This is a genomic window from Nostoc cf. commune SO-36 (genome assembly GCF_023734775.1).
Taxonomy (GTDB): Bacteria; Cyanobacteriota; Cyanobacteriia; order Cyanobacteriales; family Nostocaceae; genus Nostoc; species Nostoc commune_A.
In genome coordinates this window covers 2203871-2319213 of record NZ_AP025732.1, presented here as the reverse complement: position 1 = coordinate 2319213, position 115343 = coordinate 2203871, and the positions used below count along the sequence as shown (strand labels likewise).

84 protein-coding genes, 1 tRNA gene and 10 pseudogenes (1 of these 95 cut by a window edge) are annotated in these 115343 nt (G+C 40.9%); 49 read left to right on the top strand and 46 right to left on the bottom strand.

The features are described 5' to 3' along the window. Positions 1-392 precede the first annotated feature (392 nt). The 4 genes and pseudogenes from ANSO36C_RS10165 to ANSO36C_RS10150 form a co-directional block, all read left to right on the top strand. Positions 393-3652: pseudogene (locus ANSO36C_RS10165) on the top strand (phycobilisome rod-core linker polypeptide); the annotation flags it as partial. A gap of 389 nt (positions 3653-4041) precedes the next feature. After that, positions 4042-4531, top strand: a pseudogene (apcA, locus tag ANSO36C_RS10160) (allophycocyanin subunit alpha). A gap of 65 nt (positions 4532-4596) precedes the next feature. Beyond that, positions 4597-5085, top strand: coding sequence for an allophycocyanin subunit beta (gene apcB / locus ANSO36C_RS10155; protein ID WP_069068902.1), 489 nt, complete (start codon positions 4597-4599; stop codon positions 5083-5085). Positions 5086-5310: 225 nt separating this feature from the next. Then, a pseudogene (locus ANSO36C_RS10150) lies at positions 5311-5530 on the top strand (phycobilisome linker polypeptide). A gap of 68 nt (positions 5531-5598) precedes the next feature. On the opposite strand, the gene ANSO36C_RS10145 reads toward ANSO36C_RS10150, so the two are convergent. Beyond that, a complete protein-coding gene (locus ANSO36C_RS10145; RefSeq protein WP_251959425.1) occupies positions 5599-6603 on the bottom strand; it encodes a hypothetical protein in 1005 nt (334 codons plus the stop codon). A 501-nt stretch (positions 6604-7104) separates the two neighbouring features. Between ANSO36C_RS10145 and ANSO36C_RS10140 the strand changes: the two genes are divergently transcribed. The 4 genes from ANSO36C_RS10140 (at position 7105) to ANSO36C_RS10125 (ending at position 11048) form a co-directional block, all read left to right on the top strand. Then, the gene (locus ANSO36C_RS10140) at positions 7105-7875 is read left to right on the top strand and encodes a class I SAM-dependent methyltransferase (RefSeq protein WP_251959424.1); all 771 of its coding nucleotides are present in this window, start codon (positions 7105-7107) and stop codon (positions 7873-7875) included. A 242-nt stretch (positions 7876-8117) separates the two neighbouring features. Next, positions 8118-8609, top strand: coding sequence for a TenA family transcriptional regulator (locus ANSO36C_RS10135; protein WP_251959423.1), 492 nt, complete (start codon positions 8118-8120; stop codon positions 8607-8609). A 428-nt stretch (positions 8610-9037) separates the two neighbouring features. Next, positions 9038-9589 (top strand): heme NO-binding domain-containing protein, encoded by a 552-nt coding sequence (locus ANSO36C_RS10130; protein WP_251959422.1) that lies wholly within the window; start codon positions 9038-9040, stop codon positions 9587-9589. 10 nt (positions 9590-9599) lie between these two features. Continuing rightward, a complete protein-coding gene (locus tag ANSO36C_RS10125; RefSeq protein WP_251959421.1) occupies positions 9600-11048 on the top strand; it encodes a sensor histidine kinase in 1449 nt (482 codons plus the stop codon). A 206-nt stretch (positions 11049-11254) separates the two neighbouring features. On the opposite strand, the gene ANSO36C_RS34195 is transcribed toward ANSO36C_RS10125, so the two are convergent. Next, on the bottom strand, positions 11255-11857 hold the full coding sequence (locus tag ANSO36C_RS34195; RefSeq protein WP_323374579.1) for a calcium-binding protein: 603 nt from the start codon (positions 11855-11857) through the stop codon (positions 11255-11257). 282 nt (positions 11858-12139) lie between these two features. Here ANSO36C_RS34195 and ANSO36C_RS10115 point away from each other — a divergent pair. Then, positions 12140-13341 (top strand): annotated as a pseudogene (locus ANSO36C_RS10115) (FtsW/RodA/SpoVE family cell cycle protein). A 268-nt stretch (positions 13342-13609) separates the two neighbouring features. On the opposite strand, the gene ANSO36C_RS10110 reads toward ANSO36C_RS10115, so the two are convergent. Further along, positions 13610-15118, bottom strand: coding sequence for a UbiD family decarboxylase (locus ANSO36C_RS10110; protein WP_251959420.1), 1509 nt, complete (start codon positions 15116-15118; stop codon positions 13610-13612). 874 nt (positions 15119-15992) lie between these two features. Next, the gene (locus ANSO36C_RS10105; protein WP_251959419.1) at positions 15993-16715 is read right to left on the bottom strand and encodes a carbonic anhydrase; all 723 of its coding nucleotides are present in this window, start codon (positions 16713-16715) and stop codon (positions 15993-15995) included. 665 nt (positions 16716-17380) lie between these two features. Between ANSO36C_RS10105 and ANSO36C_RS10100 the strand changes: the two genes are divergently transcribed. After that, entirely contained in the window at positions 17381-18796 is a 1416-nt protein-coding gene (locus ANSO36C_RS10100; RefSeq protein ID WP_251959418.1) for a flavin-containing monooxygenase, read from the top strand. A gap of 1208 nt (positions 18797-20004) precedes the next feature. Here the strand turns inward: ANSO36C_RS10100 and ANSO36C_RS10095 are convergent. The 7 genes from ANSO36C_RS10095 to ANSO36C_RS10065 all read right to left on the bottom strand — a co-directional run bounded on the left by ANSO36C_RS10095 (position 20005) and on the right by ANSO36C_RS10065 (position 25299). After that, the gene (locus ANSO36C_RS10095) at positions 20005-20733 is read right to left on the bottom strand and encodes an ABC transporter ATP-binding protein (RefSeq protein WP_251959417.1); all 729 of its coding nucleotides are present in this window, start codon (positions 20731-20733) and stop codon (positions 20005-20007) included. 77 nt (positions 20734-20810) lie between these two features. Then, positions 20811-21035 carry an indolepyruvate ferredoxin oxidoreductase subunit alpha gene (locus ANSO36C_RS10090; protein WP_012407913.1) on the bottom strand — a complete coding sequence of 75 codons (225 nt, stop codon included), beginning with the start codon at positions 21033-21035 and terminating at the stop codon, positions 20811-20813. Between the two features lie 145 nt (positions 21036-21180). Next, entirely contained in the window at positions 21181-22395 is a 1215-nt protein-coding gene (locus ANSO36C_RS10085; protein WP_251959416.1) for an ATP phosphoribosyltransferase regulatory subunit, read from the bottom strand. Then, positions 22395-23354, bottom strand: a complete 960-nt coding sequence (locus tag ANSO36C_RS10080; RefSeq protein WP_251959415.1) for a J domain-containing protein — start codon at positions 23352-23354, stop codon at positions 22395-22397. The genes ANSO36C_RS10085 and ANSO36C_RS10080 overlap by 1 nt, the downstream gene beginning before the upstream one ends. A gap of 74 nt (positions 23355-23428) precedes the next feature. Next, on the bottom strand, positions 23429-24241 hold the full coding sequence (locus ANSO36C_RS10075; RefSeq protein WP_251959414.1) for an inositol monophosphatase family protein: 813 nt from the start codon (positions 24239-24241) through the stop codon (positions 23429-23431). Between the two features lie 55 nt (positions 24242-24296). Further along, entirely contained in the window at positions 24297-24842 is a 546-nt protein-coding gene (locus tag ANSO36C_RS10070) for a thermonuclease family protein (protein ID WP_251959413.1), read from the bottom strand. Positions 24843-24930: 88 nt separating this feature from the next. Then, positions 24931-25299, bottom strand: a complete 369-nt coding sequence (locus ANSO36C_RS10065; RefSeq protein ID WP_190940120.1) for a 2Fe-2S iron-sulfur cluster-binding protein — start codon at positions 25297-25299, stop codon at positions 24931-24933. Positions 25300-25405: 106 nt separating this feature from the next. Here ANSO36C_RS10065 and ANSO36C_RS10060 point away from each other — a divergent pair. The 3 genes and pseudogenes from ANSO36C_RS10060 to ANSO36C_RS10050 all read left to right on the top strand — a co-directional run bounded on the left by ANSO36C_RS10060 (position 25406) and on the right by ANSO36C_RS10050 (position 29866). Continuing rightward, a tRNA-Ser gene (locus tag ANSO36C_RS10060) sits at positions 25406-25492 on the top strand. An 834-nt stretch (positions 25493-26326) separates the two neighbouring features. Beyond that, entirely contained in the window at positions 26327-27391 is a 1065-nt protein-coding gene (locus ANSO36C_RS10055; protein WP_251959412.1) for a serine/threonine-protein kinase, read from the top strand. Between the two features lie 438 nt (positions 27392-27829). Further along, positions 27830-29866 (top strand): annotated as a pseudogene (locus tag ANSO36C_RS10050) (protein kinase domain-containing protein). A 52-nt stretch (positions 29867-29918) separates the two neighbouring features. Here ANSO36C_RS10050 and ANSO36C_RS10045 read toward each other — a convergent pair. Continuing rightward, positions 29919-31148, bottom strand: coding sequence for a peptidase (locus ANSO36C_RS10045; RefSeq protein WP_251959411.1), 1230 nt, complete (start codon positions 31146-31148; stop codon positions 29919-29921). A 727-nt stretch (positions 31149-31875) separates the two neighbouring features. Here ANSO36C_RS10045 and ANSO36C_RS10040 point away from each other — a divergent pair. The 3 genes from ANSO36C_RS10040 to ANSO36C_RS10030 all read left to right on the top strand — a co-directional run bounded on the left by ANSO36C_RS10040 (position 31876) and on the right by ANSO36C_RS10030 (position 36886). Continuing rightward, positions 31876-33936, top strand: coding sequence for a serine/threonine-protein kinase (locus tag ANSO36C_RS10040; RefSeq protein WP_251959410.1), 2061 nt, complete (start codon positions 31876-31878; stop codon positions 33934-33936). Between the two features lie 558 nt (positions 33937-34494). After that, positions 34495-35751, top strand: coding sequence for an O-antigen ligase family protein (locus tag ANSO36C_RS10035; RefSeq protein WP_251959409.1), 1257 nt, complete (start codon positions 34495-34497; stop codon positions 35749-35751). Then, positions 35726-36886, top strand: coding sequence for a glycosyltransferase family 4 protein (locus ANSO36C_RS10030; protein ID WP_251959408.1), 1161 nt, complete (start codon positions 35726-35728; stop codon positions 36884-36886). The genes ANSO36C_RS10035 and ANSO36C_RS10030 overlap by 26 nt, the downstream gene beginning before the upstream one ends. A 316-nt stretch (positions 36887-37202) precedes the next feature. Here ANSO36C_RS10030 and ANSO36C_RS10020 read toward each other — a convergent pair whose 3' ends face one another. Next, positions 37203-37535: a hypothetical protein gene (locus ANSO36C_RS10020; RefSeq protein ID WP_251960503.1), complete on the bottom strand. Its 333-nt coding sequence runs from the start codon at positions 37533-37535 to the stop codon at positions 37203-37205. Positions 37536-37679: 144 nt separating this feature from the next. Next, positions 37680-37892 carry a transposase gene (locus ANSO36C_RS10015; RefSeq protein WP_251959406.1) on the bottom strand — a complete coding sequence of 71 codons (213 nt, stop codon included), beginning with the start codon at positions 37890-37892 and terminating at the stop codon, positions 37680-37682. Positions 37893-37937: 45 nt separating this feature from the next. Here ANSO36C_RS10015 and ANSO36C_RS10010 point away from each other — a divergent pair, with 45 nt between their 5' ends. Then, entirely contained in the window at positions 37938-38198 is a 261-nt protein-coding gene (locus ANSO36C_RS10010) for a Nif11-like leader peptide family natural product precursor (protein ID WP_251959405.1), read from the top strand. A 258-nt stretch (positions 38199-38456) separates the two neighbouring features. Here the strand turns inward: ANSO36C_RS10010 and ANSO36C_RS10005 are convergent, their stop codons facing one another. Both ANSO36C_RS10005 and ANSO36C_RS10000 read right to left on the bottom strand, forming a co-directional pair. Further along, the gene (locus tag ANSO36C_RS10005; protein ID WP_251959404.1) at positions 38457-41042 is read right to left on the bottom strand and encodes a chloride channel protein; all 2586 of its coding nucleotides are present in this window, start codon (positions 41040-41042) and stop codon (positions 38457-38459) included. Positions 41043-41453: 411 nt separating this feature from the next. Next, positions 41454-42767, bottom strand: a complete 1314-nt coding sequence (locus tag ANSO36C_RS10000; RefSeq protein ID WP_251959403.1) for a TldD/PmbA family protein — start codon at positions 42765-42767, stop codon at positions 41454-41456. A gap of 22 nt (positions 42768-42789) precedes the next feature. Between ANSO36C_RS10000 and ANSO36C_RS09995 the strand changes: the two genes are divergently transcribed. Beyond that, positions 42790-42954 (top strand): hypothetical protein, encoded by a 165-nt coding sequence (locus tag ANSO36C_RS09995; RefSeq protein WP_251959402.1) that lies wholly within the window; start codon positions 42790-42792, stop codon positions 42952-42954. Positions 42955-43102: 148 nt separating this feature from the next. On the opposite strand, the gene ANSO36C_RS09990 is transcribed toward ANSO36C_RS09995, so the two are convergent. Continuing rightward, entirely contained in the window at positions 43103-43963 is an 861-nt protein-coding gene (locus ANSO36C_RS09990) for a Tab2/Atab2 family RNA-binding protein (protein WP_251959401.1), read from the bottom strand. 81 nt (positions 43964-44044) lie between these two features. Between ANSO36C_RS09990 and ANSO36C_RS09985 the strand changes: the two genes are divergently transcribed. Beyond that, entirely contained in the window at positions 44045-44365 is a 321-nt protein-coding gene (locus tag ANSO36C_RS09985; RefSeq protein WP_251959400.1) for a hypothetical protein, read from the top strand. Positions 44366-44579: 214 nt separating this feature from the next. On the opposite strand, the gene ANSO36C_RS09980 is transcribed toward ANSO36C_RS09985, so the two are convergent. The 4 genes and pseudogenes from ANSO36C_RS09980 to ANSO36C_RS09965 form a co-directional block, all read right to left on the bottom strand. Then, positions 44580-45227 carry an HAD-IA family hydrolase gene (locus ANSO36C_RS09980; RefSeq protein ID WP_251959399.1) on the bottom strand — a complete coding sequence of 216 codons (648 nt, stop codon included), beginning with the start codon at positions 45225-45227 and terminating at the stop codon, positions 44580-44582. A gap of 156 nt (positions 45228-45383) precedes the next feature. Next, on the bottom strand, positions 45384-46577 hold the full coding sequence (locus tag ANSO36C_RS09975; protein WP_251959398.1) for an NAD(P)/FAD-dependent oxidoreductase: 1194 nt from the start codon (positions 46575-46577) through the stop codon (positions 45384-45386). A 137-nt stretch (positions 46578-46714) separates the two neighbouring features. Further along, positions 46715-47737: a GGDEF domain-containing protein gene (locus ANSO36C_RS09970; protein ID WP_251959397.1), complete on the bottom strand. Its 1023-nt coding sequence runs from the start codon at positions 47735-47737 to the stop codon at positions 46715-46717. 940 nt (positions 47738-48677) lie between these two features. Further along, positions 48678-48875 (bottom strand): annotated as a pseudogene (locus ANSO36C_RS09965) (heavy-metal-associated domain-containing protein); the annotation flags it as partial. Positions 48876-49154: 279 nt separating this feature from the next. On the opposite strand from ANSO36C_RS09965, the gene alaS reads away from it, so the two are divergent. Continuing rightward, positions 49155-52061, top strand: a complete 2907-nt coding sequence (gene alaS / locus ANSO36C_RS09960) for an alanine--tRNA ligase (protein WP_251959396.1) — start codon at positions 49155-49157, stop codon at positions 52059-52061. A gap of 58 nt (positions 52062-52119) precedes the next feature. On the opposite strand, the gene ANSO36C_RS09955 is transcribed toward alaS, so the two are convergent. From ANSO36C_RS09955 to ANSO36C_RS09945, 3 genes are all read right to left on the bottom strand, one after another. After that, positions 52120-52614 carry an ureidoglycolate lyase gene (locus ANSO36C_RS09955; RefSeq protein WP_251959395.1) on the bottom strand — a complete coding sequence of 165 codons (495 nt, stop codon included), beginning with the start codon at positions 52612-52614 and terminating at the stop codon, positions 52120-52122. Between the two features lie 122 nt (positions 52615-52736). Continuing rightward, positions 52737-53756, bottom strand: coding sequence for an RpoD/SigA family RNA polymerase sigma factor (locus tag ANSO36C_RS09950; RefSeq protein WP_251959394.1), 1020 nt, complete (start codon positions 53754-53756; stop codon positions 52737-52739). 1108 nt (positions 53757-54864) lie between these two features. Continuing rightward, positions 54865-55257, bottom strand: coding sequence for a hypothetical protein (locus ANSO36C_RS09945; RefSeq protein ID WP_251959393.1), 393 nt, complete (start codon positions 55255-55257; stop codon positions 54865-54867). Between the two features lie 441 nt (positions 55258-55698). Here ANSO36C_RS09945 and ANSO36C_RS09940 point away from each other — a divergent pair, with 441 nt between their 5' ends. The 5 genes from ANSO36C_RS09940 (at position 55699) to ANSO36C_RS09920 (ending at position 60221) form a co-directional block, all read left to right on the top strand. Beyond that, entirely contained in the window at positions 55699-56316 is a 618-nt protein-coding gene (locus ANSO36C_RS09940; protein ID WP_251959392.1) for a TetR/AcrR family transcriptional regulator, read from the top strand. Positions 56317-56457: 141 nt separating this feature from the next. Further along, positions 56458-57747 (top strand): ABC exporter membrane fusion protein, encoded by a 1290-nt coding sequence (locus tag ANSO36C_RS09935; RefSeq protein WP_251959391.1) that lies wholly within the window; start codon positions 56458-56460, stop codon positions 57745-57747. A gap of 151 nt (positions 57748-57898) precedes the next feature. After that, the gene (locus ANSO36C_RS09930; RefSeq protein WP_251959390.1) at positions 57899-58219 is read left to right on the top strand and encodes a DUF2834 domain-containing protein; all 321 of its coding nucleotides are present in this window, start codon (positions 57899-57901) and stop codon (positions 58217-58219) included. Between the two features lie 29 nt (positions 58220-58248). After that, on the top strand, positions 58249-59415 hold the full coding sequence (devC, locus tag ANSO36C_RS09925; RefSeq protein WP_251959389.1) for an ABC transporter permease DevC: 1167 nt from the start codon (positions 58249-58251) through the stop codon (positions 59413-59415). Between the two features lie 53 nt (positions 59416-59468). After that, on the top strand, positions 59469-60221 hold the full coding sequence (locus tag ANSO36C_RS09920; RefSeq protein ID WP_251959388.1) for a DevA family ABC transporter ATP-binding protein: 753 nt from the start codon (positions 59469-59471) through the stop codon (positions 60219-60221). A 173-nt stretch (positions 60222-60394) separates the two neighbouring features. Here ANSO36C_RS09920 and ANSO36C_RS09915 read toward each other — a convergent pair whose 3' ends face one another. After that, the gene (locus tag ANSO36C_RS09915) at positions 60395-61699 is read right to left on the bottom strand and encodes a hypothetical protein (RefSeq protein ID WP_251959387.1); all 1305 of its coding nucleotides are present in this window, start codon (positions 61697-61699) and stop codon (positions 60395-60397) included. Between the two features lie 517 nt (positions 61700-62216). On the opposite strand from ANSO36C_RS09915, the gene nifJ reads away from it, so the two are divergent. Then, positions 62217-65885: a pyruvate:ferredoxin (flavodoxin) oxidoreductase gene (nifJ, locus tag ANSO36C_RS09910; protein WP_251959386.1), complete on the top strand. Its 3669-nt coding sequence runs from the start codon at positions 62217-62219 to the stop codon at positions 65883-65885. Positions 65886-66543: 658 nt separating this feature from the next. Here nifJ and ANSO36C_RS09905 read toward each other — a convergent pair. Both ANSO36C_RS09905 and ANSO36C_RS09900 read right to left on the bottom strand, forming a co-directional pair. Next, on the bottom strand, positions 66544-67470 hold the full coding sequence (locus tag ANSO36C_RS09905) for a DUF1338 domain-containing protein (protein WP_251959385.1): 927 nt from the start codon (positions 67468-67470) through the stop codon (positions 66544-66546). A 65-nt stretch (positions 67471-67535) separates the two neighbouring features. Further along, on the bottom strand, positions 67536-68855 hold the full coding sequence (locus ANSO36C_RS09900; protein WP_251959384.1) for an acetyl ornithine aminotransferase family protein: 1320 nt from the start codon (positions 68853-68855) through the stop codon (positions 67536-67538). Positions 68856-69178: 323 nt separating this feature from the next. On the opposite strand from ANSO36C_RS09900, the gene ANSO36C_RS09895 reads away from it, so the two are divergent. From ANSO36C_RS09895 to ANSO36C_RS09875, 5 genes are all read left to right on the top strand, one after another. After that, positions 69179-70225, top strand: a complete 1047-nt coding sequence (locus ANSO36C_RS09895; RefSeq protein ID WP_251959383.1) for a serine/threonine protein kinase — start codon at positions 69179-69181, stop codon at positions 70223-70225. 364 nt (positions 70226-70589) lie between these two features. Further along, positions 70590-71432: a serine/threonine-protein kinase gene (locus ANSO36C_RS09890; protein ID WP_251959382.1), complete on the top strand. Its 843-nt coding sequence runs from the start codon at positions 70590-70592 to the stop codon at positions 71430-71432. After that, positions 71393-71914 (top strand): GUN4 domain-containing protein, encoded by a 522-nt coding sequence (locus ANSO36C_RS09885; protein WP_251959381.1) that lies wholly within the window; start codon positions 71393-71395, stop codon positions 71912-71914. The genes ANSO36C_RS09890 and ANSO36C_RS09885 overlap by 40 nt, the downstream gene beginning before the upstream one ends. A 216-nt stretch (positions 71915-72130) precedes the next feature. Continuing rightward, a complete protein-coding gene (locus ANSO36C_RS09880) occupies positions 72131-72403 on the top strand; it encodes a DUF2281 domain-containing protein (RefSeq protein ID WP_251959380.1) in 273 nt (90 codons plus the stop codon). Positions 72404-72405: 2 nt separating this feature from the next. Next, the gene (locus ANSO36C_RS09875; RefSeq protein ID WP_069070167.1) at positions 72406-72849 is read left to right on the top strand and encodes a type II toxin-antitoxin system VapC family toxin; all 444 of its coding nucleotides are present in this window, start codon (positions 72406-72408) and stop codon (positions 72847-72849) included. Between the two features lie 143 nt (positions 72850-72992). Here the strand turns inward: ANSO36C_RS09875 and ANSO36C_RS09870 are convergent, their stop codons facing one another. Then, entirely contained in the window at positions 72993-73550 is a 558-nt protein-coding gene (locus tag ANSO36C_RS09870; protein ID WP_251959379.1) for a DUF2808 domain-containing protein, read from the bottom strand. A gap of 198 nt (positions 73551-73748) precedes the next feature. On the opposite strand from ANSO36C_RS09870, the pseudogene ANSO36C_RS09865 reads away from it, so the two are divergent. Beyond that, positions 73749-75069: pseudogene (locus ANSO36C_RS09865) on the top strand (IS4 family transposase). Between the two features lie 54 nt (positions 75070-75123). Here the strand turns inward: ANSO36C_RS09865 and ANSO36C_RS09860 are convergent. Further along, the gene (locus tag ANSO36C_RS09860) at positions 75124-75534 is read right to left on the bottom strand and encodes a DoxX family protein (protein WP_251959378.1); all 411 of its coding nucleotides are present in this window, start codon (positions 75532-75534) and stop codon (positions 75124-75126) included. Between the two features lie 394 nt (positions 75535-75928). On the opposite strand from ANSO36C_RS09860, the gene ANSO36C_RS09855 reads away from it, so the two are divergent. Beyond that, positions 75929-78103, top strand: a complete 2175-nt coding sequence (locus tag ANSO36C_RS09855) for a DEAD/DEAH box helicase (protein WP_251959377.1) — start codon at positions 75929-75931, stop codon at positions 78101-78103. Positions 78104-78571: 468 nt separating this feature from the next. Here ANSO36C_RS09855 and ANSO36C_RS09850 read toward each other — a convergent pair whose 3' ends face one another. The 6 genes from ANSO36C_RS09850 to ANSO36C_RS09825 all read right to left on the bottom strand — a co-directional run bounded on the left by ANSO36C_RS09850 (position 78572) and on the right by ANSO36C_RS09825 (position 87585). Then, positions 78572-80323 (bottom strand): sensor histidine kinase, encoded by a 1752-nt coding sequence (locus tag ANSO36C_RS09850; RefSeq protein WP_251959376.1) that lies wholly within the window; start codon positions 80321-80323, stop codon positions 78572-78574. Beyond that, on the bottom strand, positions 80320-81378 hold the full coding sequence (locus ANSO36C_RS09845) for a substrate-binding domain-containing protein (protein WP_251959375.1): 1059 nt from the start codon (positions 81376-81378) through the stop codon (positions 80320-80322). Before ANSO36C_RS09845 ends, ANSO36C_RS09850 begins: the two co-directional genes overlap by 4 nt. A gap of 175 nt (positions 81379-81553) precedes the next feature. Further along, positions 81554-84247: a PAS domain S-box protein gene (locus ANSO36C_RS09840; RefSeq protein WP_251959374.1), complete on the bottom strand. Its 2694-nt coding sequence runs from the start codon at positions 84245-84247 to the stop codon at positions 81554-81556. Positions 84248-84676: 429 nt separating this feature from the next. Continuing rightward, a complete protein-coding gene (locus ANSO36C_RS09835) occupies positions 84677-85855 on the bottom strand; it encodes a DNA double-strand break repair nuclease NurA (RefSeq protein ID WP_251959373.1) in 1179 nt (392 codons plus the stop codon). Between the two features lie 641 nt (positions 85856-86496). Continuing rightward, a complete protein-coding gene (locus ANSO36C_RS09830; protein WP_251959372.1) occupies positions 86497-87282 on the bottom strand; it encodes an HAD family hydrolase in 786 nt (261 codons plus the stop codon). Between the two features lie 198 nt (positions 87283-87480). Beyond that, positions 87481-87585: a Rieske 2Fe-2S domain-containing protein gene (locus ANSO36C_RS09825; protein ID WP_251960293.1), complete on the bottom strand. Its 105-nt coding sequence runs from the start codon at positions 87583-87585 to the stop codon at positions 87481-87483. Positions 87586-87884: 299 nt separating this feature from the next. Here ANSO36C_RS09825 and ANSO36C_RS09820 point away from each other — a divergent pair, with 299 nt between their 5' ends. From ANSO36C_RS09820 to ANSO36C_RS09810, 3 genes and pseudogenes are all read left to right on the top strand, one after another. Beyond that, positions 87885-88217, top strand: coding sequence for a hypothetical protein (locus tag ANSO36C_RS09820; RefSeq protein WP_251959371.1), 333 nt, complete (start codon positions 87885-87887; stop codon positions 88215-88217). A 945-nt stretch (positions 88218-89162) separates the two neighbouring features. Next, positions 89163-90509 (top strand): GTP-binding protein, encoded by a 1347-nt coding sequence (locus ANSO36C_RS09815; protein ID WP_251959370.1) that lies wholly within the window; start codon positions 89163-89165, stop codon positions 90507-90509. A 394-nt stretch (positions 90510-90903) separates the two neighbouring features. Continuing rightward, positions 90904-91161: pseudogene (locus tag ANSO36C_RS09810) on the top strand (CP12 domain-containing protein). Here the strand turns inward: ANSO36C_RS09810 and ANSO36C_RS09805 are convergent. Together ANSO36C_RS09805 and ANSO36C_RS09800 are read right to left on the bottom strand one after the other, a co-directional pair. Beyond that, positions 91158-91979, bottom strand: a pseudogene (locus ANSO36C_RS09805) (TlyA family RNA methyltransferase). The pseudogenes ANSO36C_RS09810 and ANSO36C_RS09805 sit on opposite strands and share 4 nt — an antisense overlap. Further along, on the bottom strand, positions 91980-92414 hold the full coding sequence (locus tag ANSO36C_RS09800; protein ID WP_251959369.1) for a DUF29 family protein: 435 nt from the start codon (positions 92412-92414) through the stop codon (positions 91980-91982). It abuts the pseudogene before it with no gap. Between the two features lie 191 nt (positions 92415-92605). Between ANSO36C_RS09800 and ANSO36C_RS09795 the strand changes: the two genes are divergently transcribed. Genes ANSO36C_RS09795 through ANSO36C_RS09785 form a run of 3 tightly spaced genes read left to right on the top strand, consistent with a single transcriptional unit; the run spans position 92606 to position 93246 of the window. After that, a complete protein-coding gene (locus ANSO36C_RS09795) occupies positions 92606-92881 on the top strand; it encodes a hypothetical protein (RefSeq protein WP_251959368.1) in 276 nt (91 codons plus the stop codon). Further along, entirely contained in the window at positions 92878-93039 is a 162-nt protein-coding gene (locus ANSO36C_RS09790) for a pepsin/retropepsin-like aspartic protease family protein (protein WP_251959367.1), read from the top strand. The genes ANSO36C_RS09795 and ANSO36C_RS09790 overlap by 4 nt, the downstream gene beginning before the upstream one ends. A 42-nt stretch (positions 93040-93081) precedes the next feature. After that, positions 93082-93246 (top strand): hypothetical protein, encoded by a 165-nt coding sequence (locus ANSO36C_RS09785; protein ID WP_229488611.1) that lies wholly within the window; start codon positions 93082-93084, stop codon positions 93244-93246. Between the two features lie 289 nt (positions 93247-93535). Here ANSO36C_RS09785 and apcB (ANSO36C_RS09780) read toward each other — a convergent pair. Continuing rightward, positions 93536-94046, bottom strand: a pseudogene (gene apcB, locus ANSO36C_RS09780) (allophycocyanin subunit beta). Between the two features lie 357 nt (positions 94047-94403). On the opposite strand from apcB (ANSO36C_RS09780), the gene glnA reads away from it, so the two are divergent. Then, positions 94404-95825, top strand: a complete 1422-nt coding sequence (gene glnA, locus ANSO36C_RS09775; protein WP_251959366.1) for a type I glutamate--ammonia ligase — start codon at positions 94404-94406, stop codon at positions 95823-95825. 123 nt (positions 95826-95948) lie between these two features. Here glnA and ANSO36C_RS09770 read toward each other — a convergent pair whose 3' ends face one another. Next, positions 95949-96149, bottom strand: coding sequence for a hypothetical protein (locus ANSO36C_RS09770; RefSeq protein WP_012411649.1), 201 nt, complete (start codon positions 96147-96149; stop codon positions 95949-95951). 294 nt (positions 96150-96443) lie between these two features. On the opposite strand from ANSO36C_RS09770, the gene ANSO36C_RS09765 reads away from it, so the two are divergent. Continuing rightward, complete coding sequence (locus ANSO36C_RS09765) at positions 96444-97502, top strand: class I SAM-dependent methyltransferase (protein ID WP_251959365.1); 1059 nt, start codon at positions 96444-96446, stop codon at positions 97500-97502. 874 nt (positions 97503-98376) lie between these two features. Here the strand turns inward: ANSO36C_RS09765 and patX are convergent. Then, on the bottom strand, positions 98377-98604 hold the full coding sequence (gene patX, locus ANSO36C_RS09760; RefSeq protein WP_410174686.1) for a heterocyst-inhibiting protein PatX: 228 nt from the start codon (positions 98602-98604) through the stop codon (positions 98377-98379). 107 nt (positions 98605-98711) lie between these two features. Beyond that, positions 98712-100529, bottom strand: coding sequence for an FAD-dependent oxidoreductase (locus ANSO36C_RS09755; RefSeq protein ID WP_251959363.1), 1818 nt, complete (start codon positions 100527-100529; stop codon positions 98712-98714). Between the two features lie 138 nt (positions 100530-100667). On the opposite strand from ANSO36C_RS09755, the gene ANSO36C_RS09750 reads away from it, so the two are divergent. Continuing rightward, positions 100668-101708 carry a DNA-methyltransferase gene (locus tag ANSO36C_RS09750; protein WP_251959362.1) on the top strand — a complete coding sequence of 347 codons (1041 nt, stop codon included), beginning with the start codon at positions 100668-100670 and terminating at the stop codon, positions 101706-101708. Between the two features lie 6 nt (positions 101709-101714). Here ANSO36C_RS09750 and ANSO36C_RS09745 read toward each other — a convergent pair whose 3' ends face one another. Together ANSO36C_RS09745 and ANSO36C_RS09740 are read right to left on the bottom strand one after the other, a co-directional pair. Then, the gene (locus ANSO36C_RS09745) at positions 101715-102689 is read right to left on the bottom strand and encodes a BstXI family restriction endonuclease (protein ID WP_251959361.1); all 975 of its coding nucleotides are present in this window, start codon (positions 102687-102689) and stop codon (positions 101715-101717) included. Then, positions 102686-102931: a helix-turn-helix domain-containing protein gene (locus ANSO36C_RS09740; protein ID WP_251959360.1), complete on the bottom strand. Its 246-nt coding sequence runs from the start codon at positions 102929-102931 to the stop codon at positions 102686-102688. The genes ANSO36C_RS09745 and ANSO36C_RS09740 overlap by 4 nt, the downstream gene beginning before the upstream one ends. Before the next feature lie 325 nt (positions 102932-103256). On the opposite strand from ANSO36C_RS09740, the gene ANSO36C_RS09735 reads away from it, so the two are divergent. The 5 genes from ANSO36C_RS09735 (at position 103257) to ANSO36C_RS33865 (ending at position 109990) form a co-directional block, all read left to right on the top strand. Further along, positions 103257-103568, top strand: a complete 312-nt coding sequence (locus ANSO36C_RS09735; protein ID WP_323374577.1) for a helix-turn-helix domain-containing protein — start codon at positions 103257-103259, stop codon at positions 103566-103568. A gap of 656 nt (positions 103569-104224) precedes the next feature. Further along, positions 104225-105271, top strand: a complete 1047-nt coding sequence (locus ANSO36C_RS09730; protein WP_251959359.1) for a zinc-dependent dehydrogenase — start codon at positions 104225-104227, stop codon at positions 105269-105271. Positions 105272-105441: 170 nt separating this feature from the next. Continuing rightward, positions 105442-106734 (top strand): inorganic phosphate transporter, encoded by a 1293-nt coding sequence (locus ANSO36C_RS09725; RefSeq protein WP_251959358.1) that lies wholly within the window; start codon positions 105442-105444, stop codon positions 106732-106734. Positions 106735-107440: 706 nt separating this feature from the next. Further along, the gene (locus ANSO36C_RS09720; protein ID WP_251959357.1) at positions 107441-109855 is read left to right on the top strand and encodes an EamA family transporter; all 2415 of its coding nucleotides are present in this window, start codon (positions 107441-107443) and stop codon (positions 109853-109855) included. Further along, a complete protein-coding gene (locus ANSO36C_RS33865; protein ID WP_267145365.1) occupies positions 109856-109990 on the top strand; it encodes a hypothetical protein in 135 nt (44 codons plus the stop codon). Positions 109991-110064: 74 nt separating this feature from the next. On the opposite strand, the gene ANSO36C_RS09715 is transcribed toward ANSO36C_RS33865, so the two are convergent. Next, complete coding sequence (locus ANSO36C_RS09715) at positions 110065-110223, bottom strand: hypothetical protein (protein WP_251959356.1); 159 nt, start codon at positions 110221-110223, stop codon at positions 110065-110067. Positions 110224-112076: 1853 nt separating this feature from the next. Between ANSO36C_RS09715 and hetR the strand changes: the two genes are divergently transcribed. Beyond that, the gene (hetR, locus tag ANSO36C_RS09710; protein ID WP_190942042.1) at positions 112077-112976 is read left to right on the top strand and encodes a heterocyst differentiation master regulator HetR; all 900 of its coding nucleotides are present in this window, start codon (positions 112077-112079) and stop codon (positions 112974-112976) included. Positions 112977-113211: 235 nt separating this feature from the next. Here hetR and ANSO36C_RS09705 read toward each other — a convergent pair whose 3' ends face one another. After that, positions 113212-113871 carry a hypothetical protein gene (locus tag ANSO36C_RS09705; RefSeq protein WP_410174685.1) on the bottom strand — a complete coding sequence of 220 codons (660 nt, stop codon included), beginning with the start codon at positions 113869-113871 and terminating at the stop codon, positions 113212-113214. Positions 113872-114332: 461 nt separating this feature from the next. Here ANSO36C_RS09705 and rpsD point away from each other — a divergent pair, with 461 nt between their 5' ends. Next, complete coding sequence (gene rpsD, locus ANSO36C_RS09700) at positions 114333-114941, top strand: 30S ribosomal protein S4 (RefSeq protein ID WP_251959355.1); 609 nt, start codon at positions 114333-114335, stop codon at positions 114939-114941. A gap of 66 nt (positions 114942-115007) precedes the next feature. On the opposite strand, the gene moaA is transcribed toward rpsD, so the two are convergent. Then, positions 115008-115343 carry the final stretch of a GTP 3',8-cyclase MoaA gene (gene moaA / locus ANSO36C_RS09695; protein ID WP_251959354.1) on the bottom strand. The gene runs 651 nt beyond the window's last position, so the window shows 336 of its 987 coding nt (coding positions 652-987); its start codon lies beyond the right edge, outside the window; it ends in the stop codon at positions 115008-115010.

Here is a 115343-nt window from a genome sequence, read left to right as displayed (position 1 = left end):
TGCCGTAGGCAATTTGATTTCAACTAAAATTTTGTATAAGTTGTAATAATCGTAGGGTGTACACAGCCACAAACATCAAAATAGAGGCTTCCGGCATCATGTAGACCATGCCGAACCTACTTCGTAGTTACAAAACTTAGATTTTGTCTCAGCCAAACAAGAGTATGTACTCTTGAGAGTGGATGTATCTAAGCTACGGTTCTACATAGTTCTTAATAAACCAGCTTTGAGAACGCAAAACGTTCTAATCTAAAAGCTAACCGGGTTAATTTACTGGCAGTTTTGCAGGCGCTACTCTCAAGCTGATAAAGCACAGACGCACCGATGTGTCAAGCCTCAAAGCGACCCAGACTTAACACATAAATGATTATGATGGGAGTTTTACAAATCCGATGAGTGTTAAGGCAAGTGGTGGAAGCTCAGTTGCGCGTCCGCAACTATATCAAACCCTAGCTGTAGCGACAATTACCCAAGCCGAGCAGCAAGACCGCTTTTTGGGAAGTGGTGAATTAAATGAACTGGCAAGCTATTTTGCATCTGGTGCAAAGCGTCTAGAAATTTCTCAGACGCTGACGGATAATGCCGAGATTATTGTATCTCGCGCTGCCAACCGGATTTTTGTCGGTGGTTCGCCAATGGCTTTTTTAGAAAAGCCCAGAGAAGTAGAAATAGTACCTGTTAGCGCTGGTGCTAATGTTCAGCAAGGGATGCAACTGGGAACTGTAACCTACGTTGAAAGTCGTGGTGGGTTCTTAGAAAATTTACGATCAATATTTAACTCATCCCCCAGTGGCCCGACACCTCCGGGTTTCAGACCAATTAACATTGCTCGATATGGCCCAGGTAACATGGCCAAGAGCTTGCGGGATTTATCCTGGTTCTTGCGCTACGCTACTTATGCGATCGTTGCTGGCGACCCCAACATCATAGCGGTGAACACACGGGGTTTGCGGGAAATAATTGAAAATGCCTGCTCTGGTGAAGCAACGCTGGTAGCTTTACAGGAAATCAAAGCTGGGTCACTTTCCTTTTTCCGCAAAGATGCTGAGGCTACAGAAATCGTGTCTCAGTACATGGATGTTTTGTTAACAGAATTCAAAGCAGCCACACCTTCAAATAAAGTTCGTCAACGCCCCTCTAGCGACCAGCAAGGGTTGGAACTGCCGCAAATTTACTTTAATGCAGCAGAACGCCGTCCCAAGTTTGTGATGAAAACTGGGTTGTCAAGTAGCGAAAAAAATGAAGTAATCAAGGCTGCATATCGACAAATTTTTGAGCGCGATATTACCCGTGCTTATAGCTTGTCCATATCTGACATAGAATCCAAGGTGAAAAATGGCGACATCTCCATGAAGGAGTTTGTTCGTCGTCTAGCTAAATCTCCCCTTTACCAAAAACAGTTTTACCAGCCTTTTATTAACAGCCGAGTCATTGAACTAGCTTTCCGTCACATTCTGGGACGGGGCCCAAGTAGCCGCGAAGAAGTACAAAAATACTTCTCGATTGTTTCTAACGGTGGTTTGCCAGCCTTAGTAGATGCCTTAGTAGATTCTGCTGAATACAGCGACTATTTTGGCGAAGAAACAGTACCTTACCTCCGGGGTCTTGGTCAAGAAGCACAAGAATGTCGTAACTGGGGGCCGCAGCAAGACCTGTTTAACTACAGTGCGCCTTTCCGCAAGATACCTCAGTTTATAACCACATTTGCGGCTTACGAACAACCACTACCAGACCAACATCCTTACGGTTCTGGTAATGACCCCTTGGAAATTCAGTTTGGGGCGATTTTCCCGAAAGAAACTCGCAACCCCAGCACCAATCCGGCTCCTTTTGGCAAGGATACCAAACGCATCCTGATTCACCAAGGGGCAGGGATTAATAACCAAAATAGTAATCCCAGAGCGCGGGGTGAAGCTCCTGGTACTCTTGGGCCTAAGGTGTTCAAGTTAGATCAACTACCTGGTACTAGAGGTAAAAAGGCTGCCAAAAATTCTAGCGTCAGATTCTCCGAAAGCTCGACGCAAGCATTCATTAAAGCAGCTTACCTGCAAGTTTTCGGTCGCGATCTTTACGAAGGTCAGCGCCCAAAGGTATTGGAAATAAAGCTAGAAAACGGCGACATCTCTGTACGGGAGTTTATCCGTGCTTTGGCTAAGTCGGATGTATTCCGCAATCTGTACTGGACATCGCTCTATGTTTGTAAAGCGATCGAGTATATTCACCGCCGCTTGTTGGGTCGTCCGACTTATGGTCGTCAAGAACTCAACAAGTACTTTGACATCGCTGCCAAAAAAGGCTTTTATGCGGTGGTTGATGCCATTATTGACAGCGTAGAATACACTGAAGCATTTGGTGAAGATACAATTCCTTACGAACGGTATCTGACTCCTGGTGGTGTATCAGGGCGGCAATTGCGCGTTGGTAGCATTCGTGAAGATGTTGCGGCGAAAGTTCAGAAGGAAGTAACGCCAAGCTTTGTGACACTGGGTACAGTCACAGAAAAACGGTCAGAACCAGATGTTCAGTTCCGCGTTAACCAAGGTGTCAGCAAGCAACGCGAACAAACCAAAATCTTTAAGTTGGTGGCGAATACGAGTGACAAAGTTGCAGTGCAAACGTTGATTAGTGCTGCATATCGTCAAATTTTTGAGCGGGATATTGCACCCTATATCGCCAAAAACGAATTTACAAAATGGGAAAGCAAGCTGGGGAATGGCGAAATTAGTGTGAAGGAATTTATTGAAGGTTTGGGTTACTCTAACCTCTACCTGAAAGAGTTCTACACACCTTACCCGAACACCAAGGTGATTGAGTTGGGAACCAAACACTTCTTGGGACGTGCGCCATTAGACCAGGCAGAAATCCGCAAGTATAACCAAATTTTGGCTACTCAAGGTATTCGTGCCTTTATTGCTGCTTTGGTAAATAGTGTGGAATATAACAAGGTATTTGGTGAAGATACGGTGCCTTACCGTCGCTTCCCGACCCTACCTGCGGCAAACTTCCCGAATACGGAGAAGCTGTACAACCAGCTTACCAAGCAAAACGATGACGTAGTTGTACCGAGCTTTAAGCCAGTGCAACCGCGTGTAGGAGTTAGCAACGATACTCCGCTTTTGACCCAAGCGATCGCAGATATTGCAGCGCAAACAAACGGTAAGCTCTCATTTGCTGAACTGGGTCGTTCCTACAACGATGGTAGCGGACAAACCGTGGAACAGGGTGTGCGTAAATATGCACGCATTTACCGTCTAACGGAAAGCACCAGCCAAGCCGAAAAAGAACAAGCAATCAACGCCATTTACTGTCAAGTGTTGGATGTATTTAGCGGTGAAGTGCCTGATAATTTCCGCCGTACTGACCTAGAGGGCAAGCTCCAGAACGGTGAAATTTCCGTGCGGGAGTTTGTGCGTGAACTAGCCAGTTCCCAAATCTATCGCCAGCGCTTCTTGTCACCTTATCCTCATGCCAAGGTGGTTGAGTTACTCTTCCGCCACCTCTTGGGGCGTACACCCGCAAATCAGGAAGAAATTAGCCAGTACAACAAGGTGCTAACCGATAGCGGTTGTCATCTGCTGTAGAAGCAATAGTCGAAAGTCCAGAATATGGCCGCTACTTCGGTGAAGATGTTGTACCTTACAACCGCTTCCCAATAGGGAATAGGGAATAGGGAATAGGGAATAGGGTACAGATTATTTACTGTCCCCTGTCCCCTATAACCCCTCCCCTATAACCTTTGTAACCTTTCGTAATAACGCTCTCAGATTGCTGCTGAAAGAGTAAATTCTGAAAAGCAATATTACAAAGTATTAAGAGCAGTCATAAATGCTCAACAGAATGCCGGAAAATGTTTTGCGTAAGGTAACTGAGTTTCAAAGCTTGCGTACTTAATATGGCTCAAGCAAACTCGTAATTTATTAGCCGTAGCAGTTATTAAACTGTTGTGTCTTAAAGGACGAGAAAACAAACTCAGTAAACCAAATTTAAAGTCGCACCAGTTTAATCAAATCCTGGTTTCATTCGTATTGGAGGAATCCATTAATGAGTATTGTCACGAAAGCTATCGTGAATGCTGATGCAGAAGCCCGCTATCTCAGCCCTGGTGAGTTAGATCGGATCAAATCCTTTGTTGGAAGTGGTGAGCGCCGTCTGCGGATTGCTCAAGTTTTGACAGAAAATCGCGAACGGCTCGTTAAGCAAGCTGGCGATCAACTGTTCCAAAAGCGTCCTGATGTTGTGTCTCCTGGTGGAAACGCTTACGGTCAAGAATTGACTGCTACTTGTCTGCGTGACCTAGATTACTACCTCCGCCTCGTTACCTACGGTATCGTTGCTGGTGATGTAACCCCCATCGAAGAAATTGGTGTTATCGGTGTCCGTGAAATGTACAAGTCCTTAGGAACTCCTATCGATGGTGTTGCTGAAGGTATCCGTGGAATGAAGAATGGCAGCTGCAACATTGCTCTCTGGTGATGACGCTAGTGAAGCTGGTGGCTACTTCGACTACCTAGTTGGCGCTCTTCTAGGATAGGGTAAACCTGTTTACCTACTGAAACAGAAGTATTGCAATACGGTTGGAAATAAGGAATTAACAACATGGCTCAAGACGCAATTACCGCTGTCATTAACTCCGCAGATGTTCAAGGTAAATACCTCGACTCTTCTGCTTTAGAAAAGCTAAAAGGCTACTTTGCTACTGGCGAACTGCGGGTACGTGCTGCTAGCACCATCAGCGCTAACGCTGCTGCGATCGTCAAAGAAGCTGTAGCAAAATCTTTGCTGTACTCTGACATCACCCGTCCCGGTGGTAACATGTACACCACTCGCCGCTATGCTGCTTGTATCCGCGATTTGGACTACTACCTCCGCTATGCCACCTATGCAATGTTGGCTGGCGATCCTTCCATTCTGGATGAGCGTGTACTAAATGGCTTGAAGGAAACCTACAACTCTTTAGGAGTTCCCGTTGGTGCTACCGTGCAAGCTATCCAAGCCATCAAAGAAGTAACCGCCAGTTTGGTAGGTTCTGATGCTGGTAAGGAAATGGGCGTTTACTTAGACTATATCTCCTCTGGCTTAAGCTAAGAACTAGTTTGCGTTTAAGAATTTAAGTGCGGCTTTATTAAGGTCTGGAAATCAGCCGTGAGTGCTAGAACGTTATATTGCTTATCTTTGGTTAATTATCAGTGATGAGTGTTTGGTGGTCTAGTATTGATGTTTGATTTCCAGCCTTTGAATGATTAAAAGATTTGCACTCAAGATTTTGAGATAAAAAAGTTTTCACAAGGTATACAGGAGATTTTCAAAATTATGTCCCGTTTGTTTAAAATTACTGCTCTAGTTCCAAGCCAAACCCGAATTCGTACCCAACGCGAACTCCAAAATACTTACTTTACTAAGTTAGTTCCCTATGAGAACTGGTTCCGTGAACAGCAACGCATTCAAAAAGCAGGCGGCACAATCATCAAGGTGGAAACTAGCAACTGGTAAGCAAGGTGCTAATACTGGGTGTCATAATTGCTGTAGATAAAACATTATTTTAGAGAATTGCTAAGAGGTCGAGAAAGACCTCTTTTTTATAGTTAGGATTTTTGCAAATCAAAAATTAAACATATTTAAAAGGCGATACCCACGAGTATATAGCGGAACTGGAGCGTCAGCATTCTGTTTATTCTTAGCCTGTTCAACAGTTTCATCAAACACAATTAACCTTTCCTTACCAACCTTCAGCCAGTCTTCATAAGGCACGCTCATATCTTCTTCAATACCACCAATATTAGGTGCGACCATTGCCCGATAAGCTTCATTGAATTTTCTGCGGAACCGGAAATCTACTGAAATTCTTAGACCTTCAGTTTTCCTTCTTACTGTTTGATGCAATCCACGGGCATCATTAAAGTACATTGTGCCGTGTTGTAGTTGTGCTTCTGTGTAGGAGACAACCATTGGAATATCCCAACCTTCATCGAAGTCTGACATCACTTGCATAGACTGTAATTCCATTTCGCGGGGCATTTCACCTGCTTCGATAGTGATATTATCGATGTCACCAAATAATGGTAGAACCACTACAGTTGCATCAGCAGCAACACCTGCCCAGACATCGCTATGGCACTTTGAGCTAGCGAAGGGTAAACCCAACTTCTTGGCGTCAGTTTTGCCGTAGACCATGCGGAGATTGACCGGTAAATCCACTGCATCAATCAGGTCATTTGCTCCTAGTTCGTAGAAAGCTTCTGCGACGCTCTTTTGAAAGAGGTTAAATGCCAAAATGTGTTCTCGCTTGGGCATTAAAAGACCAGTGCCGGTATAGTTCGGCAAAGTACTTCTTGCTTCCAGTAGCCGTTCAAGCATTTCAGCTTCCGAAAGAATGATGGGACTATTCAGACACGCTGAAATATAACCCGCAGCAGCAATTCGGATTTGCTGAAATAACTCAGGCTTTAATGTGTGTTCAAACAGTAGTCGGTACTGTCGCTTTGTAGCAATTTTATCAGCAAGCTCATCAAAGAGGCGATCGCCAAGCTCAGAAAATGCAATCGCACGCTCATATTGTAAGCGATCGCGCACTGGTGATTCTCCTAATAATTCTTCTAACATCATGTCTTCCAACGTTATTCTAAATTAGCTAAATAACTCATGTATCCAAAGCCATTTCGTTTTTAAAACGAATCTAGCTATTACAAATTAACAATATTTTTCTCTTTATACTTCGTAAAATATACTGTTTTATTTATCTTGGTTATCTTTATTAAAAGAGTTAATTTTAACTTTATTAGTAAAGCAAAGATGAAGTTGGAGCTTAAAAAACGAACTGTCTATATATAAAATTGCTATCAACTAAGTAACAAGTTAAGTTCATGAAGTTAAATATAGTTTAGCTGTTTATATTTTAAAAAAACTAACAAGATAATAATACTTAGGGTAGTTTTTCCTTGAAAGATATAAATCTTAGACTCAAAAATAGCAAGCAAGCTAAAATCGGTATAATCAACATTATCAACAGAATATATTAATTGTTAAAACATATACATCCACTATTTCACTCTATCGGACTAAATTGATTCAGGTAAGCATAAATACAATAGAAATTAACACTTACAAATGTTAAATGTGAATCACAAAAACTCAACGAAAAACTTATACAATCGCACAGCATCAGAGTGGATTAGAGGAGAACCTACTTCCCTATCAGACTTTACAGCCCGCCCTTTTGTACTAGAGCTTTGTGAGCCTGTTGCTGGGTTACGAGTACTTGATATAGGTTGCGGTGAAGGTTATTGCAGCCGAGAATTAAGCCGACGTGGTGCTGCATGGGTACATGGAATAGACCTTTCCCAAGGCATGGTTGCAGCAGCAAAATTGCAAGAAATAGAAGATGCGTTAGGTATTAGCTATGAAGTAGGATGTGCTACCAATCTTAAGCACTTTGATGATGGTGAAATTGACTTAGTTGTTGCAGTATTTTTATTTAACTATTTAACAATTGCTCAGACCCAAGAATGCATGGCAGAAGTTGCACGTATTCTTCGTCCAGGCGGTCGATTTGTATTTAGCGTTCCCCATCCATCTTTTCCATATATGCGGGAGGCAGCATATCCGTTTTATTTTCAAGTTGAGGGTGGAGGCTACTTCAGCAAGCGAGATCAGCAGTTTCCTGGCCGTATTTGGAAACGAGATGGCTCTTGGCTAAATGTGCAATTGATTCACAAAACTCCTGAAGATTACTTTAATGCTCTTAAAATTGCTGGCTTCAATACGATGCCAACCTTACAGGAATTGCGTGTGACTCCAGAACATATCGCAATAGATGAATCATTTTTTAGCCCCTTATTTGACCAACCCCTCCATCTAGCCCTACAAATATCACGATGATACAGGACACCTTCTTTAGTTAGAAATTCTTTCCGTGAAATAACAGTTAATCATCCTCTATGGAATCATGAGTTCTTAACTCGCTGTCGGGCTGGAAATTTATTTTTACCAGACGTACAGGTACTAGCTGTCCAGATGTACAAATTCTCCAAAGAGTTTAATCGGATTTTTGGCTAGCATCTTGTCTTGCTGCCAAGATGAAAGTAGTCAGCTAGTCATTTTAGAAAAACCTATTTGACGAAATGGGACAGGGAAATATAACTCAGTCCCACCCAGAATTGTTTCGTCAATTTACCCGCGCACTGGGCATCCACGACGAAACTCTGTCAGCATTACCCACAGCACCGGAAACCCGCGCCCTTATTGAAACCTACTTGCAGATGCCACATAAGTACGGTTATTTAGCTGCACTCGGTGCGGTCTGTTATGCTTCCGAAGGAATTGTTAGCTCGCTGTACACGCAACTATACAAAGGAATTGTTGGCGCTACTCCTTTACCAAAAGAATCGTTGATCTTTTTTGAAGTCCATATTGATGTGGATGATAGTCATGCAGCGAAGCTAGCAGCAGTGATAGAACCTCAGATTACCAAGAATGAAGAAGATATCAAAATAAAGCTGGCTATTGCAGAAGCTATGGATGCCCGGCTTCAATTTTTTAACGGTATTCAGCGTCAAATCTCTAACTATAGCTTGTATCCTGATTCATGGCTGCCTTTTGATGAATCGCTGTAGTTAGTCTGTCAAGCTTAAATTGATGGGTAAGCAAGTTTGTAGTCAGGAATTTAGTCCTTATTTTTCGGACTTACGTAAAACTACATGCGATGGGGGCAATTCATGAATTGTCCCTGCCATAAAATCAGGGTTTCAATTATCGTTTGCGTATGTCCTTATTTTTTAACCATTAAAGTGCTTACTACGAACCCTCAAAACTAGCTGGGTAAAACGAATAAGTGAAAATACGGTTGTAATAATGAGTATTTGTAGCATTAAAATGCGAACAGTTTTCCCTATTTTGTTCGATTTTAAAGCTGTAATTAATAAAAAATTTTAAGATTTGATTACAGAAAAGTTTCCTATTTAAATAAGCCTTTTCAGAAATTAGTTGTCGGGTTTTGGACAAATTCACAAAGTAAAATTAGGTGCAGCAAGAGGAGGCTTCCATGTACGGATTAGTGAACAAGGCGATTCAAGACATGGTGTGTAGTCGCTTTGGCGAAGATACTTGGAAAAAGATCAAGCACAAAGCAGAGGTGGATGTAGATGTTTTCCTTAGTATGGAAGGCTATCCCGATGACATCACCCACAATCTGGTAAAAGCTGCCAGTATCATTCTCAGTTTATCTGCCAATGAGATTATGCAAGCCTTTGGGGAATTCTGGGTTCAGTACACATCCGAAGAAGGCTATGGCGAATTGATGGATATGAGTGGAGATGAACTCCCTGAGTTTTTAGAAAACCTTGATAATCTTCATGCTCGTGTAGGAGTTAGTTTTCCCAAACTCCAACCCCCATCATTTGAGTGTACTGATATGGAGGAAAATTCTCTGAGCTTACATTATCGCTCTGATAGAGAAGGACTAACGCCAATGATTCTTGGACTAGTCAAGGGATTGGGAAACAGGTTTGATACAGAAGTTCATGTTACCCAAACCCAAAGTCGAGATGAGGGTGCTGAACATGATGAATTTTTAGTGATTTATAAACCAAATTGAGTGCAGTAGCATGGCTCCTCCTCACCTTACACTTTCGCCAGAGTTACTGGCGAAAGCTTTTCCCTTCCACTTTGCCTTTAGCCGTAATCGGGAAATTGTACAAGCTGGTGATGTTTTTGGGCGCATTTGTCCTGAACCATTAGTTGGTAAATTGATTGAGCAGCATTTCCAAATCAATCGTCCAAAAATTTTGGTCGATTTTGATGCTATTAGTAAACAGTCTCGTGCCCTGTTTATATTAGAGTTTCTCCACAATGGAATGCATCTCAAGGGTCAAATGATGTATCAACCAGAGGAGGAGGTGATATTTTTTTTAGGTTCTCCCTGGATTACAGATACAACTAGCCTCGCTCCTCTGGGTATTAAACTCAAAGACTTTGCAATTCACGACCCTATTGTTGATTTCCTGTTTCTCCTACAAGCTCAGAATACTGCTTTGGCTGATGCCAAAAAGTTAACAAGTGAACTGCAACAACAAAGGGCGCAACTACGGAGTGCGCTACAAATCAAGGAGAATTTAGCGGAAATTGCTGAGGCTCAGTCTAAAAAATTGGAAAAATCCCTCCGGGAGCTACAGCAAACTCAAGCTCAATTAGTCCAGGCTGAGAAAATGTCCAGTTTGGGGCAGTTAGTTGCAGGAGTTGCTCACGAAATTAACAATCCTGTTAACTTCATTTATGGAAATTTGAAATATGCAAAGGATTATACGCAGTGTTTGCTGAACCTTGTGCATCTTTACCAGAAATTGTATGCCAATCCTGTGCCAGAAATTCAAGAATACACTGAGAAAATTGAGTTAGATTTTTTATTAGATGATTTGCCAAAAATCCTAAGTTCGATGCAAGTAGGAGCCGAACGGATTTCTGAAATTGTCTTGTCTCTGCGGAATTTCTCTCGTCTTGATGAAGCTGAGAAGAAAAGAGTTGATATTCACCAAGGGCTGGATAGTACTTTGCTGATTTTACAGAGTCGCTTCAAGGATAGTGTCGATCATCCTAGGATCAAAGTAGTAAAAAATTATGGAGATTTACCTTTAGTAGATTGCTACGCTGGTCAACTCAATCAAGTATTCATGAATATTCTCAGTAATGCAATCGACGCGCTTGATAATTATGATCATAAACGCGCGATCGCAGAAATTCATGCTAATCCTAATAAAATTACAATTACTACGGAAATCATCGAAACGAACTGTGTAATCCGAATTGCTGATAATGGTTCTGGAATAACAGAAGCAGTTAAGGAACGACTGTTTGATCCATTTTTCACAACTAAGCCAGTCGGTAAGGGTACAGGATTGGGTTTATCAATTAGCTATCAGATTGTAGTTGAAAAACATGGGGGAACATTAAGATGTGTATCAGAACCTGGACAAGGAACTGAGTTCTGGATTGAAATTCCCCTATCTATGGACAAACAAGTAGTTAATTACGTGAAATCACTAAGTTTAATTAAATAAATATTTTAAGTCAATTTTAGAGTGATCGCTCTTAACTATGGCAATCCTGAGTTCAACTATTTACTGAGTATAAGATACTACACTTATTGCAGGGTAGCGATCGCAATTGGTCATAAATATTTAAAACAATTAAATGCGAGGTATCATTTTCAATAACCCGCATTGTCAAAATTTATTCTTGTCCTCTGCCGCCCAGTGATGGGACTCTAATAGTTGTAACCAACCACAAAATTGTTGTTGGTTAATGACAATCCAGCAGTAAGTACAGCAAATTGTACTTGATTGAAGTCAGTTGTACTGCCATCTTGGTCAAAGAACAATGCACCTGTAGTGGAGTTATAAATGAATCTTTGAGCGCTCGTGGTTGCAGATGCTCCAATGGTAAACTGACTAGCTGAAAGTACACCCACTGATAAGCCACCACCAAAATTATAGTAGCCAGGTGACACCCGAATCAGTTCATTAGTTGGGTTGAAGTCATAAATAGTATCTATGCCTTCATTAGGACTATTGAAAGCAAAGGTATCAGTACCACCTCCTCCATAAAGGCGATCGTTACCATTACCACCTGTGAGGATATCATCGCCACTACCACCTCTGAGGGTATCAGTACCATGCCCTCCATAGAGGGTATCATTACCATTGTTTCCCACAATGGAATCATTGTAGCTTGTCCCTGAGATATTTAATTGTTCGATATTTTTATAGCTAATCAGTCTCGTGCCACTGGTAATTGAGCCAATCTTAGTAGTAGCATTGAAAGTCGAAGTTATTCCCGTGATCCCATTGGAAGTGGCATAGACGGTCAACGAATAACTTTCTCCTACCTGAATCGATTTTTGGAGTAACTTTAGTTGTCAATAATCAAGTTAGTGCTATTTGTGCCTTTGAGAGTCATCAACTTTTGTACTAAAATATATCCGTTTCTTTCAGGTGTGACAGTTGTAGGTGCGGAATGTGGGTTAAAAAGCACTGTAGCAAAGTTTACAGCTTTAAGATTTATGGTTGTAAAGCCTACTTATGAGTTATAAGTTATGATTTATGAGTTTTATTTCTAACTCCTAATTTTTAACTTTTTACCTGTACTACTCGTGAATCTACGCCGCCTGATTCCAATTTTTGATAGTTCAGTCTCCAACTGGGCCTTAGAAGCGCGGCTGTTGCGCTGGTTAACGTTGATTTGGCTGTTCATCGGCTTGATCATGCTATTTTCAGCATCCTATCCCGTCGCTGATGCTCGTCATGATGATGGTTTGTACTACTTTAAACGTCAACTGCTTTGGGTCTTAGTTTCCTTAATCGGATTCAATATTATTGTTAATTTACCATTGCAGAAAATTTTGGGACTAGCCCATTGGTTTTTGTTGCTATTTTTGGCGTTAATTTTTGTCACACTGATCCCAGGATTGGGAAAAAAGGCTTTTGATGCAGCGCGTTGGATTGCGATCGGGCCAATTCCGATTCAACCTTCAGAATTAATTAAACCCTTTTTAGTGCTGCAAAGTGCGCGGCTTTTGGTCAATGGGAACGAATCAGTTGGCGGGTTCGTTTGTCTTGGTTGGGTATTTTCGGTTTGGTACTTTTAGGAATTCTTGCCCAACCTAACTTGAGTACAACAGGACTTTGCGGCATGACTATTTGGCTAATTGCTCTAGCAGCTGGTTTACCTTACAAGTATCTGGGAGGAACAGCAATTGGTGGAGTGATGTTGGCAGTACTCAGTATTAGCATCAAAGAGTATCAGCGTAAGCGGGTGATGTCATTCCTCAATCCCTGGGCGGATGCTACAGGAGATGGCTACCAGTTAGTGCAAAGTCTACTAGCTGTGGGTTCTGGCAAAACTTGGGGAGCTGGATTTGGGCTTTCTCAACAAAAGCTATTTTATTTACCAATTCAGGACACCGATTTTATTTTTGCGGTGTTCGCTGAAGAGTTTGGCTTTGTTGGCAGCATGGTGCTGTTAGCACTTTTAGCTACATTTACCACTCTCGGATTAATTGTGGCGCTGAAGGCTAAAAATATAGTACAGCGATTGGTAGCGATCGGCGTGACGATTTTGATGGTAGGACAATCGTTGCTCCACATCGGTGTTGCTACGGGTTCTTTACCAACTACAGGCTTACCTTTGCCTATGTTTAGTTATGGTGGTAATTCAATGATTGCTAGCTTAATCGCTGCTGGGTTGCTGATTCGGGTAGCACGCGAGAGTAGTGAAGCTGAGGTAGTACCGTTGCGAAAACCCATGATTGAAAATGGGCGCAGACGCAGAGTTTTTCAGAAAAATAGGAATTGAAAAATAGGAAAAGGGGCATTTCCCTGTCTCTTCATTGAGCTAGTGGTCTGTCCCATCAAATTATGATGGGTAAATCACCTTTAAATTTCTATTCTCTAACTCTTAACTTCTCTGCGAGACGCTGTGTGAACGCGTTCTTTTCGTTCTTTGTGTCCTTCTCCCAAGGGGAGACGCTAACGCGAATGCGGTTCGTAAGAGTTGGACGCAAATAGAAGAAAGAATGCTTAACCTAAACGTATTTCTAGTCGCCCAAATATTCTTTAACGTGTTACCTCATATCATAGCCAAACAAATTCGGGTCTACTTCTCCTAACTGCAACTCTGCTAAACCATACTCCGCCCATCGTCTTTCTACCATCGCCGCCACATCTGGGTCAGATTCTAAAGGCGAACCCCATTCATGATCTGTTTCCGGCGGAATCTTTGTAGTTGCATCAATTCCCATACGTCCACCTAAGCCAATTTTTTCACTGGCAAAATCCAACGTATCAAAAGGTGTATTTGGCAAAATAAAGACATCCCGCACAGGGTCAACTTTGGAACTAATTGCCCACACTACTTGACGCGGATCGCGAATATTTATGTCTTTATCCACCACAATTACAAATTTTGTGTATGTAAATTGTGGTAAAGCACTCCAAAATGCTAAAGCTGCCCGTCGCGCTTGTCCCGGATATGCTTTATCAATGGAAATAATCGCCGCTTTGTAACTCAAAGCTTCCATTGGTAGAAAGAAATCGACAATTTCTGATACTTGTTGCCGCAGTATAGGAGTATAGATGCGATTTAGTGCGATCGCCATCATCGCTTCTTCTTTCGGTGGACGACCGCTAAATGTTGTTAAGTAAATCGGATTTTTCCGGTGCGTCATACACTCAAAGCGTACCAAGGGCGAATCTTCCACACCGCCGTAATAACCCATGTGGTCGCCAAAAGGCCCATCTGGTAAAACTTCCCCTGGTGTAATCGTGCCTTCCAAAACAAATTCGGAATCTGCGGGAACTTCTAAATCGACAGTTTTACACTTCGCTAACTGCACACCTGAACCGCCGTATAATCCAGCAAACAGCCATTCCGATAAATCTACAGGGATGGGTGTGGCCGCTGCCATGATAATTAGAGGATCTACACCAAGTGCGATCGCAACTTCTAATTTCTTCCCACGTTCGGCCGCTTTTCGCAAATGCCTCGCCCCACCCCGCACTGATAACCAGTGAACTGTCATCGTATTTTTAGATTGTAGTTGCAAGCGATACACTCCTACATTTGGTGTACCCGTCTCACAATCTTTGGTGATTACCAATCCTAGGGTGATAATCTTGCCAGCATCACCAATATAAGGACGTATCAACGGCAACTTATGTAAATCTAAATCATTACCTTGAAGCACAACTTGTTGGCAAGCGGGGAAAAAGTCCCGTCCTGGTTTCGCCTTCACCACATCAAACAACACTTTCCCAAAATCTATCGCCTGGGAAATCTTCTTCGGCGGTTTTGGCTGTTGCAGCATACTCAGTTTTTTCCCCAGAGTTTCCAACTCCTCTGGATGCTGCATATTCATTGCCCAGCAAATCCTTTCCACAGTTCCCATCAAATTCACTGCCACCGGAAAGGAAGCGCCTTTGACGTTTTCAAACAACAACCCTGGCCCACCTTTTTGCAGCATCCGGTTGGAAATCTCAGCAATTTCCAAATCTGGGTCAACTAAAGCTGAAATTCGCCGTAATTGTCCTCTTTCTTCCAAAATTTTAATGAATCCCCGCAAGTCTCTCGCCATTGTTCTAATAAAGCTGATTATTTAAGAAGTGTGAAGCGCTTTCTTATATTATGGGGCATTGGGTATGGGGCATGGTTATTCCCCTTGTTCTTCATCTCCCAATTCAAGAAATTATTGGTTTTAATTGGAAATTAACCTATTTAGCAACTTTTCTTAACTGTGTTTTCCAAAGTATTTAGTTATTGTATCTAGGGATACGCAATTATTTTTTACGAATAAGCGCTAACCTAATCAAACATGGCCAGAATAAACTATACCTTCCTGGCAGGCAGCCTTGTTATATGGCCCCTGCTGGGTTTATTTGTTACAAGCTTTAACTGTGTTTTGCTGAATTTTCGTGAGCTTAAATTGGCATAGCCCAACCCAAGCATCGCCAATACCATTTTCAAAAGTTTTTGCAATAAATGAATCGGCTGTAGGAGTGTACAACTGTACATTAGTGTCAACTTAAGCTTAAAGCCAGTCGAGAAAAAGCTTTTAGCAGATTATCTTGTTATCTCGTTCCCAGTCGGAGACTGGGAATGCCCGTCGTTGAGGTTCCACCTCTTGAGTGGCGGCAGAGCCACAATTGAAGAGCATTTCCAGCCTCTGGCTGGAAACGAGATTTTAAAAGAGTTTTGGCTTAAGTTGACACCAATGACAACTGTACGACCCCACAATGTATAGACATAGTACTGCTATATCTCTAGAAGGGTTCTGGATAACACATATTTAATTTCACTAGATATCTAATATATATGCAACTGATATTTTGTAAAGTGGTATAAAAAAGATTTTTCAAGTAGAGCAATGAATTTAATTAATCTTTTTTATAAAGAATATTTTTTTGAACATCATTAAACTAATAATTTTACGTCTAAAATGTGTAAAGTTTTTAATTAATAATGTTGATTTTACCAGTATCAATATCGTAACAAGCACCAACAATTTTTAGTTTACCTTCACGGAGCAATTTAGCTAAAATAGTTGAGCTTTCTTGCAATTTTTCAGTCTGATACTGAATGTTAGCAATAACTGCATCTTGCATATTATCACCTGTTCTAAACTTTACCTTTTCGACAGATGGTTTAATACCCTCAATAATTAAACCAATTCTGCCAGGAAGTGGTTCGTTTTTGATTGCTTCTGCTACTGCACCGCATCTTCTATGACCCAAAACCATAATCAGCTGCGAACCTAATACTGCTGTAGAATATTCCAGACTACCTATAACCGTGTCACTGACGACATTACCCGCAACTCGCACGACAAATAAATCTCCCAGCCCTTGATCGAAGACGATTTCCGCAGGTACTCTAGAATCTGCACAGCCCAATATGGCGGCAAAAGGATACTGAGCTTTAGCAACTAATCGTAAACGTTCTAGTGATTGATCGGGATATTTACGTTTTTGCTCGATAAATCTTTGATTACCATCGAGTAAGCGTCTGATAGCTTCATTAGAACTAACTGGATTTGGGTTGTCTGGATGAATATCAGCAACAGCAGTTTGCTCTGTATTCCAAAAGCTATCACCAAAAGCAGTAGCTGCAATACCTACTACACTGGCAAATTTTAAGAAATTACGTCGCCCTAAAAATCCATTAACTCGACTCATCAATCTACCTGAAAATAACAAAGCTGTTCCAGGAAGATATCAGACTTAAGCAAGATACAAGAGTACCTTTTTACACGATTTAAGAGTTATTTAATCTTCAGATTGCATCGTAACTTAGAATTTAAGTAGGTAGACATAGTTAAACGTACAATCAAATCGAATTTTTTTAAATTAAAATACCGTATTTACTGCTACATTTCAAAATCATCACTTCACCTAAGATTTGAAACTAATAATAAGTCGGCAAAAATAAACACAATAATGAAGTTCAGGAATATAATGTCAATCTTTCCCATGTTTACCAATTTTTTAGTCGTACTTCAATTTTGCAATCGGAACGATATGCAACTCTAGCCAATAGAAGCTAGGGTGTTCCGAAATATATGACAACACAACACAGGTAATGCGAGCGGCAATTAGGCATCATCTAAAAATAAGTTGTACAACATTTATTTGGAATAGCTTGCTAAATTTAGCTTTCACATAAAAATTGTTCAGGTTATTTTTACAAAAATCCTTGGAAGTATTGTTGCCAATAAATTGCACATATTTCCTGATGTTTTCGCCTGCGCTTTTCATATCCTCACGAGATATTCTCTCTTTTTGAGTGGGTTAGCTTGGTATCTGCCAAAAGTTTAGATAATAGTCAAGTAAAATTCAAAATTATGTTGGACACTACTCACAAGCATTTAATTCTTGGGGCTGGTTTTGTCGGATTAAGTATGGCTGAAGCGCTCAAGAGCGCGAGTATTCCCTACGAGCAAGTTGATGCCAGCGATGACATTGGTGGAAATTGGTATCATGGTGTGTACGAAACTGCACACATTATTTCATCACGGAAGATTACCCAATTTACCCATTTTCCCATGCCGGATAATTATCCGGATTTTCCCAGCGCTCAAAATATACGGGATTATTTAAACTCCTTTGCTGACCATTTTGAGTTACGTAAAAATATTGAACTAAATCGTCGAGTTAGCTACGTGCGACCTGTTGAGAATAATCTCTGGGAAGTTACCTTTGATGATGGGGAACAGCGAATTTACAAAGGAATTATCATTTGTAATGGTCATCACTGGTGCAAACGTTTTCCCAAATTCTCAGGAGAATTTGATGGGGAGATAATTCACTCCAAAGATTATAAAAATCCTCAACAACTACGTGGTAAAAGAGTTTTGGTGATTGGTGGAGGGAATTCAGCTTGTGATATAGCCTCAGAAGCAGCTAGGGTAGGAGCTAAATCTGTGTTGAGTATGCGTGAATCTGTGTGGTTTATTCCCAAAACCTTTATAGGTGTTCCAATTTCTGATTTAACTGAATGGTGGATGCCACAATGGTTCCAGAGGTTTATGACTTATATAATTATTCTGCTTACCTTCGGTAAGCACAAAGATTATGGTCTACCCGAACCCAAATATCGAATTTTTGATAAGCACCCGACCTTAAATAATGAAGTGCCCTACTATATTAAACACGGTCGCATTACCTATAAACCAGAAGTACGACATTTGGATGGCAAAGAAGTTGAATTTGCGGATGGTAGCCGAGAAACTTTTGATTTAATTGTTTGTGCAACTGGTTTTCATCTTGCCTATCCATTTTTATCTCCAGAACTGCAACGGGTGAAAGGAGCAACAGTGAAATGTTATGGAGGGTCATTTCTTGAAGATTACAAAGGAATTTACTACATCGGTTGGGGACAAGCTAGAGGAGGTGCTGGTTCTGTATTGTCCGCTTTTGCACCCATATTTACCCGTTTTCTAAAACTCCAGGATGAAATTAAAATTCCTGTCGGGCTAGCCCTCAAAAAAATGGGACAGCAATTACCCACAACCCATCTTGAAGATCCGCAAAAGATTTTTTGGGAATTAAAATTAGTCAATCTGTTTTTTCAACGGATGGCTCAAAAAGCTCACCGAATCGATTCTCAATATTCCCAGTTTAAGAATCATCCACTCCCACCCTTGGAAAGTCCCAAACAAAAACAACAAATTTCCGGTGATCAGTCAAGCATTGTAAATGAGACAGTTCATTCCAATGCCTCACACCAAAATTTTTCTGTTACTAAAACTAAGCCATAAACCACAACAACGCAAAAGGGTTGTGCGGTATTGGTTACGCAAAATGCTTGTGGTATTAAAGTTACAACTTACTTACCACAAGCGTTTCTTATTTTTTGATTTCTGCAAGCTCAAGAGCTACTACTCTAAGACAGCTACAGGTTAAATAAATTGTGGCGATCGCTTTGGTATGTCAATCTGAGTATGGAAAAACCTAATTCCCTTCCCGACACAAGAAAGGGGAAAATTCAAAATCTCTCTCCTTTTAGGAAAAGAGATTTCCTAAATTCAGTGAAAGGTCAGATATCAATATCTTCGCCAGAAATCTTTACAATCTAATTTGTCTATAGGCACGTACATCTGTCCGCCCCTAAACCTGTATCAAGTGTTTCGTGAAATGGTATAAGTCCATTTGTACTATGTGTTTTTTGTTTGATTTCTAGCCAGTTGTGGTGAAGCGGTGACGCTGGCGCTGCATCCACTTTAAGGTGGTTCGGAGAGCGTGAGCGTCAACAACTGGCCATTGGGTGGGGCTTTTGAGACGGGAGTTGATCCCTTGTAGAATTTTCTCAATTTCCCTGTAACCCTGTTGATATCTCAATTAAAACTGCAATAGAAAAGTTTGGGATGCCAAATTGCCAAAAGCAATCAACATAATTCGTAATTCGTAATGACGCTCTCCACGAGACGCTGTGGGTAGCTAGCTTTTGAATAGACATCTGGTGAAATTAAATATGTCTTATCCACAATCCTTGTAGAGATGTAGTAATGTTACGTCTGGACATTTATTTTTATCAGACATCTAGTGGAGATAAGCGGACTCGCTAAAGTTATTAGTAATTAAGAAACTCGTTATAGTAACACACTTGTATAGGTCGCAACCTTTTAATTCTGGTCTAAATACTTATCCATGATGTAATTAAAAATTGCGAGTTTTTAATGGGGATTCTGGCGGATCCAGGTAATTTGCGTTTTAGTCACTTTTTCCTGAATGAATGTCCTGTTTTGCCTTTTGACTGGCTGTAGATGTGATTAGAAACGCAAGGATTATTGGGGAGAATTCTTTGAGCATCGAAAACGACGGTCGCGGCAGTGGCAGGAAGTCTTATGGCTTTTGTATTAGTTATAGATAGTTTAGGCGTAGCCCAACCTAAACATCGCTATCGCTTTGTGAAGCTCCTATATTGAGCTGGTGTTACGTTGAATGGGGCAAGAGTGATTACAAAGGGTTAATGTCTCTTACCTGCTCCCAGATATAGCTCACCTACTTTCGGGTCATTCAACAATTCTTCACCAAGGCCGGAGATCGCATCGCGCCCCGATTCTAATACATATCCACGATTAGCCATCTCTAAAGCTTTACGGGCATTTTGTTCTACTAATACGATCGCAGTACCTGCCTGATTAATTTGTTTTATCTGCTCAAAAACTTGTGTCACCAAAATCGGCGACAAAGCAGCAGATGGTTCATCTAAAATCAGCAAACTAGGTTCCAACATCAAAGCTTTGCCCATCGCTAGCATCTGGCGTTCTCCCCCAGAGAGGGTACCAGCGCGTTGACGACGGCGATCGCTTAGTCTGGGGAACATAGTAAATATTTTATCTTTAATTGGTTTCAGAGGAACGTTAAGCACAAAAGCACCCATCTCCAAGTTCTCTTCAACACTGAGGGAGGGGAAGACATTGGCGATTTGCGGTACGTAGCACATTCCTCGTTGGACTATTTCATTGGACTTTAGCCCCACGATATTTTCACCTTCGAAGGTAATTGTCCCTGTGTGGGGGATCAAAAGCCCAAAAATTGCTTTTGCTAAAGTAGATTTTCCCGCACCGTTGGGGCCAATCACTGTTACCAATTCCCCTGGTGCAACCCGGAAATTCACTCCTTGCAGGATATCTACATCTTTGATGTAGCCAGCGTGGACATTTTGAACATCTAGTAAATAGTCATTTGTCATTGGTCATTTGTCATTGGTCATTTGTCATTTGTCAACAGTCAAGTCAAACATAACTATTGACTGTTGACTATGGACTATTAAGGGGTTTTTTGCAACTCCGGTCTTTCTTCTGCAAGAATTGCCCCTTCTACAGGACAAACTTGGAGACAGATACCACAGTCGATGCAAGTGGCAAAGTCAATCCAGTACCAATCAGTTCCCTTGGCATTTTTGCCTGGGCCATCATGAATACAAGCAACTGGACAGGCATCTACGCAGTCAGCGACGCCTTCACAGACTTCTGTAACAATCGTGTGCGGCATATTCTCGATTCCCTCTTTTCTGTATCGGCTGTTTCTAGCCTAGCAGGGGAGTGGGAATTGGGGGATGAGGTATAAGATAAGGGGCAGGGGGCAGGGGGAATTAATAACTAGTCCCTAGTCCCCAATCCCCGATACCTTGTGCCCACTAAAGCAATGGCTCAATTTTTGGTGAGCCATCAGCTTTTATCCAGGCAATTTGGGCAATGCTGCGATCGCGTGCATGTTGACGGATTGCCTCTGCATCCCTGCCCCCCAAATCAATTTCTACCCGCACTAGATCGATCGAATCTCTGAGTTTTTGCGCGTAGGCAAAGGCGGCGGCGTTAGCACTGGCTGTCTCTGGTGCTACCAACCAGTCACTCGCTGGAGTTACTTGTGGTAATTGCTGAGTAGACAGCAAAACTTGGTATAAATCTTCGATATTGAGTACAAAACCAATTCCGGGGATGTTTTCTCCTTGGGGATGATATAGCCCCAAAAGCTGGTCGTAGCGACCACCACGCCCTAAAACTCTGGCTTGGGATTCGGTATCTTTAACAACTTCAAAGACAATACCAGTGTAATAATCTATAGTCTGGATGAGGCTGAGGTCAAGGATTAAGGGCAGTTTTTTCTCTGATTCTAGTAATTCTACTAGGGATTTGAGGTTATTCACTGCTTGTTGCTGTTCTTCATCTAGATCCAAACTACTAACTTTTTGCAACACGTCTGCACTGGGGCCGCGCAAATCTAGCATGATTTGGGCGCGATCGCGCAGTTTGTCACTCAGAGGTAAAGTATCTATAGTAATCCGGTCAAGATGAGCGATCGCACTACGAACTTGATCTTGGAGATTAGCAGGAAAGGCACTCAGGAGCGATCGCGTAATTCCCGCTTCACCTAAAATTAAATGCCATCCCTGTAAACCCAGTGCTGCCAAACAATCTGCTACTAATAGCAGTACTTCTGCATTCGCCAGCAATCCGCTAGCACCTAATAATTCCACCCCAGCTTGATAAAACTCTTGCTGGCGATTGTGTCTACTTTCCCAAGTGCGGCGAAACACATTGGCGTTGTAATACAAGCGTTGCGGATAAGTAGTACCCGCCATCCGAGTGACAACAGTACGAGCGATGGATGCTGTTAATTCTGGACGTAGCCCTAATTCATCATCTTCGCCATTTTGTTGTAGTTGAATCACCATCTGACGCTGAATTGCTTCCCCTGCCATCAGGGTATCCATACGCTCTAACGTCGAGGTGATAATCCTGTGATATCCCCAACGGTGAAACACCTGCTGTAACCGATCTTCAATCCAGCGTTTTTTCTCCACATCCAAGGGTAATAAGTCCCTGGCTCCCGCTGCTGGTTGATACACCATTATTTTTTCTTCCCACCAAACAAACCACCAAACAAACCACTACCAGATTTATCTGGTTGCTTATCTCCATTATTGGGGGATGAAGTCACCTTATGATCACTAGGTTGGTGTCCTAAAGCTTTATCTATTTTAGGCTTCCATTGCAACGCCGTTTCGTCATTAGGGTCTAACTTTAGAGCATTATCAAAGTGGATTTTTGCCATTTTTAGCTGATTTTGCTTCAAATACACCATTGCAATTAAGCTATGGCAGCGACTATTTTTCGGTTCTAGCTTTAGCGCATCCTGCAACTCTACTTTGGCTGGAGCAAATTGGTTTTTGTCAATCAAAGATTGAGCGCGACGAACATACTGTTCTACAATCGAGTCTTCTTTTGCTGGCGCTGGTGTTGGTACTGATGCTGGTGCTGTATTTTTTGGTGTACTTGGCTGAGGTGTACTTGATTGGACTTTGGGTTGAGCAGGTGGGGCTGCGGATGATTTGCCCGCACTCCGCATTAAATAAACTAGATTCAACTCACTAGCTTGGGCAATGACTTGTAGGGCTTGTTCTAAAGCATCATATTGGGTTTGGGCTAGTTTAGCGATCGCACTTTTATAGAAATGATCGATATTAGATGACTCAGCTAACTGTTTAGCCAAGTCGGTGTTTAGAGTTACCGAAGTAGACTCTTGTAGCAGGCGCTTGCCAATTTGCGACAAAATTAGAATATATTCAGTACGAGTGCGTTCTCCAGAAAGTTTTTCGTAAGCTGGGTTAACCAACTTTGATAACAATTCGTTGCCTAGCTCTTTTTGAGTAGCAGTTTCAGTAAAACTACTATCTGGATGCAAACGGCGAGCGACTTGGAGGTAGCGTTTACGAATCTCTTTAACATCCGCATCCACTGGAACGCCCAATACTGCGTGATGATCTATGAAATCATATTTAAATAGTCCACGATCTATTTTGAAAGACATATAGAGGTTTTGCACCAAAGGAGCAGTTAGATTCTTTTTAGTTTACCCAAAGTGGCAACGAAAGCCCCCATCTGCTACACCCAGGATGATAGTGGTGGAACTCGTAAAAGTTCGCTACTAAGGGAGTCGTGAATATAACTATTTGTGGCGAGAATTCTACCTGACTCGATTTTGACAGAAGTGCGATCGTAGGCGGTGACTTTGCCTCCAGCTTCTTGTACCAAAATGATCCCGGCGGCAATATCCCAAGGAGAAAGCCCTCGTTCCCAGTAACCATCGACACGCCCACAGGCAACATAAGCCATATCTAGCGATGCGGAACCACTACGTCTGACACCTTGGGTAAGATGGGTGAGGTGACTAAATTCTGCGTAGTTGTTATCAGAGGTTTCGCGGCGATCGTAGGCAAATCCTGTAACTAGTATGCTTTTATTCAGTTCAGATGTCTCTGAAACCTTGATGGGCTGACGGTTTCGCGTTGCTCCCAAACCAGTACCAGCACGGAATAACTCGTTGTGATAAGGGTCATAAATTACACCAACTTTTGGAACGCCATTAATTAACAGCCCGATAGAAACCGCAAAAAATGGGTATTGATGAGCGTAGTTGGTTGTGCCATCTAGAGGATCTATTGCCCAGAGGTACTCATTCTCTTGATTACCTAATTTCCCTGATTCTTCAGCCAGAATAGAGTGCTGGGGAAAATGGCGGCGCAAAATTTCTAAAATCACCTTTTCTGAGGCTTTATCAGCAACAGTGACTAAATCACCAGGCCGTCCTTTTTCAGTAATTGCGTCTTCTAACTTACCCAAGTAGCCTTGCAAAATAGCACCTGCGGCTAAGGCCGCTTCTGTAGCAATATCTAGAAAAAGTTGTAAATTTGTCATTTGTCATTTGTCATTGGTTCATTTCTCCTAGTCCCCAATCCCTAGCCTTCACTTTTCAAAGATTTTGGCGGCGAAAGTCAGCAGGAGTGAGGCGCATGGGTTTTTCTGGGTTCCAAATTCCTTGCCCCATGAGTCTAGCCCATTGTTGGGCACGTTCTAAACGCTGGTCATATTTGTGGTTAGGCGATCGCCCCACAAACATTGCATTCCCTTGTTTGACTAATTCTTCATTCAACAACACCTTATTTTTCCATACATAAGCTAGAGTTCGCCCGATTTTGTCTTTTGCTTCTAAATCAAACTCCAGCATTACTGATTGTTCTCCATCACCAATTAGACTCTCTAACTGTTCTTTTGCTGCTTCCCCCCAAGGGCGCTGTCGCAAATCTGGTGCATCAACACCCACTAACCTTACTTGGGAAATCAAATTTGGTTGTTCAGCCATGCCTAACACTTCCAAGCTTTGCCCACTAACAACTCGCGCTACTTTTACTTGAGCCTGATTGTTTGGCAGCTGGTTTTTACCTTGGCAACTCACTAAGAGCAATAAGCAAGCCAAAATAGCTATTTTTCGCACCCAGACACTAAGACGCCCAACCATCAAAAACTTTCCTATGGTCGCTGCATATAACGAGTATGACCTCTTTCCCCCTGCCCCCTGCCTCCTGCCCCCTGCCTTATCCAATTGTTTATTCCTCATCTAAGGGTAAACCCGCTTTAATTTTCCCCCTAGCAAAATAGCGTCCAAACTGGAGTTCGTAAACTTCATCTTCGTCTTGTGTCTCTACCTCCAAGTCAGAACGGGGATAACTTACACACAACAAGGCATAACCTTGCCGACGTAAATCTGGCGACAATCCGATCGCTTCTGGTTGGTAAATTTCTCCTGACAACACTCTCACAGCACAAGCGGTACAAGCCCCGTTGCGGCACGAAAACGGTAGTTCCACCCCTTGTTTTTCGGCAGTGTGCAGGATATAGCGGTCTTCTGGCACTTGTAGGGTGTATGTTTTGCCAGTGGCGCGATCGCGAACTTTAATTGTGTATGTACGGGACATCTGGATTTGCGTTTTGGGATTGGGACTTTCAGATTCAATCTAAAATATCTTTCTTTATCTTTGCATTTTTTGGGATTCTATAGTATGATCGTAACTTGTGGCACCTGGAGAGGTGGCCGAGTGGTTTAAGGCGCAGACCTGGAAAGTCTGTTAGGTGGAAACGTCTACGAGAGTTCGAATCTCTCCCTCTCCGTTTTAAAAGCTAGTTTATATTCACCTACGTTTTTTGCGGTTGTGGTTTAAAATATGCCCTAGTAAGTTTTGTAGTATGAATTTGCTGATAGTTAGACTCCGCAGACAACAAGGCGAATTCTGTTGATGAATTTATTGGGTTTTTGCACTATTTTCAAACAGTTTACCCAGTATTTGAGGACACAGCGCTTTCTCTAAAAACCTACTAACTATTTTGACAAAACGCTCAAATACTGGCTTAGAGGTTGTTTGAAAAGTAGTTATCTGTGATTTTAGGTACTTGTTGATCCCCCCTAACCCCCCTTAAAAAGGCTACTGTGTATACACAAGTCCTAAAAACCTTGCCTGGTAAGATACAAGCCTTAGTAGGCAAGGTTTTGAACCGAGCAAGCTAATTATCAATAGTGTCAGCTTATTGATAGAGGTTTAACGGAAAATTAAGGATTTTAAAAATAATTTTCCGTTATTTTGTGTCCATGTGATTCCCAACTCAACTTGTGTATACACGGTAGCTTAAAAAGGAGGGAACAGGAATTAAAGTCCCCCTTTTTAAGGGGGATTTAGGGGGATCTATAACGTTTTGCTACCAACAAGAGGACTTTTCAAACATTCTCTTAGTAACCTTTCTATTCTCCAGCCAACAGATTTTCGCCTCTGTTAACCAAATTACAAATTAGTCCGTCATACAATCTCTTGAGAATTTATCTTTACTTTTTAAATTTTTAGTATTAGTAGGAGAGTAATGATGATTTGGCAAAGATTCAGTAATATTACTGTTGTTAACAAATAATTGCCATAAAATTAAAGACATTATAAGAGCAGATATTTTATACTAATGAATCGTTTTTCCCAGAAAACAACGAGTTCTCAAGAAAGCATTTCACAGCAAACTCAACTTGGGCAGATGTGTGGCTCCAAAAAGCTATTTCGCGATCGCTATGAAATATTGCAAATTTTGGGGCGAGGTGGTTTTGGCATCACATTTTTAGCCAAAGATACCGTATTACCTGGGAACCCCCTATGTGTCATTAAACAGCTTTGTCCAAAAGTAACTAATCCCCAAAGTTGGCAAAAGGCATGTACACGCTTTGAAAAAGAAGCAAGAACCTTGGGTAAACTTGGTAGTCATTCGCAAATTCCCATGTTATTAGACTACTTTCAGGCGAATGGGGAGTTTTTTTTAATTCAAGAATACGTGCCGGGTTTAACTTTGGCACGAGAAGTACGGCAAACTGGGCCCAAAAGTGAAGCCTCAGTTAAACAGTTTTTGCAGGAATTATTACCTGTATTACAGTATCTTCATAAAAATAATGTGATTCATCGAGATATTAAACCCCAGAATTTATTGCGGTGTCAATATGATGGGCGGATAGTTTTGATTGATTTTGGTGCGGTGAAAGAGCAATTAGCTGATGTTTGCGAAAACTCAATCAATAAAGTTGCAAACACCAACTTTATCGGGACTAGGGGATTTGCGCCACCAGAACAGTTTTCTCTACGTCCAGTTTATGCCAGTGATATTTATGCACTGGGTGTAACTTGTGTTTATATGTTGACTGGCAAAAGTCCTTTAGAATTAGATTCGGATTCAAAGACTGGTGAAATATGTTGGCAACAACAGGTAAATATCAGCAACAGTTTCGCCCAGATTTTAGCAAAAATGGTGAAAGTTACCTTAGATGAGCGGTTTAAAACTGCCGATGAAGTGATCAAAGCTTTAGGTAATGAAAGCTATTTCCCTACTTTGGCTAACTGTCTAACTAACCAAAAATTCAATAATAAAAGTATTACACAATACGAAACGACACAACCGGAAAATTCTGATGTTTATGTGCCTCCTATAGCCAGAACTGCTAGTGCTATTCGCAAATGGAGGGCAAGATTTAAAGAAATAAGGTAGCACAGTTAAATTCAATCCTTTTTTATCGGAAGTATCAAATAAATAATTAATTATAGTCGAGTTAAAATAGGCAAAACAAATTTAGTATGTATTTTAACTATATTTGCTAGTCAGTAATGATTAATTAATCAGGATTTATCTTTAATACTTAGCCAGTTACCACTTATCAATATACAAGCAGAATTACTAGGTTTAACAGTTTCTAAAAATATTTTTATTCAGATTACTATATAATCGAGAGAATAATTAATCTTATGGCTCTCGTAGTTTTCCACAGATGAGGAAGACTGACTACTATTTACAAACGCTAACCATATAAGTAATTCCCCAATCCCCAAAACAGGGTTTTCTACCACAAGTCAGCGAGAGTCAATATTCTTAAGGGAAAATTCGGGGCAAACTTAGTCTAAGTTGTCATGCAGTCGCGCCTGTCAGATCATGATCTGCTGCTTAAATCCCGATTGCTCAAATCCCCTGAATCCCAATGGAAAGAAGTTTTGCCAAAGTTGTAGCACCCCGTTGGTGTCACTTTTAAGAAATCGCTTCCGTGTCATCCGAGTCCTTTCAGATGAGGGGGGATTTGGCAGAACCTATCTATCAGAAGATGTAGATAAACTCAATGAACGGTGTGTTGTCAAGCAATTAGCTCCAAAATTCCAAGGAACTTGGTCGCAAAAAAAGGCGATGTAGTTGTTTGCTGAAGAAGCGCAGCGATTACAAGACCTTGGGGAACATCCCCAAATTCCAACTTTAATAGCTTACTTTGAGCAAGACGGTTGCCTATATTTGGTGCAGCAGTTTATCAACGGGGATAATTTGTTAAAGGAGTTACAACAGCGCAAGGCTTATAACGCTAGGGAAATTCAATCTATTTTGCTAGATTTGCTGCCCATCCTCAAATTTATCCACGATCGCAAAGTAATTCATCGAGACATCAAACCAGAAAATATTATCCGCCATAAAAGTGATGGGCGATTAAGCCTGATTGATTTTGGTTCCTCAAAGCAATTCACCGCCAAAGTTCAGCAGAAATCTGGCACATCCATTGGTTCACATGGTTATTCTCCCCTAGAACAGATTAGAGATGGTAAAGCTTTTCCCGCCAGCGACTTGTTCGGTGTGGGGGCTACCTGCTTTCATCTGCTAACGGGAAATTCTCCCTTTCAGTTGTGGATGGAATCTGGGTATGCCTGGGTGAGTAATTGGCGGGAATATTTGCGGAGTCCATTAAATCCTGAATTGGATTTTGTCATCGACAAGCTTTTGAAAAAAGACATTTATGAACGTTACCAGTCAGCCGATGAAGTTCTCAGAGACTTGACTCCAAAACAACTCCTGGCATTGCCACCAGCAGGTAAATCGTCTGGGAAAATACCACCAACTAGAGCGCCATCATTACCTAAAAGTTATCCCTTACTGAGAATTTTAATCTTGGTAAGTGCTTTGATTATGTTGTTCGGGTTTGGAGAATCTTGGTATAAACATTTTCGCCGGATTCAGACCAGCTTAGTCTCAAGGCTGAGTCAGCACAATACTTCTGGCAAAGATGAGGCGCTTTTAGCCCAACCATTAAAGATTATCTTGGGTAAGGTTTCCTTAGTAAACACCCTCCCAGGACATGAAAACTCAGTTTTATCTGTTGCCATCAGCCCCGATGGTAAAACCATTGCCAGCAGTGGTGGCGACCGCACAATCAAACTTTGGGATCTGGCAACCGGCAAACAAATCTCTTCACTCAACGGGCATTTTCAGCAGGTGAATGTCATAAAGATTAGTCCAGATGGGAAACTTCTGGTTAGTGCCAGTGATGACAACACCATCAAAATCTGGAATTTAGCAACGCGAAAACAAATTCGCACTTTGGCAGGGCATTCTGACTCAGTTCATGCCCTAGCTATCAGTGCTGATAGCCAGACACTAGTTACTGGTAGTGATGACAACACCATTAAAATTTGGGATTTAGCTACAGGAGAGCAAATTCGGACACTAGCAGGACATACATTCTGGGTGCGTTCAATAGCCATCAGTCCCGACAGTGTGATCCTTGCTAGTGGCAGCTTTGACAAGACAATCAAAATCTGGAATTTGACAAAAGGATACCCTATTCGCACACTAGAAGGAAATTTTCAAACAGTGACAACCGTGGCTATTAGCCCAGATGGTAAAACTTTAGCTAGTGCTAGCCGCGCTCGCACCATCAAACTTTGGAATCTACTTACTGGCAGAGAAATTCGCACACTGGCGGGACATAGCAACACCGTTACAACTGTAGCCTTCAGTGCCGATGGTAAAATGATTGCTAGTGGTAGCCGCGATCGCACCATCAAACTGTGGAATCCAGCCACAGGAGAAGAAATTCTCACATTAGCAGGGCACACCAACACCGTGACATCAGTTACCTTCAGTCCTGATGACAAAACCCTTGTTAGCGGTAGTGAAGACAACACTATTAAGATTTGGCGTTTGTCTCAGTAAGGTAGCACATCTGTGCTACCTATAAGGCGGTAGTTTCAAATAACCTAAATTATTAGAAGATAGTCAATCTGTATTGGCCGCGCTCCTGTGGATTCTTGGAAGTAACAACAATATAGTAAGTATCATCTTCAGGCAACCTAGCTCGGTCAAGTAAAGCACTGTATACACCATTTTTGTCTTTGTCTTTATCAATAGCGATCATCTTCCCTTGAGAATTCAGCAAAGCTACATAAGGAGAAAATTCTTCATCAATACTATCTACACGAATACTTATTAGTTGATTTTTCTTGCCTTGAAAATTAGAAATATTGTAAGCGCCGCCATTTTGTTTTATAGTTGAGCTTTTGGCACTTAATTGACCTAATTCATCTACAGTATAGCTAGCTCTGTCATTTCTGAGAGCCAAACTGTAGCGCCCTGTATCCCCAGTATTTTGACTAGTAACTGCAATTTTGTAAATGCCATTCTTCGGTAATCGTGCAAAAATGAATGCATCATCGCCACCACTGCTTTTATCAAAAGCGCCTTTTTTGACGATGATATTATTATCAGGATCATGCAGAAACAATAAGGGTTTTAAACTCAAGTTATTGGTTCTGCGTGTATCCTCACTGCCAATTAGCCTAATTTGGACTAATTGATTTTCTCTACCTTGAAACTCATAGAAATGAAAATATCTACCTTCAGATTTAAAGTCACGCTTACTCAGAATACCTAATGCAACATCTACAAAGTTAATTTCCTTGTAAGTAGGTGTAGCGGAGGAAGAAGGCGCTGAATTGTCGATATTTTGGTTCCGTGTAGCTACATTAGAACTTGACTTGCGAACTCTCCCGGAACCAGCATTAGAACGATAAGCATTTGAGTTAGAAGTTCTACCTCCAGATGATCTAGATGCAGTACTATTGGAACGATTAGAATTTGAGTTAGAAGCCCTACGTCCAGATGATCTAGGAGTCGAACTATCACTTGAAGAGTTGGAAGTTCGCTGCGAATTTTCGCTGTTAGACGCTATGCGACGAGTTTGTATTGGCGACTGAATAGATATCTTGCGTCTTGGAGCTATTGACGCTTGAGAAACAGGAATTTGCTCAATTGCTTTTGTTACTGCTTCTGGTTGTCTCTCATCTGGTGATTTGGCAATTAGGAAGTTTTGATAATTTTGAGGTCTTCCTAAAGCATTGATAGGAAGCACATTACTTGTGATTAACAAACCACTACTCATGCAACAAATTAAAACGTTACTTAATTTCCGGCGATAGGTTTGATTTTCTAATAGCATAATTACGCTCCTAAATTTGCTGATGGGTTTGTTTTCAGTAAGAGAAAATTGTAATCCTAGCTGCTGTTTTACCGCAGCAAATAAATCTAACTTCTTATGTAGACTGAAAAATTTAGCGTAGACACCTTAGCGGTGTGCCAAAGGCATCGACTGTTATCAATTGAAATCGTACATTACACACGCTCTAAATCTTGCCTACAATTAAATCGAGAAAATTACATTTTCAATTAAGATTACTAGGGTAAATCTTGGTTTTGTAGGTATATACTGAACTACAAACTGGAAATGCTGCTTTTCGGATTATTGCCTAGATTTTTTTGGAAACTGACTAAATGCCATACACAGATGTAATCCCTAAGCAGAGTTAACGCCTATCAATGAGTTAAAAGGCATCGCTCAAGCACAACTTTTTACAAGTTATCTAAATTTTTCAAAGGGTCGCGCCCATTACCTGGCAACTTCTCTACAATAAAGCTACGCGAAGAAACTTAGAGCTTGTTCGGGAGGAATGTTAGCTTCGGGACTGGTTACTGGGAAAGAGTTTTTCGCAATTTCTATAGGGGTTGAGTCTCTATGAAAATTGTCCTAATCACCAGTTCTCAGTTGAATCCCTGATGAGGTAAGGAAATTAGGAATTTGTATAGTATCCAGTGATATTAACTAACAAGAGAGATTATACTACATGACTTAAGATGAATATATACCTCAAGTTAAATGGATTCCCAGTATGCTCTGTTGTGTGAATCCCGATTGCCAAAAACCCCTAAATCCTGATAAAAACACCTCTTGCCACAATTGTAAAGCGGAATTGATACCCCTACTTGGAGGTCGCTATCGTCCCACTGAGCTGTTGTCAGACGAGGGCGGATTTGGTAGAACCTATCTGGCACAAGATGTACACAAACTGAATGAATGCTGTGTTGTTAAGCAATTCGCGCCAAAACTTCAGGGAACTGGGCCACTAACAAAGGCTATTGAGCTATTTAAACAAGAAGCGAGCAGACTGCAAGAACTCGGAGAACATCCGCAAATTCCCACCTTATTGGCTTATTTTGAGCAAAATCACTATTTGTTTTTAGTACAGCAATTTATCAATGGGCAAAACTTGCTTAAGGAATGGGAGACGCTGGGAAGCTATAGCGAAATAGAGATTCGCACATTTTTGCTAGATTTATTACCTGTGCTGAAGTTTATCCATGTGCGCGGAGTGATTCATCGGGATATCAAACCACAGAATATTATTCGCCGTCAAAGTGACGGGCGATTAGTACTAATTGATTTTGGAGCCTCTAAGCAGCTAACAGCAACAGTGCAGACTAAGATGGGCACTGTTATTGGCTCACACGGTTACACTGCACTTGAACAAATGCAAGATGGAAAAGCTTACCCAGCGAGTGATTTATTTAGTTTGGGGGCGACTTGTTTTCATCTTCTGACTGGGGTTCGCCCATCTCAACTGTGGATACAGCAGGGTTATGGTTGGGTTCAGTCTTGGCGGCAATATTTGAACCGTCCAGGTAGGGACGGTATTTCTGTGTCTACAGAGTTGGGTGAAATTTTGGATAAATTGTTGCAACTAGATATCCAAAAACGTTACCAATCGGCTGATGAAGTCATCACTGACTTGACATCTCAACCATCACCATTGTCATCAGTGCCTCCAACTATACTTACACCAACATTTGCAGCTACCTCAGTAAACAAAGCAGCAGTTTCACTAAAATCAAATAGCAAGCTACAAATGCAACTGCTGTTAGGTTCTAGCATTTTGGTGTTGGGATTGGGAGGAGTTTGGTATTTACAGACTCGCCCTCATACAATGAGCGAATATTCTCCACCTATTTCTCGGCCGATTCCGCCCGAAAAAAGCGTCCCGGAAAATTCTTTTCTACCTAAATCTCTCAAGGGACATTCCAGTGATGTAAATTCCGTAGCTTTCAGTCCTGATGGCATAACCCTTGGCAGTGCTAGTGATGATAAGACAATCAAGCTATGGAAACTGGCAAGTGGAGAGGAAATTCGCACTTTACAAGGACATTCCACTTGGATTTGGACTGTCACCTTCAGTCCTGATAGCAAGACTCTTGCCAGTGGCAGTGCGGACAAGACAATTAAATTGTGGAATCTGGAGACAGGTAAATTAATCCGTACCTTGGAGGGACATAGCGACGGAGTTGCTTCTGTTGCTTTCAGTCCTGATGGCAAAACTCTTGCTAGTGGCAGTGCTAGTAAGGACAAGACAATTAAACTGTGGAATCTGGAGACAGGTAAGTTAATCCGCACCATAGATGGACATACTAATGGTGTTTCATCTGTGGTTTTTAGTCCTGATGGCAAAACCCTGGCTAGCGGTAGCTGGGATAGGACAATTAAATTGTGGAATCTGGAGACAGGTAAGTTAATCCGCACTTTGGAGGGAAATGCAGAGTCGATTCTTTCAGTCGCTTTTGCTCCCGATGGCGTTACCCTTGCTAGTGGCTGTGGGGACAAGACAGTTAAATTGTGGAATCTGGAGACAGGTAAGTTAATCTACACCTTAAAAGGACATAATGATAAGGTTAACTCTGTCGCCTTTTTGCGAAGTACAAGTCCAAACGGTGTCACCCTTGTAAGTGGCAGCAGTGACAAGAGCATCAAACTTTGGAATCCAGTAACAGGAAAGGAAATTCGCACTTTAGAGACAGGTTCTGGATATATTTATGCCGTTGCCATCAGCCCAGATGGACAAACTATTGCTGGTGGTGGGAGTGGTGAAAACATTCTCAAGATTTGGCAGATGATTCAATGAAAAGTGCAGAAATTTTTATAGCAATTGACAAATAACGCTGGGGAGTGAGGGCGTGCCAACTTTGCCTGGTTGAATTGTTAATTAAGATTTGTCAAAAATAAAATTAGCGAACAATATTGTGTTGCAATTTAGCTTGACAAGCTTTGCAGGTGGTTGTTTTTGGTAAATCTAGGGGCTGGCGATCGCTCTTAAGTATACCCTAAGATAGAGATACTTGAAAAGCAGATTATAAGATAATTTCGGCGAATTGCATTCCCAAATTAAAATAAATAATTGGTAAGGCTAATGAAAACTTTTTGACTTACTTATTTTTTTGTGCATCTGTCCATATCATACTTCATACTACTTTTGACATCGACTCCAGAAGATTTAGCTTGGCTCAAATCTAAGATTACTCATAGCTTCAACAGATGATATTGTCCGCGACTGTAATATGATAATATTCTTTACATACTCAGGATTTTAGCTGGAAAAAATATCAAAATCTCCGCTTAAACCTGCGAGTGTGGGTTTGATCTAAGTTTTTTGTTGTCAAACAAGTATTCACAAATACAAGTTATGATTAATATATTTTTCCTGCTCATACTATTTTCTTCGCTTCTAGGGCGGATAAAAGTTCCTGGAATAAATATTGGTATTCATTATTTATTACTTTCTGCATTTAGCTTTGGTGTAATTAGTTTATCTGTAAAATTAATACCAGAAGTTTTAAAAAAGCATAAAACTATTTTGATATCTATTAGTCTACTGTATTTTTGGATGTGGCTGTCTTCATTGATTAGCCCATTTCCAAATACAGCGATTACTTATAGTCTGAAATATTCTACTTACTTTATAGTATTTTTTGCTTTTTTAGTTCTAAGTTTTAGAAATGTCAAAACCTCATCTTTAACATTTTACTATCGTTCTATATTATATTTATTACAAATAATTGCGGTTTTTGGTTTTCTAGAAGCTTTATTTCCCAATCATTGGATTTTTGAATTATTAAAATTTCCAAGTTATTATCCTCAGATTGGTTCAATCATGCAAAATCCTAACCAGTTTGGGGTAATAGTTTCTATTGGATTATGTTTAAGTTTAATTTTAGAAAAACAGAAAAACATATCTAAATTTGAATTATATATAAGCGAATTTGTTTTTCTTATTTCCCTAGCTTTGTCTGCCAGTAGAAATGCTTGGCTAGTTTTTATTCTTGGTATGTTTCTTTTATTAATATATGAAATCATTAGTATTAAAAAAATGATTTTTATTATGAGTATATGGCTTTTATGCATTATATCTATACCAGTATCTACATATAGAATTGGTTTGGGAAATAGTAAAATATTTCCCTTAATTAATTTATTTTCAACCAATCCTAGCAACATAGTGCTTCCTAGCCCTGTAGGTACAGCTTTATCAAGGTTTGCCCTTTGGCAGGCAGCTATTATTGAAACTATTAAAAGGCCAATTTCAGGTATAGGAGTAGGGGTTTTTGCAGAACATATAGGAGTGAAAGTTTTTGGAGTTAAAGGTTATCACGCACACAACATATTTTTGAATGTTTTAGTAGAACAAGGAGTTGCTGGATTATTACTATTTACAAATTTTTTAGTAAAAATAGCATCTAAAGTTAAATATGCTAATCCTGTTACTATCATTCCGATTATTATGTTTTTAGCATCTCAATTGCCCGATTTTTTTGCTGAAGACTATACTTTTACAACTATTGAGTTTTATTTTCTAGCAGCAACTATCACTTCTAGAAAAGATTTTGTAATTGAATCAAAACCTGAAATTATTTACAATGTTCAAAAAATCTCCGGTAAATAAACGTCATTTTAACTTAATATTTCCGAACATATTTGGTTTTAAGGGAGGTATTCAAGTTTACTCAACATTTTTACTCCAAGCTTTACAAGATATATATCCTGAAGCTCATTATGACGTGTTTCTCAAGTATGACAAGCACAATTTAGGACAGCAGCAAAACTTGCAATTTTTAACTTCAACAAGATTTCATTATTTTGGAGATTTACCACGATTATTGCAAACCATTTTATTCGCTACCAAAATCATTATTTTGGCTATTCTCCAACGCCCCACTATAGTCATATCAACTCATGTTAACTATGCCACTGCTTGTTATGTTCTAAAACTTCTCACTGGGATTCCTTACTGGGTAGTTGCTCATGGCTTAGAAGTTTGGGATCTTGAGAATAAGCCTACAAAATTAGCATTACAAAAAGCAGATAAAATTATTAGTGTTAGTAATTACACTCGCCAGCGCTTGCTTGAATATCAAAATATTGATTCAGAAAAAATAGTTCTTTTACCTAATACGTTTGATGCCAATCAATTTAAAATAAATCCTAAACCTCCCTACTTGCTAAAACGATATAACTTAACAGATGAACAGCCTGTAATTTTAACAGTAACGCGGATGGGACGCATGGCAAAATACAAGGGTTATGACCAAATCCTTCATGCTTTACTTAAAGTGCGGTTGCATATCCCTAATGTTCACTTCATTCTTGCAGGGAAAGGGGATGATTTACCTCGAATTAATGCTTTAGTTACCAGCTTAAATCTACAAGATTGTGTCACTATTGCAGGATTTGTACCAGATGAAGAATTGTGTGCTTATTACAATCTCTGCGATGTTTTTGCTTTGCCTAGTAAAGGAGAAGGATTTGGTATTGTTTATCTAGAAGCTTTAGCTTGTGGGAAACCGGTGCTAGCAGGTAATCAAGATGGTTCTATAGATCCCTTGGCTGAGGGAAAATTGGGATGTTTAGTTAACCCTGATAACGTAGAAGAAATTGCCAATAATCTAATTCAAATCCTGCAAGGCGATTGCTCTAACCCAGTAGTTTACCAACCAGAATACTTGCAGCAAAAAACTATTGAAGCTTTTGATTTTAGTCGGTTTCGTGCAAGTTTAGCAAAGTTAGTTGATGGTCATTAAAAAAATTCTTTGTAATTGTGAAAAATGGAAGATTCAGTATTTGTTATATTTCTTAGCTTTGGGTGTATTTTGATTTTGATGGGAGTTGTAGGTTGGATTGCGTTTTTAAAGTCTGAGGGTGAGGAAATTAAGTTTGGTAAGTGGGGGCTTATAGAACCCATTTGGGATCTATGAAGTAGCTAATCTTCGGAGCATAAGTCTGACAAAACAGAGATGAATTTTAGTCGTCGCATTCTCCAAAGTTCTTTCAAAATTTTTGACCAAGCTTTTACAGCGTTCCATCCAAGCATTACTTCTTTCAATGACCCATCTGGCTTTAACTGGTACAAAACCAGACTTTCCTTTCTGGGCTTTTTCCTGCTGGGATGGCTTGGGAGACAAAAGAAAATTGAATTTTACTCATGATTTCTGGATAAATCTTGACTAACTCGGCTTCCTGAAAGTCAGGATGATAACCGTTGTCTAAAAGAATTGTCGTTTTAGGTAGTTCCACAGGTTTGAATTTAAAGAAGTCGATATGAATTGTCAACATCTTAATCAGCCCTTGGTCATCAGAAATATTCGCCTGAGTACAGTGAGTAAAAAAGGGAAAGCAAGAATATCTACTGCAAGATGCCTTTTTGTACCGTTCGTGGACTTGTAAAAACAAAACCCCTTGGTTTCGATACTAGCATTACAAGTATTTTTGACTGCTTGGGAATCGATCATTATCAAGGTAGTCCAAAGGGGCTTTCTTCCTTTTTTTTCTCGGACTCTGTGATGTAAAATCTCCATGATATCCTCAATCAATCCATCACTTCGCCACTGCTTGTAATGCCAAAAAACTGTGGAATAGGGCGGCAAATCCAACGGTCAAGTCAGCCCAATTACAGCCATTTTTCAGTTGATAAAAGATGCCATCTAAAATTTGTCTTTTACTCCATGTAGGTGGACGAGTCAGCTTCTTTTTAGGTAATAATGGTTCAATAATTAACCACTCTTCATCTGTTAAACTATTTAAATACATGAGTGATAGAAAGTACTATTATTTTAATAGTATACTAGATCCCAAATGGTTTCTATATTACGAGTAGCTAGCGAGGATCAAATTTTAAATATGGCTTTTGAGCAAATCGAAGCATTTTTAAAGAAAATGCAGTCTGAACCTGAACTTAAAAACGAGGTGCTCGCAGCACCAACCGCAGATGATGTTGCGCGAATAGCACTAAAGCTTGGTTTTGAATTTTCAGGTGATGAATTATTGAGAATGTCAGGTAAGAAAGTTGGCAGCATTACTGTTAGAAAAACTGATCTTCCTGGAGAGTACAACTAGGGGTCACGCGAGAATTTTTGAAGAAGGCAGCTATGCTGAGGGCAGAGGGCAGAAGGAACAATTGAATGACCAAGCTCAATCTTTGTTTTGTTAGGCTCATGCTTAAGAGACTCGCAGCTTCTTAGAGATATCAAATGGGTTCTATAGTTGCTATTCCAATCTTAATACCAATAATTGTTTCTCTAATTATTGGCATATTTTATCGTTGAACTCAAATTATGTGTAGATTTGTAGGGGTGCAAGGGCTTGCGCCCCTACTTAATTGTTAATTGCACCCCTGACTAAAATCACTGTACTTTCTACACCAGAGGCGATCGCTTCTGGAATATTACCTTGAATCGCCTGCTGCAACAATCCCTCGCGCGAAGCTCCCACAACGACAACATCATAACCTTCGGTTTTCACTAGGTTAATCACACCTTCAGCAACTGAATCAGCTTGAACTGGGAGAGCAACCACAGTACTGGGCAGTTTTCGCCGCCGCATCAAATGGCGGATGGCTTGTTCTGAAACTGACATATCTGGCTTGAATTCAAATGGCTTAAACACCTGTGTCAAGTGAATTTGCGGTTCATTTCCTAATGTAATTAGAGCAGGTAGTAATTTAATCGCCAGTGGGGAATTGGGGCCACCAGCTATCGGGACTAGCCAACGGTTGAAAGCTTGCCCAGTTGTGCCTAATTTTACTAATACTACTTCGCAAGTGGCTTGGCGAATTATGGTGTCTACAACGTTGCCAAAAATCCTACCGGGGGTAGATGTGTTACCTTTCCATCCCATCAATATAAGGTCGATGTGTTGTTCGTTGACTGTCTCCAAAATTGCCTGGGCTACGTCGTGGGTAACTCGAATCTGCGTGTGTAAGGGAATCTGCCACTTTTTTGCTAAGACTTCAGCCTGTCGTAGCAAGCGACGACTTTTTGCCGTTCTTACTTCGGTTTCTGATGGGGAACTGTGGCGGGGTATCAGCATCACTTGCACGCAATCTATTTCATAATGGCGATCGCGGGCAATAGCTGCTGCCATAAGTAACAAAATATCGGCTGTTTCGGGATTAGCTACGGGTACTAATAATCTACCTCTACCAATACTCGGCGATCGCGTTTGGTAAACTATGTATGAAGGTTCTGGTTGCAGTTTAGGAGTCCGGTTATCACAATTGAGATGATCTGCTTCCGCCCGAATAATATCTGCACGGGTAATAATCCCAATCAGTTTTCGTCCATCCACCACAGGTAAACGGCTGATTTGATAGCGATTGAGTAAATACAGCACATTACTTAGGGTGTGGATTGGTGTTACTGTCATCGGGACAGGCGTCATAATTTCTTTTAAGAAAATATCATTAGCTAAATTGCGTTCGCGTATTTTCAGCAAATCTGATTGCGTCACAATCCCGATTAACTTGCTATCTTCTACCACCGGGAAACCGCGATGATGGGAACGGGCAAAGAATTGCATTGCTTCTTCCAAGCTCATCTCTGCATCCAAAGTTTCTACCCGTTCTTGCATCACATCTTTTGCAGTTAATTTGGTTAACGCTCCTTCTATCGGAACTTCTTTGGTGAGAGTGATGCCTTTTAACTCCAAAAGTTTTTCATAAAGCGAACCAGGCACTACTTTATCCGCAACTAGGTAAGCTGCGACAGAAACAATCATTAAAGGTAGTACCAAATTGAAATCTGTAGTCATCTCAAACACAATCACAATTGCCGTGATTGGCACTTTGGAAACGGCGCTAAAAAATCCACCCATACCCGCTAGCGCGTAAGTAGTCGGAGAACCCGCGCCGGTGATGTATAACTCAGAGACACCGATGATGTGTCCTAAACAAGAACCCAAAATTAGACTGGGAGCGAATAATCCCCCCGGCGCTCCTGAACCAAAGGCAATGAGTGTGAGAATGAACTGGGCGGCAAAGGCGATCGCAGCTACGCTAGGATCAGAACCTCCAGTAATTAAAGACTCGCGTAATCCCGTATTGTCGCGGAAGGATGCAGGGAGAATTGCCACGACAATACCAGAGATAAATCCAGCTAAAGCCACCTGTAGCGATAAGCTGATATGTAGTCTTCTATAAAATTTAATACTAAATATTAAGCCGCGATTAAACAATGCGCCCAGCAAGCCTGCCAAAATACCCAATAAAATGAAAAAGGGAATTTCCGGGATAGAGAATTGGCTGGAAGATTGAGTTAATTGCAAATTAAGGTCTAAACTGCCACCACCCAATAGCCGGGATATTACCCCACCAATAAAGGAGGCAATAATGGCAGTTCCCAGAGTCAAGCCTGATAAATCCTGGAGTAACTCTTCAACGATAAATAATACACCTGCGATCGGGGCATTGAAAGCAGCCGCCAAACCTGCACCTGCACCAGCTGCAATCATTTGCCGCCGATGATCTGGGGAAGTGGGAACCCAACGACTCATTCCTGCTGCCAAACTGGCCCCCACTTGGACGGTGGGGCCTTGCCGTCCCAAAGTCATGCCCGAACCAATGGCAATGATGGCACTGAGTAACTTTACACCTGCCACCCGCCAAGATAATCTCATAGACACATTGGCAAGAGTTGCTTTGACTTGGGGGATACCGCTACCAGAAGCCTCTGGTGCCAACCTTTCTACCAACCAGCCAGCCACAAATCCTAGGACAAGACCAATTATCGGTAGTGTTAGCCATGCGGGGAAAATGTGGGTACTATGGACTCGCCATGTCCCCAGCCATCCAGAACCCACTTTTAGGAATACCGCAGATAGAGCAGCAACTAAACCGATTACACAAGCTTCAGCGATCGCTAAACCTTTTCGAGGCTGCCACCAGGTACGAAAGCGCTGATTCATACCAATTTTAGATTTTAGATTTTAGATTTGGGATTACAATCTACTAAAAAGCTGTCACCGAAATTTCAGAGCAATACAGTTCAGTTAAGCAATTTTTTCCTTCTCTTTCTTCTCTCTGCGTCCTCTGCGCCTTCTCTACGAGACGCTACGCGTTGGCGAAAGCCTCTCGTAGAGAAGGCGGTAGCCTGCGGCAAGCCGAAGCGTCTACGTTAAAAAATTGACTTGGATAACAGAGTTTTAGCCTTAACTGAACCGTTTCGCTATTACAATACAAGCACTATCCTCAATTACGAATTAATAAACTTTGGGGGTTTAAGTCCCCAGCAAGACAGGCAGCCCGTTTTGTGTAGGGGTCTAAATCCCCGTCACAAAACGTAATTGCGAATTGCGAATTGCGAATTGCGAATTGTTTTAATTGCTTCTCCCCGTAGTGGATAGCCCTTCAACTATCAGAGATGGAGTGTAACAAGAACCATTCCAATCAGCATCATTGCCTAGTGTAACTAATTGTCTTAGGGCAGTGTAGACATTACCTGCAACCATAGTATCCTTAACGCGCCCAATTACGTGACCATTTTGGACGCGGTAGCCTAAATCAACGTTGATGGAAAAATCTCCAGAAATACTGCCGCCGCCACCCAGCATTTGATCCACAATCAAGCCATCATCTAGTTGTCTAATCAAATCTGGTAGAGATGCCGAACCTGGTTGGATCAGAAAATTAAATAAACCAGGGGTGGGATAGCTGCCCAAGCCAGGGCGAAAACCATTTCCAGTGGTGCTAGTACCAAGTTGGCGTCCGGTAGTGCGATCGCCATAAAAATTCTGTAAAGTCCCGTTCTCGATAAATACTAAAGATTTCGTCGGAGTGCCTTCATCATCAAAAGGGCAACTGTAAGGGCCCGCTTCTGGATCTTGGTAGAGAGTGAGGCTAGGTGCGACTACTGGCTTACCCAGGTGTTCTGCCCAAGGAGAAGCTACTTCTAAGACTCGCTTGCCATTCAACGCTGCTTGCACAGTACCCCAAAGCATATCGGCAGCTTTGGAAGTGAACAAAATTGGTACGCGCCCAGTCGGAGGTGAGATATTTTCTCTGGCCCAAATTAAGCGCTGTAAAATTTGATTAGCTAATCTCTTTGGGTCGAGTTCGCCACGCTTCGTTTGTCCATCGGCAACATTCAAAAAATCATCGCCACGTACCCATTCTGCGGATACATAGCAGCTAAGGGTAGTGTCAGTATAGTGACAATCTAAACCTTTGGTATTGACTAGTCTAGTGGTTTCAATATCACATTCCCAGTCACCATTGCACACAATATCTGGATAGACATCACGGATAAGTGCGATCGCTTCTTTGCCCCAATCTACCAAAACTTCTATCGGCACACTTTCCCCTAAATCTGGGTAGAAGGGCTGAAAGTTAGAGGTTAATTCTACTGCTTCCGCTTGATTAAGTTGACTGAGTGCTAGAGCTTTTTCCACCATTACTTCGGCTAAGACAGAACCATAAGCTACCGTGAGTCCCGGACGCCCATTTCGCCAAAGCCTTAGCGCTGTGCCTTCAGATTGACTGGTTTCTAGCTGTTTTAGTCGGTTGCCCTCAAAAAACACTGGACGAGAAAGCGATCGCGACTGATACACCTCAGCAGCTTCGGCTCCGGATTTTATAGCTAGTTCCAGCAACTGTTCTGCTAGTGTATCTTGTGACAAATTTTCAGAACCCATGACCCTTAGTGAATAGTGGATTTTGAACCGCATATCAACCCTGTCTCTTGAAAGTCTGATTACCAAAAGCCGACGTTGGCGCAGCCCGCCGCAGGCATCAGACTTTCCGCCGATGGACGCAGATAACTATCCAAAAATCATCAGCATATTTCGGCAGTTGCGATTTGAAACCACAGATCAACGCTGATGGACGCTGTTAATTATCCCAAATCATCGTCATATCTCAACGGATCTAGTCATTTGTCATTTGTCATTTGTCATTGGGCATTGGGCATTGGGCATTGTGCATGGTTATTCTCCTTGTCCCCTTGTGCCCTTGTCCCCAATCCCCATTTTCAAAGATTAACCTCTTGCAACAGCCAAAAACCAGCAAAAGATTCTGCTTTGGGATCAGACTGTATACCAATAAAATGCACTCCGTTAGCTTTTTGCTTGGCTTCTTCAAAACCTTTAGCTTCTGCTAAGATTTGAGGCTTCTTGATATTTGCCACAATCCAGCTGTCAGTTACACCAGTTTCTAAAAGCAATCTCGCCTCAACGCTAGTATCAAATTTTAAAAAAGCCAACTCCAAACCAGACATCCAGCCTGCTAAGGGCAACGCTCTTGGTGAGAAAATCAAAATGCCAGGAATACGGGCTTCGGGTGAAACTTTCGCCAACTCTAGGGGGAAAGCTTCACCAAAACCAATTTCCCACTCTGGCATTTCTGCCAAATCCGCAGCATCTAAGGTGACAAATACCCACTGCTGTCCTTCTAAAGCATCTGGTAAACGTTGGGGCAAAGGTTTCTCCAGGCGGACTGAGGGATTAGCCCCCCCTTGATACCCTGGTTCTTGAGGATACACTTCTTCCATTCGCTGTTCTAACCATTGGTTGAGAACCAAAGTACGGCGGCTAGGCTGGGCAGGAATGCCTAAGTCTTGGCAGGCTTTAGTAATCATGTTGTTCATTTGGCGACGGAAAAAGCGGATTTTGATTGGTGCTTTTCCAGCTTGGTTAATAGCCTCTTGCAATGCTGCCCGCAATGAACCCGAATTTACCTGGGTACTGGGACAATATTGAGCATAGCGAAACAAAGAATCTGCTTTTGTGTCGATATCCAAGGGGCTTTCGCAGACTAAGACTTCCCAAATTTTTTTCTGATTATCGTCCAAAATTGGACGCGAGTAAAAATCGATTTCCCAAATACTGCCCATGTTTTGCGGTAAAAAGCTGGCTGTTATGTTTTCCTGATATGTAGATCATACGAGTGTTGGGGCAGCATTTGGCATTGGGCATTGGCCATTGAGACGAATGAGTATCAAAGGTGGATGAATGAGTCTTTGAGGTGGATGAATGAGTATCAAAGGTGGATGAATGAGTCTTTGAGGTGGATGAATGAGTATCAAAGGTGGATGAATGAGTCTTTGAGGTGGATGAATGAGTATCAAAGGTGGATGAATGAGTCTTTGAGGTGGATGAATGAGTATCAAAGGTGGATGAATGAGTCTTTGAGGTGGATGAATGAGTATCAAAGGTGGATGAATGAGTCTTTGAGGTGGATGAATGAATATCAAAGGTGGATGAACGAGTATCTGAGGTGGATGAACGAGTTTTAGAACTTAAAGTATAAAGTTCTAAAACTCATTCATTCCTTTTATCCATCATCCTTTGAGCAAAATATAGGAAGTTTTTGGAGTGATTGGTTTTGCCATGACTGGGGAATTCGTCAGGCGATCGCTATTTAGAGGGGTTTATTGCCTCCATAATATAAATACAAACTATGTCAAAATAACTCGTAATTATATAGCAATCCAAATTGAACCTATCCCCTCATTTTCCCCGGTTAATCCAAACGCCCCTGAGTCCGGCCGCTTTCGCTGCGTGATAGTCTTCTACAATGCTATCGCCGATATGCCACGCCGCCTCTGGGGAACATTTATGTTTATCTAAGGCAATAGCAAAAATTTGAGGATCTGGTTTAGCTGCACGTACCTGGGTAGAAATGGTAACAGAGTTAAAAAACTCTCTCAATCCCAAACTTTGCAATACTGAGTAAATTCGAGAATCAAAATTGGACAGCACCCCCAAGGTAACTCCCAACCGCCGCCAGTTGATTAAAGCTGGCAAAACATCAGGATAGACAAACCACGGTTCGGCAGTGCCAAAGTGAATGTAAAGTTCGCTAAAAAAAGCCGAAAAGTCAGAAAATTCCTTGAGAACACCTGCACTTTCAAAAGTGTTCAGGGCAATTATCCGCCACCAATCAAATTCGCGCTGGGGAATATCTTGCAGTTCCGCATCTGGAAATATCGGTGGCGGCGAGGCTTTAAAGCTTTTAATGAAAGCTGTATTCAATGTTTCGGCGGAAACTGTAACGTCAAATTCTTGGGCTATCTGACTATAAACTTCGCCCACACTACCTTTGACATCGAAAAGTGTACCCACAGCATCTAAAAAAATAACTTTCGGTTGTTTCATCAAAGTTTGAACATTTTGAATGTTGAATTTTAGATTTTGGCTTGTTAAAGAGCTTCTGTGGGTAGAGTCTAGCATCTACTCAGTAGGTTGGCGAAAATAAAGCAGATGATTGTAAATGCCTTGGTTCTTTACCAATGACCAATGCCCAACCTGAAGTTACCGAGAAAGTGTTTCTATGATAGGACGCACTAGCCAATTAAAACCAACTTTAAGCTGATGGTCTAAGGTTGGCAACCTATATAAATAGGCCATACGACGGGCAGCGTATGCTAAAGGCCCATCTAGTTTAATTCCCAAACCAGTGAGAGTGGCGTTGTCTATTCCTAATGCCATCATTTCTCCTAACTGTTGGTAATGGAAGGGAAGGAGGGGGCGATTAGTCAGAGTTGCCCAGATATTCCAAGCAGTATAATCAGCTTGTTGGAAAGCGGCTTGTGCGGTGGCGGGTACTTGTTGTCCTTCGGCATCATGACAGTCTGCTAAATCTCCCAAGGCAAAGATTTCTGGATGATCAAGAACTTGCAGATTGGATGTAGTGCTGATTTGACCACGCTGATTTTGCTTGAGAGAAAGAGATTTGACTACGGGCGCAACTCTCGTTCCTACAGTCCAAATTACCAAATCCACAGGAATTTTATCTAACTGGTTTTTGTATTCTAAGGAGATGGTATTTTGCTCTATTGATTCTACTTTGGTTTCTAAATCAAGAAACACACCACGGGCTTCTATTGCTTTCTTTGCTGCTTCCCGGTTAAACTCTGGGGAAGTTCGCAAAATTTGATCAGCGATTTCAATAATCCGAAAGCGTCCTCTTTCACCTAATCTGTCGGCTAACTTACAGGCTAACTCTACACCACTGTAGCCAGCCCCAACGATCGCCACCCGAATTTTATCAGCATCCGATTCTTCTAAAAATCGCAGGCGTTCTTCTAAACGATAGGCATCAGAAATTGTGCGGAATGTGTAGGCGTAGGCTGCCGCACCAGGGACTAAATCTAGCGGTGTCTCACCTCCTAGCGCCAGCACTAATCGGTCATAAGGGATTTCGGGCCCTTCGTTTATATTTACCCGTTGCTGGTCGATGTCAATTCCAGACACAACTCCTTGATAAAAACGTACCCCAGTACCTTGCAAAAGTTCTTCAAAGGGTGGGGCAATTTCCCAGGTTTGTAGTTCGCCTGTGAGTAATTCGTAAAGTAAAGGAGAGAATAAGAAGCGATCGCTTTGATCTACCAGAACAATTTCGGGTTTTTGTGTAGATTCCCAAGGTAGTTGGCTTAACCGCAGGGCTGTGTAGAGGCCACCAAAGCCTCCGCCAAGGATGCAAATTCTAGAAGTTAGTTGAGTCATCTATTCTATCTATGGAACAGTCAATACTAGTTGGGCAACTAACTTCAGTCTAGTGACTTAAAGCGGACTTTTCCAAACCCCCTAAAGTTTTTGAGGGATGGGGAAAAAGACTTCAGCCGTAGGCAAGCCTAAGTAGTTCACGAAGAAACAACTTTCAAATGTGAGGCATGAGATAAGTAGTTCGAGTCAATAACCCGATTACGCCCAGAAGTTTTAGCCTGTAACAGACATTGATCAGCACGATGTAGCAGACTCTCTCCTTTTTCATCATCTTCAGTTCGCAGAGAGGCTGTGCCCAAACTAATGGTAATATTAATTGTTAGTTTATTTTTGAGTGCAAATGGTTCGTCGCTGACTACACGGTTGAGACGACGGGCGACTAATAGCGCTTCGTCATCGGTAGTGTTAGCCAAAAGAATTACAAATTCTTCGCCACCATAGCGGAATGCTGTATCTTGACAGCGCAGATTGTGACGTAGACGCTGACATAGTATTTGTAAGATGCGATCGCCTACTAAATGCCCGTGAGTATCGTTAACGTTTTTGAAATGATCTACATCCAGAATAATCAAACTCAAGGAAGTTTTTTGAGTCCTAGCTCTTTGAATTTGCCTGGGTAAGTCCCATTCTAAAGCACGACGGTTATTTAATTCTGTCAACGAATCGGCTAAGGCGATCGCAGATAACATATCGTTTGTCCGAATCAAATCTCGGTATTTTTGTGCTTTCCGCAACCCAACAGTTAATTGAGCAAGTATTAGTCCATGATTGGCGGTCAACTCTGCTAGGTTATCATCTGTTTTTTCTTCAATAATATGCCAAATATAAGCATCGGCTCCTTGCTTTAGTGCCGCAGCACTCATCTCTAATTCTCTGTGCCAACCTTTATTTTTATCAGTCAGCTGCTGGGGACGATCCTCGAAAAGAATACAGTATATCCACGATAGTTTCGTCTGATCCTTCAACCATCCGCACAGTTCCATACTGCCATCTACGCTAGCCTGCACAAGTATGATATCGGGGGGCGTGGTTTTAATCCGTGACACTGCCTGATTGAGATTGTCTATAATTTCTACACTAAAAGCAGCCGCATAAAGAATCTGAGATGGAAGTGTGGCGAGAAAGTTATTTTTTCCAAAGACCAGAATAGAAATATTCATTAATTTATTTTTTATCCTATTTAATTAAAGAGATTAACCTAGTCAAGCTTATTGCTTTTGTTACTTAGTACTAAATATGAGTTTTTTGCTGAGTTATATTTCTGGAGTTTCTGATTTTTTCAACGTCGAATATATAACTGTTTTTCAACTTAAATCTCCTTATAAGGCTTTATATTTACTACTACAGCTTTGGAAATATCCACTTCTGACAACTAATGTCTTCTTTACACTTTGTTTTTAAAACAGTATAAACACTGAATATTTTTGAGATGGATACAACTTATTACGGGACTTTCTTAAGTGCTATTTACTGATATAATTTCCAAAATAAATCCTTTGTAATAACCTTCAAATTAAGCAGCTAAATTTATTCCTAAGTAGGAAAATAAATAAAATATAAAAGTTTTTTATCAAATTAAAAAATCCAAAGTTTTATCATTGAGCTAAAACTATTATTTTTCATAGATAAACTCAGCCTTCATTTTGAGATAATAGGCTGAGATCAAATATTAAGGTAAAAGTTTAATTGCAACCAAAATGCAAGTTAAATAGACAGCAGAACTCTTTGCCACTAGTGTTGGTAGCTTCTCGCACTAACATTTTTTAGAATTACAGAGCGAATTTATCGGGTAAAAATTCACAATTTAAGTGAAGTGTAAACCCAAGTTTCACGATAGATTAGCAGAAGAAAGAAAATTCTTCTGCCTACCCTTTATCTATGCTGGGTTATTTACTTAATTCACATCTTTTCTTATTTGCTCTAACCTGATAAATCTAGAAAAGAAAGCTAAATAAAAAACCTTGATGTCAAAACCTGCCCCTAATGTGGGTAAATTAGTTCTACTCCGCCTTTTTTTCGGGCGGAATAAATATAAAAAAGTTTGTTAGCGTCGCCTGAGATATTAAATTTCAACTTCTGTGAAGAGCTAGAACCTGAACAATAACCTTCAACAGTATAACCAGCAGCAACAATTACCTGTTTGATTGACTCCTCAAAAGCTGCTGATTCCACCCTAGCAATTTTCGCGTTAACATCGATATCCACCCTGGCTTCAACTTCAATAACGTGGATAAATTCAGTAATTATTTCTGCACATCCCTCACAAGCAATATTTGATACTTTCAGTTGTAGTGCCATTTACTACCATAATATGGGAATTTTAAAGTATTTCTTAAGGATTAATGTTAAGCATTAAAATGCGATGTCTACGACGGGCTATGCCTACGCACATCCTCCCAGCGTCAGTTTATGGTGTAAAAGCATCTTAATCACTGCATTTTGCTCACTAACTGACACAATTCGCTGGCAGTAATATGAAACAAAATGCAAGAATATATAAAGCTATTTATGAAAATACACTTACCTAGTGCCGCTACGCCCAAGTCTAAAGTCTAAAGTCTAAAGTTAAAAATACCTATGTCTTCAAATCCCCAGTACCTAAGCGGTAACGAAATTCGCAACATATTTCTCGACTTCTTTGCCCAACGGAATCACCAAATTCTCCCAAGTGCCTCCCTCGTGCCAGAAGATCCAACCGTGCTGCTGACGATCGCGGGGATGCTACCATTTAAGCCGATATTCTTGGGGCAGCGCACACCAGAATTTAAGCGGGCTACGACTTCGCAAAAGTGTATCCGCACCAACGACATCGAAAATGTCGGACGCACCAAACGGCATCAGACGTTTTTTGAGATGTTGGGCAATTTTAGCTTTGGTGATTATTTTAAAGAACAAGCGATCGCTTGGGGTTGGGAAATCTCTACACAAGTTTTTGGCATTTCCCCCCAAAATCTCGTCGTCAGCGTTTTTAAAGATGATGATGAAGCCTTTGGAATTTGGCGCGATCAAATCGGTGTGCCGATAGCAAGAATTAAACGCTTGGGCGAAGACGATAACTTTTGGGTATCTGGGCCGACTGGCCCTTGTGGCCCTTGTTCAGAAATTTATTATGACTTCCACCCAGAACGCGGTGACGAAAATATAGATTTAGAGGACGATTCCCGATTCATCGAGTTTTATAACCTTGTTTTCATGCAATATAACCGGGATGCGTGGGGGAATTTAACGCCACTACAAAACAAGAACATCGACACCGGCATGGGTTTGGAGAGAATAGCCCAAATCCTCCAAAAAGCACCCAATAACTACGAAACTGACCTGATTTTCCCAATTATCCAAACAGCAGCGCAAATTGCTGGCATTGATTACCACAAAAGTGATGAAAAAACCAAAGTTTCTCTAAAAGTTATTGGCGATCATGTTCGTTCTGTTGTCCACATGATTGCTGATGAAATCCGCGCTTCCAACGTCGGACGGGGTTATGTGTTGCGGCGATTAATTCGGCGCGTGGTACGTCATGGGCGATTAATTGGAATTTCTGGCGAATTTACTACTCAAGTTGCCGAAACTGCGATCGCTCTTTCTGAATCAGCTTACCCCAATGTGCGCCAACGGGAAGCAGCAATTAAAGCTGAGTTGCAACGAGAAGAATCCAATTTTCTCACTACTCTCGACAGAGGGGAGAAAATTTTGACGGATATAGCGAAGAATCTCCTGCAAGAACAGAAAACCCTTCAAGATGAGCAAAAGTTTAAAGAAGCTATATCTCAGCTAGATGGACAAAAGTTTAAAGAAGCTATATCTCAGCTAGATGGACAAAAGTTTAAAGAAGCTATATCTCAGCTAGATGGACAAAAGTTTAAAGAAGCTATATCTCGAAGTTTACAGTTAGATGAGCAAAAGCTATTAGAAACATTCAAAGCTGCCGGTAATATCTTAAAAGACGAAGTGCAAAAGCTTCCAGAAGTAGCACAAAAAATAGCTAGTTATTTGAACCCAATTTCTGGTGTAGATGCGTTTACTCTCTATGATACTTATGGATTTCCTTTGGAACTAACGGAGGAAATTGCCGCAGAAAATAATCTTCTTGTGGATGTAGCTGGATTTGAAGCGGAAATGGAGAAACAGCGCCAGCGAGGACGTGAAGCACACGAAACCATCGATTTAACTGTACAAGGTTCCCTCGATAAATTAGCAGAACATATCCAAGTCACCGAGTTTTTAGGCTATACCCAATCGGCGGCGACGGCAAAAGTCGAAGCGATTTTGGTAGAAGGTGTTTCTCAAGAGGAAGCAGAAGCGGGGATACAGGTGCAAATTGTTCTTGACAAAACGCCATTTTATGGTGAATCTGGGGGACAAATCGGCGATCGCGGTTATATCTCTGGTGATGGTATCGTTGTTCACGTGGAAGATGTGAAGAAAGAATCTGATTTCTTTGTTCACTTCGGACGCATCGAACGCGGTACACTGCGCGTAGGCGATAATGTAACCGCCCAAATCGATCCGGCTTGTCGTCGTCGCGCCCAAGCTAACCATACCGCAACCCACCTGTTGCAAGCAGCATTGAAAAAAATTGTTGATGATAGCATATCTCAAGCTGGTTCTCTAGTTTCCTTTGACAGGTTACGCTTTGACTTCAACTGTCCCCGTGCGTTGACAGCAGAGGAAGTCCAACAAATTGAAGAACAGGTGAATACTTGGATTGCTGAAGCCCATGCTGCAAACGTGGAAGTATTACCTTTAGCAGAGGCAAAAGCTAGGGGTGCTGTTGCCATGTTCGGCGAAAAATACGGCGAGGAAGTCCGCGTGATTGATTTCCCGAACGTATCAATGGAACTATGCGGTGGAACTCATGTGAGTAATACGGCTGAAATTGGCGTATTTAAAATTATTTCTGAAGCTGGTGTGGCTTCTGGGGTGCGGCGTATTGAAGCTGTTTCGGGGCCAGCAATACTGGATTATCTCAACCTGCGGGATAAAGTAGTTAAAGATTTGAGCGATCGCTTTAAAGTTAAACCCGAAGAATTACCAGACAGAATCACAAGTCTGCAAAGCGAACTGAAAAATAGCCAAAAGGAATTGGAAACCTTGAAGGGACAGTTAGCGATCGCAAAATCTGATAGCTTGCTGCAAACAGCCCAAACTGTAGGCGATTCTAAAATTATTGTCGCCCAATTAGAAGATGTTGATCCAGAATCATTGAAAACCGCAGCCGAACGCTTGTTGCAAAAAATCGGTAACGGTGCAGTGGTGCTGGGTTCTGTTCCTGAAGCAGGGAAAGTTAGTATAGTTGCAGCTTTTAGTCCAGAAGTCAACAAAAAAGGTTTGCAAGCTGGTAAATTTGTCGGTGCGATCGCTAAAATCTGCGGTGGCGGCGGCGGTGGCAGACCGAACTTAGCCCAAGCTGGCGGACGCGATGCGAGTAAACTCCCAGAAGCTTTGGTACAAGCAGAAAGTGAGTTAAAGTCCGCGTTGGGTTAACATTTTATCTCCCCTCCTCACTTGCGGGGAGGGTTGCAATGAGTGTAAAAAACATAACCTAAACCATCTCAAACTCTAATTGATGACTTTTGAGAAAATCATGAGTGAAATGATCCACTACATTTGTATCAGCTAGTTCCAAATTATAAAAATCTACAGTTTCATGGTCAAAATGGGGGCCAGCGTGCCAAGTACCCTCATGTAGCTTGATGAAACAATTCCCCGGAATGTGGAAAGCAGCAATCTCTTCTAATGCTGGTTCATTAACATCATTATCAGGAGGACAAACAGCAATTAACCAATCCTTTCCTGACAAAGAACCTAAACATTGAGTGCATTGCAGATGACGAGTAATTTTGTGAAACTTTCGCCCTCTCTTCTCCAACCGCATAATATAAAATCGTGGAATCCCATTTTGTAGATTTAACTGGGCATCTTCCCCATCATAATTTTTGCCATCAAGACTTGCAAAAATCACCTGCCCATAACGCCGAAAGTTTTCAGAAGTTACCCATTGCGCCTGCAATTGTTGGACTGTTTTTGATATGCCCATATTAAATAAATCTTCAAGAGATATTACTTAGGCTTATTTTCCCCCAAAATGACTGAATTTTATACACTCATAATGGTGAATGCCTAAATTTTAATGCTCTATATAATTGTAAAAAAATAACCTTAGCTAGCCAGATAACTGCGTACTTGTTCCTTTTGGCGTCGGAGGAGACTGAGAGCTTTTTGCTCGATCTGACGCACTCGTTCTCGACTAATACCCATGCGATCGCCAATCTGTGCTAAAGAAAGTTCATAGCCATCAGTCAGCCCAAAACGTAAGGTTAATATTTCTCGTTGTTGGGGAGAAAGCTTTGCCAACAAGTCTTGTAAGTCTTGGTGGAGAGATTCTTCAACAGCGTAATCTTCGGGAGACGGGCCATCATCCTCCAGTATGTCTTGCAATTCTGTATCTTGCTGTTCACCAACTCGCGCCTCTAAAGAGAAGGGTTGACGGGCTAAGTACAAACATTCTCTAACTTGGCTGGGTGTCAAAGATAAGGCGCTGGCAATTTCAGCAGTAGTGGGAACGCGACCTAACTGTTGAGATAATTCTCGTTGCACCCGTTTAATTTTGTTCAGTTTCTCAAAGACGTGAATCGGTAAACGAATTGTCCGTCCTTGTTGAGCGATCGCTCGTGTAATTCCTTGACGAATCCACCAGTAAGCGTAAGTAGAAAACTTATAACCAAGAGCAGGATCAAATTTATCCACTCCTCGCTCTAAACCCAAAGTACCTTCTTGAATTAAATCCATAAATTCCAAGTTGCGGTGCTGGTATTTCTTCGCCACTGCTACCACTAACCGGAGATTAGCCTGGATCATTTTTTGCTTGGCTTGATGCCCTTGACTTAGCTGTTGCTTAAGCTCCTGAACACTTGACTCCACCTGATCTGCCCATTCTTGCTGCGTGGGTTCGTGATTTAATTTCACAGCCAATTCTTCTTTAGTAGCTAGCAAATTCATCATCTGCTGCACCTGTTGAGCAAAAATAACCTCTTGTTCACGAGTCAACAAATCTACACGCCCGATCTCTTGCAGATAACTACGCACAATATCATCTGTTGCTCGAGGCTTTTTATCTGCCGCTAAACTTTTTTTCTTCGTTTTTTGAACTTCGGTAGGTGGAGATGTTAAGCTGCTCATGGTTATTTGCTCCTCTGTAACGTCATCAATTTATTGGTATCAAGTCTAGATATTCAGACCCATAGATATTTCATTCTGCTAATCAATCAATTGGCAACACTGATGAATTTTGGTCTATGATACATTACAAGTCAATTATTGGAGATAATAAACCCAAAACCAACTTACTCCTTAATACTAACATCATCACCAGTCACAAATCAATTGCCTAAAGTATCATTAGCATATATTTTGAAATAGTTACACTCCTTTATTCTTGATTTTTGCATATTTTCAAATACAATTATATTTAGTTTATTTAGTTAATTGAGTTACTAAAAAAATCAAAATTTTACCGAACAGGGATTTAATTATCTGGAAGATAAATTACTAAAAGTAACTTTCAAAATAAATCACAATTATGAAAACACAAAAAATATTTAAGTGTTAACAGTTTGGCTATAATTCCATGTAATTGCGCTTAAATGTAAATTTATTTAATATAGAATAGAATGTCCATTTTTCAACTCTACTTTTTTACTGGGTAATCTAATCATATCAAGTAGGGTACGTAGCAAGCGATCATTAAACAGCAAAAAAACGCTTTTATTGCTCCTCCCGCTCCAGAACAGCTAACTACCTTTCTTCGTAATTAAGGATTTAGGATAACAGAAACGCAGATAATATGTGTGACAATTGCATTTGTGTCATACTGCACGCAGATATATACATTGGATGCGGTATTTTTCAATGTAATTTGCTCCTGTAAATATTTTATGGACTAAAACTGGTAACAATGGTAACACTAGCACCAAGACTAATACTTGGCAAGACAATAACACTCGCGATCGCCACTAAATAGCCAATTGAAGCGAAAAGATTTTTGTTTAGGGGTGGGCAGTTTATTGTTATACAGTATAAGTTGAAGAAGATTCCCCACTTCTTGGATTTCATCACAAGTTGACGCGAAAGCAAAGTTATGCATAGACACATAAGATCGACTTGCTGTCAATATTTTTGAAAAAATTGTACTATACAGAGATTTTTATCTAACTCTTCAACTATCACTTTAGTAGATATTGGTTAAGAAAAGCATTCACTTCATTGCCACATAACCCGACATTAAATATTAAAATTGAGTAACTGTCACACTAATACCAGAATCTAGTTTAGGAACCTTTAGATATTCAATTGGCTCACTACTTTGAGAACTTTGGGTATCTGTTGGCTTTTGACACTGCTTAAAGAAAGACTCTGGATTATTGATGAACTCAAGCGGGTTAATCTTTTGGCATCCTCGATCCTGCACTAGCATAATTGATTCAGCAGTTTGTTTGGAATTATTACTTTGTCCGATAAAATTACTCCATGTAGTATTAATCGTGGCTGGTTCCGTCAATAAAACTCCTGCTTGATTGTGATCGTCTATTGTCATGGGTACATTTTCTTGGTTAGCATAAACCCTCCCAGGTAGAGCGAGTGCGCTAATTACAACCATTAAGGTGATAAAACAGGATTTCATAATTCAATCTCTTAATATCAGTCTAATAATTAAAATTCGCTAGATACGGACACCCAAAAATAGCAGTCTAGTTTTAGTACTTCAGATTAACACAGGTACTAAGGAGTATGGCTAAATTTTATTAAAAATGTAGTAACATTTATTACACTGTGGTGTAACTTTACTTATTTTTAGCAAGTTGATCAGAGCAGCGTGTCTGGTTAATTGAGATGGTAGCTTGATTTATGGCATACTGTACTAGTCAGATGTAAGCTATTCTATCCTTTAAGCACATCAGTATTTGCTCGAAGAGACAGGGAGAGCAAGGGAAAAGATACTAGAATTCCTCCAGCAAAGACGGGTTTCAGAGAAAATAAATTTATTTTTGCCCGATTTAAATCAATCAGTAGTAAATATGCTAATTTGATATATAACGAGCGTTCGATATAATTAACCTGAGTCATGCCTAAGATTGTTGATCATGAGCAATATCGTAAAGAACTGCTCGACAAGTGCTTTGATTTATTTGCCCAAAAAGGCTATGGTTCGATTACTATGCGCCAAATCGCTGAAGAACTAGGGGTTTCTACTGGTACGTTGTACCACTATTTTCCTAGCAAACAAGCTCTATTTGAGCAATTGGCCCAGGAGATTTGTGAGCAAGACTTAAGTACAGCATTAGCTGAATTAGAAGGAGCGCAAACGCTGCAAGAATCAATGGAAGCATTAGGAAGATATCTAGTGAAAAACGAAGATTACTTCATCAAATGGACTTATATTTGGATTGATTTTTGCCAACACAAAGACTCTAAAGAAATGTTAAAGAACAGCATTTTTAAGCGGACTAATCAGCGTTATCAGGAGGCAGCCTGCGATTTTTTGGGTATTCAAGATCCGGTATTGGCTTCCTTTGTCTTGAGCTTTGTAAACGGTTTAATTCTGGAGAAGTTATGGGGTGATGAAACAATTGATTTTATCGAACAATGTGCGTTGTTAGGCAAAATGTTGATGGTATACTTGCCGCAACATAAATCAGAAATAAAAACTAAAACGGTCTTGATATCAGGTTTAGAGAGCTAGATTGTTTACCTCATGCTTGTTGCAAAATACTGTACGCACAACAAACATTAATCATTTATAACTTGTTAAAAATGATATTCAGCTTTTACTAAATCTAACTCATTTAACATAGAGAAAATAATTTTTAGGAGAGCAAAATAGATGGTTCAAAAGCTGTCAGAGAAAGCTTCCAAAAAAGGGTTAATTACATTAGTAATTGCAGCTACTGCTATTACAGGTGGAATTGTTGTTTATGGGATTTCTCAGTTTGGCCAATTAACCCAAACCGAGACATCTAAACCAGTTGAAACCACGCCCAACATTCAAAAAGTAGCTGCATTAGGACGATTAGAACCGGAAGCTGAGGTAATTAGCTTGTTTGCGCCCTTAGCATTGGATGGCGATCGCATTGCCCGAATTTTAGTCAAAGAAGGCGATCGCGTTCAAGCCGGACAGATGGTAGCAATTTTAGACGCGCGCGATCGCTTACAAACTGCTGTACTACAAGCCCAACAACAAGTCAGAGTTGCTCAAGCTAAACTCGCTCAAGTGCAAGCAGGAGCAAAAGTAGGAGAAATTAACGCCCAGCAAGCCAGTGTTGAACGCCTCCAAGCCCAGTCCCAAGGAGACAAAACAGCGCAACAGGAAGCCATATTCCGCATAGAGGCACAGTGGGAAGGCGACAGAATAGCGCAAGAGGCAACCATTAAAAAGCTAGAAGCAGAACTCAAAAATGCCGAAGCCGAATATCAACGTTATCAGCAGCTCTATTCTCAAGGCGCAGTTTCTAATTCTTTGTACGATAGCAAAGGTTTGACTGTAGAAACTGCCAAACAGCAAGTAGACGAAGCCAAAGCAGTTCTCAACCGGATTAATACCACTGCTAGCAAACAATTATCTGAAGCCAAAGCAGCACTCGCCCGTACTAACGCCACTGGTAGCAAACAAGTAAGCGAAGCCAAAGCTACGCTTACCAGTATTACAGAAGTTCGACCTGTAGATGTTGCCGCAGCCAAGACAGAAGTTGAAAATGCGATCGCCACACTCAAACACGCCCAAACCGAATTGGCGGGTGCTTACATCAAAGCACCGATGGCGGGACAAATCATCAAAATTCATACGCGAGTCGGAGAAAAAATTAGTGATTCTGGCATTGCAGACTTAGCGCAAACAAACCAGATGATGGCGATCGCAGAAGTTTATCAAACCGACATCGGTAAAGTGAAACTGGGACAACAGGCAGTGATTAGCAGTCAGGCATTTGCCGGTGAATTGCGAGGAACCGTTGCCCAAATTGGTTTGCAGGTGAATAGACAAAACGTTTTCAGCAACCAGCCAGGGGAGAACCTTGATAGCCGAGTAGTTGAGGTGAAAATTCGCCTCAATCCTGAAGACAGCAAGCGAGTTGCAGGTTTCACCAACTTACAGGTACAGACAGCAATTGAAATATAGGAGGGTAGGGAATAGGGAATAGGGAATAGGGAACAGGAAAGAAAGCATAGATCCGTACTGAGTCTTGTTCAAAAATTAAATAGGAGTCCTATATAGAGTTGTTGTTTGTTGTCTCATGTATTCCATCATTTTTTATAAAGTGAATTTAATCATGGTTAAAGTCATATATCTTCTGCTTTGTGTACTTGGCTTCGTTCTACCTTACTCCCAGTTTGTTCCATTTATCTTAGAGCATGGTCTTGATACAAAGCTGTTTTTTGAACAACTCTTTGCCAACAAAATTTCTGGTTTTTTTGGCATGGATCTTATTGTTTCATCCCTAGTTTTGTGGACATTCGTATTTTGGGAAGGAACACGTCTGAAAAGGCAAAATCTCTGGGTTTACATTGTTTGTAATCTTTTAGTTGGTGTTTCTTTAGGTCTTCCCTTATTTCTTTTCATGCGAGAACGCCAGCTTGAACAGCAAGCTTAAACACTGGGTTATTAAGGAGTTTTTTCGATATGTTTTCTAAACTATTTCGCAAAACACCGCTAGCATGGCGGCAGTTAATGAAAGAAAAAACCCGTCTGGCTGTTGCAGTTGCAGGTATTGCCTTTGCCGATATACTGATGTTTATCCAGTTAGGATTTGAAAGTGCGCTTTTTGATGCTGCTGTGAAACCTCATCGCAATTTACAAGCAGATTTAGTTTTAATTAATCCCCAATTTCAAACTTTGTTTTCTGTAAAAAACTTTTCTAGAGAGCGACTATATCAAACATTAGGTTATGAAGGTGTTCAGTCAGTTAATCCTATCTACATCAGCACCGGACAGTGGCGAAATCCTGAAACTCGTCTTGAACGGGCTATTTTAGTTTGGGGTGTTGATCCGGTACAACCCGCGTTTAAATCGCCTGAAATTAACCAAAATCAGGAGCAACTTAAACAGTTATATCAAGTTCTGTTTGACCAGGCAGGCCGTCCAGAATACGGTGCAGTTGCCGATATCTTTAAGAATACAGGCAAATTTGACACGGAACTCAATAGTAAAGCCGTCTTTGTTAAGGGCTTGTTTACTGATGGTGCTTCCTTTGCTGCCGATGGTAATGTGATCACCAGTGACTCTACTTTTCTCCAGCTATTTCCACAGCGTCAACCCGATCGCATCGAAGTTGGGTTAATTACGCTTAAACCAGATGCCGAACCAGAAAAAGTGCGATCGCAACTTGTCAATGGACTACCTAAAGATGTCAGAGTCCTCACTCCAGAAGAGTTTGCCAAAGTGGAGAGAACTTACTGGGAAGCTGGTACTGGCATTGGTTTTATTTTCGGTTTGGGTACAGCAGTTGGATTTATTGTTGGCATCGTGATTGTCTACCAAATCCTTTACTCGGATGTTTCTGACCACTTGCCAGAATACGCCACCCTCAAAGCAATGGGATACACCGATAACTATCTTTTAGGAGTTTTAATTCAAGAAGCATTGTTATTAGCTATTTTAGGTTTTCTGCCTGGATTTATCCTTTCTTTTGGGTTGTATCAAGTCACTTATGCGGCGACGATGCTTCCTATTTTCATGAAAATGGAACGGGCGATACAAGTTTGGATTTTGACTGTGATCATGTGTAGTGTTTCTGGAGCGATCGCAATCCGGAAGTTACGATCTGCTGACCCTGCCGATGTTTTTTAGATGTGATGAATCGCGTCTCTAAAAAAATTATTTCTCTACTTTAGAAAAACATAATGTTGCAAAAATCTCTACCAGAAAATTCCAACTCAACACTTTCTGTTTTAGAATCTGTAATTTCTATCAGTAACCTCAATCACTATTTTGGTGAAGGTACGCTTCGCAAACAAGTATTATTCGATATTAGTTTGGAGATTAAGACTGGGGAAATCGTTATTATGACTGGCCCCTCTGGTTCGGGAAAAACCACCTTGTTAACCTTAATGGGTGGATTGCGTTCTGCTCAAGAAGGTAGTCTCAAAATTTTAGGGGAGGAAATTCGTAGCGCTAAAAAGTTGCAATTAACTAAACTTCGCCGCCAGATTGGCTATATTTTCCAGGCGCATAACTTGATGACTTTTTTGACAGCAAGAGAAAATGTGCGGATGTCGCTAGAGTTGCACGAAGAATTTTTGAATCAGGATATCAATGCTAAAGCGATCGCTATTTTGGAAACTGTCGGTTTAGGTGATCGTGTAAATTATTACCCAGAGAAACTATCTGGAGGGCAAAAACAACGAGTTGCGATCGCTCGTGCTTTAGTTAGCCATCCTAAGATTGTCTTAGCAGATGAACCCACTGCTGCACTCGACAAAAAATCTGGGCGCGATGTAGTGGAAATAATGCAGAAGTTAGCTAAAGAACAAGGTTGTACAATTTTGCTAGTTACCCACGATAACCGCATCCTCGATATTGCCGATCGCATCATTTATATGGAAGATGGCCAACTGAAAACCGATGGTGTAGATGATCGCACAATAGGCAAGTAATACTAATTCGTAATTCGTCAAACTTACTTAATTAATAATGGCTGCTTAAAGGTCATTTACAAAGTGATAGACAACATTTGTCGCAGAGGTTTAGTATTGTTAAACCCCTACGACAGATGTAGATAACATCAATGAAAACTGCTGTAATTACACGGGAGTGGCACTGATGCTAACTATAGGAATGGTTGAGGTATAATCGTTAAATTATCTCCACTAAAATTGTACTCTGTGCCGAAACCGACAGGAGTAGTAAAAGTATCGAGAATCGTGAACGACGCAGCATTCCTTGTCGGATTCGCCCCATAGCCTATGCCACTAATCAGCGTATAAGTAACGCTTTCTGTCCCTTCTGTGAGGTTATCGGCAATGATGTTGTTGACGAGACTGGCAGCAGTTGCCCCCGCCGCGATACCCACCTTCGCCCCAGTAATTATGTCTGCACTGTTACGCAGAAGTTCAAAGCTGGTAATGTTGCTGCTACCTGCGACGTTATATTGGATGTCACCTGGTAGGGGGTCAGTGTCTTGGGTAAGGGCAAATTCAACGATTAAACCACCTACTGGAGCCGCCTGAGTCAGGTTGAAGTTCCAGCGTAGTTGGTCGCCTTCATCAACATTTTTAGGAGTGGCACTAACGCTGACTACAGGAGTAGTAGAAGTATCGAGAATCGTGAAGTGTGCGGTATTCTTTGTCGGATTCACCCCATAGCCTGTGCCACTAATCAACGTATAAGTAATGCTTTCTGTCCCTTCTGTGAGGTTATCGGCAATGATGTTGTTGACGAGATTAGCAGTAGTTGCCCCCGCCGCGATACCCACCTTCGCCCCAGTAATTACACCTGCACTGTTACGCAGGAGTTCAAAACTGGTAACATTGCTGCTACCTGCGACGTTATATTGGATATCACCTGGTAGGGGGTCGGTGTCTTGGGTAAGGGCAAATTCAACGATTAAACCACCTGCTGGAGCCGCCTGAGTCAGGTTGAAGTTCCAGCGTAGTTGGTCGCCTTCATCAACATTTTTAGGAGTGGCACTGACGCTGACTACAGGAGTAGTAGAAGTATCGAGAATCGTGAACGACGCAGCATTCTTTGTCGGATTCACCCCATAGCCTGTGCCATTAATCAACGTATAAGTAACGCTTTCTGGCCCTTCTGTGAGGTTATCGGCAATGATGTTGTTGACGAGATTAGCAGTAGTTGCCCCCGCCGCGATACCCACCTTCGCCCCGGTAATTACACCTGCACTGTTACGCAGAAGTTCAAAGCTGGTAACGTTGGTGCTACCTGCGACGTTATATTGGATATCACCTGGTAGGGGGTCGGTGTCTTGGGTAAGGGCAAATTCAACGATTAAACCACCTGCTGGAGCCGCCTGAGTCAGGTTGAAGTTCCAGCGTAGTTGGTCGCCTTCTTTGACATTCCGGGAACCTGCGCTAACGCTGACTACAGGAATATTATTAGTGCTTGTTGATGTCATTTAAGATTACTACAAAGAGATTTCATGAAATACCTCAATAATTTAAAGGTATGCAATTAAAAATATATTATTAAAAAGTAAAAAATAGGTTAACTGTAAAAAATATCAAAAATTCCCGCCCCTATACCCCACAAAAAAGAATAAATTATTTGAAAGTCTTATCAAACAGAGACTTTGGCTATTGAGTACATTATTAATACATATTAATAGATGCAGTATTGGGGATGAGATATTAATAGATGCAGTATTTGTTAAAAGTTAGTTAGCTTCAGAGCCAAAAGTCATCAATGAAATATCCTTTAATCACGGAGTAAATCCTACCGATAAATTTTTAATGTAGGTAATACGCTCAACTTCTAGTTTTGGCTATTTCTGATTCTTACAGCAGATTGGAACTTGGTGAGGTACAGATTATCGTAAGGGCACGGCCCTACCCGTGTACTTCATTTACCTGAAAAACGCTGTATATTCACGTGTTCTGATAATGCAGCTTAGAGGCGGGGACAAAAATCATATTATGAACAAAACCTTTGCAACCATCGACGGGAATGAGGCTGTTGCCCGTGTTGCTTACAAATTAAATGAAGTGATTGCCATTTATCCCATCACCCCCTCTTCAGCAATGGGTGAATGGGCAGATGCTTGGTCAGCAGAAGGTCGTCCTAACCTCTGGGGTACTATTCCTAGCGTCGTGCAGATGCAGAGCGAAGGGGGAGCGGCTGGTGCTGTGCATGGAGCATTGCAAACAGGTTCTCTGAGTACCACCTTCACGGCATCTCAGGGATTATTGTTGATGATACCCAACTTCTACAAAATTGCTGGTGAACTGACTAGCGCTGTGGTTCACGTTGCCGCCCGTTCTTTGGCTACTCATGCGTTATCAATTTTTGGTGATCATAACGATGTGATGGCAGCCCGTGCTACTGGCTTTGCCCTGCTGTGTTCTGCTTCGGTGCAGGAAAGTCAAGATTTTGCTCTCATTGCCCATGCTGCTACCCTAGAGACGCGAGTCTCGTTTATGCATTTCTTTGATGGCTTCCGCACATCACATGAAGTGCAGAAAGTCAAATTGCTGTCAGATGATGATTTACGATCGCTAATCCACGATAACCTAATACTCGCCCACCGCAGCCGTGCCCTCACTCCAGATCGTCCAGTATTGCGCGGGACTGCCCAAAACCCCGATGTCTACTTCCAAGGGCGTGAAGGTGCTAACCCTTACTACAACGCTTGTCCAGATATTGTCCAGCGCATCATGGATGAATTTGGAGAACGCACGGGAAGGCATTATAAAATCTATGAATATTACGGCGCTAACGATGCCTCGCGCGTTATTGTTCTTATGGGTTCAGGCTGTGAAACCGTCCATGAAACAGTAGATTACCTTAACGCCCGTGGCGAAAAACTTGGTGTAGTCAAAGTGCGACTTTACCGCCCCTTTGATGTCCAAAAGTTTGTTGCAGTATTACCAACTGGTGTACAAGCGATCGCTGTTCTCGATCGCACCAAAGAAGCAGGTAGCGCCGGGGAACCTTTGTATTTGGATGTTGTGGCTGCTATTTATGAGGCGTGGGGAGATAAGAGAGCAGGGGGAGCAGGGGAGGCAGGGGAAGCAGGGGGAGAAAATACTTTCTCATACCCTAAAATTATAGGTGGGCGTTATGGTCTTTCATCTAAAGAATTTACTCCGGCGATGGTGAAGGGCATTTTTGATAATCTCGCGCAAAGCCAGCCGAAGAAGCATTTTACTATTGGAATTAATGACGATGTTACTCACACTTCTTTAAGCTTTGACCCTGATTTCTCCACAGAATCGGATAATGTTGTTCGGGCAATGTTTTATGGGTTAGGTGCTGATGGGACTGTTGGGGCTAATAAAAATTCTATCAAGATTATTGGTGAAGAAACCGACAATTACGCTCAAGGCTACTTTGTCTTTGACTCCAAAAAATCTGGTTCAATGACCGTCTCTCATTTACGTTTCGGTAAAGAGCCAATTCGTTCCACCTACTTAATTGACCAAGCCAACTTTATTGGTTGTCATCATTGGGGATTTCTAGAACGCATAGATGTTTTAAAGGCTGCTACTTCTGGGGCGACTTTGCTGCTTAACAGTCCATACAATACAGATACCGTCTGGGAATATTTGCCTTTGAAGGTGCAGCAGCAAATTATCGACAAGCATTTGAAGTTATACGTAATTAATGCTAGCCAGGTTGCCCGTGAAAGTGGGATGGGTGGCAGAATTAACACTATTATGCAAGTATGCTTCTTTGCTCTAGCGGGTGTCTTGCCGCAAGAAGAAGCCATCGCTAAAATCAAACAAGCAATTGAAAAAACCTATGGTAAAAAAGGCGCAGAAGTTGTCCGCATGAACCTGCAAGCTGTAGACAACACCTTAGACAACTTGCATAAAGTAGATGTCCCCCAAACAATCCTAACTCCTAACTCCTCACTCCCCACTCCCCACTCCCCACTCCCTATTCCCAAATTTGTACAAGAAGTTCTGGGCAAAATCATGATTTGGGAAGGTGATGACTTACCTGTTAGCACATTACCAGTTGATGGCACTTTTCCCGTCGGTACTGCCAAGTGGGAAAAACGTAACGTTGCTGAAGAAATACCTGTATGGGAACCGGATGTCTGCGTACAATGTGGTAAGTGCGTCATGGTTTGTCCTCACAGCGCCATCCGTGCAAAGGCTTATCAAGCGGATGAGTTAGTGAATGCACCAGCAACCTTTAAGTCAACTGGTGCAAAAGATAAAGACTTTGCCAATCAAAAATTTACCATTCAAGTTGCCCCAGAAGATTGCACGGGATGCACTATTTGTGTAAATATTTGTCCTGCTAAAAATAAATCTGAGCCATCGCTGAAAGCTATTAACATGGCACAGCAGTTGCCATTGCAAGAACAAGAGCGAAAAAACTGGGATTTCTTTTTGAGTTTACCTAATCCTGACAGGCGATCGCTAAAATTAAACCAGATTCGCCAACAACAACTGCAAGAACCTTTATTTGAATTCTCTGGTGCTTGTGCAGGTTGTGGTGAAACACCTTACTTAAAATTATTAACACAATTGTTTGGCGATCGCGCTGTCATCGCCAATGCTACAGGTTGTTCTTCAATTTATGGTGGTAATCTCCCCACAACGCCTTGGACAACCAACGCCGAAGGACGCGGCCCGGCGTGGTCTAATAATCTATTTGAAGATAACGCCGAATTCGGTTTTGGCTTCCGCCTCTCTTTAGATAAACAAGCTGAGTTTGCGGCGGAATTGTTGCAACAGTTGGGGAGTGGGGAATGGGGCATAGGGCATAGGGAATTGGGAATACCTTACGAGTTGGTACAGTCTATTCTCAATGCCAAACAAAACACTGAGGCTGATATTTGGGAACAACGAGAACGGGTAGCGCTGTTGAAACAAAAGCTAGATGAACTGTTAGAAAAAAGCAATTACCACTCCAATGCCCAATGCCCCATGCCCCATGCCCAAATCCAAAATCTAAAATCCCTTGCTGATTACTTAGTGAGAAAAAGCGTCTGGATTGTTGGCGGTGACGGTTGGGCTTATGATATTGATTTTGGCGGCATCGATCATGTGATTGCTAGTGGTCGAAATGTCAACATTTTGGTGATGGATACAGAAGTCTATTCTAATACAGGCGGTCAATCTTCTAAAGCTACGCCACGAGCCGCAGTTGCGAAATATGCCGCCAGTGGCAAGCCTGCACCAAAGAAAGATTTAGGGATGATTGCCATGACCTACGGAAATGTCTACGTAGCGAGTGTAGCCCTTGGTGCTAGAGATGAACATACCCTCAAAGCATTTCTGGAAGCAGAAGCTTATGATGGCCCATCACTGATTATTGCTTACAGCCATTGTATCGCCCACGGCATTGATATGACCACAGGGATGAATCATCAGAAAACTCTGGTAGAATCAGGTCGTTGGTTGCTGTATCGGCATAATCCAGAGTTGCTTAACCAGGGTAAAAATCCTTTGCAATTGGATATGCGATCGCCTACGCAATCTGTAGAACATTCAATGTATCAAGAAAATCGCTTCAAAATGCTTACCAAGAGCAAACCAGACGTAGCCAAGCATTTGTTAGAACAAGCGCAAACTGAGGTAGATGCTCGTTGGCAGATGTACCAATATCTGGCAAAGCGCGATACTTTCTGAACATCAGCCTTAGTTTTAGTTATAAAAATAACGACTTAAGTTACTCAGGTCGTTATTTTCGTTACAAACATTATAATTTTTGTTACAAAGTTACCTTTTTGGTTAGTAAAATCATTCTTTTTGTTACGAATATTATAATTTTCACTATAAAATTACCTTTTTGGTTAGTAAAATCATCATTTTCGTTACAAACATCATAATTTTCGTTACAAAATTACCTTTTTGGTTGATAATACCAAGGCTACGGCAAAAATTTTGGGTTTTCAAGACGCGATAAATCGCCGTCTATACAAGTGTTTTGGTCTTATCTGAAGTGTATTGAGTTCTAGGCTACTTATACCATTTCTTTGTGAGGCTGCGCCAAACCCTTTTAACTTCTTTCTTTCTTTGTGTCCTTTGCGGTTCGTTTCTCTTTCTTCTTTCTTGTACTTAGGGACTTGCGTCAAAATAAAGTACCAGTTGAAAACTCTGAATCCATCAGATAACGGTAAAATCTTACTGGTATATCGGTACATTATTTAATTGCAAGCTCCTTACAGCAAATTGCAATCAAACGTGCCACAGATAAAAGTACTGAAAGCAATACTGGGCTTTGTTTTAGGATTTATTTTGTGGTGGGTTTGATCAAAAACTGCTGTAAATATGGTTTAGCGCATCTTCATACAGAATTGGTATTAGATAGACGAGTCATTTCAAACAATTGCTGGGCATTACTTCCTAAAAAAGCATCAAAAAGTATCTGCTTTCCAGGTTCTACATCTATTAGATAACGCTGGGCAATTTCATAGTAGGCGTAAGTCCAAGGGATTTGAATTTCTGCACCACTGTTATCATCTAACACCGTCACCATTTCTGTTACTGCTTGAGTTGCAGTTTGCCGCAAACCACAAGCAACATTTCCCTCTATCTCTGCTTTCATTGGTACACCCAGATTAGCCAAACCATCGGCGGTAGTCTCAATGTCTGGATATTTTGGAGTATTCTGTCCATTAACGTAGCCTGTAAAGTGGTTGACAGCATATCCGTGCAGCAACACCCAAGCCCCATACTGAGTAATCTGATTCACCTCTTCAATAACAGAACGCTGGGGAGGTAGCCAAGGGCGGGTGAAAACTTGCTGGAGTTGTTTGGCGATGGTTTCAATATTCGAGTCTTTTTGTAGAAAATTAAGGGGTAAAGTCAGTTCGTTTGGGATTGAAGATACTGTTTTAATGATGAGTTGGGCAATATCGGTAGGCAATTCATCGACAATTAACTCACTAATAAACAGCTTGGGTAAGTTAAATTCCTCTTGCTGCGGATGACGATAATAACGGGCGTACAAATGAGTTTGAGGAAAAGTATACTCTCCAGCCGCCACGTAACCCAAAGCTTCTGCAAGTTGTGCGAGATAGTCAATTCCTAAGTTAACTTCACCCTGTGGAGTATCTACTAATAAACGCAATGAGCGAAAGGCGATGTGGTCGTTGGCGACAGTCCCACCCGCAGCAGTAATCATTTGCTGGTAAGTACGAGCATGATTTACCCTGGCGCTGTATTCTTGCCAAAGTAATTTCCATAAATTAAGGGCTATTTTATTTGTCATTTGTCATTGGTCATTGGTCATTTGTCATTAAGCACTGGTTATTTCTCTCTTGTTGCCCCTAATATTTAAGAACTTAAAATCTCGCTGATAATGTGAAGGGCTATGTGAATTTGGTCGCTGTCGATAACTAGAGGGGGACAGAAACGAATTGCTGCTTTACCGCAACCTAGCAATAATAAACCGCGTAAAAAAGCTTCTTGAATAATGCGATCGCGTAATTTATGATCAAGATTACCCTGTTCATCCAATAAATCCACCGCTACCATCAAACCCTTACCTCGTGGCAACGATACTCTGGGAAATCTTTGATGCAACTGGGTAAGACTAGCTTGTAATAATTCTCCCATTTGCGTAGCGTTGCTCATTAAACCACTTTCTAGCAATCGCAGTGTGGCAATACCAGCAGCACAAGCTACGGGATTACCACCAAATGTAGTCGCGTGAGAACCGGGAGGCCAAGTCATTAACTCAGGTCTGGCAAGTATCGCTCCCAAGGGCAAACCACTGGCGATACCTTTAGCAGTAGTAATGATATCAGGCATCACACCCCAATGCTCGATCGCAAATAAGCGACCAGTCCGCCCCATCCCCGCTTGCACTTCATCCACTACCATCAGAATACCGTGGCGATCGCATATCTCCCGAATTCGTTGCAAAAAACCATCTTCGGGGACGATATACCCACCTTCTCCTTGAATCGCTTCGACGACGATCGCCGCTACTTCTTGCGGTGGTAAAATTGTGCTAAATAGCTGTTGTTCCAAGTAATCTAAGCTAGCGTGAGTGCCATAAGGTATATGTGTCACCCCAGGAACTAAAAGCCCAAAATTAGCTCGCTGGACTGTTTTGGAACCAGTGAGAGACATTGCCCCATAAGTGCGTCCGTGAAATGCACCCAAGAATGCTACGATTAGCGATCGCTTGGTGTAATATCTAGCTAGTTTAATTGCTCCTTCGTTTGACTCTGCCCCGGAATTGGTGAAAAATACTTTTGCGGGGAATGCACTGTTACTGTGTAGTTGAGGAAAAGGGGCGCGAATCGCTAATTGTTCCGCTAATTCCACCATCGGTTCATAATAAAAATCCGTCCCTGACATGTGCAACAGACGCGCCGACTGTTCTTGGATTGCTTTGACAACTTCCGGGTGAGCGTGTCCGGTGGCTGTAACGGCAATACCTGCGGTCATATCCAGAAATACATTACCATCAACATCTTCTACCATACAGCCTTGACCGCGAGATACAACTAACGGGTAATCACGGGTGTAAGAAGGAGAAGTTACGGCGCGATCGCGTTGTACAATTGCTTGAGCGCGAGGCCCAGGTAAGGAAGTTACTAAATGGGGTGTACGAGGTAAATTTAAGTTAATAGGAATACTTAACATTATTTTTTCTATTTTTTAAAGATTACTGAAGATTAAACGCTAAAGCTTGATTGGTTACAGTAGCATTTGATGCCATTAGTATGGAAATTACGCATTTACCGAAGAAGCTTCATAATAAAGAATTTCGTATTTTGTAAGACTTTGCCCGTGTTTATAACACAACTTTTGCGATCGCGTCATATTACATTTTTTGAAGCATAACAGCTTCACTATTAGATGTCAGGGTGCAAGCTACAGAACATTTGTTGAGAGAATCAGCTCTTACATCCACAGGAGAATGGCTATATGCAAAAATTAATAAAAGTCTCTAAGATAATCAACCAATGACTTGGGCATCTGGACAAAAGTTACACCGCGATCGGTATGAAATTAAGCAACAGTTAGGACAGGGTAACTTCGCTATTACTTATCTTGCTGAGCATCGGGATGGCAAGAATGTTGTGATTAAAACATTGGATTCCAATTTGCTGAATCAATTAAGTAACGAAGACCGCGATCGCTTAAACTCAGGTTTTGCAGATGAATCCCGTAAACTAGCAATATGCAAACATCCGAATATTGTCCAAGTCATTGATACCTTCGAGGAAGGTGATTTAAAATGCATGGTCATGGAGCATATTCTAGGAGATAATTTAGCCAAGATTGTCCAACCGCGAGGATTTCTCCCTGAAAAAGAGGCTGTAGATTATATTCAACAAATTGGTAAAGCACTCATAGTAGTGCATGAACAAGGATTTTTACATCGAGATGTGAAACCAGAAAATATCATTTTGCGGTCGGGTACGCATCAGGTTGTTTTGATAAACTTCGACTTAGCACGAAGATTCGTTGATAACCCAGTATCAAGTCGCGGTAACTTGGTTGACAAATTTACACCAATTGAACTATATTCCAACTCTCCTAAACAACAGGCGCAACGTAAACCTTGGACTGATATTTATTCTCTTGCGGCAACTTTATATTTTTTATTAACAGGAAAACAGCCAGAAAGTGCTATTGAGCGCCAAGATAACAATAAGCGTTTAATTCCACCTCAAGAATTGAACGATAAAATTAGCGATCGCGTCAATGATGCCATTCTCCACGCAATGCAACTACAACCAGATAACCGTCCCGAAACAGTAGAAGACTGGTTAAAAGAATTGGGTTTCAAAACAGCAGCTTTTTCTCTTCCCAAACTTCTTTGGACACAACCCTTGTGGGCGTGGATATTAGAGATTATGGGTGTATTAGCGTTATTCGCAGCCTTGATATCAGGAGTCAAAGACGGCACAGATTTATTCAAAGATTGGTTCCCAGACAAATCAGCACCTACCAATCCCCCAACACAACAAACGCCATCATCTTCTGCTAAACCACAAAATAGGTAATAGGCTAGACTTACGCAAAAGTTAGTTTTAGAGTCGCATTAGTTGCTTTTGCGACTTCAATAGTTAGTTTTCAAGTCGCATTAGTTGCTTTTGCGACTCCAATAGTTAGTTTTCAAGTCACATTAGTTGCTTTTGCGACTCCAATAGTTGGTTTTCAAGTCGCATTAGTTGCTTTTGCGACTCCAATAGTTGGTTTTCAAATCGCATTAGTTGCTTTTACAACTCCAATAGTTACTTCAGCAGTAGCCAGAAGACCTTAACCTTTCTCTTTGCGCCTCTGCGTGAGCTTATTCTAGCAACGCCAACCACGATAACTCACAAAAAGCGTGTCACAATCAACATTAGCCATCAATAAATTGGGCGTATGTTCTGGCAAGACGGACAGCTAATATACAACGGCAAATACAAAATAGAAAAATACTTGGGTGGTGGTGGTTTTGCACTTACCTACCAAGCAATGCATACCAAGCTAAACCGCCGAGTCGTGATCAAAACCCCTAACATCAGCGTTCAACGAGATCCAGACTATCCCAAGTATGTTGAACGCTTCAAAAAAGAAGCACAGATGCTAGCAATGTGTTGTACAGACTCACATCCCCATATTGTGCAAGTATTCGACTTTTTTATTGAAGAAAATGGTCGCTACTGCTTAGAAATGCAATATATAGCAGGCGAGAGTTTATGGGAATACGTGCAACGCCAAGGGAAATTACCCGAAACTGAAGCTGTAAAATACATCCGTCAAATGGGTTTAGCTTTGGTAGAGGTACATAAAAAAGGAGTTTTTCATCTTGATGTCACTCCTCCCAATATTATGCTTAATTTTAATTCAGGGATTCCTAACTCTGGCAAAGCGGTGTTGATAGATTTTGGTATTGCCGGCGATATGTCCCCACCAAGTACCCTGTCTAGGTCTTTTGGTAACAAAGCATTCGCACCTTATGAGTTAATACACAAGGGAATCCGTCACCCAACAGTTGATATTTACTGTTTAGCTGGATCTTTGTACTATGCCATTACTGGACAACGCCCCACCAATTCATTTAACCGCAAGTATGAACAAGAGGAGTTAGTACCACCAAAGCAACTTGTCCCTAGTCTTAGTGATGCTGTAAATGAAGCGATTCTCCAAGGTATGGCATTAGAGGCAAAGATCGACCCCAGACAATGGATGAGTGGTTGTTTCCTTCTCGCAAGGCTAATCTAACAGAAGTAATATTAGCTTCAGATGTGGGGGTAAATTACCAAAATCTAGAAAATTTACTCAAAGCGGGTCAATGGAAAACAGCAGACCAAGAAACCACCAGAGTCATGCTGAAAGTAGCCAAAAGAGAACAGGAAGGCTGGCTTAATTATGAATCCATTGAAAAGTTTCCCTGCACAGACTTACGCACAATTGACCAATTGTGGGTAAAATACAGCAATGGTCATTTTGGCTTTAGCGTACAAAAACGCATTTGGCTAGAATGCGGTGGCAAAGTAGATTATAAAACGGAGTGTCTTTTGGGCGATCGCTTAGGCTGGCGCAAAAACGGAGACTGGCTAGACCATGACCATAAAGACTACAACTATTCGCTAGACGCTACCCAGGGGCATCTCCCTTTCCCTCCAGTCCCTCCTATAGGGACAACCAAAGCTCTGACACTCCATGAGGAGATAGGTACACTTCTCTCGCGTCCAGACTTGTAAATTGTAATCTATAAAGGTTTACGAGATTTGTAAAACTTTGTGAACAAGATATATTCCACGAAGCATTGCGGGTTCTAGCTTTATTTCGTTACCTGGCACTGTTTAAATAGGCGACATACTAGGGCGCATACTTCGCAAACACAAAAACTGCAATCGATATTAGATAATATATAAATCAATACCCAGTTTTTCAACCATGTAAACACAGGGGTAATAATGACCATTAAAGAACAAATTAACCAAGAATTAGAAAAATTACCTGAACCCCTATTACAAGAAATTTTAGACTTTGTACAATTTTTGCAAGTCAAACATGAAAAAAATAGTATATCTTCAGATACCCAACCTGCTCAAACGCTCATAACAGAGCATACCTTAACAGGTTCTACTGCTGAAGATTTATTAGAATTTGTGGGCAGTTGGGAAGGTTCAGATATTAGAGAATGCCTGCAACTAGTTCATGACAGTCGGATACCTCTAGAATTTTAATTATGTATCTGTTAGATACTAATCACTGTTCCTTCTTGATGGAAGGTGTGCCTAGCGTTGTAAATCACTTGCGATCGCTTGGTCAGGTACAATTAGCAACCAGTGTTATTGTTGCTGGTGAGTTGCACTTTATGGCACAAAACTCACATCAAAAAGCTGCTAATTTAATAAAAATCAATGCATTTCTCAAACGAATTAACCTATACGGGATCGACAAAGAAACAACAGAAATCTACGGTGATTTTAAATCAGAAATTATCAAACAATTCGGCCCAAAAGAAAAAAATAAACGTAAAACAACCAAACTAAATACCATAGGCATTAGTGAAAATGACCTCTGGATAGCTGCTACAGTTCTACGTCATTCATTGACTCTTGTTTCATCTGATAGTGACTTTGAGCGAATGCGACAAGTAAGAGAAATTTCTTGGGAAAGTTGGGTGTAAATTAAACAGGGTAAAAAACAGCTAATTTACACCTACTTAATTAATGCAAAAACTTCTCCACACATCTCACAAATATTTCCACACGCATTCCCAACGCCGTACTTGTAGAAAATATTCCCCATTCCATATTCCCTCTATGGGAATCACCAGCTTCCCCTATTGCTATAAAACTGGAATCGTCCAAAGCCAAGAAATTGACCGTGAGATTTTTCACCCACAGGGAATGCAGTAACACCCAATAAGTAAACACCAGAAAAGCTCGGATTATTTACAGGGCGAAGGGCGATGGTAATTGTCTGTCCTGGAGTTACAGGAGGATCAAAGTTTATAGAAACCGTGCGTGTGTCGCGCTCGTTTGTGACTGGGCCTAGTTTCAGTTGCGTTTCTTTGCGATTGCGTGTGCCGACAAATGCACGGGTATCATCAAGATTGTAGCGGATATTTTCTGATCCCTCTTTTTGTGCGATCGTTACCTTCTGGAGCGATTCTCCAGCATTCTCCGGCACATTGATAGTGAAATAATAAGTTGCGCCCCAAACATTCACCTCATTGTAAGTAGTTGTCGCGTTAACAAGTGTTGGCGGTTGGACAAAATAGACTAGTCCATTTCTAAGCTGCACAGCTTGAGTCATCGGCAGCGTAACTTCTCCAATACCTATTGCTAACGAGAGTGTTATTCCAAACAAAGTTGTAAGGCGCATGATTCAGATATAAAAAACGCACTTATTCTAATTCTAATTCTTTGGGAATCAATGACTTAGGAATGATAAGCTGTCGCGCATTTAATTTGCACAACTAGGGCGGGCAAGATGCCATTGGTGTCAAGTTAAGAAAAATAGAGTCTTGTCAAGAGGGGCCTACTCATGACTAAACTCAACAGAATGGTGTTGAGTTTAGTCATGAGTAAACCACGAAAAAAACAAGGGAATCCAGACTTTCGCCATCGTGTAACGGCTCCAGCTCCTCAGAGCAAGGAGATTGAATCACGATTATTTGAACTACTTAGTCCAGGCACATTTGCGAATCTCAAAGATGTAAAAGATAAAGAACGTAGCTTACGCTCACGCGTACTAACCTTACCAGTAATGACCGCAATCGTTCTCAGCCTAGTGTATCGTCAGGTACAGCACTTAACAGATGTATTACGTATATTAGAAGTTGAAGGATTGATGTGGGTTTCGACAATGGAGGTAAGCAAACAAGCCTTATCAAGGGCGTCTTAATAGTTTGCCCAGCCATCTTTTTATGGTGCTATTTGAACAATTAATAGAGAAGATTAGAGATAAAAGTCGTGATAAAGAACTAGCACCAAAGTGGGCATCGGTAGCAGATAAATTTTCATCTGTGTGGATTGCAGATGCCTCAACTCTTGAAGCAATTAAAAAACATCTTGGGCAACTAAAAGAAAAAAAAGGTCAGATATTAGCAGGCAAAATAATGATGGTGATAGAAGCATTTACCCATTGTCCAGTATCAGTTTGGTACGATGGCAATCCTAATTGTAACGAGACAAATTGGTGGGAATCTTTATTATTAACTATGCCAGTAAATGGTTTGTTATTAGTAGATATGGGTTTCTATGGATTTGAGTGGTTTGATGCTTTGACTGATGCCAATAAGTATGTTTTAACCAGACAAAAATCGAAAGTTGCTTATCGGACTGTGCGTGTCTTGTGGCGTACCTCTCATTACAAAGATGAGATTATTCAAATGGGACTCCATCATACTAACCCATGTCGCCATCCAATGCGTCAAGTATCAGTTTTGTGGGGTAATACTTGGTATAATTATTTAACCAATGTGATTGACCCAGAGATACTTTCAGCACAACAAATATGTGATTTATACAGACGACGTTGGCGGATTGAAGATGCTTTTTTACTGACAAAACGCTTACTGGGGCTATCATACCTCTGGGTTGGCGGAGCTAACGGCGTAAAAATGCAAATCTATGCAACAATAATTTTTTATGCTGTACTTAACGACCTATGTGCCGATGTTGCTATTGCTCTACAGCAGCCTCTAGAACAAATTTCTATTGAGATGGTGTTTCGTAGTTTGTATTTCTTTAACCGTGCCTGCTTGCAGAACCCACAGTTAGAACTTATACCTTGGCTTGTCGAAAATCATCGCTTAATGGGACTTGTTAAAGCTGTTCGCAAACGGCATAGAGATAATGCCAAAAGGTCACTTGACATTTGGGAACCAGCCTTAACTTGACACCAATGGCAAGATGCCCACCCCACAAAAGATTCATTTTTTTGAGGATGCAAATTAAAAGATTTTTAGCTTAGAAGCTTGTTTTTCCCCAACCGAAGATTTTGTGTACCACCAAGCCCAAGCAATTAAAACGGCTTGCAAAGGCAGTCTAACTACGTGTACCCAAGGTGAATTTGGTATATGTTCAATCTTAATCAGATTAGCCGCCATGTAAATATTGGCAGGGTAAACAGCAATAAAAAGAGCAAGAAGTCCCCAAGCAGCAGCTTGACTTACAGGCGGAACTAATAACCCGATACCACCCAAAATTTCATAAAAGCCACTGAGATAAACTAATCCTAAAGGGTAAGGTAGTTGTGGCGGCACAATTTTGACATATTCTCCTGGAACAACAAAGTGTGTCACTCCAACCACAATTATTGATATTGCCAGGATGACACGTAATGTTTCCTTATGCTTATTCATGGTTTTTGCCTCTTTATATACTTGCCCTATTACTTCAGTTTGACTGACGGATGTTAATCTGCATTGAGTCAATAGGAGTAAAAACGGAAAATATTCTCATTAAATCAGAATAAACTACCTGAAAACAGAGATAAAATATTGTTTTTTAGAATTATCTCAGGCGGAAATTAATAAAATTTGTGGTAATTTGACTAATCTAAAAATCGTTGTATGTGAAACCTGTGGATAAACCAACTTTTCGAGTGGGGAAATCATTGACAGATTTGATTCGAATCTGATATTTAGTTGGTTTCAAGTTGTAAAAACTTAAAATTCCTCCGTTGTACTATTGTTTGATTATCAGTTGTCGTACTAGCTATCCTTAATTACCTGTTACTTTTTATCCATAAAAAATATGAGCCATGCCTTTAGCCGACTTGCACCCTTCATCCAAGAATATATTTATCATCACCAATGGACTGAATTACGACCAGTTCAAATTGCCGCTTGTCAAGTTATATTTGACACTGATGCTCACTTGTTAGTTACTGCTGCAACTGCTGCCGGAAAAACAGAAGCAGCTTTTTTGCCAGTTTTGACTCTATTACATGAAAACCCTACTGCCACTGTCGGCGTATTATATATTAGTCCAATCAAAGCTTTAATTAACGATCAATTTGAGCGTCTCAACGATTTACTCAAAGAAGCAGATATTCCAGTTTGGCACTGGCATGGTGATGTTTCCCAAACTCGAAAAAACAAACTTTTAAAGAATCCTCAAGGCATTTTACAAATTACACCAGAATCTTTAGAAAGTTTGTTAATTAACAAAAATAACGACCTACTTCGCTTGTTTGGTGATTTAAGATTTGTTATCATTGATGAAATTCACGCCTTTATGGGTTCAGAACGTGGTTGTCAAATTATTTGCCAATTACAACGTTTAGCGAAGTTAACGCAAAAACAACCGCGCCGTATTGGTTTGTCGGCAACTCTTGGTGATTACTCAATAGCTGAAGAGTGGTTGCGTTCAGGAACAGATAAGCCAGTCGTTACACCAAAAATTGACGGTATAAAACGGCAAATAAAACTAGCTGTAGAACATTTTTATATTACTGATGAAGTAGATGAATCAGAGGTAAAAGCTGACGAAAAATATATTTTTAACCTTAGCAAGTCTCGCAAATGCCTGATATTTGCTAATAATCGCACGCGTACCGAATCTGTAATTGCATCTTTGCGACAAATTGCCACAGAACAAGGACTACCAGATATATATCATGTACATCATGGGAGTATATCTGCTAGCTTGCGGCAAGCTGCTGAAAATGCCATGCGTGAACCCAGCAATCCAGCAGTTACCGCCGCTACCTTGACTCTAGAATTAGGCATAGATATCGGTCATTTAGAGCGAGTAATTCAGTTAGAATCACCTTTATCTGTAGCCAGTTTTTTACAACGCTTGGGACGCAGTGGCAGAAGAGGTGAAGCTGCTGATATGCGCTTTGTCTGTGCTGAAGATAAGCCATTACCAGAAGCTTCTTTACCAGAACAAATACCTTGGCAACTTTTGCAGTGTATCGCCATCATTCAACTTTATTTTGAAGAACAATGGATTGAACCAATTAGACCAATTAAATATCCTTTGAGTTTGCTTTATCACCAAACAATGAGTATTTTGACAGCAGCAGAGGAAATTTCAGCTAATGCCCTAGCTAAACAAATTTTTAGTCTATCGCCCTTTGCGGCGATTTCCAAAGAGGATTTACAACTATTACTGCGCTATTTAATTGATATTGGTCATATTCAGCATACTGAACAAGGTAAATTAATTCTGGGTTTAGCAGGAGAGAAGGTGGTGAGAAAATTTCAGTTTTATGCTGTCTTTGCTGAACAGCAAGAATATATTGTTAAGCAAGGTACAACAGCAATTGGCAGTATTGTTACGCCACTTCCTGTTGGCAATCAATTTGCTTTAGCTGGGAGAACTTGGGAAGTCGTAGAAGTTGACTTTAAAAAGAAGGCTATTTTTGTTAAACAAGCTGAAGGTAAAGCTAGTATTTATTGGCGCGGTGGTAGTGGTACTATTCATACCAGAGTTTTGCAACGAATGCAGCAAGTTTTATTTGAGAATATCGAGTATAGTTACTTGCAAAAAAATGCTTTAGAACGTTTAGGTACGGTTCGCCAATTAGTTCAGCAAGTTGAATTAGATAAGCACAATATTGTGCAATTAGAAAAAGGTAAATGCTGCATTTTTCCTTGGATGGGTACAGTTGCTTATCGCACCTTAGAAAGGTTACTCAATTCCTACTGTCGGGAATCATTGGAAATTACAAGTATTGGTGGCGTAAATCCCTATTATTTGACAGTTAAATTAGGCAAAAATAAATTGAAATATCTTTATAGTGAAATTGCTTCATTGTGCGAACAAAGAATTACCTCAGAAGATTTAGTCAGTACTTCCGAAGCACCAGAAATTCAAAAATATGATGAATTTCTTCCTCATCCACTTTTACGAAGAGCTTTTGCTAACGATTATTTGGATATGAGGGAACTTAAACAGCAAGTGGCGATGTGGAGAGAATAAATAATTAGTAATTATTAAGTAATAAAAAATTGATGTTGTATCTTAATCTTAAAATAGAAAGGTCGACTATAAGTCAATACAGTTCAGTTAAGCAATTCTTTCCTTCTCTTTCTTCTCTCTGCGTCGCGCCAGTTGCTACCCTGCGGGAACGCTAAGAGCGAACAAGTCGGGAAACCCGCCCAACGCACTGGCTTCTCTGCGCCTTGGCGGTAGCCTGCGGCAAGCCGTACCCTTCGGGAAGCAAGCTACGCGTAGCGTCTCGTAGAGAAGCGTCTACGTTAAAAAATTGACTTTGATTACAGAGTTTTAGCTTTAACTGAACCGTATTGTATTATACAGCACTTCCAGCTATTATGCAATACAGTTTTTATCCTTGTCCCTCTCCTGTCATAGCTTTCAGCTTTGAGGATGTACCTTATAGCTGCCAGAAGTGCTGTAAGTGCAAAATTTATTTGAAAAAATGTTTTATTATTGCGAATCAGCCGGCAATTGAAATCCGTTAGATTTTACCGATTTCCCCACCTGATGCAAAGGAATCTCAATCCAAAACTCGGTTCCTTTGCCCACTTCTGATTCACACCGTAGTACTCCAGAGTGTTTCTGCACCACAATCTGATAGCTAATTGATAAGCCTAACCCTGTTCCCTGTCCCACAGGTTTAGTAGTAAAAAATGGATCAAATAGTTTATTTTTTACCTCTTGGGTCATACCTGACCCATTATCTGCAATTCTCACTGCTACTCGGTTATGATTAACAAGTTTAGTAGTAATTATAATCTTACTAGGATTGCTCTCAATCTCTTGCCAAGAACGTTGAACATTGAACATATTAAGAGCATCGATAGCATTACTAATCACATTCATAAACACTTGATTTAACTGCCCTGCATAGCATTCTACTAAAGGTAACTCGCCATACTCTTTGATAATTTCAATTTTTGGATGCTCTGGCTTGGCTTTCAATCGATTCTGCAAAATCAGCAATGTACTATCAATTCCTTCGTGAATATTAACCTCTTTCATATCTGCTTCATCCAGATGAGAAAAGGTACGTAAAGATAAAACAATCTGCTGAATTCGTTTAGATCCCATTGTCATTGACTTGAGGATTTTGGGCAAATCGTCTAGCATAAATTCTAAATCGATTTCCTCAACCTTTTCCTGAATTTTCTCTCCAGAATCTGGGAACTCTTCTTGGTAAAGACGTATTAGTTCTAGCAGGTGTTGAGTGTATTCACTAGCGTGAACGATATTGCCAGAAATAAAGTTAACTGGGTTATTAATTTCGTGTGCAACCCCTGCCACAAGCTGGCCCAGACTAGACATTTTCTCAGTTTGAATCAATTGAGCTTGAGTGCTTTGGAGTTCATGTAAAGCTTTCTGAAGCTCTGATTCTGCCTGTTTGCGTTCATAAATTTCCAACTCTAGACGTTGATTCATTTGGGTTAATTCAGTGTTCTTCATCAGGGTTTCACGAGATTCAACTAGCTTAAGTGACATATAGTTAAATGACTTAGCAAGGTCTTCGACTTCATCCCCTGTCTGAATATCTAAACGGTAATCTAGATTTCCGGCGGCAATCTCTGCTGTTCCTGCTTGTAATTTTTGCAAAGACTTAATTGTTGGATGCCAAATCACTATAAATTTACCAATAAATAAAATTAGAATCACTTGCACAACTACAAATGAGATAATTATCTGTACTTGATATAAGTTTTCTAGCTCATCTTCAACCAGGAGGTTCTGCTGATTTGCATGTTTAATCAACTGACTGAGGAACAACTCAATGTCTCTATCAAAGGAATTGATGGCTCTAAAATACTGCTGGGAATCTGCTAAAGAAGTGTCACTGTAATTCCAGTTGATTAGTTGATTTGTCAACTGGCGAATAAACTGGTGACGACGACGAATCACTGCAATTTCTGTAGCATCTGGCATTAAGCGTTCTAATTTGTCGAGGGAGTCTAGAAACTGTTTTGAATACTTGACCATTTCTGTGTCTTTATTCTTAAGTAAGACAATATCTTTGAGTTCAATAATTTCAGACTTCAAGGCATTTTTCGCAGTCAGAGCAACTTTTATAGTTTCGGTAGTTTGATTACTTTTCTCCCGGATAGTCTGCCTTATCTGTTGGACAGCTACAGTATTGCCAACGAGAATAGCTATTATCAATCCGACAGACACGGCAGAACCTGTAAAAAACTTTGTCGAGATTTTCATTTTCCCGGAACAGAAATTAAGTTGAGATATTTTCGGAGTTGTACAATAGGAGCGTAATCTGAATAACTAACAAGGGTGTATCCGGCTGATTCAGTTCCGATAATATCCTCAAGACCTTCTGGGCTACTAATAAAAGACTGCTTTAGCCGTAGGATTAACTCAGGTGCTAGTCTTTTGGACACTACTATTGGAGAACTGGGTATAGGGGCAGATTCCCACAGAATTCTGGAATTTTGAGGTGTTAGCTTACCACTTTTTTGCCGTTTCAAGTAGGAGGAAATATTAGTGGCTGCTGCATCAACAATACCATCTTCTAATGCAGCCATACTGTTGCTATGGCTGCCAGTATAGAGGACTTGAGCAAAATCCCGGTCATAATTAATCCCTACTTTTTTGAATGTTGCCAGGGGCATCAAATACCCAGAGGTTGATAATTTATCTACAAAGGCAATACGCTTACCTTTGAGGTCTTTTAAGGTTTTGATGAGACTGTCTTGTTTGACAATGATACACGCCCGATACCAGGGTTGTCCCGTATATTTATCAATGGGAGCAACCAACGGTTCGACTTTAGCACCCCGGTCTAATGCCTCCAAATAGCTCATAGGCCCTAAATAAGCCATGTCCAGCTTATCCTGTAATAGCCAGTCAATGATTTGCTCATAATCTTTAGCAATCTGAAAATCTACTGAACTTACGATCGCATATTCTACCTTTTCGATCTCTCGTTTTTTGTGTCTCCCTTGTCCTCCTATTATCTTTGATTGCGACTTACTATCACCCCTCTGTCCAAGAGATTGCTCTAAGTATTCTTTTAAGGGTTTAATCATCCGCTCCTGCTCTGTCCGGCTTTGCGTAGGCAGCACCCCAATCCTTAAAGCTGGTAAGTTCTGTTTACTTGAGACACTATCGACAACAGGCTGATTCTTCTGAGACACTTTTCCAGTACAGCCTGTGCTAAGTAACGCCAGAATTACCGCTACAATCAGAACTCTACTTTTATTGAATAAGCAATATCTAGTAACGAGGCTTGGTGGTATGAAGCATTTTTTCATAAAATTTAATTTAAATTATACAGAGTACCGAACAAAATAAACAAAGTCCGCTTAGGCGGACTAAGGTTAGTTAGCTGCAAGATTTGAGCAGAGGGATATTTGCATATTTTTCCTTAAAGAAATATCAAAGTACAGCTTTGCATAAAATCGTGCTATTTTTAAGCACAGAGTATTTTTAAATCGGAATTTGAATCCAGAATTCTGTACCTTTTCCAGGTTCTGATAGACAATTCAGAATTCCACCATGTTTTTCTACTACAATTTGGTAGCTAATTGATAATCCTAAACCTGTTCCCTTACCCACGGGTTTTGTGGTGAAAAATGGATCAAATAACAGCTTTCTAATGTCTTCCGCCATTCCTAATCCATTGTCAGCAATTCTGATGACAACAAATTTACTGTCTAAAATTTCAGTCTGAATTTTAATTTGTGGTTTATGACTTATTTTTTTGCTAATCATTGACTCTTCTAAAGCATCGATCGCATTAGTTAAAATATTCATAAATACCTGATTAAGCTGCCCAGCGTAGCAATCAACTAAGGGCAAATCGCCATATTCCTTAATTATAGATATATCCAATCCAATTCCATTATCTTTCCAACGATAATGTAAAATTAATAACGTATTTTCGATTCCTTCATGAATATCAACTAATTTTTTATCTGCTTCATCATGACGAGAAAAGTTTCGCAATCCCAAAACAATTTCACGGATACGTTTAGTACCCATATTCATTGAAGACAGAAGTTGAGAAAGATCGCTAGTAATAAATTCTAAATCAATTTTTTCCGAGAAATCTTCAATTTCTCTTTGGGGCTGAGGATAGTGTTGCTGATAAAGGTGTAAGAGAGTTAACATCTCTTGAAAATATTCGTTAGCATAGGTTAAGTTACCATGAATAAAATTAACTGGATTGTTGATTTCATGAGCAACTCCAGCTACTAATTGTCCTAAACTAGACATTTTTTCATTCTGGATCAGTTGAGATTGAGTTTGCTGCAATTTATGCAAGGTTTCGGTGAGTTTTTCAGCTTGAGTTTGAGCTTCTAAAGTAGCAGAGCGACTTTGAGTATAAAGTTGTGCATGATCGATGGCGATCGCTAGTTGATCGCAAACAGCTTGTAGCAGTTTAATTTCACTGTTAGTCCAAATGCGATCGCCACTACAATGACTGCACACAATTGCCCCAATTTCACCGGAATTACTCTTAACTGGTAGCATTAGTTGAGACGTGATACCAAACTCAGTTAAAAGTTCTTGCATATCATAATCGAGATGTGATTTACTATTAATATTATCGATGCAAATTAACTCTTGAGAAAGAAGTATTTTGGTTAAAAAAGTACTTTTTTGTAGTGGAATGCTACCTAACATAGTCGGTAAGTTAGGGTTTCTTGCTTCATAAGTAATAGTCAGGCTTGGTTCGGATGGATGCGGTAAGTAAGAAAGAAAGTAGCAACGGTCAATTTGTAATAAGCTGCGAATTTCATTAACAGCAGTTTCTAAGATCATATCTAGGTTAAGAGAACTGCGTATTTGACTAGCTAGACGCAGCAATAAAGCTTCTCGACGACTGAGGAGTTCTTCTCGCGCCCAGATTCGGTCAATAGCTACAGCAATATTATTAGCAATCCAATTTAATAGGTTATGAGTTGGTTCAGTAAATAATTGCTCACTAAATAAAGCAATTATGCCAATTAATTGCTGCTCTACTATTAAAGGATAAGCAGAAAATCGAGAAATCGAAAATGTAGACTTGATAATATTTTCTGAATGATTAATTGATAATTCTTTGTTAAAAATAGCTTGATGGTTTTGAATCATTAAGCCAATAGTATTATTGACTAAAGCAATATGGTCTGGGAAATCTTGAGTATCGCTCAAAGCACTACAAGTAATATCTGTGCAATAAACGCCAGCTTGCAATTGTAGCTGGTTTGTCTGTCGTTCAAATGTCCAGATACAAACAAAGCCGATATCAAGGTATTGGGAAATAGTATTTGTACAATTTTGCAGAATATCTGGAAGTGTGCCACTTTGAGATAAAGCTAAACTGACTTCTGCACTCAAAACTGACAAACGCGATCGCTCCAATAAAGCTAACTCTGAAAGCTTACGCTGTGTAATATCTGTACGAATTGATACATATTGATAGGAGTTTTTATCTTGGTTCAACATTGGGGCGATCAAAGTATCTACCCAATAAAGAGTTCCATCCTTAGCTTTATTTTGAATTTCTCCTTTCCAGATTTTTCCTTGGGCAATAGTTTTCCATAAGTTTGCAAAAAATTCTTTTGTGTGATATCCAGAATTGATAATCCGATGATCTTGCCCTAGAAGTTCTTCTAAAGAATATTGAGAAATTTCACAAAATTGGTCATTAACATAGGTTATTCTTCCAGTTTTATCTGTAATAGCTACCAGTGAATGGGCATTTAAAGCAAATTTAAAAGCTTCTAATTCTTGGATAGATTTTTGTAACGCTATTTCATTTTGTTTATTAGCAGTGATGTCACGAGCTACTGCATAAATCAACTTTTCTTCACTAAAACCAGTCGCATTCCACGATAGCCATTTGTAAGAACCATCCTGACAAAGATAACGGTTTTCAAAGCTAATTGCATCCACCGAGTGAGTAATATTTTGGGCTGCTGCAATAGTAGATTCACGGTCTTCAGGATGAATAAATTCAATAAAGGGTTTAGCAACAAGTTCCTGAATTGACCAACCTAGTGTTTTTGTCCATACTGGATTTAAATACTTAAAATAACCATCAAAGTTAGCAATACACAATAAATCTATAGAGAGTGAGAAAAATCGAGAGTATTTTTCTTCAGCTTTTTTGTACTCAGATTTAACTAGTTTCATCAGCTTTTTAGGTATAAATATTTTTTGAAAAATGTTAAATAAGTTAGTACGTTTTTTACTGAAATGGAACAACCATTTTGATAAGATATATCAACCTAGAGACTCACTTAATGTCAGTTCTGGCGAAGACTGTTTCGCTTACGAAAGAAAACGTAGTTAACTTGATGTAGAGCCAAGAGGTATCTACTAGTTTATACTGAGTAAACTAGCTAGCTATTAACTTATTTCTCTACTAAATAAAGGTTTCCCTAAAAAGCCGTAAAGTAAACATTTATATTTTAAATTTAAGATAAGAAGTGTTACGTAAACTGAATTAATCAGGACTATTATCCGTCATTTTTCTTAAACAACGAAAGTACTAGTACCGCAAGGCGTAATTCGTAGTTAAGAATTAAATTACGAATTACGAATTACGAATTACGAATTATTTTAAGCAATACTCCCGCGCTTTCTGGCTTCTTTGTAGGAAGTTCCCACGTTTTTCAAACCAGCTTTAATCATTTGTTGTTCGAGAAGGGCAAAGAAACGCGCCCTATCGCCACCTTTCACTACTGCTTGATTATGCGCCTCAGCGATCGCTACAGGGTAGCCATATCCTTTTTGTACTTGTGCTAACATCAGTCCCAGTGCTTGGTCTAACATGGTTGCATTTTCCGCTACCCATGCCGGAACTTCAATCCGGGCGATTTCAGTGCCAACGTGGACGTAGCAAAAGTAAATTGTTTGATCGCCGTAGAGTTCGAGAATGGGTGAATTACTGCGCCACAAGGTACTGCGTTGTCCTGGTTTGAGCCGGGTTGCCCAAACAGAAGTATCTCGCAACTGTTCAAATATTTTACAAGGTACTTTTTCTAGCTGATTTGGACAATGACTTTTACAGTCTGGCACTGGGTGGGGACAAGCCAACAATCTTAAAAAGTTCATTGTTTCGATGCTGCGAGAGGCGCTAAGATAGCCCATTAAAGGAATTCGAGCATCACGCATTTGCTGCCAAGCTTCTAAGATGGGGGGTAAAATGCGATCGCGTGCATCCATCGGCAATTGTTCTAAAAACCAGTAAATTAGCGAACCATCTACCATCGCTAGTGCTGGCGTTTCCGCTTGTGCTGCATTACACGCAAGTTCTGCTAACACCGTTGTTTCTGAAGCAGTGCGGCGAAAACTCATCCATTCCTCGGTTCTAATTCCCCACTGTCGAGACATATATAAATCTTCTGGGCGATAAAATACTTCTGGCAAACTATCGAGTAGCGGATGGCGATTTTGTCCGTAGTGTAAGACAACTCTGCCGATATTTAGGAGATAACAGTAAGCAATTTCGTGATGATTAGGGGCAATTTGCGAACCATCGGTAGCGATGACAGTATGAATTTTTGGCGGAACTGAGATATCGATACAGGTTTCTAGCGGTTCAATTGGGGTAGCATTAGCAAAGAGAATGCGATCGCGCCATTTTTCTTGGCGATCGATTAAATCTTGTTGAGACTCGTAAGCATTTTTTAGGTGTTGTTGTGCTAATTCCAAACGCTGACGACTGGCAGCAGCTTCTAAAGTAAGATGCTGACTTAAACCCTGCATTTGTCGCGCTAGTTGTGTTAAATCAAGCATAAAAGTAAGTGTTAAGTGATAAGTGAATAGTTATGAGTTAGGAGTTTCTCTAATTCCTGATTATTTATCAAACAGAATTCAGGAGTCAGGAGTCAGAATTCAGAATGAATTTTGTGCGACTGGCGGATAGCGCCGGCGGAAGAGCGAGTACTCGATAGCGTAGCGTTAGCGAGTACTCGAGCGTCGCGTCTGAATAACCGGCGTTTTTGCACCCCCACTAAATTGAAAATTTAGTAGTCTTCAATTCCTGCGCGGTATGAATCCCCGACTGATAGCAAAGCGTTAGCGAGTCCGCGATAGCGAAGCGTTAGCGAGTATTCGAGCGTCGCGTCTTAATTCTGACTCCTGAATTCTGACTTCTGAATTCTTCTTCAAATTTTTTAAATATCTCGCTTATTTGCTATTTTTTCAGAAAATTAAAATAATTCGTAATTGATAATGACACTCTCTACGAGATATTGCACGTAGCTTGGTTTCCCCTAGCAGATACGAATACTCGCTAATGTAATTCGTAATAGAAGAAACTTAGGTATTTAGAGCGCAAAACGTCAAAATCACCAAGATAGACAATTATGCGCGAGTGTTTCGCCAATAATTACGTTAACGTGTTGTAGAGAGCATCATTACGAATTACGAATTAGTTAAAACCAAGCTGAGAAATCTTTGGCAAACTGAGAAAGTGATAACAACTGAATTCGCGGATCATTTTGGGCAACTTCCCGCTCTGCTTGGGTATTATAGCCCCAGTCTGCAAGGAAAAGTTTCACATCCTCCAGGTCTGCTTGCTGTTGGACTAACTGTAATGCCTTGAGTCTATCTTCTACAAACCAGAGACTAACTGCTTTGTCTCCTGCTGACTGGATTAATTGTCGCAAAATTTCATATTTGGGACGCTTGACTTCTTTACCAAAAATTGCCTCTGGTGGTAAATTCACCCCTTCTTGTTGCAACAACTGCTGCACAAAACGCCCTTCTTTAGTTGTCACAATGTATAGCTTAACTCCACTGTCAAGAGTTAATTTGATTTTTTCTACTACACCCGGATAAAATCTATGCAGACTCAGCCAACCACCTAAATCTTTGGTGATCCATTCGTCTCGCTGTTGATCTAGTTTCGCAGCAATTTCTCTTGCTTGTAGCTTGTCATCTAACAAAAGTTGTGGAGCTATGGTTGCCCATTCATGAAGAATGTTTTCATCAGGAATTCCATTTACTAAGGCTTTGATTAAAACAGGCATTTCCCAACCAGTTTCAATCACAGGGCGTAGGCGATAGAATCTCAAAGCTAAATCATCTGGTGGTGTATCGTTAGCAGACGACCAAATTTCACAGTAGGTATGCCACGCTACCTCAAAATATTCAATTAGTCCGTCGCAAATCACTCCATCAAAGTCCAGGGCTAAAATCGTGGGACTACTTGCGGTCATTGTTTTGAGGATTAAAACTGCTGTTGTCAGCTTACCTGACAAATTCAAATCATGCAGTAATTTTTGTTAGTCTTTTATAATTTATATAATTTATAACTTCCTAAACTTGCTCAAAAAGTATGGTGGCATTGTCCAATCTGATTTGATGTTGCTAGGCTAACAAGGATCTACAGCAGGTTTCCAATCAACTAAACGAATTTAGTTTTGCTTGACTACTACCGTAATTAGTGGTAGACAGCGTTTAGCTGGGGCATGAACTACTCGACCCGGAGAATCGTATTGAGACTCATGAAAATTACAAATAAAGTGATTGTTGTCAAGTTCGCATTTAACCGTACATCTTAAATGGGTGCAAATGTTTAATATAAATTCATTTTTATAAAATTTGCTTTTTCAAGAGTTGTTTCTGCAAGTGTGATTTTTAATTATTATTTATTTCTGGAGTAAGACGTTATTGTTTAGCCTCATAGCTAAAATCTAACTTAAGATATGTTTTTCATAAAATCTATTCTCAAACTCTCTCTAGAGAAAGAACTCTTTATGCTTTTGATTTTTTATGATGTTGATTAGTTAAGTCACATTTTTTGATATCTGAAAGTGCCATGAATAACAATAATCAAGAAAATCAAATTAATCAACCAGTAGGCGAAGAGCGGGATTCTCGTAAACCAAATGTAAACGACAGAAACTTAACCGCAAATCCAGGAGATAGAATTGCTGATGAGCCTCAATCAGTTGAAGAGAAGGCTAAACAGGCAGCTGTTGATAATGTACCAGACATTACAGGCGACAATATCACAGTCCCAACTTACTTCGTTGTGGATGAACCCAATGGCGAAAAAAAGGCACTCCATCACGTTAAAGATGCTGAAGAGATTTCTGACATGATTCGGGAAGCACGAGTTGACGAAAATGGAAATCGAATTTGGTGGTAGTTCTTTATTGAAGATGCAAAGACGCGGAGAAATTATTAAATAATTTCTCCGTTTCTTTGATTTATCGTCTCCAGGTATAAAAAAGAATTAATTTATATTGTCAGCATCACGCAAATTTTTGCTAATCAAATTTTGTTATCAGATACAAATATATAATAGCCCAGGTCATATAAGTATTTTTACTGTGTCAGAAAAAGCAGGTTGTGAGTTAAATTTACCAAGATTTACGTAAGAGCGATCGCTATAACTTCAATATTTTTTCATGAAAAATATTTTTTAGTGCCCAAAAATTAAAATTTCTAAGAAGTCGTCACTTATACCTTTGACATAAAAGTATATAGCTTCAATAATGTTCTTACGTAAAAATCCATAGTTGGATCAAAATCCTATTTGATTTTTGCCAAGTATGCTGAGAGCAAAAACCTAATCCGGTTAGCTCTTAGTCAGCTTTGCTTTGACAAATTAAATAGGTTCTATCAACTGGCATTAATAGGGTTGCATTATGCTTTTCTCGAATTCAAAAACCAGCTTAAAAAATAGCAAAAAAAACAATAAACTAGGCACAGTTTTTTGGACTAATAGTAACATTGTGATACTAACGGGGTATTTAATCACTCTAGCGATTTGCACATTGATAACTTTATCTTTATTATTGCCCTTATTTACAGCTATCTTATATACTTCCATTGGAAACTCGTACCACTCTACATCGATTCCTTGGATAGATAATGCATCGGAATGTGAACATACTGGCAGAAATTGGAGCGATCGCAAGTGTTGGGATAATGAACATGATCCTATGTTCTGAATGGACACTTCACAAAAAGGGCATACAAACTCTTCTGAATAATTGCCTAATTTGACAAAACAAGCTAACAGTCTGGAAATTATATCAGAATGGATATGTAGCCTGTTGTTTGTCCAACCTTAAATCAACCTAACTTCGTGCGTAATCTGCAAGAAACTCATTTAAATCGTGCCCGCGCCAGTCTCAGACAAGCGCTGTCTTGGTATGGATATCTCCGCAAATCAGGACAGCTTTCATCCAACCCAGAATTGGTAGGTTTGGTAAAACCAGAATTGGAAGCTTTGAATGCCACACTCAACAAGCTGGATTCTAACGTCATTAGAATTGCCGCCTTTGGTTTGGTTAGTCGGGGAAAGTCAGCAGTTTTAAATGCCTTACTGGGAGACAAGATTCTGCAAACTGGGCCCTTGAACGGTGTCACTCAATGGCCCCGTTCCGTGCGTTGGCAGCCCGGTGGTAAGGTACTAGTAGAGTTAATTGATACCCCCGGATTAGACGAAATTGAGGGTGAGTTAAGGGCAGACATGGCGCGAGAAGTCGTGCATCAGGCTGATTTAATTTTGTTTGTCGTGTCTGGTGATATTACACGCACTGAGTATCAAGCACTGCTGGAATTGCGGCGATCGCAAAAACCCTTGATTTTAGTATTTAACAAAATAGACCTTTACCCAGATACAGACCAGGGAGTGATTTACCAAAATTTGCAACAACTAGGTGCAGGACATCCCGATGCCAAGCCTCTACTACCTGATGAAATTGTCATGGTGGCGGCGGAACCAGCAGCAATGGAAGTGCGGGTAGAGTGGCCTGATGGGCGTGTCAGTTATGAATGGGAAACACCACCACCGCAAGTAGACGAACTCAAAGAGACAATTCTGAATATTCTTAATCGGGAAGGGCGATCGCTTCTGGCTTTAAATGCACTGATCCAAGCACGAGATGCAGAAGCCGCGATCGCTCAAAAAACCATCGACTTACGCGAACAAGAAGCTGAAGATATCATTTGGCAATTTACCAAATACAAAGCTTTGGCAGTAATGCTCAATCCCATCGCTTTTTTAGATATCCTTGGCGGAACTGTTGCAGATTTAGCTTTAATTCGCGCCCTAGCTAGATTGTATGGTTTGCCGATGACTAGCTACGAAGCCGGGAAAATTTTAAAAACGATTTTATTTAGTTCTGGTGGTTTACTACTGGGAGAATTAGGTAGTAGTTTTCTTTTGGGTTTGGGTAAAACTACTGCCGCAATCACCAGTGGTGACAATCCCAGCAATATTACTGCCTTTGCTGGCACTGCGATCGCTCAAGCTGGTATCGCTGGGTATGGTGCGTACTCCGTTGGCAAAGCCGCTCAAGTGTATCTCGAAAAGGGTTGCACTTGGGGACAGTTGGGCGCTAGCAGTGTGATTCAAGAAATTTTATCTCAAGTTGACCAGAATACAATTCTGTATCGTCTGCGACAAGAGTTAGGCATAAAATATTGAGAATAAATAACATTTATTAAGTATTTGTTACCGTTTATAAGTGTTTAGGATTTACGCATTGACAAGAAATAGTAAATATGTATAACGTGAAAAGCCACATCTTTCGTAAGGGTAAAGCATTGCTAAACCCCTACAGCATGGTCTATTTACGATCAAAGGATAATTAATCAAATCCTGAAACAACCTATTTTCGTTAAGCCACATCATGATTAATTTGTACAGTGCGTAAGTCCTAGTGTTTATCAACTTCTATCAAACTCCTCTGACAATTGACTGACATTCCAAATTTGAGATGCAAGATTAAGGGTACAGGTTACAGGGTAGAGGTTATGGGAAATAAACACTATCCCCTATCCTCTAATATTTTTCTGTATAAATTAAAGGTAAAAATATCATGACAACTACCCTAAAAATTGAAACTGCTGGGGCAACAAATCTTGAAGAAGCCATTATTGAAGCCATTACTGAAGCGCGGACAACTTGTGAGTTAGATGGCAGTGATTCTGCTGGTTGTGCCGTAGCCTGAGACATTGTGGAAGAATTACAAGCTGAAAAAGCCGATCAACAGCAAGCCAAATCAAAGAAAACCTCTTTAGAAAACTATTGCGATCGCCATCCTGATTCTGTAGAGTGTCTCATCTACGACGTTTAATTCTTCCGTAAATCAGTTGTTGCTGATTGCGTTATCTGCCTAATTGCTTCTAAATAAAGTGCGTGGTGTTTCACTTTCCATTCCCAACCACAAAAGATATTCAATATTCCCAGCAGGGCCAGTGATCGGCGACCAAGTTAAGCCTTTATATTTCCATCCTAATTCGTGGGCTGTTTGCAACACCTGGAAAATGGCATCAGCTTGGTCGTTTGGATCGCGCACAACACCTTTTTTACCCACACGGGATCTGCCGACTTCAAACTGTGGCTTGACTAACAACACAGCTTCTCGGTTAGCTTGAGTTAGTTGCCACAAAGCAGGCAGAATTTTCGTTAAAGAAATAAACGATACATCGACTACCGCCAAATCAGGAATCGAGTCATTTTCGCCGTATAACTCATCTGGTCGTAGTTGCCGTAAATTGGTGCGTTCCCGCAAAATCACCCGCGAATCATTTCGCAACCGCCAGTCAACTTGTCCGTAACCAACATCAATACCGTAAACTAGTTTTGCTCCAGCTTGTAAAAGACAATCAGTAAAACCACCAGTAGAAATCCCACCATCTAAACAAATGCGCTCTACTACGGGAATGGCAAATACTGACAAAGCTTTAGAGAGTTTTTCGCCGCCTCTAGAAACAAAAGGCGATCGCTCTTTAATATTTATTTGAGCGGCAATATCAACTTCTGTACCAGGTTTATCAACTAACTGCATGATTAAACAGTAACTTCCCCCGCCTGAATTAAGCGTTGTGCTAAGGCGCGCGAAGAACATAAATTTAACTCTACTAATAGTGTGTCGAGTCGCTGTTTAGCCAATTAATTAGACTCTCCTGGTAAGATTAAAACCAAAGCACGATTGATAATTTCTTCTTGGTTAACCAGCTTTTCTAATTCTTGCACTTCATAACGACCTTCTTCTACTTCTAAGGAAGCCTCATCAATGGCATTTAAATAGGCTTCTGCTAATATTTCTAACAATTCTTCTGGCGTGAAATAATAGCCCCCAGCTTTGCGCCGCTTATTTTCCCGTTGAATTTCCCGAACCGAATTCCGAATTGATACTTCCCAAGAGCGAGTTGTGCGATTTTCAGCTTGTTGTTTAATCAGATGCAACAGCAAAATCACTGCATAGCTACGAATTGTTTTAATTATGTCATTTCGGCTCATTTCTGTTAATTCTTCAACTACAATCAATGCTCCTTGAACATCGCCCTTAACAAGCAAGTCTTTCAGAGTTAATAATTCTTCCATAATCAGCGCCTCAAACATGGGCAACTTCTATTGTGGCTTATAGCGGTTCTAGTTCAGACAAGACAAGCTAATGCGTTTAATCTATTAGCGATCGCATTCCTTAGCCAGTCGAATTTAACTGTTAAGCTTAAAATAAATGTTAGAGGAGTTTCTCCTTCCTAACCAGTGGTATAAGACTACGGAGGAGAATTATGGCATTACGGCAACCTCGTTACACCAAAGAGGAATTTGCTCGTCGCGGTGATGAAATCTACGACTCTCAAGTGCGTCCACAAGTCGAAGCAGATAATTATGGCAAGATTGTTGCAATCGACATTGAGACAGGTGCATGGGAAATGGATACTGATGAAATAAATGCCTCGAAGCGCCTTGAGACTCATTACCCAGATGCACAAATCTGGTTTGTGCGTATTGGTTCTCGCTATGTGCGTCGGTTTGGATCTAGTCGAATCGACAAAACAAAATGATTATTGGAAGTGTGAATGCTGACTACGAGCCAATCATCCTTCTACGTATTTCTGGTGCTGATGCTAAAGTACATGAGCAAACCGCCATTGTTGATACAGGTTTTAACGGCTGGTTATCCCTACCACCCGATTTCATTGCTACATTAAAGCTACCCTAGAAAAGGCGAGGACGAGCAATTCTAGGAGATGGTAGTGAATGTGTGTTTGATGTCTATGAAGCTATTGTTGTCTGGGATGAGCAATTACTAACCATTCCGATTGATGAAGCTGAGTCAGATCCACTTGTCGGTATGTCACTAATGGAAGGTTACAGATTAACGGTAGAGGCAATCGAAGGCGGTCTTGTAAAACTTGAGAAATTGTGAGCAGCCTAATGAGTAAATCAGCGATTCGGAGCGATCGCAACTTAATGTATTATTCTTTGGAAACACACAACATCAAGATAATTAAGATACAGCAAAATCCGTGTAAGAATTAGCTGACCAAAGCGTTCGTAAAATATACCTTCATAGACTCGTTTGGGAACTGCTAAATAAAATTGGTGTTTTGGTTGTAGTAACTGGTAGAGTTCACAAAAAAGCGATCGCCCCATCAAACCAAAGTGCGATCGCTATTTATAATTCTTGTGGGGCAGACACCTTGCCCTCCTAAAATCTAAATATCCTGTTCGCTTAACTCGCGTGTGATGTGATCAAAAGAGTTCATCCACAAAAGCAGTATTAACCACACCTGCTGCTGCCACTTGTTCCTTAATCAGATCCTTAAGAATTTGGACACCACGAACTGTAGGCCCAATAGGTACTCCTAAAGAATTGTAAGTTTCCCGTAGCCCTTGTAGCACACGCTCATCTAATACATTGGTGTTCCCAGCAACTAACGCATAAGTAGCGTAGCGCAAGTAGTAGTCCATATCGCGCAGACAAGCTGCATAACGACGAGTTGTATAAGCATTTCCACCGGGGCGAATCAATTCTGGCAGTTCTTCAAATAACTTTAAACCAGCTTGCTTGACAAGTGCAGCCGCATTAGAATTTATCGCCGCCGCCGCTTGTACTCGGACTGTACCACTGTCAAAGTAAGACTTTAGGCTATCGATCGCATTCCGGTCAAAATACCGACCAGCTAAGTCATAATTCTTAATTAAACTTGTTACCGCATCGCGCATTCTTTTTTCTCCCAATCCTTGCTATTTATGGTTTGATATTTATTTGGCTGCACTTATGCACCAGTAAATTTTTGTGCTATTTAAAATAGATTCGGCACAAAAACAATCTATCCACTATTTAAGGATTCTATGCCAAAGTTGACCCCTATATGATGAACTTTCCAGTTTTGTACAGATGATCCCCGAAAGGTTAATATAACCTGATAATCTAGATATCTGTAACATAAGCTACAAAATTCGCTAATGTCTAGTATTTAAGATATTTCTGGTGTGTCACGGCCTGATTGAGATCAGCACGGTTAGGATGCAATGTAAGATTCTGGTTGACTTTAGGAAATTGGTAGAGAAGGAGTAACAATGACAACACCACAAGAACTCTTGAAGAGAATTCAAGATGAAAAAATTCAACTGATTGATCTCAAATTCATCGACACAGTAGGGACTTGGCAGCACCTCACACTGTACCAAAACCAAATCGATGAGACTGCGTTCACTGATGGCGTACCTTTTGACGGTTCCAGCATTCGAGGTTGGAAAGCGATCAACGAATCGGACATGACAATGGTACTCGACCCCAACACTGCTTGGATCGACCCATTCATGGAAGTGCCAACACTAAGTATAATTTGTAGTATTAAAGACCCCCGCACGGGTGAACCGTACAACCGTTGCCCACGCGTTATTGCCCAAAAAGCAATAGATTACTTGGTTGCCAGTGGCATTGGTGATACAGCCTTCTTTGGCCCTGAAGCTGAGTTCTTTATTTTTGATAGTGCTAGGTTTGCCCAAAATGCTAACGAAGGCTACTACTTCTTAGACTCCGAAGAAGGTGCTTGGAATTCTGGTAAAGCCGGTACAGATGCAAAACCCAACTTGGGTTACAAACCACGCTTCAAAGAAGGTTACTTCCCAGTTGCACCAACGGATTCTTTCCAAGATATCCGTACAGAGATGCTGTTGACAATGGCAGAATTAGGTGTGCCCATTGAAAAGCATCACCACGAAGTTGCTACTGGTGGTCAGTGCGAACTAGGTTTCCGTTTTGGTAAATTGATCGAAGCGGCTGACTGGTTGATGATTTACAAATATGTCATCAAGAACGTTGCTAACAAATACGGTAAAACCGTCACCTTCATGCCAAAACCGATTTTTGGCGATAACGGTTCAGGAATGCACTGTCACCAGTCCATCTGGAGAGATGGCAAACCTCTGTTTGCAGGTGATAAGTATGCTGGCTTGAGCGATATGGCGTTGTACTACATTGGTGGTCTTCTCAAACACGCACCAGCGCTGTTGGCAATTACCAACCCCAGCACCAACTCATACAAGCGCCTAGTACCTGGTTATGAAGCTCCAGTGAACTTGGCTTACTCTGAAGGGAACCGTTCTGCTTCTATCCGTATTCCTCTATCTGGTAAGAACCCCAAAGCTAAACGTTTGGAATTCCGTTGTCCAGATGCTACATCTAACCCTTACTTAGCATTTGCTGCAATGCTTTGTGCTGGTATCGATGGCATCAAAAACAAAATCCATCCTGGTGAACCCTTAGATAAGAATATCTATGAACTCTCTCCAGAGGAGCTTGCAAAGGTTCCCTCAACTCCAAGTTCTTTAGAACTGGCATTGCAAGCACTAGAAAACGATCACGCTTTCTTGACCGAATCAGGCGTTTTCACGGAAGACTTTATCGAAAATTGGATTGACTACAAGCTTAACGAAACCAAGCAGTTACAGCTGCGTCCTCATCCTTACGAGTTTTACCTGTATTACGATGCTTAATGAAGAGTCGTATCTAACTAAAAAGTAATAAATTTTGCCACCCTAAATTAGAGGGTGGCTTTTTTTTCCAAAGTTGTCAGTTGAAACATTCAATCAAAAAATCCAACTTATGACTTCTGAAACTTAGCTCATGGAAGCGTGGCTGGGGCCATAAATCATCCGACTACTAGCATCTACCTTCCCTTGAATTGGGTTCCAGTAGTGAGATACTTCTTCAGGAAGTCCAAGTTCTTGTGCAGCCCGCATCAGCATTGATTGTTGGCGATTTTTAACTTGCTGATGTTCACGTACCATCAACGCACGAGATTTATCTGCGATAGACATAACCATAGTCCTCTCTATTTTGTGAATATATAATTTATTTGTTCCTCACAAAACTAGTATAGCGAAAATTCTGTAACATAGGCTACTTTTTACAAAATTTATATTTGTTTTTCCTGACAATAGTAGGTATTTTTTCCCAAAGCTGGAAAAATCTTTCCTAATCTACCTTTGATGGCTAAAACCATCTGGCTTCAGATTTGTCTCACCTGAGAGCTTTAGCTTTCCAACAGTAGATAATTTTTTCGTTACAATTATTTACATAATAAGTAAAAAATCAAAACTTGAGCTATTTTTATGCCTGAGAGTTTAACTAAGCTGACTTATCAAACCTTTCAGCAGAGCAAAAATTACTTTGGTCTGGCTCACAAAATATTAAGTTCACGGTTGAGGAACCTGATATATCCGACACTTGAACAAAAGACCAAACCCATCCCGAATGAGCTTTTACTGAAACTTCAACAGAGATTGGATCAGTTGCTAGAAACAGACTGGCAAGATGCCCAAAAAGGTGTATACCCGGAAAATTTGCTGTTTGACAACCCTTGGGATGACTTTTTCCGCTACTATCCGTTGGTATGGCTAGATTTCCCTCAAATGTGGGAGCGGGTTAAGCAACAGAATTACCAAGATTTTTCGCCCGAAATTAACACAGATGGTTATCCCAGCTACTACGTGCAGAACTTCCATCACCAAAGCAATGGCTATTTGAGTGAGTTGTCAGCCAATTTATATGACTTACAAGTAGAAATTCTTTTTGGTGGGGCAGCTGATGCGATGCGGCGGCGGATTCTTGCTCCCCTCAAGCAAGGGCTGAAAGCAATTGATTCGGTTGCACCACGGCAAGCCCGTATTTTAGATGTAGCTTGTGGAACTGGGCGGACTTTGAAGTTGATTCGGGCAGCCTTGCCGCAAGCATCCCTGTTTGGCACAGATTTGTCACCAGCTTATTTGCGTAAAGCGAATGAACTACTATCCCAAATTCCAGGAGAACTGCCGCAACTTTTACAAGCCAATGCCGAAGAGTTACCCTATTTAGATAACTATTTTCATGCTGTAACTTCTGTTTTTCTCTTCCATGAGTTACCAGCATCTGTACGTCAGACAGTGATTGAGCAATCCTACCGGGTAACAAAACCAGGCGGAGTCTTTATTATCTGTGACTCAATTCAGTTGAGTGATTCACCTGAGTTGGAATATATGATGGATTTTTTCCCTGAAGCTTTCCATGAACCCTATTACAAGCATTACACCACTGATAACTTGCTAGAACGTTTACAGAGAGTAGGCTTTGAGAATATTGAGATGCAAGTCCATTTTATGAGCAAGTATTTCATTGCTCATAAGCCAGCATAAAACCTTCTCAAACATTTTCTTTAAATAAACTTTACCTAAAAAGGGCAAATGCAAAATTTTGCATCTGCCCTTGGGTGTAGAATTAAAATAAGTAAGATGATCTAGCGCGATCTTTCTTAATATTTATTTTGTCGGGAGCCATTTGCGAGGAGAATCAACCAGGGGGCAAGAGTAGCTCAGGAATAGTAAGATTTTTTGGCAAATGCAATAAACCTATACTACTTGTGCAAATCCATGCGTTAGAAAAGCTCAGATGAAACGAAAGAGATTTTATGCTTCGGCAAAGGACGCTAAACAAACGTCGGAGCGAAGATCGATTACTTGTTATCTAGATAACCAGCTACTGAATGCATGAGAACAAAACCTATTGGGCAATAAAGTAATACAGCACTTCCGGCAGCTATGAGGTACATCCTCAAAGCTAAAAGCTATGTTAGGAGAGAGGCAATAAGAAAAACTGTATTGCATAATAGCGGGAAGCGCTGTAGTTGCCTTAAGACTGTTTCCTCAACAAGCAAAATGTCTGAATTAGATGTGCTTTAGATTGACTGATAGTCTAAGTAACATCTATTTCTAGAACCGTTGAAGATTAAGACACAGAGCTTTTCAGGAATATGAGCAATAGTTGTGTAGCTTTTGAGGAGTTGGTAATGCTGTTGATCAAGGCACTTAATTTGATTTGCGTTTTGATCGGCAGGATTGATGCCAACTATATATACAAAGCTTGCAGTTGAAATACTAAGCGATCGCTGAAGATTTTAGTGTGTCAACTGTATATATCTCTGCCAGAAAAGCTGTGTTCAAGATGTTAGCACAATATCGTGTTTTCTGGTAATTCTGTTCCTTTAGGAAAAGAGGCATTACCCGACGGTAGTTAAACCACAACATAGATATTTACGAATTTTTGTGTCACTTCTCTGCGCCCACTACCGCGATGACGTGGCGCATCATCTGAAGCTTGTTCAGATGCCGCCGAGAGCCACTGTTCCGAAGCAGGCGTGGAAGGCAGCCCAGTTGATAAGTGATTGACCATTGCTTGGCAGTTAAAAGCTAAGGGGCCGAACGCCAGACTCGAGACTAAAAGTGAAATGGCAGCACGCATAGCAGATGTCTATTTTGGAACTCTCCACTTCACTGATACTTAGCTTTTTGATTAATATCCGGACAATTCATCAAAAAGTATTCTGTTTTACTGAAAATAAACTCTTCTTAGCCTCCGTTTATATTTTCGACTAATAACCAATTACCAAACTGATTATGACGACCCCACAATGTAACTAATTGTTCGTGGGGATAAGCGCGTAATTGCTTGTCGATATGCGATCGCAACGTCACAAGCTGCCAACTTTGCCCTTGGTATGCGGCTGGGGCGGTGACAGTGAATCTGTATTCCTGCTGTTCCAAGCGGTAAAAGATCCCTTGGAAACAGTTACTTTCCTGAATTAATGCTTTGTCAAAAGCAGAGTCAGGGCAATCGCCACTAACTGGATAGGCTTGTGGGCTATCTAAGTAATACAGTTGCCAGTGCCGCCAATCCGAATGATTGGGGGGAAGATTAAACAAAGGAATAATTAGCGCTTTTGAGCGATTATCTTCTAATAAAGCCGTTTGCACCGTTCTAACAGGTAAATCCCTCGGCTGGCAGTTTAATTCAACACATATCGCCGCTGCCATCCCTGCTGCTTGACCAATGTTCATAACCACAGGTTGTAATCTGGTGGCGCCATTGGCAATGTGGGAGACAGAGATATTTTTTTCACAAACCAAGAAACCATCTGTTGTGGTTGGAATCAGGGAACTGTAGGGAATTGTAAAGGGCGTTCCAGTCCAGCGTCCCCCCCAACGGATAGATTTTGGTTGCAGTGGGAATTGAACACCAGGATAATGATGGTCATTGGCGTAGTTACCAACTGCGATTGCTTCGCAAACGCCAAGGGCGAACGCTTCTCCTGTCGGAGACGCTCCGCGAACGCAAACGCCAGGGGCGATCGCATCATTAAATATAGATGCAACTCTACCTCCAGTAATTGGCAAAATATCCTGTTCTCGGATAGTAGTTAGCCCCACTAGGCGGCGGCTTTCCCGGTAATAGGGATGTAATGCAAAAGCTGTAGAGGCGTGAGGAAATACTTTTTCTGCTAAACCATAGCGACGACCAAGCTGTTTTTGGATAAAATGGGCAAAATTTTGGCTGTGCCAGCGAGATTCTTGGATGAATTCACCTCTGGATACATCTGACTCTATCAGCCGCCCTACTCCTTGGCCGTAGTCATTGCCACAGATTGGCCAATTAATCATAAACAGACCACCAGGTAAGCGTCCATAATTTAAAAATGTCTCTGCTCCATAGCCATCCCAAGCACCTGTAAAATGCGATGGATTATAGTTAGGGGCAGCCGGAATTTCTGGTGCAATCGCTTCACCAAAGTCTTGCATAATCACTACATAAGTGGGCGCTTGCACAGGATATTTCTGAGTTAAAGAGTTAAAAACCACTGGGGCGCTGGATTCTTCCCACTCAGATTGCAATTCCCAACCCCAACGGTAAGGTATGTCAGCTAAAGCCAATAAATCTCCCAATTCTGTAGCGTCGAGAATAATTTTGGCTGTGACAGCAAAATCAGCAAAGCGGACACCAGTAATCAAATCACCTTGACGGAACACTTCTATTGGTACTTGTCCAGAAATCCACTGCAAATTGGGCAATTCCTGCACCCAGTCTGCAAAAATCTCTGCCCCAATGCGGGGATCGTAACTAAAAAAGCTTACCCAGCTATTATCTAATCCTCCAGGCTGTCGTTGTCGCAATTCCTGCAAAAACGCACCCCATAACCCTGTTTGAAAGGCTTCTAATTCGTTGCCATCGGGTACAGACACCCCAGCCGAAGTGAGCATTCCTCCCAACCAAGAAAATTCACTCACCAAAATGGTTTTGGCTCCTCGTCGCGCCGCTTGGATAGCAGCCGCAGTCCCTCCGGTTCCCCCACCGACAACTAAGACATCAGCTGTGTATGTATGATTGAGCATTTCTCACCTCTCTGGAGTGTCCCCATATTTTCTCCAGTTCGGTTACATCAAGCAAGAGAACTTAGAACTTATTTGGAAGCAGGGGTGAAGCGGTGCAGGGATGCTATGTTATTGGTCTAACAGATTTTAGTTTTAGTGATGACAATTTACCTAGAATCCTCTGAAGTTACTCTTTATCAAGGAGATTGCTTAAATGTGTTGCGATCACTTCCCGATGATTCAGTTAACCTAATACTTACAGATCCACCCTACCATACCACCAAAAAAGCTAATATCACTGGGGACAGGGACTTTAAAACCGACAAAAGTTACCTTAACTGGTTAGACACCATAGCAGAGCAATGGCAACGTGTCTTAGCTCCAAACGGTTCTCTCTATTGTTTCGCTTCTCTTAAAATGGCAGCCAAAGTAGAGGTTTTGTTAGATGAAAGGTTTAATGTGCTATCCTCGATTACTTGGACGAAGCCTAATGAACCAGGTTATGACGGATGGAAGCAGAAAACAAAAAAAGAAAGTTTGCGGAGTTGGTATCTAAATTCAGAGCGGATCATTTTTGCGGAGTCAGCATCCAAAGAAGAACAAAACCAAACTGCTTTTGGAAGCTTGCTCAAGAAAACTAGATTAGCAGCAGGGTTGTCAACAATTCAACTCACAGAAGCTATTGGTGAATATGGCAGCGTAAATCATGGTGGTGCAGTGTCTAATTGGGAAACTGGTAGGAATATCCCAGATCCTATTCAATACGAAAAACTCAAAGCAGCGTTTTCTAAATTAAGTCCTCAAGTTCCGCCACTACCTGATTACGAAAAAATTATTAGGCCGTTTTATGTAACAGCCGATATATCATATACAGATATCTGGGAATTCCCAACAGTTAAACCTTATCCTGGTAAACACCCAGCAGAAAAACCCCTAGACTTAATTACTCATATTATCAAAGCTAGTTCATACCCTGGTGATGTAGTACTAGATTCCTTCGCTGGCTCAGGAGTTGTTGGACAAGCTGCCAAAATATTAGGACGCAAAGCCATATTAATTGAAATTGAAGAAAGTTTGTGTCACACAATAGCTCAACGGTTTTCAAAACCATCTCAATTATTACCAGAGCCTCAAAAACCTGCGTTTGACTGGCAGCAAGAACCTTTATTTCGGCTACTACCAAATCTCGAAGCCATGTAAGTTAAATTATTTAATCCGTCCATTATTTCGGAGTATATCTTCCATCCATTCCAATGTAAGCTGAACACCCCAGTCTCTAGCAGCTGCATTACAGTGATGATGTCCCCAACCAAGATTGTAACGACGATGGTTATATACGCCTGCTTTCAGTTCTTTAACATGAAACAGATTGGCTGTAGTAACTGTTAAATCTGGGACATTTCTGCCCTCTGCTTGTTCAACACGGTAGGCAAGTTCCTTGGCTAAAATAGGTTTTAGGCAAAGAGGGCAAACTGTACGTCCTTTGTTATCAAGCATCCGGTTTTTTTCAAGAAGTTGAAGATCGTCAAGTCCCATTTCTCGACATTTATCCTCAATTTTTGCTTTGCATTCTTCAGGATTTGGGATATCTTCTTCACGAGCCATATCAAGAATGCCTTCGGTTCGCCAAACCAGAAAAGATAGCTGATATCTGGTAGCTTCTATCTCTTTAGAGGAAGCATACTCATAAACACGAATCCCCGCCCCTTGACCGCCCGTATCCTTATCTACATATCCATGCCTTTCAATACAGTCATTATCACTTGTTGTATCTGGTACACGGGCAATGTATTGTCCTCCTAAAGGTGGTTTTCGGGAATTTCCTGCTACCCAACTATACTTACTCGGAGGGTAGTGATTCCAGTGATATCTTGTTTCATAAAGAACTAATAAGTTTTCACCAAGAGTAAGGTTTGTTGGTAAATTACGGCGAGGAGTTGGAGGATGATTAGAAAAGTATTCTTCTGGATTCGCAAGAACGATGTACCCGTTTTCAAAACCTCCTTCTGGCAAGATTATGTCAGCTTTCCATGAACTTATGGGTATGAGAACGGTACTGTTTCGATTAACACGATTTTGATAGACAGTATCTTTTTCAGCACCTCTTGTTTGACCAGTTTTTTCTACCTTTTTTGCTATTGCAGCCGGCAGCCCCAGTCTGTAATTTAACTTAGGTCTCACTCTTCTACCTCAATGCCATATTCAGCAAAGAGAGCAGAAATAGATATATTTAGTGCTTTAGCGAGCTTCTCTATGTTTTCTAATGAAGGGTTACGTTGCCCTCTTTCGATACTTGAGATGTAAGTACGATGAAGTTGTGCCCGTTCAGCTAACTCTTCTTGTGAAAGATCCATTTCTCGCCGCCGTCGCCTTATAGCTTTTCCAAAGCGTTGGTTGATATCTAATTCGCTCTTTTTGTTCACGACATAATGTTGTCGCATTGTAGACAATATATCTACATACAATACGTTAATATTTGCAGACTATAAGTAACATAAACTTAGGTATTAAGGCTGCAATAATTACAATCGATAAAAAAGTTACAAATTTCCTTTCTTGCTAGATAACCTTATACCCATTTTTCGTTTATTGCGTTTGTGTAATACAATTAAAACAAAATACTAAGCTCACCATCCTTATGAATACTTTTTCCAGTATTACTACAGAAGCCGAAGCTCAGGCTATAAAGCAACTTGAACACACACTCAATCAGGAACAACTGAAATTAGTAGTGGAAATGGCGAAGAAATGACTATTCCTGATTCTGTAAGTCGTGTGCTACGACAAGTAGTGCAGGCAATGGCATCAGGAAAAACTGTAACTATAGTTACACATAATCCAGAACTAACAACACAACAAGCAGCTGATTTTTTGAATGTATCACGTCCCTATCTGATTAAATTATTAGAGCAGAGTGAGCTTCCTTACGTGATGGTAGGAACTCATAGACGGGTGAAATTTGAGGACTTAACAAAATATAAACAGCAAAGGGATATTAAACGTAGACAATTGCTAGATGAATTGATAGCCGAAAGCCAAGAGTTAGGATTTTATGAGTAGGGTATTCTCGATTATTTACTAAGTATTATGTATCGTGCTGTGCTAGATTCTTGTGTCCTGTTCCCTATGTACTTACGAGATACCCTGTTGTGTGTTTCTGAGGCTGGATTATATGTACCCCATTGGTCGTAACAAATACTTGATGGTGCAACTCGTAATCTAGTAAATACAGGTAGACTTACAACTACCCAAGGGATGAGACTGGAAGCAAGAATTAAAGAAGCTTTTCCCGCAGCACTAATCGTAGTTACTGATAGTATTGTTCAATTAATGACAAATCACCCTGGCGATGTCTGACGACAAGCCGCTTCGCGTCTACGCCATGTTCTGGCTGCTGCTGTTGTAGCTAGAGCTAATATAATTGTTACCTCAAACCTGAACATTTTCAAGATCGGGATTTAGCACCTTGGCAAATCGAAGCCAAATCTCCAGATGAGTTTTTAACTGAGTTATATAATCTTTATCCGCAACAAGTGATTGCGGTATTACAGCAACAATCTCAAAGTCTCAAAAAGCCACCCATAAGTTTTTTTTGAGCTCTTAGAATTACTTAATACAGAAGTAACAAAGTTTACAAACAGTATTAAATCTCAAACCTGATAGCCTAACGTTGCTGCTAATGTTACATCTAGTATTGTTGAGCGGGAAAAAGCAACGTGAAAGCACAGGTATTTAGAGGCGTTAATCAACTTTCTTACGAAGATATTCCAGTTCCAACCGTGGAACCAGATGAAGTGCTGGTACAGGTGCGGGTTGTGGGGTTGTGTCAGTCAGATATTAAAAAAATTCGTTATCCACTGTATGAACCGCCGCGCATTTTTGGACATGAAACCGCCGGCACGATCGCAGCAATAGGCAATAATGTCAAAGGTTGGCAAGTTGGACAACGGGTAGCAGTAATGCACCACATCCCTTGTATGCATTGCGCCTACTGCCTAAATGATAATTTCTCCATGTGTGATGTCTACAAAAACATCTCCACTACCGCAGGCTTTAACGCCAGTGGCGGCGGTTTTGCCGATTATGTCAAGGTTCCCGGACATATTGTGGAAAATGGTGGGTTGATTCCCATCCCGGATAATATCAGTTTTGAAGAAGCCAGTTTTGTAGAACCAACTAACTGTTGTTTGAAGGCAGTGAAAAAAGCCCAAATTGCCCCAGGACAAACTGTGTTAGTTACTGGTGCTGGGCCAATTGGGTTGATGTTTATCATGTTGGTGAAGTATTTCGGAGCAAAAGCGATCGCTACCGACTTACTGCCCTCTAGAATTGAAAAAGCCTTGAATGTCGGTGCAGAGGCGGCTTTTGATGCGCGTGATGCCGATTTAACAGCAAAAATCCATGCCCTAACTGGTGGACTAGGTGTTGATGTTACCTTGCTGGCTGTTCCGAGTGAAAAAGCTTTCTTTCAAGCGCTTGATAGTACCCGCAAAGGCGGTAAAATCTTATTTTTCGCCGAGTTTCCTGATGAGGTGGAAATTCCCATTAACCCTAATATCCTCTACCGTCGGGAAATTGACTTAATCGGCAGTTATAGCTCATCTTATCGGCTTCAGAATCTATCAGCTGATATTGTATTTAATCAGCGAATTGATGTAAAAGCATTGATTAGCGATCGCTATCCATTAAAAGATTTATCAGCAGCTGTTGAGCAAGCGATCGCACCCACACCGGATACTTATAAAATCTTAATTTACCCGTAAAAGGAAGGTGAGGGAGATGGGGGAGCGTTAAAACTAGAATTTTAAAGCTCTGTCTGAGATTCAGCTACGAAGCTAAAAGGTTCAACGATGAAGCTCAAAGGTTCAAAGTTCAACCTTAAAAGCTCAAGTTTCATCCTTATCTCTCTCACTTTCCCCTTGTCCCTAACAAAATGCTTATTACCCTACTTTTCGTTGCTCTACTAGCTTTCTACGTCGCCTGGAATCTCGGAGCAAACGATGTTGCTAATGCGATGGGAACCTCTGTAGGTTCCAAAGCTGTCACTCTCAAGCAAGCGATAATTATTGCTGGGGTATTGGAGTTTACGGGTGCTGTGTTGTTTGGACATGAGGTAACGGAAACTATAGCGACAAAAATTGCTAATCCCGCCTTATTCGCAGCTACACCCCAAATATTACTTACTGGGATGGTAACGGTACTAATATCCTGTGGTGTATGGTTGCAAATTGCCACATCACGAGGTTTACCAGTCTCATCTTCTCATGCGGTTGTTGGGGCGATCGCTGGATTTAGTTGGGTAGCTTTGGGAGTAGGTGCAATTGATTGGTCATCAATTGGCTTGATTACCATTGGCTGGATTTTAACGCCATTAATTAGTGGTGCGATCGCTGCTTTATTTTACAGTCAAATCAAGCACTGGATTTTAGATCAACCCAATCAAGTAGTCCAGTTACAAGAATGGATTCCTTGGTTGAGTACTGCATTGCTAGGTGTATTTGGCGTTATTGTATTACCATCGCTGACTCAACCACTAACCAATTTTGTGATTGAGCAAGTTGGTTTCGACATCCCCGCTTACGACATCCCACTGTTAACAGGTGCAGTAGCAGCAGTTGGACTCACAATCGTTAGTTGGCGGCAATTGGCAGATTTGGGGAAAACAGAAGAGTCTACCCAATTCCCCATGCCCAATGCCCCATGCCCAATGCCCAATCCTGTAGAAAGATTATTTGCCCGATTCCAACTATTAAGTGCTTGCTTCGTAGCCTTTGCTCATGGTTCTAATGATGTGGGAAATGCGATCGCTCCTTTAGCTGCGATCGTTTACATTAATCGCACTGGTAGCGTACCTACCGATGGTATCACTATCCCGATATGGATTTTAATTCTTGGTGGTGCTGGTATTGTTGGTGGTTTAGCTGTCTGGGGTAAAAAAGTCATCGCCACCATTGGCGAAAACATTATTGCCTTGCAACCTAGTAGTGGATTTTGTGCCGAACTTGCTACCGCTACTACCATTCTCATCGCCTCTCGGCTTGGTTTACCAGTCTCAACCTCCCACGCTCTCGTCGGTGGCGTAGTGGGTATTGGACTGGTGCAAAATTTCAAGTCGATTAAGTTCCAAACACTAAAAGGTATTGCCGCCGCATGGCTAATTACCATCCCTGTGAGTGCTGCCCTTAGCGCTGCCATCTTTAGCATCGCTCGGATTTTATTTCTCTAAGAATTATTAATATTTTCCTGACTTTTTCTTTTACTGCAATTTACTTACTTGTCGTAAAACCTAGACTGCAACAACGCCAAAAAAGAGTGTTTTTGCAGAATTGCTGTTCATTCATTTAGAATGTTGTGCAGGGGATAACGTAACTTTGAATTTCCATAGAAAGATAATTTAATCTCCATTTAGAGATTTAAACTGTCACACAAGTTACATTACACACAAATTTACAGCTAGTTTCGCAAGTTAGACAATTTTCTGGCGATGTCTCGCAAGAAACCACTTTGCGCCTACACACACGCATCTACAAGTCTTTGATAATTATTATTGGCAGCAAAACAAAAAATATTTATTTGGAGTGAGATTTATTTAAAAAGTAAAAATCTCATTGGCAAATAATAATTGATGAGAATTAAACTGACAAAAAACACTAAAACTATTAGTGCAAGCGACTTCCAGTCGTGGAAATAATTCTAAAATTAAAAATCGAATGGCTAAATAGTTGTCAATACTGAAGAGAACATAGTGTAGTAAAGCGTGGGATAAAGTTGATGCTTTGCTAACTTGTGCCTAGTATGACAGAATTACGTTGAAATGCGGAAGTGCTGTTAAAATTTTTAATTTATCTGACAAAATACAGGAAATTAGGATGACCGCCAATAAAGTGTACGGGAAGCAGCTTTATCGTCAAAGTGTTAGAGGTTAGAAGCTAATGGGGCGATTCGAGAAGCAACCAGAAAACCCAAGAGTCAGAGGGGAACTATCTAGAGCAGCAGAAAATGCGCTTTGGGCTGTAGTTGAAGACTTAGAAAATCTTCAGCAGAATGTTCTCAGAGGATTACAGGAAGACGTAAAGCGGCTTCAGTCAGAAAAGAATCGGTTATCTGATGAAATTCAAAGCTTGGTAGAGGAAAAAGAGCATTTACAACAAGTGCGCCAAATTACTGAGCAGCAAGTGTTGATTCGTCAACTGGCAGAAGTTCTGGCGAAGCATATATCTTCACAACTGCAATCCTCTCTGGCAAATTTGGCTAACCAAAGCGTAGAGGGCAAATCTTATGAACAAGCTGCGCTGAAGTCTGCTGAAGTGAGCAGCAGTGTAGTAGGTGAAATTAATGAAAAAGTCGAACACATGTTTGACAGTCTGGATGATACCGTTACTGTTACCTTTAACTCGCTGCAACAAGAACTGAAGAACTATCAAAGTAATCTTTCCCAACAGTTGTCACGGATGTACAGCCAGCAGCAACAAGGGGAAACGATTTTGACGGAGTTTGTTAATCGTCTGCATGGAGAACTAGAAAAAACTATAGAAGAAACTTCACGTAAAGCAGTAGCAACAGCAGGTACACCTACTGTTTTACAGTTTACAGAGCCAGAAAAAAACAGTTCTTTTGAGATATCCCGTCCACCGCTTGGCGAAGTAGTAAAAAATTCCCCTGAGCCAATTTCGCCGATCCCTAACAAATTTTCAGAAGGCGAAACGACATCAAACCCGCCAGTTGTTAGAGAAAATCCCGCGAACCCAATTTCTCTTGCCAACAATGACTTGTCCCCAAGGGTAACGCCATCAGAATCGCCTGTTGTTAGAGAAAATCCCCCGAATCCAATTTCTCTTGCCAACAATGACTTGTCCCCAAGGGTAACGCCATCAGAATCGCCGGTTGTTAGAGAAAATCCCACGAATCCAATTTCTCTTGCCAACAATGACTTGTCCCCAAGGGTAACGCCATCAGAATCGCCGGTTGTTAGAGAAAATGCCGCGAACCCAATTTCTCTTGCCAACAATGACTTGTCCCCAAGGATAACGCCATCAGAGCCTTCGGCAGGTGTAGTTCCGCCACCAAAGGAAAATGTAAATGTTACTGAACCAATTTCTGTCCTCAATCAGGACTTGGCGGAAAACGAAACGACATCAGAGCCTCTGATTGCGCCTGTGCCACGTCCGAGAATAACACGACCTTCTCAAAAACTAAATATTGCTGAACCAATTTCTGTCCTCCGCAAGAACGGATCGCAGAACCAAGCTAAATCCTCAGCGAACACTGCGCTAGAGCCGCAATCGGCAGCAAAACCCTCACAATCGCGATCGCCTAAGTCCTCTAACTTCTCGACACTCCAATTCGGGTTATTGTTAATTGTCTTATCGGCGGTGGTATCGTCGCTTTATAACGTAGCCATCAAGATAATTTTCCACGAAGGTTCTCAGATTTTTGGAGTCTTGGAAGTAGAACAGTTGCTACCACCGACTTTAGGAAATACCCTGTTAATTTTGACGCTACGGTTTATGGTGGTAGTTCCACTAATGGTACTGTTGTCTCCCATACTGCATCCCAGATTGTGGCAAGATTTGGAAAACTTGGCCGCATCAGTCCGAGGAAATTCCACACCTACTAATGCCGCTACGAGGCAGATTTTGGTGTTGTCGATTGTGAGTGGATGCTTTTTGTTTTTGTCTCAGGTGCTAATTTACATTGCGATCGCTCAAGTCAAAACTGGAATGGCGATCGCACTGTTCTTTATCTATCCAATGGTTACTGGTCTATTGTCATGGTTTCTGTTTCGCGATCGCCCGACAATATTCCGCATTGCGGCGATCGCCGCGATCTGCTGCGGTGAATTGTTGGTTTTAGCGGGTTCTCCCAGCATCGGTATAGGTAATACTTCAATGGGAAGCAGCACCGCCATTCTTTCGGGTGTGGCTTTTGCTGCCTACATAATTCTGACGCGGGTTTGTGCTAGTAAACTCCATCCCGTAACTTTTACCTTAATTAACTTCGCTACCATGCTGCTGTTGAGCTTTATCTGCTTGATGCTACCTTTTTGGGATTTAGTAGTTGACAGTTCAAAGATGCTGGAACTGGTCTTAAGCGCTTTTATTTTAGGTGTGCTAACTCTTGCCGGCTATTTGCTCAACAATGTTGGGATCACGAAACTAGGTGCTTCACGATCGGCACTCATTGGTGGTAGTATCCCAGTTTTAACCGTGATTTTCGCTGGGTTAATCATTCAAGAAAATTTGGATATCGTGCAAATTCTGGGAGTGTTATTTGTAACCTTTGGCGCGGCTGCTTTCAGCTTTGAAACAATGCGAAATCAGGTTAAACCCTCTAGTCCCACGAATTAAATGGCGAGTTTAATCAGCTTAAGTGTGATGGGATCTACTTTACTTCCCATCACTCTCAGCATCAATCCTCACATGAATATATCTATTTTTAACTTCTCTAAAACTAATGCGATCGCAGGTATTCTATATATTTAATTAACTACTAAATTTCAGATAAATTCGAGTATTCAGAATTGAAAAACCTTGCATTGCAACGTCTCTACATAAATCTATTGCAGAACAGCTAGAGATATTAAGTCTCTGGCTAATAGCAAAACTCCGTTTTCAATTACATGAAGTAGGGGCGCACAGTGAGCTACCTGTGCGCCCCTACCTTCTGTATTAGATATATCTGCTTGATTACTTACTAAACCCGGCCACTCCACCAAAGAGCTTGCGGGTCTACGGTGTACTGCGATTTTGGCAAATCAAATAGGATTGCTGCATAAGCGATTAATATTAATTCTTAATAAGATATTTGATGGATTTAACCTGATACAGGTGGAGATAACACTTGTATACAGCAGTAATTTAGCAAAATTTGACTTGTAATATATTTTTAGGGATTTTGCCTGATACAAGTAGGGAAAACACGTATATGTAAGCAGTATGAGTAGTACTGACTCCAGCAATTGAGTACGAGTACTTGCTCAAAGAGTAGATTCGCAAGGAGTTAAGACCATTGCAACACGTTTTGCAACTAAGAGATAAAGAAGTAGGACAAGTGTTTAGAGTCACTTGTTTTTTAAGCGTCGGAGACTATTGTTGCTACATGAATATATGCAGCGATCGCCCGTGAAACAGCTAGTACATTTATCCTACTAAAACTCCTGTGAGTAACGCGAAATTAAAAATTCCTCATTCTATTCTATGCTCTTGTGTTTGGTGAAATGGTATGTTTATTTTTGCTGGACTGCATTGAGTAAGTCGGCACAATAAAACCAAACTATGTAAAGAAAGATGAACTAGACGAAAACCCTAGTCTGTTCTAGCTTCTGCCTTCCGGCTCCTGCCTTATCCCAACGGCAAATTTTACGCCGATCTGCTTAGAATTTGGTTTGCGATCGCCCAGACACTCAGAGAAAGAAGCTCACATCTTAGCCCACTGCGGATTATCCTCTTTTTCTAGCAATAAACTATCTACGCGATTCAAGTCTCTCAAATATATACAACAGCGAGGTCAAAACATACTTGAAAATAGCCAATGAATTAAGCAAATCACCAAAATTTATATTTCTTTCATTAAAGAAATATAAATTAAGTCAGAAAAACCCTCTAAATAATTATCAAATAGAATCCAATATGTTTTATTATATGTATGGTTAATAACTAATTATTAAGTTATTAGCATAAGCAACAAAGCCTTGTGGCTCCCCAATTTAGTCTGAATTAATCATACGAAAGGATAAATCAGACTTTGATTTAGGATCAAAGAAAAAATATCATCAAACCTTGATTTACCCAAAATATAAATTGTTTAAATAGGCGTAATTTATCAAATCGAAAATACATGATTTTATTCTAAAATCAAAAAATAATGATATGATAAAAAACGATATTTGAAAACAACAACGGGTATTTTGAAATTGGAACTATTTGCTCTACTTGATGTCTCCTATCTTCTTTCAAGCCAACGGCTGATACTGCCAAGACATCACTGGAGGTTGTGAAAGGGATGATAGTTCACAATGAGCAGTGTGGCTCAAATTCTAAATGTGGCTACACCTAGTAAGCGATTTCTTTTTAGACAATTCCCAATTATTTTTAGTCACCTGTGTACTACAAATAATTCACCAAAGCTGGAAAAAAAACATCTTTTTCGAGTAACAGAAATCCTAAATGAACCGCGCAAACTAGTTTTTACTCCGAGTCGGCATAGTGTCATAATTAGGAGTAAGCAGCTTGACGTTGTTGCTCTTGAAAGATGAAAAAAACCCCAGAAAACTGAAAGGCTTTGTAGATTACTTGCAACACAGTTGACTTTTGGGAAGTAAACCACCGTCAAGCTGAACTTGGTAATGTCTTTAATTTTTCGGTCAGATGCAGAGACAGTTATAGTAACAACCACTGAATCTGCTTTTGTACCAGAAAATATGCGAAAATGGTAGTTTGTGCTACCACCGATATTATCGTTATCGCATACTAATATAGTCTGAAGTAAAGACAGCCTTCAGCCAGGTGTATACTACCTATTTTCATTCGATTAAAAACTGTGTAAACGTGCTATTCAATTGTCTGTAATATGAGTAACGACATAGATCTGATCAAACGTCTTGACCCCAGTGCGATGGATCAGATCATGCTTTATCTGGCTTTTAGTGCCATGCGGACGAGTGGGCACAGGCATGGGGCATTTCTAGACGCAGCCGCAACAGCCGCAAAGTGTGCAATTTACATGACCTATCTAGAGCAGGGGCAAAACCTGCGGATGACAGGGCATTTGCATCACTTGGAGCCGAAACGAGTAAAAATTATTGTAGAAGAAGTCAGACAGGCATTAACAGAAGGCAAGCTATTAAAAATGCTGGGTTCTCAGGAGCCTCGCTATTTGATTCAATTGCCTTATGTCTGGCTAGAAAAATATCCTTGGCAACCGGGGCGATCGCGCGTTCCTGGTACTAGTCTGACAAGTGAAGAAAAAAGACAAATTGAGCAAAAACTGCCCAGTAATTTACCTGATGCCCAGTTAGTTAGCTCTTTTGAGTTTCTGGATTTGATCGAGTTTTTGCACAGGCGATCGCAAGAAGACTTGCCACCCGAACACCAAATGCCTTTGAGTGAAGCTTTGGGTGAGCATATCAAACGCCGCCTGCTTTACTCAGGAACGGTAACACGCATTGATTCTCCTTGGGGAATGCCTTTCTACGCTCTTACTCGTCCTTTCTATGCACCAGCAGACGATCAAGAACGTACTTACATTATGGTGGAAGATACCGCTCGGTATTTCCGTATGATGAAAAACTGGGCAGAACGGCGACGAAATGCCATGCGCTTACTGGAAGAACTTGATATACTGCCAGAAAGAATGGAGCAGGCTATGGAAGAATTGGATGAAGTTATCCGTGCCTGGGCAGATAAATATCACCAAGACGGAGGTATACCTGTGGTTTTACAGACTGTTTTTGGCGAAAGAGAAGACTAGTACATTGTAGCGATTTATCTATCTTTAACCAGTTCCTTGAGTAAATTATTTAGCGTCGCTCCAGTCACAGTAGGGTGGGCAATATTATGCAAACCCTACTACACATCTCCAAAAATTAATTATGCCTTACCCGAAAAAGAATGTAGAGACGCGAAATTTTGTGTCTCTACATTCTTTTTGATCAAGCACTAGACTTCTTGCGGAAGTTACTTTTGCAAGAAGTCTACTGTGTAATTTAATTAGTAGTGCCCGGCTGTGCTGGAATAAGCGGTTGGGTTGGAATAACAGGCTGCGTTGGAAATGGTGTAGTTTCAGTACTTGGACTTGATCCCGCAGGAATTATAGTCGATGGTGTAGACGAAGATGAAGCGCCGATAACGCTGTCACCACCACTGATACAAGTATCCAACACCTGGGTAGGAGGAAGGTCGATTTGACTACGTAAGCCAACCACACACTGACCAAAACGCACAGGTAACAAACTACGACCGCAATAATCCAAAACTGCTGGATTAATAGCTTCCTGAGTACTTGAACTCGCACCCACTACACAGGTAGCTAACTCTTCAGGACGGCGTGCCTTACCACAAGAATAAAGCGCATCTGTGGCAGCAATTTGGGTCTGATTCTCGATTTTAACCACACAAGCAGCCAAATCCCTTGGACGTAATGCGGATGCACAACCAAGTGAAGCAGCCTCTGGTGTGACACCCACTTTCAAAAGGCGACCCGCACAGACACTATAATCATTGCTGTAGGAAGCAGCAACAGCCACATTAGGCAAGATCGTTGTCAACCATCCAGCTATAGCCAAAACTGGTAATGTTAAAATCCTGGAGGTGGAACTGCCTTGTTTGTTCTTCCCTCTGTTAATCACTTTTTTGATCATTGACATTGCCATTCTCCAAACACCCAAGGTTATGCTAACTCAAATATCTTAAAAATCCTCTGTAATTAAAGAATTTCGGCGGTAGTAAAGTATAGACATAATTAATTATGTCGAAGTTGTGTTAATATAACTGTTTGAAAGATAAGTAGGCAACGTAAAAAGTATTTCAGAGTAAGAATACTGCGTAAACCAATCTAATGATTGAGTAGCCTACGAAACTAAATAAACCCAAAAAACTTATGGGCAAGAGTACGGCGTGACAGGTCGGAATTCAGGCTTGGAGGCTAGTTTGTCGGTTTTACCGATTAAAAGCAACTGGCGCAAAAATCGATGCGTCTACCTTGGTGAGATACGTCTTACCTCGGTAAGCAGCTTCAAAAAACCAAGAATCCCCTGATTAAAAATTAGGGGAGTGTCAAAATGGAATGTCTGTGTAAAGTTTAAACAGGATTAGATTAAGGAAACTCATGTCCCGATATAGAGGGCCCCGCCTCAGAATTGTCCGTCGCTTAGGCGACCTACCAGGATTGACTCGTAAAAGCGCTAGACGCGCTTACCCACCTGGTATGCATGGTCAGAACCGTAAGAAACGCTCTGAATATGCCATCCGTTTAGAAGAAAAGCAAAAGCTCCGCTTCAACTACGGTTTGACTGAAAAACAATTGCTTCGCTATGTGCGGAAAGCCAGACGTGTTACTGGTTCTACCGGACAAGTGCTGCTGCAATTGCTAGAAATGCGCTTGGATAATACCGTTTTCCGCTTGGGTATAGCCCCGACTATCCCAGCAGCGCGTCAACTGGTAAATCATGGTCACGTAACTGTTAATGGTCGTGTGGTAAATATTGCCAGCTACCAATGCCGTCCTGGTGAAACAATTGCAGTCAGAGATCGGGCACAATCACGGAAGTTGGTGGAAGCTAACTTGCAATATCCCGGTTTGGCCAACCTCCCCAGTCATTTGGAGTTTGACAAAAATAAGTTGGTTGGTAAAGTCAACAGCGTTATTGAGCGCGAATGGGTGGCACTACAAGTTAATGAACTACTTGTGGTGGAATACTACTCACGACAAGCGTAATAGTTATTTGTCCTTAGTCATTTGTCCCTAGTTATTTGCAAAGGACAAATGACAAATGACCAATGACTAACCACCGATTTGCGACATGGTGCGGGTATATGTACCCGAAATGCCAGAATCGCGCCCTTTAAAGTTAATTTCTGGCTTGATTTCGAGTAAATGCCTCACCTGTTCTTTTAATTTAGCAGTGCTAGTGCCAGAACGGAGAGCAGTTTTTAAATCTATTTGACCAGTTTCATTTAATAAACAGGGACGCAGCCAGCCATCAGCACTCAGGCGCATCCGGTTACAACGATCGCAAAAACATTCCGACATCTGACTAATAAATCCTAGTGTCCCCTTCGCACCAGGAATTTGAAAGACATCAGCAGGGCCAGCCCCACGAACTTGAGCTTCTGTCAA

Excerpts from the sequence above, each read along its gene's own strand:
- ANSO36C_RS10100 (WP_251959418.1), top strand. The coding sequence starts at position 17,381 with ATGTTGGACACTACTCACAAGCATTTAATTCTTGGGGCTGGTTTTGTC.
- ANSO36C_RS09855 (WP_251959377.1), top strand. The coding sequence starts at position 75,929 with ATGAGCCATGCCTTTAGCCGACTTGCACCCTTCATCCAAGAATATATT.
- ANSO36C_RS09770 (WP_012411649.1), bottom strand. The coding sequence starts at position 96,149 with ATGTCTATCGCAGATAAATCTCGTGCGTTGATGGTACGTGAACATCAG.
- ANSO36C_RS09930 (WP_251959390.1), top strand. The coding sequence starts at position 57,899 with ATGGTTAAAGTCATATATCTTCTGCTTTGTGTACTTGGCTTCGTTCTA.
- apcB (WP_069068902.1), top strand. The coding sequence starts at position 4,597 with ATGGCTCAAGACGCAATTACCGCTGTCATTAACTCCGCAGATGTTCAA.
- ANSO36C_RS10065 (WP_190940120.1), bottom strand. The coding sequence starts at position 25,299 with ATGTCCCGTACATACACAATTAAAGTTCGCGATCGCGCCACTGGCAAA.
- ANSO36C_RS10015 (WP_251959406.1), bottom strand. The coding sequence starts at position 37,892 with ATGTATTTAAATAGTTTAACAGATGAAGAGTGGTTAATTATTGAACCA.
- ANSO36C_RS09880 (WP_251959380.1), top strand. The coding sequence starts at position 72,131 with ATGACCATTAAAGAACAAATTAACCAAGAATTAGAAAAATTACCTGAA.
- ANSO36C_RS09755 (WP_251959363.1), bottom strand. The coding sequence starts at position 100,529 with ATGCTCAATCATACATACACAGCTGATGTCTTAGTTGTCGGTGGGGGA.
- ANSO36C_RS09915 (WP_251959387.1), bottom strand. The coding sequence starts at position 61,699 with ATGACATCAACAAGCACTAATAATATTCCTGTAGTCAGCGTTAGCGCA.
- hetR (WP_190942042.1), top strand. The coding sequence starts at position 112,077 with ATGAGTAACGACATAGATCTGATCAAACGTCTTGACCCCAGTGCGATG.
- ANSO36C_RS10130 (WP_251959422.1), top strand. The coding sequence starts at position 9,038 with ATGTACGGATTAGTGAACAAGGCGATTCAAGACATGGTGTGTAGTCGC.
- nifJ (WP_251959386.1), top strand. The coding sequence starts at position 62,217 with ATGAACAAAACCTTTGCAACCATCGACGGGAATGAGGCTGTTGCCCGT.
- ANSO36C_RS09980 (WP_251959399.1), bottom strand. The coding sequence starts at position 45,227 with ATGAAACAACCGAAAGTTATTTTTTTAGATGCTGTGGGTACACTTTTC.
- ANSO36C_RS10045 (WP_251959411.1), bottom strand. The coding sequence starts at position 31,148 with ATGCTATTAGAAAATCAAACCTATCGCCGGAAATTAAGTAACGTTTTA.
- glnA (WP_251959366.1), top strand. The coding sequence starts at position 94,404 with ATGACAACACCACAAGAACTCTTGAAGAGAATTCAAGATGAAAAAATT.
- ANSO36C_RS33865 (WP_267145365.1), top strand. The coding sequence starts at position 109,856 with ATGGCGAGTTTAATCAGCTTAAGTGTGATGGGATCTACTTTACTTCCC.
- ANSO36C_RS09970 (WP_251959397.1), bottom strand. The coding sequence starts at position 47,737 with ATGAATATTTCTATTCTGGTCTTTGGAAAAAATAACTTTCTCGCCACA.
- ANSO36C_RS09850 (WP_251959376.1), bottom strand. The coding sequence starts at position 80,323 with ATGAAAATCTCGACAAAGTTTTTTACAGGTTCTGCCGTGTCTGTCGGA.
- ANSO36C_RS10055 (WP_251959412.1), top strand. The coding sequence starts at position 26,327 with ATGAATCGTTTTTCCCAGAAAACAACGAGTTCTCAAGAAAGCATTTCA.
- ANSO36C_RS09935 (WP_251959391.1), top strand. The coding sequence starts at position 56,458 with ATGGTTCAAAAGCTGTCAGAGAAAGCTTCCAAAAAAGGGTTAATTACA.
- ANSO36C_RS10140 (WP_251959424.1), top strand. The coding sequence starts at position 7,105 with ATGTTAAATGTGAATCACAAAAACTCAACGAAAAACTTATACAATCGC.
- rpsD (WP_251959355.1), top strand. The coding sequence starts at position 114,333 with ATGTCCCGATATAGAGGGCCCCGCCTCAGAATTGTCCGTCGCTTAGGC.
- ANSO36C_RS09835 (WP_251959373.1), bottom strand. The coding sequence starts at position 85,855 with ATGCTTGATTTAACACAACTAGCGCGACAAATGCAGGGTTTAAGTCAG.
- ANSO36C_RS10080 (WP_251959415.1), bottom strand. The coding sequence starts at position 23,354 with ATGTCTTTCAAAATAGATCGTGGACTATTTAAATATGATTTCATAGAT.
- ANSO36C_RS10075 (WP_251959414.1), bottom strand. The coding sequence starts at position 24,241 with ATGACAAATTTACAACTTTTTCTAGATATTGCTACAGAAGCGGCCTTA.
- ANSO36C_RS10145 (WP_251959425.1), bottom strand. The coding sequence starts at position 6,603 with ATGATGTTAGAAGAATTATTAGGAGAATCACCAGTGCGCGATCGCTTA.
- ANSO36C_RS09920 (WP_251959388.1), top strand. The coding sequence starts at position 59,469 with ATGTTGCAAAAATCTCTACCAGAAAATTCCAACTCAACACTTTCTGTT.
- ANSO36C_RS09950 (WP_251959394.1), bottom strand. The coding sequence starts at position 53,756 with ATGAGCAGCTTAACATCTCCACCTACCGAAGTTCAAAAAACGAAGAAA.
- ANSO36C_RS09765 (WP_251959365.1), top strand. The coding sequence starts at position 96,444 with ATGCCTGAGAGTTTAACTAAGCTGACTTATCAAACCTTTCAGCAGAGC.
- ANSO36C_RS09905 (WP_251959385.1), bottom strand. The coding sequence starts at position 67,470 with ATGACAAATAAAATAGCCCTTAATTTATGGAAATTACTTTGGCAAGAA.
- ANSO36C_RS09795 (WP_251959368.1), top strand. The coding sequence starts at position 92,606 with ATGGCATTACGGCAACCTCGTTACACCAAAGAGGAATTTGCTCGTCGC.
- ANSO36C_RS09840 (WP_251959374.1), bottom strand. The coding sequence starts at position 84,247 with ATGAAACTAGTTAAATCTGAGTACAAAAAAGCTGAAGAAAAATACTCT.
- patX (WP_410174686.1), bottom strand. The coding sequence starts at position 98,604 with ATGCGTGCTGCCATTTCACTTTTAGTCTCGAGTCTGGCGTTCGGCCCC.
- ANSO36C_RS10135 (WP_251959423.1), top strand. The coding sequence starts at position 8,118 with ATGGGACAGGGAAATATAACTCAGTCCCACCCAGAATTGTTTCGTCAA.
- ANSO36C_RS10125 (WP_251959421.1), top strand. The coding sequence starts at position 9,600 with ATGGCTCCTCCTCACCTTACACTTTCGCCAGAGTTACTGGCGAAAGCT.
- ANSO36C_RS09705 (WP_410174685.1), bottom strand. The coding sequence starts at position 113,871 with ATGTCAATGATCAAAAAAGTGATTAACAGAGGGAAGAACAAACAAGGC.
- ANSO36C_RS10085 (WP_251959416.1), bottom strand. The coding sequence starts at position 22,395 with ATGGTGTATCAACCAGCAGCGGGAGCCAGGGACTTATTACCCTTGGAT.
- ANSO36C_RS10095 (WP_251959417.1), bottom strand. The coding sequence starts at position 20,733 with ATGACAAATGACTATTTACTAGATGTTCAAAATGTCCACGCTGGCTAC.
- ANSO36C_RS09990 (WP_251959401.1), bottom strand. The coding sequence starts at position 43,963 with ATGGGCAGTATTTGGGAAATCGATTTTTACTCGCGTCCAATTTTGGAC.
- alaS (WP_251959396.1), top strand. The coding sequence starts at position 49,155 with ATGTCTTCAAATCCCCAGTACCTAAGCGGTAACGAAATTCGCAACATA.
- ANSO36C_RS09860 (WP_251959378.1), bottom strand. The coding sequence starts at position 75,534 with ATGAATAAGCATAAGGAAACATTACGTGTCATCCTGGCAATATCAATA.
- ANSO36C_RS09725 (WP_251959358.1), top strand. The coding sequence starts at position 105,442 with ATGCTTATTACCCTACTTTTCGTTGCTCTACTAGCTTTCTACGTCGCC.
- ANSO36C_RS10035 (WP_251959409.1), top strand. The coding sequence starts at position 34,495 with ATGATTAATATATTTTTCCTGCTCATACTATTTTCTTCGCTTCTAGGG.
- ANSO36C_RS10030 (WP_251959408.1), top strand. The coding sequence starts at position 35,726 with ATGTTCAAAAAATCTCCGGTAAATAAACGTCATTTTAACTTAATATTT.
- ANSO36C_RS09900 (WP_251959384.1), bottom strand. The coding sequence starts at position 68,855 with ATGTTAAGTATTCCTATTAACTTAAATTTACCTCGTACACCCCATTTA.
- ANSO36C_RS09845 (WP_251959375.1), bottom strand. The coding sequence starts at position 81,378 with ATGAAAAAATGCTTCATACCACCAAGCCTCGTTACTAGATATTGCTTA.
- ANSO36C_RS10010 (WP_251959405.1), top strand. The coding sequence starts at position 37,938 with ATGGTTTCTATATTACGAGTAGCTAGCGAGGATCAAATTTTAAATATG.
- ANSO36C_RS10110 (WP_251959420.1), bottom strand. The coding sequence starts at position 15,118 with ATGGCGAGAGACTTGCGGGGATTCATTAAAATTTTGGAAGAAAGAGGA.
- ANSO36C_RS10040 (WP_251959410.1), top strand. The coding sequence starts at position 31,876 with ATGCTCTGTTGTGTGAATCCCGATTGCCAAAAACCCCTAAATCCTGAT.
- ANSO36C_RS09735 (WP_323374577.1), top strand. The coding sequence starts at position 103,257 with ATGACTATTCCTGATTCTGTAAGTCGTGTGCTACGACAAGTAGTGCAG.
- ANSO36C_RS09830 (WP_251959372.1), bottom strand. The coding sequence starts at position 87,282 with ATGACCGCAAGTAGTCCCACGATTTTAGCCCTGGACTTTGATGGAGTG.
- ANSO36C_RS09890 (WP_251959382.1), top strand. The coding sequence starts at position 70,590 with ATGTTCTGGCAAGACGGACAGCTAATATACAACGGCAAATACAAAATA.
- ANSO36C_RS09870 (WP_251959379.1), bottom strand. The coding sequence starts at position 73,550 with ATGCGCCTTACAACTTTGTTTGGAATAACACTCTCGTTAGCAATAGGT.
- ANSO36C_RS10105 (WP_251959419.1), bottom strand. The coding sequence starts at position 16,715 with ATGAGTCGAGTTAATGGATTTTTAGGGCGACGTAATTTCTTAAAATTT.
- devC (WP_251959389.1), top strand. The coding sequence starts at position 58,249 with ATGTTTTCTAAACTATTTCGCAAAACACCGCTAGCATGGCGGCAGTTA.
- ANSO36C_RS09885 (WP_251959381.1), top strand. The coding sequence starts at position 71,393 with ATGGATGAGTGGTTGTTTCCTTCTCGCAAGGCTAATCTAACAGAAGTA.
- ANSO36C_RS09820 (WP_251959371.1), top strand. The coding sequence starts at position 87,885 with ATGAATAACAATAATCAAGAAAATCAAATTAATCAACCAGTAGGCGAA.
- ANSO36C_RS09875 (WP_069070167.1), top strand. The coding sequence starts at position 72,406 with ATGTATCTGTTAGATACTAATCACTGTTCCTTCTTGATGGAAGGTGTG.
- ANSO36C_RS10005 (WP_251959404.1), bottom strand. The coding sequence starts at position 41,042 with ATGAATCAGCGCTTTCGTACCTGGTGGCAGCCTCGAAAAGGTTTAGCG.
- ANSO36C_RS09955 (WP_251959395.1), bottom strand. The coding sequence starts at position 52,614 with ATGGGCATATCAAAAACAGTCCAACAATTGCAGGCGCAATGGGTAACT.
- ANSO36C_RS09895 (WP_251959383.1), top strand. The coding sequence starts at position 69,179 with ATGACTTGGGCATCTGGACAAAAGTTACACCGCGATCGGTATGAAATT.
- ANSO36C_RS09790 (WP_251959367.1), top strand. The coding sequence starts at position 92,878 with ATGATTATTGGAAGTGTGAATGCTGACTACGAGCCAATCATCCTTCTA.
- ANSO36C_RS09945 (WP_251959393.1), bottom strand. The coding sequence starts at position 55,257 with ATGAAATCCTGTTTTATCACCTTAATGGTTGTAATTAGCGCACTCGCT.
- ANSO36C_RS09720 (WP_251959357.1), top strand. The coding sequence starts at position 107,441 with ATGGGGCGATTCGAGAAGCAACCAGAAAACCCAAGAGTCAGAGGGGAA.
- ANSO36C_RS09800 (WP_251959369.1), bottom strand. The coding sequence starts at position 92,414 with ATGGAAGAATTATTAACTCTGAAAGACTTGCTTGTTAAGGGCGATGTT.
- ANSO36C_RS10090 (WP_012407913.1), bottom strand. The coding sequence starts at position 21,035 with ATGCCGCACACGATTGTTACAGAAGTCTGTGAAGGCGTCGCTGACTGC.
- ANSO36C_RS09750 (WP_251959362.1), top strand. The coding sequence starts at position 100,668 with ATGACAATTTACCTAGAATCCTCTGAAGTTACTCTTTATCAAGGAGAT.
- ANSO36C_RS09975 (WP_251959398.1), bottom strand. The coding sequence starts at position 46,577 with ATGACTCAACTAACTTCTAGAATTTGCATCCTTGGCGGAGGCTTTGGT.
- ANSO36C_RS09940 (WP_251959392.1), top strand. The coding sequence starts at position 55,699 with ATGCCTAAGATTGTTGATCATGAGCAATATCGTAAAGAACTGCTCGAC.
- ANSO36C_RS10070 (WP_251959413.1), bottom strand. The coding sequence starts at position 24,842 with ATGGTTGGGCGTCTTAGTGTCTGGGTGCGAAAAATAGCTATTTTGGCT.
- ANSO36C_RS10000 (WP_251959403.1), bottom strand. The coding sequence starts at position 42,767 with ATGGGTTCTGAAAATTTGTCACAAGATACACTAGCAGAACAGTTGCTG.